This window comes from Luteolibacter sp. LG18, from assembly GCF_036322585.1.
GTDB lineage: Bacteria > Verrucomicrobiota > Verrucomicrobiia > Verrucomicrobiales > Akkermansiaceae > Luteolibacter.
Map to the genome: position 1 here is coordinate 4,491,403 of NZ_AP024600.1, position 115,343 is coordinate 4,606,745.

Genomic DNA, 115,343 nt, shown 5'->3' on the forward strand with positions numbered 1-115,343 from the left:
CTCGCGAACGCCCTGCGCGACGCTGGCTACGAAACCGCCATCACCGGCAAGTGGCACCTCGGCGAGTTCGATCCGAAATATGTGCCCACCGCCCGCGGCTTCGACCACCAGTATGGCCACTATTTCGGCGCTATCGATTACTTCACCCACACGCGTGGCAAGTCGGAGGACTGGTACCGCGATGGCAAGCCGCTGAAGGAGGAGGGTTACAGCACAAAGCTCGTTTCGAACGAGGCCTGCCGCCTCATCGCGGAAAAGGACAAGGCGAAGCCGCTGTTCCTCTACGTGCCCTTCAATGGCGTCCACTCGCCGATGCAGGCGCCGGAGGAGTATTTGAAACCCTATGCCGATCTGAAGGGCGGCCGCCAGAAGCTCGCGGGCATGCTTTCCGCGGTGGATGACGGGATCGGCCGGATCGTGGCGGCGCTGGAGAAAGCCGGGCTGCGCGACAACACGCTCATCGTCTTCTCCACCGACAACGGCGGCCCGCGTCCCGGGCTCAATACCCCGCTGCGCGCGGGGAAGGGCACGATCTACGAAGGTGGCGTGCGCGGCTGCGGTTTCGTGAACTGGCCCGGCCATGTGGCCGTGAACGCACACCTGAAGGAGCCAATGCATACGGTCGACTGGTATCCCACGCTGGTCACCCTTGCGGGTGGTTCGCTCGAGCAGAAGACGCCGCTCGATGGACGAGACGTGTGGCTGATGCTCACGAAGGGGGCGCCCTCGCCGCACGATGCGATTCTTTCCGTCGGTCGCCCCGGCCGTGCCGCGGTGCGGATGGGGGATTGGAAGCTGTTGATGAATGCCAGCGAGGTCGATGATGAGGAGGCCGGTGCCGCCGCCAAGCCGGAGGGGAAGGCAAAGGGGAAGAAGGGGCTCGTGGAGAGCCAGGCGATCGAACTCTACAACCTCGCCAACGACATCGGGGAAAAGACCAATCTCGCCGACAAGGAGCCCGAGCGTGTGGCGAAGATGCGTGCGAAGCTCGCCGAACTGCTCAAAGGAGCCGTGCCTCCCGGCAACCTGAACCACGAAGGCTCCGGTGCGGCCGGGAAGGAGGATTGAGGATGGCTCTCCACATCCCTGAGCCACTCCACCTCCGGTCGATTCCGTAACCATCTCCGCCACGCTCCATGCCGGGCACCGGCTTTCCCATGAGCTCTCTGATCCACCTCGCCGCCCTGGAAACCGTGCTTTCCCCGTCGCGCTGCGGCCACTAGACCTCGCTCGACGCATGAGCGAGTGGAATGAACCGGCCCTGAAGGCCGCGGCAAGCTGGAAGGCCTTCAAGGAGGGCAAGTCCATGCTTGATGCCGGATTGGTGGTGCAGGCGAAGTCATCGCCCGATGGTTGGACCGGCAGTGTCCGGCAAGGGGCGAAGGTCGTGCGTCTCGGCGTGAAGGTGCCGAAGCCCGGTGATTTCCAGGTGAAGTGCTCGTGCCCGGAGAACCAGGCGTCCGGAGTCGTGTGCGCCCACGCCGTGGCCACCGGTCTCGCGCTTTTGGGTGGGGTGAAGTCGGCGGCGTCCGCTGCTCCGGCTGCATTGGTTGCGACGAAAGCCGCTCCGCCTTCCGCGAGGGCGTCGAAGCCGCTCGTCCCGCTGGTGATCCGTTTCGCGCCGAATTGGCAGGAGACGCTGACCCGCGGGCGACTGACGGTGACTCTGGCTCCGGACAAAACCGCGGCGGTCGATCCGGCGGATGCCTTTGTCACCGCGTGGGCGACCCATCAGGGGATCGCGTCGATCGCATCGCCGGTGCCGCTTTCGCTGGATGTGGCCCGGCTCGCCACTTTCCTTGAGGCCGCTCTCGATCACCCTCGGGTCTTTGTTGGCAAGGAGCGCTTCAGCATCACCGCCGATGCTGTCCTGCCGCTCGCTGCGCCGGTGAGGGAAGGGGATCAGGTGCTATTGAAGTCCACCGCCATCCCGCTGGTGTTGAGCGGTCATGCTTGGTTGATGACGGAGCAATCGCTCGGCCGCATCGGCCCGCAAGCCCCACCCGCCGACCTGGCTCCCGCGTTCGCTGCCTGGGCGGAGGGGCGGCCCGCGAAGATCCCGCTCAAGCAATTGCTGCGCCGCGCCCCGGTGTGGGAGGATTGGCTCGCGCTGCCGGAGCAATCGTGGCTCGGCGACCTGCGGATGGTGCCAGCCGAGCCCGTGTTTCATCTCGCGTTGGAAGGCTCGCTCGCCAGCCTCACGGCGGCCTTTACGGTTCGCTATCCCGGTGTGTCGCCCTTGGTGCCGGGCGGCGACGATGACGCTCATTTCCCGCGTCCAGGGGCAGGGGGGCAGTGGGAGGTGCGCCACGCCCGCGCTGAACTGGAGGCGCTGGATCGCCTCCGCGGTCTCGGTTTCTCCGGTGGGGAAGGCGGGCGCTGGTTGCTGGTCGGGGAGGCTGCCATTCTCAGCTTCTTCGCCCATGGTCTGCCGGAGCTTGCCGATTGGACCATCGAGCAAACCCCGCGCCTGCGCTCGGCTTCGAGCGCGATCGAGGTGGTTCGCCCGCGATTCGAGGTGCTCGGCTCCGGTGAGGACTGGCTGGCCTTCGACTACGGTTTCGAAACCTCCGGCGGGGATCTGGTGTCGCGCTCCGAAGTCCTTCAATGGCTCCGCTCCGGCCGCACCACCCGTCAGGCTGGTGGTAAGAAGCAGATCCTGGATGCGGAGTCCGCCTTGATTCTGGAGCCGCTCCTGTCCGAGTTGGAAGTCCGCCAGGAACACGGCCATTTCGTCGGCCCGAGGGCCATCGGTGAGCTGGTATCGGAATTTCGTAAAAATAGGAGCAAGTCGAAAATATCAAGCGACTTTGATATTTCAGAAAGCCCGCTTGCCGCGACCCTCGATCCCGCCGTTCCGGCGATGCTGCGGCCTTACCAGCGGCAGGGTATTGCCTGGCTCGTCGACCGCGTCCAGCGCTTCGGCGGGGCCCTGCTGGCGGACGACATGGGCCTCGGCAAGACCCTCCAGACCATCGCCACCATCGAGCAATTGTTCGCCAGTGAAGCCGCCGGCACCGGGCCCGCGCTGGTGATCGCGCCGACCTCCTTGCTGGGCAATTGGCGGGCCGAGTTCCAGCGTTTCGCCCCGGGTCGCACCATCCGTATCCTGCATGGCGGCAACCGTGATGCCGAGCGCGACCGGGTCACGCCGGACGATGTGGTGGTCACCAGTTATGGTACGCTCGCACGCGACCTGGCTTGGCACCTCCGTGGGGAATACCGGGTCGTCGCCGTGGACGAGGCCAGCCTGATGCGGAATCCGGACACCGATCACGCCAAGGCCATCGCCAAGCTCCGCGCCCGCCACCGGATCGCCCTCAGCGGCACCCCGGTCGAAAACGGCGTGCGCGACCTGTGGTCGATCTTCCGGTTCATCCAGCCCGGCTGGCTCGGTGGTCGTGAGCAGTTCAAGGAGCACTACGAAGCTCCGTTGCAGACCGCACCCGTGCCGAAGGCTCCGATGGAGCGGCTGCGTCTGAAAACCGCGCCCTTCATCCTGCGCCGCACCAAGGAACAGGTGGCGTCCGATCTGCCCTCGAAGCTGATCATCGACGACTACTGCGAGCTCTCCGCCGACCAGCGCCAGATCTACCGCGACCTCGTTGGCGAGGGCGGCAAGCGGGTCGACGAAATCCGCCAGAAGGCCGGCACCGGGGCGGCGCGCCTTCAAATGCTCACCGCCTTGCTGCGCCTCCGCCAGACCTGCTGCGACCTCGCGCTGCTCAAAAACGAGCGCCTCGACAAGCTCCCGCTCGATCGCCGCTCCACCAAACTCGATCGCCTCATGGAGCGGGTGCATGAGGCGATTTCGGGCAATCATCGAATACTGGTGTTCAGTCAGTTCCAGACACAGTTACAAAAAATCCGCGAACAACTCCAAGGCGCTGGAATCGAGTCCTTTTTGCTCGATGGCCAGACCCGGAACCGCCAGGAACTGGTCGATCGCTTCCAGAAACCGGACGGCCCGCCGGTCTTCCTGATCAGCCTGAAGGCCGGGGGCTACGGCCTCAATCTCACCGCGGCCGACACCGTGATCCATTTCGATCCGTGGTGGAATCCCGCCGCCGAAGCCCAGGCCACCGACCGCGCCCATCGCATCGGCCAGACCCGCCCGGTGACCGTCTACCGGTTGCTCACGCGCGGCACCGTCGAGGAGAAGGTTGTTCGCCTCCAGGCCACCAAGCGCGAGCTTGCGCAAGCCGCCTTCGATGAGTCCGGTCTCGGCGACGCCGCCGGCTGGTCCGATGGCGATCTCGCCGATTTGCTTCGTGGGTGAGGGGCCTGGCGACAGACGAAATCGGCCGCGCCTTGGGCACATTTCCACCCTCCGCCAAAATCACGCTTGATATCGGGGGGGCTCCTCTATTGACTCCGCCATGGCGGAGATTTCTCTCGGACTTTCCTTTGATGATGTGCTTTTGGTTCCGGCGTTGAGCGAAGTGCTCCCCGGTGAGGCGGACCTTTCCACGCACGTGACGGCGGGCATCCCGCTGCACATTCCGGTCGTTTCGGCCGCGATGGACACGGTGTCCGAATCCGAACTGGCGATCGCCCTGGCCCGTGAGGGTGGCATCGGCGTGATCCACCGCGCCTGCCCGATCGACGAGCAGGCCACGATGGTGTCCCGCGTGAAGCGTTCCGAAAACGCCGTCATCCTGAAGCCCTACACCGTCCGCAAGGAGCAGAGCGTGGAGGAAGTCCGCGCGATCATGGCGGAACACGGTTTCTCCGGTTTCCCGGTGGTCGATTCCGAGGGTCGTCTGGAAGGCATGGTCACCGGCCGTGACGTGCGTTACTTGGACAGCGCGGACACCCGCGTGGCCGACGTGATGACGAAGCACGACAAGCTGATCACCGCGCCGCCGACCACCAGCCTCGAGGAGGCCCGCCGCATTCTCTACCAGAACCGCATCGAGAAGCTCCCGCTCATCGATGGCAGCGGCAAGCTCGTGGGCCTCATCACCGGCTCCGACATCGAGAAGCGCATCACCTTCACCAATGCCGCCAAGGATCCGGCCGGCCGCCTCCGCTGCGGTGCCGCCGTGGGCGTGGGCCCGGATTGCACGGACCGCGGCCAGGCGCTCATCGACGCGGGCGCGGACGCGCTCTTCATCGATGCGGCCACCGGCCACACCTCCCGCGTGATGGACGTAATCGGCAAACTCCGCTCGTTGTCCGATCGCCCTGTCGTGGCGGGCAACGTGGTGACCCTCCAGGGCGCGAAGGATCTCGTCGCCGCCGGTGCCAGCGCCATCAAGGTGGGCGTGGGTCCGGGTTCGATCTGCACCACCCGCGTGATCGCCGGGGTGGGCATGCCGCAGTTCACCGCCATCCGCAACGTGGCCGACTACTGCCGCGAGCACGGCGTGAAGGTCATCGCCGACGGCGGTATCCGCTACTCCGGTGACGTGGTGAAGGCGCTCGCCGCCGGTGCCGACCTGGTGATGCTCGGTTCGCTGCTCGCGGGCACCCGCGAGAGCCCCGGCCAGAGCGTTTACTACCAGGGCCGCCGGTTCAAAACCTACCGCGGCATGGGTTCGCTCGGCGCGATGAAGAAGGGCTCCGGCGACCGCTACGCGCAGAACAGCTCCGGCAAGCTCGTCGCCGAGGGCGTCGAGGGCCGTGTCCCCTACAAGGGCCCGCTATCCGACGTGGTGTTCCAGCTCATGGGCGGCCTGAAGTCCGGCATGGGCTACGTGGGTGCCTCCTCGCTGCAGGAGCTCCGCGACCGCGCCGAGTTCGTCCAGATCACCAGCGGCGGCCTCCGCGAAAGCCACGTCCATGACATCGTCATGACCGAGGAGCCGACCAACTACCAGCCGCTGAGCTGAGCCGGCCCCATGACCCCCGGCCTGATCTTGGTAAAAGCCCTGCGATTCATCATTTGCGTGACGGTCGCGGCGGCTTTTGCGGGGTTGTGCGCCCTTTCCTTCAAGGAGCGCTGGCTGGGGGCTCGCATTCTGGGTGTGGCTTATTTTGCTGTCGCCATCCTCTCCGCAACCGGAGCGGTCCGCACCTTTATTCCTGAGCGTCGACATCCTTCATTGGGAGAGCTGGAGGCACAGGGCAGGATCACGACGGAGGAGCATGAAGGTACCCGGGCCATCGCCATCGAGGAGTTCGAGGACGAAGGCTCTTGCTATTTGATTGAGCTTCGCGATGGCTCCACCCTCTGTCTCCGCGGCCAATATCTATACGATTACGAAGGCGGGGAGGATGCCGATGGTTCTCCGCAACCACGTCGGTTCCCGAACACTCGTTTCCAAGTGAAGGGGGACCGGGATACCGGCATGATTTGGGATCTCATCTGCTTGGGGGAGGCTTTCGAACCTGTTTTGACGATTCCCGCCGAATGGGATCCCGCGCTTGGCGAGGACATCCCCGATGGAGAGATCGTCACCGCCTACACCTTCGACCAACTCATCGAGTCCAAAGGCCGCTTGCCAAAATCCGCCACCGAGGTCTAATCCGCCCTTTCCCATTCCGCTTTCCACCGTCCTCCGCTCATGCAGGAAATCAACCACGTCGCCGTTCTCGATTTCGGCTCGCAATACACCCAGCTCATCGTCCGCCGCGTGCGGGAACTCGGCTATTTCGCCAAGCTCTACGCCATCGAGGACTTCCCGAACATCGGCAAGCCCGGCGCGATCATCCTTTCCGGCGGTCCCCGCAGCACCAGTGAGCCGGATGCTCCGGATCTCGATTTCGAGGCGCTGAAGGGCTTCGGCGTGCCGGTGCTCGGCGTGTGCTACGGCATGCAGCTTCTCAACATCAAGTTCGGGGGCACCGTGGCCTCCAGCAACCGCCGCGAATACGGTCCGGCCGCGCTGACCACCGTGGCGGGCGAGGAACTCTACGAGGGCGTGTCCCAGGATTCGCAGGTGTGGATGAGCCACTCGGACACGGTGAAGAACCTGCCGGAGTGCGCCAAGGTGATCGCCACCAACCAGCACGGCACCCCGGTGTCGCTGAAATGGGGCGACAGTTTCTACGGCATCCAGTTCCATCCGGAGGTGACCCACAGCCACCAGGGCATCCGCATCCTCCACAACTTCCTCCTCCAGTGCGGCGAGCTCGCTCCGTTCCACATCGAGGACTTCAAGCGCGAGCTGATCGAGAACATCCGCACCACCGTGGGCCAGAAGCAGGTCGTCTGCGGCGTTTCCGGCGGCGTGGACAGCACCGTGCTCGCCGTGCTGCTGAACGAGGCCGGCGTGAATGTCCGCGCGATCTTCGTGGACCAGGGCCTGATGCGGAAGGACGAGGGCGACGAGGTGCGCAACAACTTCCACCGCATGGGCGTGGCGATCGAGACCGTCGATGCCTCGGAGCGTTTCCTCACCGCGCTGGCCGGAGTCGATGACCCGGAGAAAAAGCGCAAGATCATCGGCGAGCTGTTCGTCGACGTGTTCTGGGACGCCGTCGGCAATGCCGAGATGCTCGCGCAGGGCACGCTCTATCCGGACGTGATCGAAAGCGCCTCGAACGCCAAGTCGAAGGCCTCCAAGATCAAGACCCACCACAACCGCGTGGACCGCATCCTGGAACTCCAGGAGCAGGGCAAGGTGCTGGAGCCGCTGGCGGAACTCTTCAAGGACGAGGTCCGCGCGCTGGGCACCTCGCTCGGCATCCCGCAGGACATCCTGATGCGCCACCCGTTCCCGGGCCCCGGCCTCGCGGTGCGCTGCCCGGGCATCATCACCGAGGACCGCCTGGAGATCATCCGCGAGTGCGACGCCATCTTCATCTCCCGCCTCAAGGAATACGGCTGGTATGACAAGGTGTGGCAGGCCTACGCCGGTCTGGTGCCGGTGAAGACCGTGGGCGTGAAGGGCGACGAGCGTTCCTACGAGTGGGCGATCACCCTGCGTGCCGTGGTGTCCGAGGACGCCATGACCGCCGATTGGGTGGAGCTCCCCAGCGCGCTGCTGCGTGAAACCAGCAACCGCATCCTCAACGAGGTGAAGGGCGTCAACCGCGTCCTCTACGACATCTCGACCAAGCCCCCGGCATCGATCGAGTGGGAATAAGGCAGCACAAGCATTCCTGCTTGTGAGTGTGTGAAGCGGACCGTGATGGGAGGATCAAATCTTCCCGGCGGTCCGTTTTTCGTTCTCTGCCGAGGCCCGGAGGACACTGAGCATTCCGCTATCGCACGCACGGAACGCCTCTGCTATGGTGAAGCATGGCCGGGTCTCCCGTTCGCGTGCTCACCGCCGTCCCGTTGTGCGACGGCCATGACAGCGCGATCACCGCGGTCAATCTGGAGCTGATCCGCCACGGCGTGGAGGTGGTTTATCTCGGCTTCCACCGCTCGGTGGCGGACATCGTCCGCGCGGCGGTGCAGGAGGATGTGGCAGCGGTGGGGATCTCCAGCTACAACGGCGGACACATCGAATTTTTTCGCGAGGTCGCCGCGGGATTGAAAGCGTCCGGACGTCCGGAGATCGGGTTGTTCGGCGGCGGGGGCGGCACGATCACGCCCGAGGACGCGGAGCGGATGCACGCCGAGGGCACCGACCGGATCTTCCTCGCCGGGGCTTCGTTCGATGACATGACAACCTACGTCCGCGAGCGCTACCAACGGACCCTGGCGCTGCCGGAGCGGATCGAGGTTCGGGAACCGGCGGGTCTTGCTCGGCTCATCAGTTGCCTGGAGTCCGGGGCGGACATCCCGCCTCCATCCCGGGGTCCGGCGAAAGTCGTCGGGATCACCGGTCCCGGCGGAGCGGGGAAGACCACGCTGATCGATGAACTGACCCGCCAGTATCTCGCCAGCCATCCCGGCCACCGGGTGGCGATCCTTTCGCACGATCCGAGCACGCTCCACCAGGGGGCGTTGCTGGGCGATCGCGCGACGATGGTTTACGCGCAGGACGACCGAGTGTTCCTGCGCAGCATGGCGACGCGCGGTCGTCAGGGCGGGCTCTCTCCCGCCACCGAGCCGGTCCTGGCGTGGCTGTCCTCGGCGGAGGCGGGCTTCGACCTGGTGCTGGTGGAAACCGTGGGCATCGGCCAGGAGGCGCTGCCGTTTCCGGATGTCATGGTCGACCGGCGGATTCTGGTGATGAACACCGACTACGGCGCGCGTCTCCAGCTCCAGAAGATCGCGATGCTGGAAGCCGCGGATGTGGTGGCGGCGAACAAGCAGGACCGCCCGGGCAGCGAGGCCGCGGCCATGGAGATCCGCCGTCATCTTGATGCTCTCGCCGCCGGTAAGCCGCTCATCCGCACGGTTGCCAGCAGGCACGAGGATGCCGGAGTCGCGGCGTTGTTGGACTACCTCGAACGCTCATGAGCACGCTCAAGGACATCACGGAAGCCGTCCGCCGGTTCAATGATTCGGTGGAGGAACGGGTGGCCGCGGTGAGGGTGGATCGTATCAAAGGCGACGAGGTGATGGCGCAATGGCAGGCAATCCGGAAGACCGTGGAGGTGGTTGAAACTCCCACCGGCTTGAAGCTGCCGCGCCTGGCCCTGCCGGAGCTGGACGAGGCGGGCGCGGTGGTCCGGTTCCTTCATGGCGAGGGGCTTCCGGGAGTATTCCCATATGTGTCGTCGGCATACCCGGAGCTGTATCTCGATCCATTGGCGGGTCCCCGCAGCGAGGAGCCGACCCGTTTGTTCGCCGGACTTGGACTGGCGGAGGACACCAACGAGCGCTTTCACCTGCTGACGAAGAACCAGCGCTCGCATCGCATGAGCACGGCCTTCGATGGCCCGACGCTCTACGGCATGGACAGCGATGAACCGGGCGTGTTCGGCAAGATCGGCGAAGGCGGGGTGGCGATCGACACGGTGGAGGACATGGAAAAGCTCTACGCCGGATTCGATCTCACCGCGGCCTCGACCTCGGTCTCGATGACCATCAACGGACCCGCGCCCACCATTCTCGCGATGTTCGTGGCGGCGGCGAAACGGCGCTTTGGAACGGACGCCCAGGCGAAGCTGCGCGGTACCGTGCAGGCGGATATTCTCAAGGAGGTGCAGGCTCAGAACGAGGTGCTGTTTCCGGTGGAGGACTCGCTGCGGTTCCTTTTGGACATGTGTGTCCATTGTGTCGAGCGGATGCCGCGCTGGTATCCGGTTTCCATCAGTGGCTACCATATCTCCCAGGCCGGGGCCACGCCGGTGCAGCAGGCGGCGTTCACCTTGTCGAATGGCTTCGCCTACGTGGAGATGCTGCGGGCGCGAGGTCTGGAGGTGGACACGTTCGCGCCGCGGCTGTCGTTCTTCCTCGATTGCTCGCTGGACGTCGAGTTCGTGGCGCTGGCCCGTGTTTGCCGGAAGCTGTGGGCGATCGGCATGCGGGATGTGTTCGGAGCGACGGAGCGCGGGCAATCGTTCAAGCTCCACACCCAGACCAGCGGTCGCTCGCTGGTGTCCGCCGAATTCAAAAACAACCTGACGCGCACCGCGCTGGAGCTGCTGCTGGCCTGCCTCAACGGCACAAACTCCTGCCACAGCAACAGCGCCGATGAACCCTTCACCACGCCCACCGAGGAATACGCGCGGCTGGCCTCGCACGCGCAATCGATCCTCCTGGAGGAAAGCGGTTTGTTCCGCCACACGATGAACCTGCTCGCGGGATCACCGGGAATGAAACAGGTGGAGCGTGCGGTGGAGCAGGCGATCCTCGCCGAGTTTGAAACCATCGACCGCCTCGGTGGCGTGCTGGAGGCGATGGAGCAGCGTTACCAGCGATCCTCGATCCAGGCGGCGGGTCATCGTTACGAGCGCCAGATACTCGAGGGTGCCCGGCCCGTGATCGGGGTGAACCGCTATTGGAACGACGATCCTCCGCCGGCACCGGTGCTGGTCCGCATCTCGGACGAACGGAAGCGGCAGCAGGTGGAGCGGCTGGGGGATTTCAAGCGCAGGAATGCCGCGGTCGCTCCCGCCGCATTGGAGCGTCTCACTCGGGTGGTCCGCGAGGGCGGCAACGTGTTCGCAGAATTGATCGAAACCGTGGAATGCTGCTCGCTCGGCCAGGTCACCGAGGCCCTGCAGGACACGGTGGGGCGTTTCAGGCCGCTGGTGTGAGGCTCAGCGTGGTGCGACAATCGATTTCCAGTGGCGGGGATCGGAATGGAGATGGGCTTCCGGGAAAATCAGAATGCCTGCCATGGCCTCCCGAATTTCGGCTGTGAGCTTGAGCCCGAGCCCTTCCGATTACCGTTCGTAGTAGTCGAATGCCTCGGAGACATCCGCTTCCGCGGCATCAAGAACCAACCACTTCATCACTTGTGGGATCGGGCCTCGATGCGCGAGAGGAATTCAAATCCCTCGGTGGTTTTCATTTCACCACTTTGATAGGCCGTCCATCTGGAATCCAATTCCCCGCTCACCTTTTCAGCCCAGAGACGGTCGCGCTCCGGTTCCAAACTGGCGTATAGCAGCTCCGCCAATTGGATCTTTTCCAAGGGCGGCAGTTTCAGCGCCTCTTCTTCCAGAACTTGGAGATCCATGGCCATCGCGGACGACCCTAGCATTCGAAGTCGGGGACGTAAAGACTCGGAAGCGCTCCAAACGTCAGCATTACCCCACCAAACTCACCCGCCCGCGCAATCCATCCACCCGCACCCGGGTGCCTGCGGGCAGTTTCGCCAGGCAACGGTGGACCGACATCACGGCGGGAATGCCCAGCTCGCGGGCGGTGACGGCACCGTGTGACAAGGGGCCGCCGCTTTCCGTGATCACCGCCGCGGCGACGTGGAAGAGCGGCGTCCAGGCCGGGTTGGTGGTGCGGCTGACGAGGATGGCTCCCTCCGGAAACCCGGCAAAATCCTCGGGGCCGCGCACGTGGTGGATGATGCCCTCCGCCGTGCCGGGACTGCCGGGCAGACCTTGCAGGACCTCGGCAGCCGTTTCGATGGCGGAGACCTCCTCGCCGAGATTCCAGGTGGGCTCACGGCGGCATGCCGCTTCATACGAGAGCTTCCGGCTCCGGAGGATGCCAGGGATTCGCTCGTCGCCATCCGTCACGAGCGCGGTGATTTCGCCGACCTGCGCGAAGAACAGATCCATCGGATCATCGATCAGGCCGCACTGATGGAAACGTTCACCGAGGTGGGCGATCGCGCGCCGCAGCGGCAGGTTCAAGCGCGTGGTTTGGTAATGCTCCAGATCATCGATCTGGGTGTAGAGCCGGGCGAGACGGAGGATTTCCGAATAGAAGAACGACCACCGATCCGGCACGAGGGCGAGCAACCGCTGTTCGGCCTGGTGGGCCGCGATCTTGGCGGCACGCTCGGCCTCGTGACCATCGACCTCGCCGCGCAACATGCCGCGCAGGTTGTCGATCACCACCCACGGGGCATCTCCCCATGGCGGTTGATACATGTCGAAGTCGGTTTCGCGATGGCCGTGATCCACGATGAAACGTTCAAAGCGGCGGTTGAAATCCGGGTGAATGTGGATGTCGTTCCGGAGAAACTCCTTCGACTCACTTCCGCGGATCGCTTCGGCCAATGTCGGCTCTTTCCGGATGAGCACCGCGAGTTCGGACAACTCGCGGTTGATTTGCGAGGTCTTGGTGTTTCCCCACGCCAGCAGCGATTGGAACATCGCAGGCACCTCGGGCTCCGGCACCACCAAAGAAACGAGCCGATGCAGAAGACGGCAGAGCATGCCGTGGGTGATCGAGATGGCGATGTTCGGGCGGAAATACTCCGAGCCATGCCGGACCAGGGATTGGATGTGCTCCCAGAGCTCCCGGTCATCGAACGACGCGATGTCGGTGGCCGTGGCCTGGCCGATGCCGATCAGATACGAATCGAGATCGCGCATCCAATCGACCGGCAATTGCTGCACCCAGCGGAACTCCTCGCGCAGCCGGGGCACCAGCGATTCGAGATCGTCGAGCCCGCCGAGATCGAAGGGCATGCGGCGGCAATACATCTCGACCAGGTTCTGGTTGCCGTAGATGTAGTGATCGAAGTCGGCGAACCATTTGCCGGTGCAGGGTGGCAGCCCCATGAGTTTCAACGACCACTCCAGCGACTGGTGGAAACCCACGCTCACGAATTCCCAAGTGAGGGGAGTCATCGGGTTCGGGAATCGTTCCGCGGATTCATCCCGGGTCCAGCGTGGCGGCAGGGTCGTGATCGCGCGCGCCTGTAGCAGCCACAGTTTGCCATTGGCGAATCCCCATTCGATGTCCTGCGGGAAACGGGCCTTGCGCTCGACATTCATCACCAATCGGGCGATTTGCTCCAATGCGCCTTGGTCCAGACAGGGCAAGCTGGCGGCATCATTCTCAAGGGCTTCGTTGCGGACGCCTTGCGCGGTCGCAACCGTCTTGTGCTGTTTCAGCGCGATCACGCATTCGGTGGCCTTCAATGTTTCGCGGTCGAGCACCCAATGGTCCACGGGCGTTTCTCCTCCAACGACGGATTCGCCCAGGCCGTGGTTGGCATCGATGAGGATCCGCTTGGGATCACCCGTGACCGGATCGAGGCTGAAAGCCACCCCCGCGGTATCGCAGGGGATCAGGCGCTGGATCACCACCGCCATCGTGGCCCGGCGATGATCGAACCCGCGTTGGCTCCTGTAGCTGGTGGCGCGTTCGTTCCACAGGGAGAGGAAACATTGACGGACCTTTTCGACAATCGCGTCGATCCCGCGGACATTGAGGTAGGTCTCGTGCTGTCCGGCGAAGGCGGCCTCGGCGAGGTCCTCCAGGGTGGAGGACGAACGGACGGCCACGGCGTCGTAGCCGAAGATCGCCAGCGCCTCGCGCAGCAGGGCGGCCAGTCCGTCCGGCAGGGGCTGGCGGGACAGCTCCCCGACGAGCTGTTCGCGTCCGCCCGGGAGATCGAGGTTTCCGATGAGCCCGCCGAGGTCGGGCACGGATCGCACGAACGCCTCGTAGGCGGCCGCGGTGACCAGCAGGGCGTTTGGAACGGGGAAGCCTTGTTGGTGAAGGGAGGCGAGGCGTGAGCCTTTGCCGCCGGTGAGGGCGGACTGGGAGGCGAGGTCATCGCCGAGAGTGAGAATCCAGGGTGGGTTCATGGTGGAGAATGGGTTGGTATGCGAAGTGGCCGTACGAGCCACCACCAGACGACAACACTGAGAACCGCTCCGGCCGCGACGTCGGCGGCGTAGTGGTATTGCAGGCCGATGGTGGCGGCCACGATCAGGCAGGCGGGGACCAGCAGCACCGCGAACAGGCGGCGCGAAAGGGTCAACGCGCTGAGCAGCACGAAAAGGGTGGCGGCAGTGTGGAGGCTGGGGAAGACGTCGACGCCATTGCAGCCGGTTCGCACGATGGAATCGTTCAGGCGGGAAATGAATCCGTGCGGATGCAGCGCATGCATCTCCCCGGCGAGGGCGTCATAGCGGAACGGGCCGGCCGCCGGGCAGAGCGCGTAGCCCGCGAACCCGATCGCGTAGATCAGGAAGAAGCCGCTGAAGAACGCGATGCGGGCGCGGCCGCCGCGTCGGGCGGCGACGATGAAGCCGGTGATGAAGAGCGGGAAGAACAGCAGGTAGGCACCCGATAGCAGTTCGTAAACGCCGCCGTTGATCCAAGGTGCGACCTTGAACGAAAGGCAGTCGCCGAACAGCGCTCGATCCATGGAAAGCAACCATGCATCGCCCCGCCAGGTGGTGAGGCGCGGGATCGCGCTGCCCAGCCAGTTGTAAGTGAGATTGAATCCGAGGAAGGGGAACCACAGGCGCGCATGGAACCATCCGCCGGTCTTTCCCTTCGCCATCGTCCAGAGCAATCCGGCGATGAGGCAGACGCCGGTCAGGTCGATCGGGGCCACGACGCCCTTGATGCCAAGCGTCGCCAATATCCCGCACCAGAGCAGGAGGAAGGGGAGCTCGTGGGGAAGTGTTCCGCGTGGTTGGGTTGGAGAGTTCTCAGACATCGTGAAGGGGCAGGCGTGAGAGCTGGAGTATCGCCTGCCGGGCGGTAGCGGGAGCGAGAAGATAACGGAGATTCCGCCACGCGGTCCGCACCGGATTCCATAGTGCCAGCAGCAGAACCGTGGCGGCCGTCACGGTGAAGATGCCGGGTAGCCCCGTGAACACCCCGGCGGCAATCAAAAGGAGCGGGCAGCAAACGAGTGCGACCATCGTGCCGCCGAGAATCTTCCACAGCGCGACGACATTCGGGCCGTCTGCCATGCAGCGCGAGGCGAGGGCGGCGGTCATCAGCACCGGCAGGTGCAGGATCATGCCGGGCAGGAGCAATGGAGTCAGGCACAGCGGCAGCAGGTCCGGTCGCGCCGGAGTGGCCCGCAGCGCCAGGTTGCGGATCTTCTGGGGAATCGCGGACCATTCCGTGCGGCACTGGAACCAAACGGCGCGCTCCGCCCGCTTCAGGCCGTGATAGACGGAAGGCTCCTGACGCGCGCGCAACCATGCGAGTTCATGATGACCCGCATCGGCGAAATTCGCGCCCACCTCCAGCAGGCCGTTTTCGATCGCGCGGCGGCACGTTCCGAGAGTGGGAGTGGAAATGTGCAGCGGCTCTCCGATCACCACCTCCACCGAGGAGCGGAAACTCCCCGGATCGTGGTAGTGCAGCCCCACCGGGACGATGACGGGACAGATCCCCGATCGCTCCCAACACTCCAGCGCGATCCGAGCCGCGCCGGAATGGTAGGGGAGATGCCGCGGGCCGAGCGTGCTGGTGCCTTCCGGAAAGATGCAGAGCTGGCCGGCTGCCAGCAGGTGGTCCACACAGTCGCGGAGAGCCCCGCTGTTGTCGCCACCCCCATCCTTCTGGCGCGCCACCCCGATACCTCCAAAGAAGAACCGCTGGAAGCGCGTTCGGGTGAGCCGGGCGGACAGCATGAACTCCAGCCGCGGCATCAGCGCGTGGAGCAGGAAGCCATCGACCGCGCCATTGCGGTGGGTGGCCACGATCAGCACCGGCGCATCGGCGGGTAGTTCGCCATTCATGCGAACCTTGGAGAACCACGTCGCCGTGATCAGCGTGTGCAAGGCTTTCCTCCAGAGATCAGGGAGATGGGATGAAGCATGTGGTTGGTCCACGCCTTTTCATAGCGCGGGATGAACCGTTTTCAAAATTGATAGAAATCGCCAAATCATCGTCAAAAACGATGATATTCACGTGGAGACCGTAAACGAAAAAGCCAGGACCGGCGGACCGCGGAACGGGTTTGACGCGCGTTCATCCGGGAGGCAATGCTGCCATTTGTCATGAAAGCAAGGAAGGGGAGACTGCTGGCAGTTGGGATTACAGCAGGGCTTGTCGTGACCGGGCTCCTTTCCTTCCGGCTCTGGCTAGAGTGTTTTTGCCACGGCGAGATTTCGGAGTCCTTGTGGAAAAGTGGAGTGTCGCTCGCTGGCATGGAAGATTTGGAAGGATACCGGAAGAACCGAGTCTCCATCGAAATCTACTCCACCGATTTCCAGACGATGGTGTCGTTCACCTACGATATGAGCCGCCTGGAGGCCCGGCAATTCATCCCGGAATTGATCGCTGCCTTGACCAGTGCGGGACTCCGCAGGGCCGATGGCGATGGACTCTACCGGGAATCGTATAACGGCGGAGAGCCTCGGGATTTTGTCACTTGGCGGCTGGAAGATCGGGACAGGAGGGTTTTGATTCATGTGGACAAGCCGGTGGATCTATCGCTGCCCGCATTGAATGAATAGGCGAAGGCGGCTCGTGTGGCAGCATTCCATGGCCACCACGGTCAAAGAAAAAGCCAGGACCGGCGGACCGGTCCTGGCTTTTGAGAACAAACGCAGTGATCAAACCAACGCTTCGGCGGCCGAGGCCTTCGCGAAGTCGCGGTTCATACGGGCGATGTGGTCGGCACTGATCTCCTTCGGGCAGACGGCCTCGCACTCATACTGGTTGGTGCAGTTGCCGAAGCCTTCGGAGTCCATCTGGCGGACCATCGCGAGCACGCGCTTGTCGCGCTCCGGTTGGCCCTGCGGCAGGTGGCCGAGGTGGCTGACCTTCGCGGACACGAAGAGCATCGCCGAGGCGTTCTTGCAGGAGGCGACGCAGGCACCGCAGCCGATGCAGGCGGCGGCGTCGAAGGCCGTGTCGGCATCCGCCTTCGAGATCGGCAGCGCGTTCGCGTCCACGGCGGAGCCGGTGCGGACGTCGATGTAGCCACCGGCCGCGATGATGCGGTCGAAGGACGAGCGATCGGTGATCAGGTCGCGGATGACCGGGAAGGCCTTGGCGCGGAAGGGCTCGATCCAGATGGTGTCGCCATCGGAGAACTTGCGCATGTGGAGCTGGCAGGTCGTCACGCCGCGGTCCTTGCCGTGCGGGATGCCATTGATGGTCAGCGAGCACATGCCGCAGATACCCTCGCGGCAATCGTGGTCGAAATGGATCGGCTCGTCACCGGAGTTCACGAGCTCCTCGTTGACGATGTCGAGCATCTCGAGGAAGGAGGCTTCCTCGGGAATGTCCTTCGCCGCGTAGGTTTCGATCTTGCCAGCGGAATCGGCGTTCTTTTGACGCCAGACCTTGAGAGTGAGATTGAGCTTCTTGGACATGGTCGGCGGAAGGTTTATTGATAGCTGCGGACGGAAGGCTTGAGGGTCTCGAACACGAGCGGCTCCTTGTGGAGCGAGGGGCGGTTGCCGGCGCCGGTGAATTCCCAGGCGGCCACGTAGGCGAAGTTCTCGTCGTCGCGCTTGGCCTCGCCGGGCTGGGTCTTGCCGGACTGCACTTCGGGGTCGGCTTGTGTGTACTGGTGCTCGCCGCGGAAGTGGCCGCCGCAGGATTCCTCGCGGTTCAGGGCGTCGTAGCACATCAGCTCGCCGAACTCGAGGAAGTCGGCCACGCGGCCGGCCTTTTCGAGTTCCATGTTCGCGCCTTCGCCGGAGCCGGGGATGCGGACGTTGTTCCAGAACTCCTCGCGGATCGCGGGGATCTCCTTGAGCGCTTCCTGCAGGCCGGCGGCGGTGCGTTCCATGCCGCACTTGTCCCACATCACCTTGCCGAGGTCGCGGTGGAAGGAATCCACCGTGCGCTTGCCGTTGATGTTCACCAGGCGGTTGGTCTTCTCGTTGATGTCGGCCTCTGCCTTCTTGAATTCCGGGTGGTCGGTGGTGACGGAGCCGGGCTTCTGGGTGGCCAGGTAGTTCGCCACGGTGGTCGGGGCCACGAAGTAGCCGTCGGCCAGACCCTGCATCAGCGCGGAGGCTCCGAGGCGGTTCGCGCCGTGGTCGGAGAAGTTCGCCTCGCCCAGCACGTGCAGGCCGGGGATGTTCGACATCAGGTTGTAGTCCACCCACAGGCCGCCCATGGTGTAGTGCACGGCGGGGTAGATCATCATCGGACGGCTGTAGGGGTCCTCGCCGGCGATCTTCTCATACATCTGGAAGAGGTTGCCGTAGCGGGCGCGGATCGTGTCCTCGCCGAGGCGCTGGATGGCGTCGCGGAAATCGAGATACACGCCGAGGCCGGTGGACGCCACGCCGCGGCCGTCGTCGCAGGCTTCCTTGGCGGCGCGGGAGGAAATGTCGCGCGGCGACAGGTTGCCGAAGGACGGATACTTGCGCTCCAGATAGTAGTCGCGCTGGTCATCGGGGACCTCGGCGGGATTGAGCTGCTTGCGGCGGATCTTCTCGGCGATGTCCTGCGACTTCGGCACCCAGATGCGGCCGTCGTTGCGGAGCGACTCGGACATCAGGGTGAGCTTCGACTGGTAGTCGCCGCTGACCGGGATGCAGGTCGGGTGGATCTGGGTGTAGCACGGGTTCGCGAAGAGCGCGCCCTTCTTGGCCGCGCGCCACGCGCCGGTCACGTTGCAACCCATCGCGTTGGTGGAAAGGAAGAACACGTTGCCGTAGCCGCCGGTGGCGAGCAGGACGGCGTCGCCCGCGTAGGACGAGATCTTGCCGGTCTTCAGGTCGCGGACCACGATGCCCTTGGCCTGGCCGTCCACCAGCACCAGATCGAGCATCTCGGTGCGCGGGAACATCTTCACGCCGCCCTTGTGGATCTCCTTTTCAAGCGCCTGGTAGCAGCCGATGAGGAGCTGCTGCCCGGTCTGACCGCGGGCGTAGAAGGTGCGGGACACCTGGGCGCCGCCGAAGGAGCGGTTGTCGAGCAGGCCACCGTATTCGCGGGCGAAGGGCACGCCCTGGGCCACGCACTGGTCGATGATGTTGGAGGAAACCTCGGCCAGACGGTAGACGTTCGCCTCGCGGGAGCGGAAGTCACCGCCCTTGAGGGTGTCGTAGAACAGGCGGAAGGTGGAGTCGCCGTCGTTGCGGTAGTTCTTCGCGGCATTGATGCCACCCTGGGCGGCGATCGAGTGGGCGCGGCGCGGGCTGTCCTGGTAGCAGAAGCACTTCACCTGGTAGCCCAGCTCGGCGAGCGTGGCGGCAGCGGCACCACCGGCCAGGCCGGAGCCCACCACGAGGATGGTGTATTTCCGCTTGTTGGCCGGGTTGATCAGCTTCGAGTCGATCTTGTGCTTGGACCACTTCTGGTCGAGCGGGCCGGACGGGATCTTGGCGTCGAGAATCATGGCGGTGGAAAGTTGGAAGGGTGGGGATGATTCAGCGACCGAAGCGGAAGATCAGGATCGCGAGCGGGATGGAGATGAAGCCGAGCCAGATCAGCGCCGCGTAGCCCTTGCTGATCGCGCAGATGAGGCCCTTCGACTTGCGGGAGCGCAGGCCCAGCGTCTGGAACATCGAGGCCACGCCGTGGGAAAGGTGCGAGCAGAGCATCGTCATGGCGACGACGTAGAAGAGCACCACATACCAGACCGAGAAACCGTCGATCACCATTTTCCAGGCGTCCATGCGGGTCTCGCCGTGCTTGGCGAGATAGGCCTGGTCGACATACGTGCCGTAGGTGTTGCCGACGTGGGCGGTGAAGTGGAGGAGGTGATAGACCACGAACGCGAGGATCGTGAGGCCGGTCCAGATCATGATCCGCGAGGACTTCGAGGCCTGCACGGTGGCCTCGTAGGCGTAGGGTTCGCGGGCGGCCTTGTTCTCCTTCGTCAGCAGGATCGTGGCCCAGACGTGGAGAACCACCGCGGTGAGCAGGCTCAGGCGGGCGACCCAGACACCCGCGCCATGGAGGAAGTGGTGGAGGAACTGCGCGTAGTCGTTGAACGGCTCACGGCCGAGGAAGACCACCAGGTTGCCCGCCAGGTGTCCCGCGAGGAAAAGCACCAGAACCAGTCCGGTGAGGGCGACGATGAGCTTCTTGCCGATCGAGGAGCTCCAGAAGGAACACAGGCTGCGTGAGAGGACGTTCATGGGTGGACGGAAAACGTAATGGCGGACGACAGGTTTGATAGGTTCCCGCGTATGAGCTGACAAGGGGAGACTCGACAGTTTGAAAATTGTCGTGGACACCGGCGGCTTTAAGGCGGGGACACGCATGGATGCACCCGCGGCAGCATCGGATGAAGCCCAAAAATTGCAAATTTCGGATTTGCGAATGAGTCGCAATAATTCGCGAAAAAAGCGCCGTTCATGTCCGCCGCGCATGGGGTTCCGGAGGAGTCATGCGGCCCGTTGATCGACCGATGTTGAAACTTGGCCCGGCGGCTGCTATTTGGACGATGAAACCCCTATCATCATGTTTGAGGGCTACGCTCCGGAAAAATTCTACGACGAAATGTTCTCCGCCACCGGCACCGTCCGGGACCACTGCGGACCGCTCTACGAGCGATTCAACGGCCTATCCGAACGTGACTTTTTGTCCCGCAAGGCGACCTGTGAACTCTACTTCTTGCGGCAGGGCATCACCTTCAATGTCTATCATGACAACCGCGGGACCGAGCGGATCTTCCCGTTCGACCCCGTGCCGCGGGTGATCCCGGCCGACGAGTGGGAGCACCTGGAGGCGGGCCTGACCCAGCGGCTGCTGGCGCTGAACCTCTTCCTCCACGACATCTATCACGACCAGAATATCCTCCGGGACGGCGTGATTCCCCGCCACTACATCGAGAACGCGAAGCACTACCGCCCGGAATTCCGCGGCGTGAACGTGCCCGGGGACATCTACATCCACATCTGCGGCAGCGACCTGATCCGCGGTGGCGACGGGGTCTATTACGTCCTCGAGGACAACGGCCGCTGCCCGTCGGGGGCCTCCTACCTGTTGGAGAACCGCAATGCCCTGAAGCGGGCGTTCCCCGGGCTCTTCGATAGCCTCGGCGTCCGCTCGGTGAGTTCCTATCCGCGCGACCTGCTGGACATGCTCCACCACATCGCGCCGCGCCGCACCGATGACCCGGTCTGCGTGCTGCTCACCCCCGGCTGCCACAACAGCGCCTACTTCGAACACTGCTACCTGGCCCGCGAGATGGGCATCGAGATCGTGGAAGGCCGCGACCTGGTGGTGATCGACAACGTGGTCTACATGCGGACCACCCACGGTCTGGTCCGGGTGGACACGATCTACCGCCGCATCGACGACGATTTCCTCGACCCCACCGTGTTCCGGAAGGACTCCGTGCTCGGCGTGCCGGGCCTGATGAACGCCTACCGGGCGGGCAACGTCTCGCTCGCCAACGCGATCGGCACCGGGGTGGCGGATGACAAGGTGATCTACTACTTTGTCCCGAAGATCATCGAATACTATCTCGGCCAGGAGCCGATCCTCCCGAACGTGCCGACCTATCTGGCATCCGAGGAGGAGGATCTGAAATACATCCTCGACCACCTCCCGGAGCTGGTGGTGAAGGCGGCGAACGAGTCCGGCGGCTACGGCATGCTGATGGGACCGCAGGCCACCAAGGAGGAAATCGCGGCCTTCCGCGAGCGGATCATCGCCGATCCGCGCAACTACATCGCCCAGCCGGTGGTTTCCCTGTCCCGCAGCCCCACGTGGTGCGAGGGCGCGATGGAAGGGCGCCACCTGGACCTGCGCCCGTACATCATCTACGGTCGCGACATCAAGATCGTCCCCGGCGGGCTGACCCGTGTGGCCTTGACCAAGGGCTCGCTGGTCGTCAATTCCTCGCAAGGCGGAGGCAGCAAAGACACCTGGGTACTCCGTCACTGATTTCCCGCCATGCTCTCCCGAGTCGCAAACACGCTCTACTGGATGGTTCGCAACGTCGAACGCGCCGATAACCTCGCCCGCCTCATCGATGTCAACCAGCAGCTCCTCCTCGATTTCGAAAGTCTCGACAGCGAACGCCTCCGCGCGTTCTGGCGGCCGATCATCCTCAGCACCGGGGATGAGGAGACCTTCGACAAGCTCTACGAAAAGGCCGGCAGCGCCGAGGTGATCCGGTTCCTGACCGATGACCGCCGGAACCCGAACAGCATCGTCTCCTGCATCGCGCTCGCCCGCGAGAACGCCCGCACCATCCGTGACCAGCTCGCGGACGAGCTGTGGGAGGAGATCAATGCCCTGCACCTCTACCTGCAATCGGACGAGGCCTCGTTCGTGGCGCAGAACGATCCCACGAAGTTCTACGCGTTGATCCGTCGCGCGGCGCTCGCCTTCCACGGCATCGCCGCGTCCACCACCGCCCGCAACGAGGCGTGGGAATTCATGGACCTGGGCCGCTACCTGGAGCGCGCGGACAAGACCACCCGTTTCCTGGACATCGCGAACTACCTGCCCGCCGGCGTGGATGCCGGCGAGACCGGTTCGCCGGGCGTCCTCCACTGGAGCGCCATCCTCCGCTCGTGCGGCGCGATGGGGGCCTTTCGCGCGGAATACCAGGGCGATCTCACGCCGGAGAACGTGGTGAAGTTCCTGATCTTCTCCCACGACTTCCCGCGCTCGGTGCGGTTCTGCCTGAACCGGATCGACCAGAGCCTGCACCGCATCTCCAACACCCCGCGCGGTACCTTCTCCTGCGAGGCGGAGCGTGAGGCCGGCCGCTTGTTCTCCCACCTCAGCTTCGCCTCCGCCGGCGAGGTGTTCGACATGGGCCTGCATGAATACCTCGACAGCCTCCAGGAGCGGTTCAACGCCATCGGCGGGGAGATCTTCGAAACCTACGTGCTGATGCCGGAGCGGGTACAGTCCCGGCCGTCGGACTCCTTCACGCCGACCTCCACCGCGCTGGCATGGCAAATGGAACAACAGCAACAGCAGTGAGCACGGAGGAACCGGCCGAGGCCCCCGAACCGGCGTCCTTGGCCTGCGGGATGAAACTCGCGGTGGTGCACCGCACGGTGTTCTATTACGGATCACCGGTGATCGACAGCGTGAACACGCTGCACCTGGAGCCGCGCACGTTTCCGTTCCAACAAACGCTCGGTGCCCTGGTGAAAGTGCTGCCCGCCACCCGCGTGCGGCGCTTCACCGACCTGTTCCAGAACATCACCCACCACTTCGAACTGCCGCAGCCACACGCGAAGCTGGAGATCGAGAGCCGCATCAAGGTCCGCAACCTGCCGCTGGAGATTTCCTCCGACGCCAAGGTTTCGACCCTCGACGATTGCAAGGACTGCTCGATCCGCGAGCGCATCTGGCCGTTCCTGCAGGAAAGCCACCTGATCTCGAAAACCCCGGACGTGTGGCGGCAGGCGGTCGATCTGACCCGCGGCCACGTCTCCGTGTATGAGCAGGCGCTGGCGATCCTCCACTGGATCCACGCCACCTTCTCCTACGAATCCGGCAGCACCCATGTGCACACCCACATGGAGGAGGCCTTCGAGCTGCGCCGCGGCGTGTGCCAGGATTACACCCACGTCATGATCGGGCTGTGCCGAGCGGTTGGCATCGGCGCTCGTTACGCCTCGGGTTACCTTTACAACGGTCCGCGCGACCGGCTGGTGGGCGCGCAGGCGTCCCACGCTTGGTGCGAGGTCTATCTGCCCGGCGCGGGTTGGATCGGCTTCGACCCCACCAATGGCACGCTTGCGGACGCGCGTTACGTGAAGATCGCCGTGGGCCGCGACTACGACGATGTCGCGCCGGTCAAAGGCAGCTACCACGGCCACGGCCATTGCCACATGGAAGTGACGGTGGAGGTGTCGCGGATCGAGTCGTGAGCGTCCGCCTGAGAGAACGGCTCCTTGAGGAGTCCGGGCCATCTCAGACAGAATTAACAGAATTATACAAAATTAACAGGAGGCGAGGGAACGGAGTGGATTCTTAGGAGCGCTATTCTCACCTCCATTTTGTAAATTCTGAAAATTCTGTTAATCCTGTCGAAATCGGCCGACGTGAAAGCAAATGCCCCCAGCTTGCGACAATGGCACGTCCGGAGGCACCCGCGCCTTGCCAGACCCACGGGGATTTTCGATAGGATCGTGATCCATCCCGTTGCCCCGATGAAAACCTCCCGCCGCCTGCTGCCCCTGACTTGGATCGCCGCTCTCTCCCTGTCCGCAAGCGCCGGAGCCCAGGTTCCGAAGAGCGTTTCGCCAACGCTTCAGATCAAGGACATCCCGGTCCAGACTCAGCGCGGGGAGGGGAAGGGGCGTTACGTCCCGCCCGTGCCCACGAAGGCCGATCTGCCCACGCTGTGGCTCATTGGCGATTCCACGGTGCGCAATGGATCGGGCGGCGACAACGGCCCGGAAGGCCAGTGGGGTTGGGGCGGACCGATCGCCGCCTTCATCGATCTCACCCGGGTCAATCTCGTCAACCGCGCCCTGGGCGGCACCAGCAGCCGCAGCTTCTACAACGCGAACTGGAAGGAGATGAAGCCCTCGATCAAGAAGGGGGACTTCGTCATGATCCAGTTCGGCCACAACGACGGTGGCCGCCCCGAGGGTGTCTATCCGCAGGGTCGAGGCTCTCTCAATGGCAGCGGCGAGGAAACCCGCGAGGTGGAAACCACTCCCGGCACGAAAGAGGTCGTGCACACCTTCGGCTGGTATCTGAAGCAATACGTCGACGAGGCGAAGGCCCAGGGAGCGACCTCGGTCATCTGCTCCTTCACCGCACGTGAAGCGTGGAACCCCGATGGCACTTTCAAGAGTGGCGGTTCCTACGCCACCTGGGCCGCGGAGGTCGCGAAGAACACCAACACGCTCTACCTGCCGCTCAACGAGACCATTTCCGCTCGGTATCAGGTACTGGGAAAAGCGAAGGTCGAAACGTTCTTCGTGCCCGCACCGAAGGAGAGCCTGCACACCGGTTGGGACGGCGCGGTGGTGAACGCCGAGTGCGTCATCGCCGGTCTCAAGGCCCTCCCCGGCGATCCGCTCGGAAAGTTTCTCAACGACCGCGCCCGGCCCATCGCCCCGTGGACCGCGAAACCCGCGGACGTGCTGCCGGCGCGTTGAGAAGAATCGATCTGTTCTTCATATGGAGTGCGGCGAGCAATCGCCGCTTTGAGCGGAGGCGAGTCATCGCCGGAATGAAAACCTGCACTTGAGGGTGCAACTCCCACGTCCCAAGGCAACCTCAACGCCGGCTCATGTTTTGTCGGCAGGATGCAATCGTATTCCCGTCGATTCTCTCCTGCACCAAAAGCGGCGATTGCTCGCCGCACTCCACATAAGAAGGCCCGCCCGGCCGTCATCCACTACCTTCTTGTGATCATTCCCATTTGCTGATAATCCCATCCGGCAAATGAGATACCGTCCGTCCCGCGCGTTTCTGATTTGCATGGTGCCGATGTTGGCGACCGGTGCCGCTGGCGCCTGGGCATGGAACAAGGCCACCTCGGTTCCGAACGAGATAAGAGCCAAGCAGGATTTCTTTAAAGCGGTGGCTTACAAAAAGCCATGGACCTACGACATGCCGGACGAGGTGGTCCGCGAGCAAACCCGGCAGGCCACCGAGGAGATGCTCGCGAAACTCTATGCCGAGTTTCCGGCGATGAAGGGGGAATCGCATCCCGTGCCGGATGACGAGAACGGCTTCCTGCTTCTCCACCAATTGTCCGGCGCGCCCCACCGCACCGGACCGCCGGTCAGTCCGGAGCTTCGGAAGCTCCTGAACGACCCCTCGATTCCTTGGGACGCCGCCCAGGCCAAGCGCCTATTGGAGGAAAACGCCGAAGTGGTGGCGCGGATCGAGCGCATCGCAGCGTTGAAAACCCGTTCGTCCGATCGGATGCCGCGGGACTACGGCGGTTTCATCGGGGCGCGTGCGGCGAAGACCTCGGCGGACATTTTGCTAATGAAGGCTCGCCTGGCCGCCGAGGCGAAGGACGAGCCCGAGGTGCTCCGGCTCATTAACGCCACGCAGAACCTGGGCTCCCATTTCCGCGAGGTCGAAACGCCCAATTTGCTCGGGGAAACCGTCACCATCCTGATCGACCTCAGCGTCCGGCATGCGGTGTTCGATTCCCTGCTGCCCGCATTCGGACGGGACGCCGATTTGCCGAAATGGAAAACAGCGCTGGTGCATCGCTCCTACGGTCCCGCTCCCTTTGCCAAGGTGATGCGCGGCGAATGGGAAACGACGGCCCGCTACTACTTGTTGCCCGGCATTCTCCGCCCGAAACATCCTGACAATCCGCCCGATGCCGAGGCGCTCGCCCGCTACCAAACCTCCTGTTTCAATACCATGATCACCCGCATGTCCGGATTGGGCATGGCGGAATTCCTGACGGATCCTGGTTTGGGCGAACCACGCGGCGAACACCTTTCCAAGCGCAGCCGCGAGATCCTGAACATGCTGTGGATCGGCAGCCGCGCGTGGGCGAAGGGCTACGTGCGCGCCGCTTCGACGCTCGATCAATATCAAGCCGCCCTGGAGTTGTTGGAGTCGGAGAAGCAGGGCGCCACATTGGCCTCCGGCCCGCTCGCGGGCGCGACCCGTGATCCGCTCGGTGGCGAGCCGTATCTGTTCGATGCGGCCACCCGCACGGTCAGCGGCCCGCCCGCCGCATTGAAAGCGGAGGTGAAGCCGATCCGGCTGCCGTGGTGAAACCTCACTCCGCGTCCATCACATCGCCCACGACTTCCTCGGGGATGATGTCGGCGCGCAGGTAGGAGCTCATCGCCGAGCGCACCATCGCGATCGCGCTCTCGCGTTCGTCGTGGATCACGATCACCTCGCGCTCGCGCAGGCGTTCGACTTCCTCCGGGAACTTCGCGCGGCCGAAGATGACCACGCCGGGATTGCGCTCGCGGACCAAGGGCACGGCCACGCAGGTGGCGGCGGTGTTCGGGAAGGTGAATGCCACCAGACGGGCCCGGCCGATCCCCGCGAGGTCGAGCGCTTCCGGATGGGTGGCATCGGCGAAGAGCACGAGCTGGCCCTGCTTCTTCAGGTCTCGAACGGTGTCGGAATTCAGTTCCACCACCAGCGTGTCCACGCCGCAGCGTTTGAGCGCCTCGTTCAAGGCCCGGCCCACCGGTCCGTAGCCGATGATTACCGCGTGGTCGCCGATTTCCTTGAGCGCCTTCGAAGGGGCGAGCGACTCCGGCAGCGGCTTCTTCGACTTGAACCACCCGAGCAGTTCCATCTTCCGGCCGACCGGCCCGCTGAGGCGCATCAGGCCCGGGACGAGACCCATCGTCACCGCCGAGCAGATCAGCAGAAGCTGCACCGTGGCGGGATCGAAGGCGCGCAGGTAGGATGCCTTCTGCATCAGCACCAGCGAGAATTCCCCCGTGCTCGCCAGCGAGGCGGCGGCCAGCAGGGCCGGGCGGGGCGGAAGTTTCAGCACCCGCGCCGCCACGAAGGCGACCCCGCCCTTCAGCGTCAGGATCGCGAGGCAGCCGCCAAGCACCTGCGGCCAATGCGCCGCGATGGCCTGGAGGTCGATCTGGAGACCCACCGAAATGAAGAACAGCGCGAGGAAGAGATCCTTGAACGGCAGGATGTCCGCCATGATGCGGTGGCTGTAGATCGACTCGCTCACCACCAGACCCGCGGCGAAGGCACCCAGCGCCAGCGAAAGGTCGAGTGCGCCGCCGGCCATCGCGACCCCGCAGCACAGCGCCACCACCGTCAGAGTAAACAGCTCGCGGCTGCGCGTGCGCGCCACGGCGTGGAGGAGGGGAGTGATGCCGTAGCGGCCCAGCAGCAGCGCACCGCCGAGGAACAACACGCCCTTGCCAATGGCGAGCATGACCCCGCCGAATACCGAGCCGCCGCCTTTGCCGTAGATGGAAGGCAGGATCAGGATGAAGAGGATCACCAGCAGGTCCTGGAACAGCGCGATCGCCAGTGCCACGCGCGCGCCTGGGTTGTTCGGTTGGCCGAGGTCTTGGAAGGATTTCATCGCCACCGCGGTGGAACTCAGCGAAACCGCCACCGCCAGCACCGCGGCCTCCGCCGCCGGGAACCCGAGGAAATACGCCGCTCCGCCCGCCACCACGCCGGTCAGGCCGACCTGGATGCCGCCGCCCGCCAGCGCCTTCCGCCACAGGTGGCCGAGCTCGCCCAGCGAGAACTCGATCCCCAGCGTGAACATCAGCAGGATCACCCCGATCTCCGCGAGGTGGGAAATGACCGCGTCGCTCTCCTCGCCACCCACGAAGGGCAGCAGCCCACAGTTTGCGATCACCACCCCGCACAGCAGGTAGCCGACCAGCAGGCTCTGGCGGAACTTCACCAGCACCAGCGACACCAGCACGGCCAGGATCAACACCAGGCTCAGCAGCGCGAACAACGGCGACACGTTCGTCGCCCCGCTCGCCAGTAACCACACGCACGTCATCGTCGCATTTCTCACCACCTCGCGGCGATCCAGCAAAGAACAAAATCCCGCAATCGACCGCGAATCCATCACAAGCCGCCGTCAGACGATTCCGCGCCTCCGTGGCACGCTCGGGACATGGTCGTCATTCCTTCTTTCCGGCTGCCCTTCCTCATGGTGCCGCGCCCGCCGCGCATCGGGTTCCAACTCGCCTTCTGGCTCGGGTTGCTCTGGGTCGAGGTGATTGTCATCGCCCTCGTCCGCTCGTCGTGATGCGGATGGCGATGATTTGCTCTTGCATGTTTATTGCATCAATGGGCAGGCTCGCGGCGTGGAAATGCTCCGCGTTCGCAAGCTGCTGAAGGGTGCCGTCGCCGGCATCCTGCTGGTGCAGTTCGCGTTGATGCTGGTGATGTCCGTCTCGGGCGGGCTGCACCACGATCTGCACGTCGATGCGGATCACGCGGACCACCATTGCGAGGTCACGCTTTTCAACAGTGGCGCGCTCGATGGAGTGCCGCCGCCGTTGTCGGCCCCGCTCCCGGCCCCGGCCCTGGCTTTGCCTGAGGTCCTGCCGCCCGCTGGATTGGCGGCGGTGACGGCCACCCATCTGCTGGGGGGCGTCCTGGCCCAGTCTCCGCCACGGGCACCTTAGGCACGGGCGAATCCCGTCCGACGTTCCCAAGCGACAGCACGACGCCACGGCGGCGCGTGTCCACCTGTCCGCGTTTTCGCGTTTCCCGCGATTCCTTTCTCAAGGCGCCGCCGTGCCCACATACCAACATGAAACCATTTTCCCGTTCCATTATCACCAGTCTCACCTTCCTCGCCTCCCTCACGCCGGTCGTGCGGGCGGAGGACGCCGCGGCTCCCAAGAAGCCCGAGGCCACCACCAATCTCGACGACATGGTCGTCACTGGCAACCGCTCCGGCCAGACGCTGTTCGACCAGCTCCAGCCCGCGACCGTGCTCAAGGACCAGGACCTGCAAATGAAGCTCCAGCCGACGCTCGGTGAAACGCTCAACAACGAGCCAGGCGTGAGCTCCACCTACTTTGGCCCGGGAGCGAGCCGCCCGATCATCCGCGGCCTCGGCGACGACCGCGTGCGCGTCCTGCAGAACGGCACCTCGGTGCTCGATGTCTCGAACGTGAGCCCGGACCACGCCGTGGCTTCCGATCCGCTCACCATCAAGTCCGTGGAGGTGCTACGCGGCCCGGCCTCGCTGCTCTATGGTCCGAACACCGTGGGCGGCGTGGTCAATGTGATCGACGACCGCATTCCCACCGAGAAGTTCACCGGCACCTGGCCGCAGGGGAAATTCGACCTCGGCGCGGGTTCCGCGGATGAGCTGCTGTCTTCCTCCGGAGCCATCACCTGGGGCGCGGGGCCGATCGTGTTCCATCTCGATGGCTTCGACCGCCAGACCGATGACATCCACATCCCCGGCTTCGCCCGCTCGGAGCGCGAGCGCCTGCTCAATCCGCTGCCTCCCGGCACGCCGGAGCCCTACGGCATCCTGCCGAACAGCGCCACCGATTCGAAGGGCGCGGGCCTCGGCAGCTCCTACATCTGGGACGATGGCTACGTCGGCCTGTCCTACTCCGGCATCGATTCCACCTACGGCACCGTCGCCGAGCCGGACGTCACCATCGGCCTGCGCCAGCGCCGCTGGGATTTCCGTGGGGCCTTCTATCACCCGGCGGAGTGGATCCGGGAGATCAACTACAAGTTCGGCTACTCGGACTACAACCACACCGAGTTCGAGGGCTCCGCACCCGGCACCCAGTTCACCATCGAGGGCTTCGACGCCCGCGCCGAACTGCTGCACGAGAAGTTCCATGGCTTCGAAGGCGCGTTCGGTTTCGAAAGCCAGCGCAGCAATTTCTCCGCGCTCGGCGACGAGGCGTTCCTGCCACACGTCGAGAACCTCACGAACTCCGGCTTCGTCTTCGAGGAAACCCCGCTGACCGACAAGGTGCGGCTTCAGCTCGCGGCCCGCTACGACCACCAATCGAACGATACCGAGGCCGATCCGAAGTTCGGGCCCGGCCTGAGCCGTGACTTCGATGCCTTCAGCGCCTCGGCGGGGATCGTTTACAATCCGGTCGACGATTACGCGCTCACCTTCTCCGTGGCCTACACCCAGCGCCCGCCGACCTACGTCGAGTTGTTCGCGAACGGCCCGCACGTCGCCACCGGCACGGTGGAAGTGGGGGACCCGAACCTCGGCACCGAGAACTCGCTGGCCTTCGATGCCTCCGTGCGGAAGAACGCGGGCTTCGTCACCGGCAGCGTCAGCGGGTTCTACTACCGCTTCAACGACTACATCAGCCTCCAGCCCACCGGCGCGATCGATCCCGTCGAACTCCTGCCGATCTTCAATTACCAGGCGATCAATGCCGACATCTACGGCGCGGAGGCCGAGGCGGTGTTCCACCTGCTCGCTCCGGCGGAAGCGGGCGACACCAAGGTGATGGCCGATCCGAAGGCGACGATCCCGGCGGCCATGAACCGCGACACCCAGAAGCTGGACCTGATCCTGCGGGCCGACTTCGTCCACGCCCAGGACCGCCGCACGGGCGAGGATCTGCCGCAAATGCCGCCGGTGCGGGGCACGGCCGCGCTCGATTACCACATCGGGAAATTCAGCGCCCGCCTGGAAGGCACCGCCGCCGCGGAGCAGAACCGCACCGCGAACTACGAGCTACCCACCGACGGCTACTTCCTCGTCAACGCGAGCGTCGGTTACGACCTCGCCCTCGGCGGGGTGAAAACCACGCTCTACGTGAAGGGCACGAACCTCACCGACGCGGAAGTCCGCCAGAGCACCTCGGTGCTCAAGGACATCGCGCCGATGGCCGGCCGTGGCGTGATGGTCGGCCTGCGAGGGGAGTTCTGAGGCCTGTGTAGCCGCGCTCGGGAGAGCCCCAACGGGGCGTCATGCGATAGCCCGGGGCTATCACATGCCGCCCTTTCAGGGCTGTATGGAATTCCCTCCCGGGCGCGGCTACCCCTTCCCACGCCGGGAAATGATTTCCTGTGTCAGCTTTTGCCCGATTCGGGTATGAGTTTCCATGATGGAGCCCGTTCCGCAGCCCGAGATTGATCCGACCCTCGATGAGGTCGCGTTCACGCGGGCTCTGGAGGCGATGCGTCCGGCCCTGCGCGGCTACGTGCTCTCGATTTTCCCGCACCCCCACCTGTGCGAGGACATCGTGCAGGAAACGATGCTCTTCGCCTGGGAGCGGCGGGCGGAGTTCAAAGAGGGCTCCAACCTCAAAGCCTGGGTGTTCAAGGCCGCCTATTTCAAGACCCTGGCCCAGCGCCGGGATGCCCAGCGCGACCGCCTCGTGACCTTTTCCGAGGACGTCCTCCAGAAAATCGCCGGTGCCGCCGAGGAGCGGATGGTGGATTCGGACCGCCGCCTCCACGCCCTCCAGGGCTGCCTGTCGAAGCTGAAGCCGGACGACTTCGCGCTGCTGAAACTCAAATACCTCGATCGCGGTTCCCTCACCGCGCGGGCCCACGAACAGAACCTGGCCCCGAACCGCCTCCAGAAGGCGCTCTCCCGGCTGCGGCTCGCGCTGCGCCACTGCATCGAGGAAAAACTCTCCGCTTTCCAATGACCCTGCCTTCACCCAACCCCGAACTCCGCCAGCTCGTCGACCGGCTCATGGACGGCGAGACTCTCGCCCGCACCGAAATGGCGCGGCTGGAGGAGCTGTTGGAGTCGCCCGATGCCCTGGCCTACTATCTTTCCGTGACGTCGCAGGAAGGCCTCATGCCCGAGGCCATCGCCGGGGCCGAACCACCGCAGGCCGTGTCCCGGCCGGTCCGCCGCTTCCCGTTCGGCATCGTTCTCCAGGCGGCCGCGGCCTGCGCGATCTTTGCGATCGGTTGGAGGCTGGGCCACCACCAGCCGGAGACCAAGGCGGTGGATCCCGCGGCACCGGCCGCGCGCATCACCGGCCTGATGGGCGTCGAGTGGAAGTCCGGCCAGGAACCGGATCTGCTGGGCCGAGGAGGTTCCGCCAAACGCCTTTCGTTCCAATCCGGTCTGGTCGAGGTCACCTACGGCAGCGGCGTGCGGGTCACGCTGGAAGGTCCCGCCGATTTCACCGTCAATGACGCTACCTCGGGCAAGCTCGATGCCGGGAAGCTGGTGGCATCGGTGCCGAAAGGCGCGGAGGGCTTCCGAGTGGATTATGCCAAGGGGAACGTCGTGGACCTCGGCACCGAGTTCGCGATGGATGCCCGTAACGATGGCTCGCTGGAACTCGGCGTGCTGGATGGCAAGGTGGACCTCAATGTCCCCGGCGATGCCCCGCGCCGCCTGATGGTGAACCAGGCGGTGCTCCACGGGAGCGACTCCGCGGAGCCGGTGCAGGCGATTCCCCTGGACCGCGAGAAATTCGTGCGCCGCCTGCCCGCCCGGGATTTCCGCTGGAGCATGGACTCCTTCGACCCGAAGCAACTGGAGATCGACGTCACCCACCTGATCTGGAAGGGATCGAGCTACCGGGCCATCTTCAAGTGGATCAACGGCAAGGACGCCATCGTGGTGCGGAATGTCGGGCTGTTCTGCGATGGCGAGCTGGTGGCGAAGGATTTCCACACCGGCAGCACGGGCGAACTCAGGAACGTGAACGACAATGTCTATCGCCTCGACCTGAAGCCCGCCGATTTCCGCCGCGGCCGCTGGACGATCCGCGCCTCCATCGATCCCTACGCCCGCGGGGCGGGAATCACCGGGCCGGTTCACAGCGAAGGCATTCTCCAGTTCGAGGAAGGCATGGCGACCTCCGCGGGTCCGTCGAATTTCATCGGCAGTTGGTCCTACTACCACGCGGGCAGGCACTACGTCCGCAGCTTCATGCCGGATGGCACGATCCAGCTCGCCTCGGACAACGTGGTGACCCCCGAGTCGTTCAAAGGCTCCCATTGGACCGTGACGGATGGAGTGCTGGAGGTCGATGTGCCGGGGCTGCCCGGGGTCGTCGAGCAGCACGTGCTGCGGGATGCGAAGACGCTGATCTTCATCACCAATCCGTATGACAACGCGGTGAGGGTGGAGGACAAGACGACCGCCTCACCGGAGAAAAAGTGAGACCCGGATGAACCGGTGGAAATCCGGTCAGCATCGGAGCGGGGCGGGTATCAGGGGGAGGAACGGGGAACGAGGTTCTCCGCTTTCCCTCCCATCGGCATGAACCAGCCACAGCTCGTTATCCTTTCCCGCCGGGCCGCGGATCCCTCCGGGGAACGTGCGCCCCATCGCCTGGATTTCCCGGGTACATGCAATGAACCTGGCCGTCCGGGAGCCATCCCGGGCGGCCTTTGTGCAAAAAACAGTGGCATTCCGTGCTCCGGTCGTTTGGCATCCCCGGCGTGATTCATCCCACCGCGGTCATTTCCCCGGATGCCAAGCTCGGCGCGAACGTTCGTGTCGGCCCGTATTGTGTCATCGGCGCGCATGTCGAGCTCGGTGACGATTGCGTGCTCCACTCGCATGTGGTCATCCACGGCACCTCGAAGATCGGCAAAGGCAACGAGTTCTTCCCGTTCGCGGCCGTGGGCGGCAAGTCCCAGGACCTGAAGTACGAGGGCGAGCCGACCTACCTGATCGTCGGCGACCGCAACGTGTTCCGCGAGAACTGCACCGTCCACCGCGGCACCCACGCCCACACGCCGACCCGGATCGGGAACGACAACCTGTTCCTGAGCTACTCGCACGTGGCGCACGATTGCCAGCTCGGCAGCAACATCATCCTTTCCAACAACGGCACGCTCGGCGGCCACGTGACCGTGGACGACCACGCGATCGTCTCGGGTGTCACCGCCGTCCACCAGTTCTGCCGCATCGGCCGCCACTCGATCACCGGAGGCTGCTCGAAGATCGTGCAGGACATCCCGCCGTTCATGATCGTGGACGGAAACCCGGCGACCACCCGCGGGCTGAACCTGGTGGGCCTGCAACGCCGTGGGTTTTCCGAGGACTCCATCCGGGCGCTGAAGACCGCTTACAAGAAGCTGTTCCTGAAGCGCGACGCGAACTTCTCGATCGCGCTCAGCTCGCTGAAGGCCACCCACTCCGCCTCCGATCCGCAGGTGGCCCACCTGATCGAGTTCATCGAAAGCTCCCAGCGCGGCATCAGCCGCTGAGGCCATGGAGGCTCCGGAACGTCTCGCCCGCCAGCTCCGCTTCATCATCGAGGCGGACAAGCTCAAGGAGGTCTTCCGCCAGAGCCTGTGCTCGCAGAGCCGCCGGCAGGAGAACGACGCCGAGCATTCCTGGCATCTCGCGCTGCTGGTCATCACGCTGGCGGAGCATTCGAATGTGCCGGACATCGATGTCGCGCGCGTGCTGAAGATGGTGATCCTGCATGACCTGGTGGAGATCGATGCGGGCGACACCTTCGCCTACGATACCGCCGGTGCCGCGGATCAAAAGGAGCGCGAGGCCCGCGCCGCCGACCGGATCTTCGGTCTGCTACCGGAGGACCAAGGAGCGGAGTTCCGGGCGATTTGGGAGGAGTTCGAAGCCCGGGAAACGCCGGAAGCGAAGTTCGCCTCCGCGGTGGACCGGTTCCAACCGATGCTGCTGAACCTTCTCACTGAAGGGACTTCGTGGCAAAAACACGGGATCACGCACGACCGCGTGGTGGCCCGCAACCGCAACATCGAGGAGGGCTCGGAAGAGCTGTGGCGATGCATGTCCGCGATGTTGGACGAGGCCGTGGCGAACGGTCATCTGCCGAGGTAGCACAGGTTTTCAACTTGTGGGTGGGACCATACGCCATGGCCTGTGCATCGCCAGTCGTCTGTGGTGTCGCCTCACGCCCGTTTTTCGCCCTGTAGGGGCGGCCCATAAAAGCCTGGGGTCGCAGACCCCAGGTGGGCACATGTCATGGAGGCGCGTCCTGTAGGGACGCATTATGTGGTGGAATCGTCGGAAGATCCCAAGGCGTTCGTGATCCAACCCGCGTCGCTCCATGGGGCGCTCCTACAGCGGGCGAAGAACCCCGTGTGAATGCGTTAGGATGACTCGATGGTTTGTTGGAAGACTCCGCTCCACCCGCTCACAAGTTGAAAACTTGTGCTACTAAACTACGCGGGCACGCGGTTGAGGAAATCCACCACCGCGGCGCGGCAGGCGTCTGGATTCATGAAGAGCAGCAGGTGCGGCGATTCGATCCACACCGCTTCCGCCTCGGGGAAATGCCGCTCCAACCGCGATTGCACGTCCCAGGCCAGCAGCGCGTCGTGGTGCGCCTGGATGAGCAGGATCGGCAGCGTTTCGAAGGACGGGCAATCATCCTCCTTCAGGGTGAGGATCACCTGTGCCCGTTCGCTCAGAGTCGCGGCCGGTATGCCATGGATCGCCTCCGTCAGCGCATGCACCTTCTCGTCGCTGGCGTCCTCGCCCACCAGATACTTCCGCAGCAGCATCGCCGGTGGCGGCAGCATGAACAGGGGCCGCAGCGGCAACAGCGCCAACCCCGACGGCGCGGGCGAGGCACAGAAACCGCCGACGATCACCAGCGCCTCGATCCGACCTCGCTCGCGCAGCGCGAGCTTCATCGCGATCGGGCCGGAAAACGATTCGCCGACCAGCACCAGCGGCCCTTCCGGCAATTGCGAGCCGAGGATCGCCACCAAGGTGTCATAGTCCTGCGGCCCTTCTTTCGGAAGGGACAGCACCGTCACCGGATGGCCGTGCCAATCGCCCGCCGCGAAGCCATGGCTGAGCACGCCCGTGCCATCCAGCCCGGGAAAAACGACGATGTGTGGAAGAGCGGGGTTCAACGTCCTACCGGACTATAAACTTCCAGCTCGGAGAGGAAAGCGAAGTTTGGATCGTATCCATCCTGCTGCGGATGGTGGTCGATGAAAGTCGCGCGGACGTAGCGCGCATCGGCGATGGTGAAGCGGGCGGTGGAGGTCGACGCGGTCTTCGGCACGAAGCTGTTCCGCCCCACCTCCGTGAAGTTCTTGCCATCGGTGCTGATCGAAACCGTCACCGTGTTCGTCGCCCCGATGTTCGGCACGCCGTAGCGGATCGCCTGCACCGGCTGCGTGGAACCGAGGTCGATGGTTACGGTCTTGGGGAACTTCGGCGACTCGTTGGTCGCGTAGCAGGTGCCCGCGGAGTTGCCCCAGGTGCCATCGGTCAGGCCGGAGTTCCAGCCCTTGTTGTTGGCATCGCTGGACTGATAGGGGCGGCCTGAGGAAACCAGCAGCCCGAGCGTGGGATCGACCGGCCAATGACTGTGGAAGCCGCCCGCGGGGAGCTTCTCCTTGTTCATCAGGTTCGGCTCGGCGACCTGCGACCACGCGAAGCGGACCTGGACCGGATTCGGAATCTGGCCGGCCTTCACCAGCACCGACTTGCCATCCGGCGCGATCTTCGCCGTGGCCTGCACGAAATTGCCATCCTCGCCCGCGATCTCGAACCAACCCGGGTCCTTGCCATCGCGGGTGGTGAGGCCGGAGCCGGTTTCGCTGAAGTTGACCCGGATGGAGTCGCCTTCGACTTTCGCGCTGGCATAGAGCGGACCGGAGCGGACCACATCCTTCTTGCCATACACATCCGCCAGCGCCCACTGGAGCAGGCGGTGGGCGACGTCGGACTTGTTGGTGGGGTGGATGTCCTTGGCGTTGCCCACGTCATTGGTCACCGCCATGCCGGTGTGCGGGATCTTGGACAGCACCGCCTGCTGCGCCACCCAGAGCTGGGGCAGGGAGTTCACGCGGTCGGGGCCGTAGCCATAGGGAGCGATCTGGACGAAGAGGAAGGGGGCGTCCGGATTGGCGAACTGTTTCCGCCAACCCTCGATCAGTGCCTGCATCTTGGTGGTGTAGGCCATGCCGTCGCCGCTGTTGGACTCGCCCTGGTACCACAGGAAGCCGCGCAGGGCGTAGGGGACCAGCGGGTGGATCATCGCCTGATAGGTGCCGGTTTCACCGCCGGAGCCGACATTGAGCAGGGCGGGGGGCTTCGGCGCGTCCGGCAGCGGCTTCCCGGCGTCCATGGCCTGTTCGGTGGTGGTCGTCCAATCGCGCAGGACCTTCAGGTAACCGCGAAATGCCCGGTCATACTCCGGGTAGCCGGGCAGCGAGGCGTGGCGGCGTTTCACCAGATCGGCGTATTCCGGGATGGTTTCGAGGCCTTCCTCGGCCCACCACGGCTCGATCCGCGAACCACCCCAGTTGCTCTCGATCAGGCCCACGGGCACCTTGAGGTCCTCGGAAACCCCGCGGCCGAAGAAGTAGGCGACGGCGGAAAAGCCCCTCACGAGTTCCGGGGTGGCCGGGGTCCACTTGGCATTCACCGTTTCCTGGCGGGCCGGGGAGACGACGTGCGGGACCTGGAACAGCCGCAGCGTGGCGGTGGTCGGGGAGGCGGCGAGTTGCTGGTCCTCCGGTCGGGTTTGGCCGACCCGGAACTCCATGTTCGACTGGCCGCTCGCCAGCCAAACCTCACCGACCAGCACATCTTTCACTTCCACCGGGGCGGCCCCGGTTTCGGTCACCGTGAGCGTCCGGCCCTCGGCACTGGCGGCCTGGGCGGGGAGGGTGAGTTTCCAACGGCCGTTCGGATCAGCGGTTGCCGTGGCCTTTTGCCCGGCGAACTCGGCGGTCACCGTGGAGCCGGGAGTCGCCCGGCCCCACACCGGCACCGGCCGGTCGCGCTGGAGGACGGCTCCGTGTTGAAACAGCGGGGGCAATTCCACGGCCGCCCCTACGGGCAGGGCCATCAGCAGCAGGGCGGTCGGGCCAAAAAATCGAGGGATCATCCACGATACTACGCAACGGGACTCGACGAACCATTCGTGAAAATCAACCCTTCGCGCGCAATAAAAAGGTTTGCATCGCGCCCGATGCGGACCCAGAGTCCCGTCGAAAAATTATAATCTAAGGCAACAAACTAAGGATTATGCTCCCCGAGCACGCCCCATTCACTCCCGACCAACGACGCGCCCTTGAGGCGGTTCTCTCCGGCCTCGACCCCGTCCAGCGTGGTTGGCTCAGCGGCTTTCTGGCTGCCACCGGTTCCTCCGCCGCTCCTGCCGCGGCCGCCCCGGCTGCCGCCACGAAGCTGACGGTGCTCTACGGCACCGAGTCCGGTAACTCCGAAGTGCTCGCGGACCGCACCGCCAAGGAAGCCAAGAAGCGCGGCTTCCAGGCCACGGTGAAGAACATGTCCGACATCTCCGCCGCGGATGTGGCGAAGGCCGGCAACCTGCTGGTGATCGTCAGCACCTGGGGCGACGGCGAACCGCCGGAAAGCGCCTCCACGTTCTACAAGGAGTTCATGGGCGGAACGCTCGCGCTAAAGGACGTTTCCTACTCTGTATGCGCGCTGGGCGACACCAGCTACGACAAGTTCTGCCAGACCGGCAAGGACTTCGACGCCAAGCTCGAAAGCTTCGGCGCGAAGCGCGTGGCCCCGCGCACCGATTGCGATGTCGACTACGAGGAGAACTACTCCGCGTGGCTGAACACCGCCCTTTCCGCCTTCGCTCCGTCCGCCCCGGCTCCGGTGACGGCCGCCGCGCCTGTCGCTCCCGGCGCGCTGGTGGAATACGGCAAGAAGAACCCGTTCCCGTCCGAAGTGGCCGACAGCCTCATCCTGAACGGCGAGGGTTCTTCGAAGGAAACGCTGCACATCGAACTTTCGCTCGATGGCTCCGGCCTCGTCTATGAGCCCGGCGACGCGCTCGCCGTCCAGCCGCTCAACGCGCCGGACGTGGTGCAGGCCGTGCTCCAGGCCGCCAAGCTCACCGGCACCGAGTCGGTGGAAGTGAAGGGCGAGGGCAGCAAGCTGCTGGCCGATGCCCTCCGCGAGGACTACGACATCACCGCCGTGTCCCGCGCCGTGCTGACGAAGCTCCAGGCCGCCACCGGTTCCGAGGAACTGGCCGCCCTGCTCGCCGAGGACGCCAAGGACAAGCTCAAGGATTGGAACTACGGCCGCGAGATCGTGGACGCCATCGAATCCTTCGCGCCGAACGGGCTCTCCGCCGCCGCGCTGACGGGCATCCTCCGCAAGCTGCCGCCGCGCCTCTACTCGATCGCCTCCAGCCCGCTCGCCCATCCGGGTGAGGTCCACCTCACGGTGGCCGCGGTGCGCTACCAGGCCCACGGCAAGGCCCGCAAGGGCGTGTGTTCCACCTACCTCACGGACCTCGTGAAAAAGGGCGACAACGTCCGCGTCTTCGTCCAGCCGAACAAGCACTTCCGCCTCCCGGTCTCCGGCGAGACTCCGGTGATCATGGTCGGCCCGGGCACCGGCGTCGCCCCGTTCCGCGCCTTCGTCGAACACCGCTCCGCGCTCGGCCATCCGGGCAAGAACTGGCTGTTCTTCGGCGACCAGCGCTACACCTACGACTTCCTCTACCAGCTCGAGTGGCAGGATCACCTCAAGTCCGGGGTGCTCTCGAAGCTCGACGTCGCCTTCTCCCGCGACCAGCCCGAGAAGATCTACGTCCAGCAGAAGATGCTGGAGCACGCCAAGGAGCTCTACGCCTGGCTCGAGGAAGGTGCCCACTTCTACGTCTGCGGCGATGCCTCCCGCATGGCCCACGACGTCCACGAAGCCCTGCTCACCATCATTGAGAAACAGGGTCACAAGTCCCGCGAGGATGCCGAAGCCTACCTCGAAGACCTCAAGAAATCGAAGCGCTACCAGCGCGACGTTTACTGAAAAGTGCCGAGTGATCGGTGATCCGTGATCAGGAAAGAGTTTCCATCACGGGTCCCGGTCCTTCCCCGACTCCAACGCCCCCTTTCCCGGATCCCATTCCTCAACCAGCACTGATCACTGATCACTGCTCACTGATGACTCGCATATGAGCGACAAGAAACTCTCCGCCAACGAAGGCATCAAGACCCGCAGCAACTACCTCCGCGGCACCATCGCCGAGGGCATCGCCGATCTTTCGACCGGCTCGCTCTCCGAGGATGACCAGCAGTTGCTCAAGTTCCACGGTTCCTACCAGCAGGACGACCGCGACCTGCGTCCGAACCGCCGCAAGCACCGTCTTGAGAAGGCCTACTCCTTCATGATCCGCATCCGCCTGCCCGGAGGTGTCGCCACCCCGGCCCAGTGGCTGGCCACGGACGACATGGCGGAGCACTACGCGAACGGCACCATCAAGCTCACCACCCGCCAGGCCTTCCAGCTCCACGGGATCATCAAGAGCAACCTGAAGCGCACCATCCAGGCGATGGACAAGGCGGCCATGGACTCGATCGCGGCCTGCGGCGACGTGAACCGCAACGTGATGGTGAACCCGAACCCCTACCTGTCCTTCGTCCACGCCGAGGCGCTGAAGAAGGCCCATGAGGTTTCGAACCACCTCACGCCGAAGACCCGCGCCTATCACGAGATCTGGCTCGATGGTGAGAAGGTCCAGTCCACGGAAGAAGAAATCGAGCCGATCTACGGCAAGACCTACCTGCCGCGCAAATTCAAGATCACCTTCGCGGTGCCGCCGTCCAACGATGTCGACATCTACGCGAACGACCTCTCGTTCATCGCCATCGTCGAGAACGACAAGCTCGTCGGCTACAACGTCGCCGTCGGCGGCGGCATGGGCATGACCCACGGCAACGAGGAAACCTTCCCGCGTCTCGCCGATGTCATCGGTTTCTGCACACCGGACCAGGTCGTGGATGTGGCCGAGAAGGTCGTGCTGGTGCAGCGCGATTACGGCGACCGCACGGACCGCAAGCACTCCCGCCTGAAGTACACCATCCAGACCCACGGCGTGGAATGGTTCAAGGCGCAGGTCGACAAGTACCTCGGCTACCACCTGGCCCCGGCGCGCTCGTTCGTGTTCGAGGACAACGGCGACCGCTACGGCTGGGTCGAGGATGCCAACGGCAACTTCCACCTCACGCTCTACATCTCCGGCGGCCGCGTGCTCGACACCCCCGCGTATCCGATGCGCACGGGCCTCCGCGAGATCGCGAAGATCCATGACGGCGACTTCCGCCTGACCGCGAACCAGAACCTGATCATCGCCAACATTTCGCCCGCGAACCGCCCGGCGATCGAGAAACTGCTGGAGCAGTATGGCATCAAGGACAGCCACCTGAAGAGCGCGCTGCGCCTCAACTCGCTGGCCTGCGTCGCCCTGCCGACCTGCGGCCTCTCGCTCGCGGAAGCGGAACGCTACCTGCCCGACGTCATCACCCAGCTTGAGGAAAGCCTCGAGGAAAACGGCCTGCGCCATGATGCGATCACCATCCGCATGACCGGCTGTCCAAACGGCTGTGCCCGGCCCTACATCGCCGAGATCGGCTTTGTCGGCCGCTCCCCCGGGAAATACAACGTGTATCTCGGGGGCGGCCACGCCGGCCAGCGCCTGTCGAAGCTCTACCGTCCGGAGTTCCCGGGCACGGAGATTCCGCAGCTCCTGGCTCCCATCTTCAAGCACTACGCGCAGGAACGTCTGGAAGGCGAACGCTTCGGCGACTTCGTCATCCGCGCCGGCTACGTGGCGGAAACAAAACAAGGTGCCGATTTCCACGCGAACATCGGCGTCACCGCATGACCGAACTTTCCACATCCATCTCTGAAGCGGACGCGCTCTCCGCTGAACTGGCAGCCTTGAAGGCGGGCGACCGCCTCAAGCTGCTGCACGAGCGCTTTGGCTCCCGGCTCGTCGCCACCACCAGCTTCGGCATCCAGGCGGTGGTGATGCTCCACCTGATCCACGAGAACGCCCCGGAAATCCCGGTGGTCTTCATCGACACCGGCTACCTGTTTCCGGAGACCTATCAGTACATCGACGAGGTCACGAAACGGTTCCCGAAGCTCGACCTCCGCGTCTATCAGCCCACCCTCACCGCCGCCCGCATGGAGGCGCTGTATGGCAAGCTGTGGGAGCAGGGGAAGGAAGGCAACGACCGCTACGGCATCATCACCAAGGTGGAGCCGATGGACCGCGCCCTGAAGGAAATCGGCGGCGATGTCTGGATCAGCGGCGTCCGCCGCAGCCAGTCCAGCTCCCGCGCGAACCGCTCCTTCGCCGAGCAGCAGAAGAAGACCCTGAAGGTCTACCCGATCCTCGATTGGGCGGACGCGCAGGTGAACATCTACATGAACCAGCACGCCCTGCCGCCGCACCCGCTGGCCGAGCAGGGGTATGTCACCATGGGCGACTGGCACTCCACCAGCCCCGTCGTGGAAGGGCAGGACGCCGAGTCCACCCGGTTCAACGGCGAGAAGTACGAGTGCGGATTGCATCTCGACTCCGGCGTCTCCGACTTCCAGATTTGATCCAACGGTTCATTTCCTTCCGGTCCGGATACGGAACGCGGAAACCGGGCCCCAGGATCCGACTATATATCATAGAAACCGAAACCTGATTCATCCCATGCCCATCGCAGACAACCTCGTCGCCACCGTCGGCAATACTCCTCTCATCCGTCTCAACCACCTCACCAAGGGCCTCGACGCCGAGGTGCTGGTGAAGGCCGAGTTCTTCAACCCGCTCTTCAGCGTGAAGGACCGCATCGGCAAGGCGATGATCGAAGCCGCCGAGCGTGACGGCCAGCTCAAGCCGGGCGGCCTGATCATCGAGCCGACCTCCGGCAACACCGGCATCGCCCTCGCCTTCGTCGCCCGCGCCAAGGGCTACCGCGTGATCCTGACCATGCCAGAAAGCATGTCGATCGAGCGCCGCGTGCTGCTCCGCCTGCTCGGCGCGGAGATCGTCCTCACCCCGCGTGCCCGCGGCATGGCCGGTGCCATCGCCATGGCGAAGAAGCTCATCGAAGAGACCCCGGGTGCCTTTGGCCCGGGTCAGTTCGACAACCCGGCCAACGTCCAGGTTCACCGCGAGACCACCGCCGAGGAAATCTGGCGTGACACCGAAGGCAACATCGACGTCTTCGTCGCGGGTGTCGGCACCGGCGGCACCTTCACCGGTGTCTCCGAGGTCATCAAATCCCGCCGCGAGCTGAAGACCTTCGCCGTCGAGCCCGTCGGCAGCCCGGTCATCACCCAGTTCCGCAAGGGTGAGGAACTCAAGCCCGGCCCGCACATGATCCAGGGTCTCGCCGCCGGTTTCATCCCGAAGAACCTCAATGTCGATCTCGTGGACGACACCATCCTCGTCACCAACGAGGATGCCATCGCGACCGCCCAGGCGCTCGCGCAGACCGAAGGCATCCCGGCCGGCATCTCGACCGGTGCCAACGTCTGGGCCGCCCTGCAGATCGCCAAGCGTCCGGAATACGCTGGCAAGCGCATCGTCACCGTCGCCCCGTCCTCCACCGAGCGCTACCTCTCCACCCCGCTGGCCGAAAAGGTCCGCGAGGAGGTGACGAACCTCCCGGTCCAGGAAATCTGACCGCGGCGGCGGAGCCCATCCGCCAATGCCACTGTTTTACCAAAAGGCGCGGGTCCCACGACCCGCGCCTTTTTCGTTTGAGCCATCGTAGCTGAAAGCTCCGCTTTCAGAGTGTAGGGGGAAGCTCCCGCTTTCCCTCTTCGCGGGGTGGAGGTCGCTCGGCCTAACAGCCCCCCGCCAACTGGAGCTGGCGGAGACGATTCGAAAGCGGAGCTTCCGACTACATTGAACAGACTCGCCGTGCTTTCCGGCACCCGTTGCAACGCTTCAACCTTCACCTGAAGTCCTCGGTCTCCTCGAGGATGTATTCGAAGAGATTGGCGGCCTTGACCGCGACGATCTCCCGCTGGGCGGTGTCCCAGACCTTGATCTCGTCCGTCTCCAGATCCACACAGTGGAACTCGTCGCCTTCGTTATTGAAGATCACGAAGAGGTTCGCGGGCAGATCCAGTTCTCTCCTTTTTCTGGCGGTGAACCACACGCCATCGGGCACACGGCTGTCGATGAAGTCGCTCGAAACGACCCCGTAATACTCCAAGGGGCCGAATGCCAGCGTTCCCCAGATGCTGGCGTATTGCTTCAAGGACTCCGTGAACGAGACGCCCAGATGCGCTTCCGCACGAGCCACTAGTTCGGGGGACACGCCGATGCCGCGGTCGACCGCATCCGGATCACTTTCGATCACGGCTTGGAGCCGTGCGAATGCACTGGTGTGAGAGTGGTTGTGGCTCATGGGTTTTTCGGGAATCCCCCCCCTGCCTGCGGAATAGTCCGATCGCTTCCCGAGGGGCTGGGATTTAGCATCCATCACGGCCGGATTTCGGATGGCAAGGTGAACTCGCAAAGTCTGGAACCAGCGAACAGATCCTTCACGCACTCCGAGACAAGCAGAAATGACCTGAAGTCGTCCAGTCGCGCAAGATGGATGCCCTCCATTGACTCCGGCAAGAGTTGCAACTTTTGCAACTTCATCACCTGCTTGGTTCCCGGGATGTGAAGAGCCTTTGATGCGCTCCAGTCGACGGCGGGAATAGCCTTCAGTGGATTGATGAGGGTCGCCTCCATTTCACCGTCGTCACAAGCCACCACCGCGGGCACCCCTTGGACGCTGGTTCCAGCCAGATTCAGCAAGCAGGCACCCGTTTCGTTTGACACCAAGGGGAGCATGGCGGAGTTGGGAAAATAGCACTCTCGACGGATCGTGGACAGCAATCCTCGAAAGACAAACCGGACGGGTTTCGCGGAATCGAAAGGAACCGCCTTCCGGAACAAGACCGGGTCAACCGTGTCTTTGTCGTGGATAGCGATAAGATTGTCGGGGCAGTCGGAGGCGATTCGCCAGAGGTAAGTCATGGAAACAGCGATCGTGCCCTCTTATCTGGATTCCCGTGACTTCAGGAAAGGCCGCATGAGGCCATCAGACGATGGAGGACCTCACACCCAGCGGCCGATTTGACGACCGAATCGACCGTGATTTCGCACCTTCCCGGACCGATGGCAATGTGGCTCGAAACCGGGAGCGCCAGGAAGGGAACGATCTCGGGTTTCTGGACACCCAATTGATACAGGGAGCAAAACTCCGCTTCGGGACCCGGGTATCCGGTTTCGGCAAACAACCATCCGGAATCCGGATCCTCAGCGTTGTCTCGGCTCATGGTATAGTCCCGGCTTTCGGTAAACCGCGGCGATACAATACCGGCCTGCAAAAGTGACGGGAACATGGGATCGCAATTGAAGAGATCACAGACCGATCGTTGCAGGTGCAGGTGCCGGATCGTATGGTTCACGCCCGGGCACCACTGGATCGGCATCGACTTGAAATCCGGTTCAAAAACCTCCAGCACGTCGCCATTCTGACGCAGCAGAAGCAGCCCCCATCCCAGTTGAACGGTCTCGTTGTTGTGGAACCGCGTGCCATCACGAACCCGGGCCTCGAAGTAGTCGATGACCCAACGCGCCAGATCGGCTCCTTCCGCCTCGATCTGGAATACGATGTCCGGCTGATCAGGAGGTGAATTCCGGGTGGAGAGTTTCATTTCATTCACGCGTCATCGAATGACACAGGCACTCCAAGTTCATTTGATAGGGCCATTTCCGCAAGGTGGATGATCCTTTCTATCTGCGATTTTGTTCCCGTGTGGGCTGTGAGCAACACCCCGTCCTCCAGAAGCCTGAGGGCGACATCTTCTGGCCATTCCACCCTTCGGGGCGTGCCATTCCATCGCAGCAACACTTCATTCGCTTGCTCCCGCTCAATCACGCACAGGCCGTCGTCTACTAGAACAGACGCAATGGAATCCAATGCCGATATCTCGACCGGATGTGTTTGTGCGATAAATTCGTCAGCCATCTTCAAGAACCGCTGGGACGACTGCGTGGGAAAGCCCGCAGGAAGCCGTCAGCCCAGCTTGGCCTTGAGCAGGTCGGTGACCTGTTTCGGGTTGGGCTTGGTGGAGGAGGCTTTCATGACCTGGCCGGTGAGCCAGTTCAGCAGCTTGTCGTTGCCGCCCTTGATCTCGGCGACCTTCTCCGGGTTCGCGGCGATGACCTGGTCGCAGAGCGTGTCGAGTTCACCGGCGTCGGTCGGCTCGAAGCCGAGCTCCTTCGCGATCGCGGCCGGGGCCTCGTCCGGGCTGTCGAAGAGCACGGTGAAGACCTCTTTGGCCTGGCTGGAGGCCAGCGTGCCGTCCTCGACCAGCGCGAGCAGGTCGTGGATCTTCGCGGTGGAAACGGGGCATTCGGCGATGGCGATGCTGCGCTCGTTGAGCAGGCCGAGGAGGTTGTTGATGATGAAGTTCGCGACCTTCTTGCCGGCGATGGCGCCGGCACCATGGCCGCTGACTTCCTCGAAGAACACGGCGAGATCCTTGTCCGAGGACAGCACCGAGGCATCGTAGGCCGTCACGCCATACTCGCTTTCGAAACGCGCGGCCTTCTGGTGCGGCAGCTCCGGCACCAGCGGAAGGACCTTCTCCAACAGCGGCGCGGTGCGGACCGGCAGCAGGTCGGGGCAGGGGAAGTAGCGGTAATCGTCGGCGTTCTCCTTGGTGCGGAGGATGGTGGTTTCGCCGCGGTCATCGTCCCAGCGGCGGGTCGACTGGATCTGCGGGATGCCCATGTCGAGCTCCTCGCTCTGGCGCTCGACCTCGAAATGGATCGCACGGCGGATGGCCGAGACGGAGTTGAGGTTCTTCAGCTCGACCTTGGTGCCGAGCGGGTCGGATTCCTTCTCGCGCAGGGAGATGTTCACGTCGCAGCGCATCTGGCCCTTCTCCATGTCGGCATCGGACACGCCGCCCTGGACGAGGATCATCTGCAGCGAGCGCAGGTAGGAGCAGACCTCCTCCGCGGACTCGAGATCGGCCTCGCTGACGATCTCCATCAGCGGGGTGCCGGCGCGGTTGAAATCGATCACCGAGGTGGTGCCGAGGTGGGTGGACTTCGCCACGTCTTCCTCAAGGTGGATGCGGTTCAGGCGCACCACCTTGCCGGGGTTCTTGATGTTCTTCCGGACGTCCGTCGGGTAGCAGTGGTCGTAGAGGGGCACGCCGCCGCCGAGGCAGAGCGGCTTGTCCATCTGCGTCGTCTGGTAGTTCTTCGGCATGTCCGGATAGAAGTAGTTCTTCCGGTCCCAGAACGAGATTTCCGGGGAGCCGCAGCCGAGCAGCAGGCCGGTGAGCAGCGTCTTCTCGATCGCCTCGCGGTTCAGCACCGGCAGCGCGCCGGGCAGGCCGAGGCACACCGGGCAGGTGTTCGTGTTCGGGTCTTCCGCGAACGAGGTGCGGCAGGCGCAGAACATCTTGGTCTGCGTTTTGACCTGGCAGTGGACTTCGAGGCCGATGGTGACGAGGTAGGGCATTGCGGGGAATGGAAAAGGAAAGGGGAGGGACGGATCGCCTGTTAGAGTTGGAGGTCCTTCAGTGCCTGGCGCACCTTCGGATCGTTCAACGCCTTGTTGACGTCCGGGTGGTTGAGGAGCGCGCCGTAGTGCTGCTCGCGGGCGAGGTTCTTGAGGCGGGGCTCGTCCACCGGGATGGCCTTCAGCACCGGGCCTTCGACCACCGGGATGGCCTTCGGCGGCACCTTGTCCCCGGCCTTCGCGGTGATGAGTTTCGCGATGGTCAGGCGGAGCCGGTCCTGGGTGAGTTCATCGAGTTTCGCCAGCCAATCGGCGGGGACGTTGGCCTCGATGGTCTTCTTGAGGTCCTCGGCGGTCTTCGCCCATTCCGGGCGTTTCGTGGACGTCTCGCGGTCGGCGAAGGACCGGAGTTCGCCGAGGGTGCCGACGTGGTTCACCAGCAGGATGCCCGCGGCGGAAATCAGCGAGGTGGGGACCAGCGCCAGCGGGATGGCGAGCAGTCGGCCGAGGAACGACGGCTTCCGTCCCTCGGTGTTGCCGAAGGGCTTGGTCACGAAATTGATGATCAGCCGCAGGACGATGAAGGTGATCAAACCCGCCGCCACCGGCCAGGCGACGTCGAGCCACGGCAGCGGCTTGCCGGTGTAGCGGATCGCGATGGCGGGGGATTCCCGCCACGCCCACAGGCCCGCGTAAACCGCGGCGGCGATCGCCATCGAGCCGAGCAGGATCCGGAAAATGCCACGGATCATCGCCATCACCGCACAGAACAGGAAGATCACCAGCACGGCGGTGCCGAGGCTGAGCTGCGGCACTCCGCTGTTCCGGATGCTGTCGATGAAGGATTGGATGTCCATGGCGTCGGGTGGTCAGGGAACCACGCGGATCAGGTGGGGTCGATCGGCGAGGGAGACTCGGTCGGGTCGAAATCGTCTTCGTGGCTGATCTCGGGAAGAACCGGCAGGCCGTTCTGGGCGCGCTGGCGCAGGAGGTGGTCCATCAGCACCAGCGTGGCCATGGCCTCGACCATCGGCACGGCGCGCGGCAGCACGCAGGCATCGTGGCGACCGCGGCCCTGCAGCTCGGTGTTCTCGCCGCTGGAGGTCACGGTTTCCTGGGAGGTCATGATCGTGGCGGTCGGCTTGAAGGCCACGCGGAAGATAATGTTCTCGCCATTGGAAATGCCGCCCTGGATGCCGCCGGAGCGGTTCGAGGTGGTGCGGACCCGGCCATCGATCATCCGGAAGGGATCGTTGTGCTCGCGACCGGTGAGCAGGGTGCCGCCGAAACCGGAACCGACCTCAAAGCCCTTGGTGGCGGGCAGGGACAGCATCGCCTTCGCCAGATCGGCCTCCAGCTTGTCGAAGACCGGCTCGCCGAGCCCCGGCGGGCAGCCGCGGATCACGCATTCGACCACGCCGCCGACGGAGTTGCCCTCGCCGCGGACTTCCTTGATGCGCTCGATCATCGGCTCGGCCATGGCCGGATCGCCGGTGCGCACGATGTTTCCTTCGATCGTTTCAAAGGTGACCGTCTCCGGGTCGACGTTGGCGTTGAGGTTGTGGATCGACTTGACCCACGCCAGCACCTCGATGCCGGGGTGGAGGGCCTGCAGGACCTGGGTGGCCACGGCGGCGGCGGCCACGCGGCCGATGGTTTCGCGGGCGGAGGCGCGGCCACCGCCGGAGGGCGCGCGCAGGCCGTATTTCGCATCGTAGGTGTAGTCGGCGTGGGACGGGCGGTACTTCACCGCCATCTCGTCGTAGGCGGACGGGCGCTGGTCGGTGTTGCGCACGACGATGGCGATGGGGGTGCCGAGTGTGACACCGTCGTGGGTGCCGGAAAGAATCTCCGCGGTGTCCGCCTCCTTGCGCGGGGTGACGATCTCGCTCTGGCCGGGACGGCGGCGGTCGAGTTCGCGCTGGATATGGGCTTCGGTGAGCGGAACGCGCGGCGGGCAGCCGTCGATGATGACCCCGACGCCGCCGCCGTGCGACTCGCCGAAGGTGTGGATGCGGAAACTGTGGCCGAAGCTGGACGACATGCCGGGGAGGTTAGGAGCGGGAATTCGAACCGCCAAGAGCGAATGGAGATTGGAGCGTGAGGCTTTCGGTGGCTCCTGTGACGGAACCGACACCGGAAAGGGAGTGAGAATGTGACGACGGGTCTGGTTTCCTGTCACCCGACGGAACGAGTTCGTGCCCGTCGATTGCGCATGAAAATCGATTTCGTGACCGATACCTTCCCGCCGGACGTGAATGGCGTTTCGATGACGCTGGGGAGGCTCACCGATGGACTCCGGCGGCGCGGCCACCGGGTGCATGTGATCCGCACCGGCGAGGGCAAGGCGGGGGAAACCATCGCCGCCTCCGTGGCCCTGCCGGGCTACAAGGAGGTCCGGGTGGGACTGCCGGGTCCGTTCAAGCTGCGCAAGCGCTGGCTGAAGAAGCGTCCGGACGCGATCTACGTGGCCACCGAGAGCCCGCTGGGCGATTCCGCGGTGAAGGCGGCGAAAACGCTCGGGATCCCGGTGATCACGGGCTTCCACACCAATTTCCACGAATACATGGAGCAGTACCGCCTCGGCGGGCTCCAGCCGGCGGCGAAGTTCTACTTGAAGCGCTTCCACAGCCGCGCCGATTGCACCCTGGCACCGTCCCCGGAGGTGGTGGAAACGCTGCGTGCCGAGGGCTTCCCGGAGGTCCATTTGCTGGGCCGCGGGGTGGATACGGTGCTGTTTCACCCGGAGAAGCGCCGCGCCGCGCTTCGTGAGACCTGGGGGGCGAACGATGGCTCGCCGGTGGTGCTGATCGTCGGGCGGGTCGCGCCCGAGAAGAATCTCGATCTCGGAATGGAGGTCTTCCGCAAGATGGAGGAGGCCTTTTCCGGAGCCCGCTGCGTGGTGGTGGGGGATGGTCCGATCCGGGCCCGCCTCCAGGAAGCCCATCCGCGGGTCCATTTCGCGGGCGTGCAAACCGGCGAGGAACTCGCGGCCCATTATGCCTCGGCGGACATCCTGCTGTTCCCGAGCGAGACCGAGACTTTTGGAAACGTGGTGCTGGAAGGCCTGGCCAGCGGTTTAGTCACCGTGAGCTACGATTACGCCGCCCCGGCCCGTCACGTGAGCCACGGCGAGAATGGCCTGAAGGCCGTGAAGGGGGATGCCGGCCAGTTCACCCGGCTGGCGCTGGAAGCGCTCGATCTGGCGGCCCATCAAAATCTCCGGCGTTCCGCCCGCCAGACGGCGGAAACCCTGGGCTGGGATCAGGTGATCGCCTCCTTCGAGGAGCGTTTGTCTATTTTGGCGGGGCAATCGCGGGACATCCTGCGCCATCACCTGACGCCGAAGAAGCGTCCCAAACTCGGCTGCCGAACCGTGTTCCTGTCCGACATCCATCTCGGCACGCCCGACAGCAAGGCCGCCGAGGTCGTCCATTTCCTCAAACACCTGCGCTGCGAGAAACTGGTGCTCAATGGTGACATCATCGACGGCTGGGCCCTGCGCCGCGGCGCGCGCTGGCGCGGACGGCACAGCCGGTTCATCCGCAAGGTGCTCAAGATGATGGAAAAGGAGAAGACCGAGGTCATCTACATCCGCGGCAACCACGACGACATCCTTGAGCGCTTCCTGCCGCTCGCCTTCGGCCGCCTCAAGGTGATGAAGGAGCACATCCACCATGCCCTCAATGGCCAGCGTTACCTGGTGGTCCATGGCGATGGCTTCGACAGCGTTTCCACCAACCACAAGTGGCTGGCGGTGCTGGGGTCGGTGGGCTACGACGCGCTGCTGAACCTGAACCGGCTCTACAACCGCTGGCGGGCGTGGCGCGGGAAGGAATACTTCTCCCTGAGCAAGAAGATCAAAGCCAAGGTGAAGAGCGCCGTGAGCTTCGTGGACCGCTACGAGCAGCAGCTCCAGGAGCTGGCCCGCCACAAGAAATGCGATGGCATCATCTGTGGCCACATCCACACGCCCGAGGACAAGCAGGTGGGGGAGATCCATTATCTGAACTCCGGCGACTGGGTGGAAAGCCTCACCGCGATCCTTGAACACGTGGATGGCAAGATGGAGCTGGTGGAGTACAGCTCGTTCCTCGCGAAGCTCGGGAGCCGCCCGGAGATCGAGGAGGAAGTGGAAGAGATCGAGGCGGCGTGAGCTTGGGCTGGATCACGAGGTAGCGCGAAGCTTGGCTTCGCGTGTGGAATGCGGACGTTTGTTGGTGAGGATGCCCCTAATCCCAATGGGGCTCTCCTCCACACGCGAAGCCAAGCTTCGCGCTACTTAGCGATCGCTTTCGACCTTCAACCGCAGGCGGCGGTCGTAGTCCTTCTGGTCGCGGTCGCAGGCGCGGAGGAAGCCGAGGATCTCCTCCTCGAGCTGGGCGCAGTGCTTGTCCCACTTTTCCGCGCCGCGGATGACGCGGGCGCTTTCCTTGATGTCGGTGAAGCGGATTTCCTCCGCGCCGACGACGCGCAGCTCATCGAGTTCCGCGCGGATGCGCTCGAAGAAAGCGAGTTCGAACCCATTGCCTGCCTCCTTCGCCGCGGGCAGCAGGGACACCGTGAGCGGCGGAGCCAACGGCTCCAGCTTCTCGGCGATCACCTCGCACCCGATCGTTTCCAGCATCTTCCGCACCTTGCAGAACAACTCCGACAACGGCAGCAACCGCAGCGGGCACTTCGTCTCCAAGTACTGCGCGATCCCCGAGCGGATGTCTTCCACGAAGGGAAAATCCTCCCGCTCCGCCGCCAACGCCGCACGGCGAAGGGCGTCACCAAGCCACGCGGTATCGTAGTCGATCACCTGGTAGCGGCCGACTTGCAACGCGGGGCGGTTGCCGATGAGTGAGATCACAGGGGACGGGATCTAGCGGGGTGGCGGGACAGCGGGGTTAGGGTTGGGTGGAAACAGCAGGGGTGGGTGAGAGGGTCAGTCCTTGAAGAGGCGCCGCTGGAGTGGATCGCGGGCGGCGCGCATCGAGAGCGATTGGATTTCCTGGATGAACTCGTTGACGTTCTCGAACTGGCGGTAGACCGAGACGTAGCGGACGTAGGCCACGGGATCGATCTGGTGGAGCTTGTCCATGACCTTCGCGCCGATGGCGGAGGAGGGGACTTCGGAAAGGTGGTCCTTGTGCAGCTCGGCGAGGATCTCCTCCACCGCGCGGTCGAGGCGGTCCATCGGCACGGGGCGTTTCTCGCAGGCCTTCACGAGGCCGCTGAGGATCTTCTCGCGGTTCAGGGATTCGCGGGCCCCGTCGCGCTTCACCACGCGCAGATCGGTGCGTTCGATCTGTTCGTAGGTGGTATAGCGGTAGCTGCAATTGAGGCATTCGCGGCGGCGGCGGATGGTCGTGCCGTCCTTGGATGCGCGGGAATCGAGCACCTTGTCTTTGAGTGAGCCACATTGGATGCACCGCATAAGCCAGAGGGGACAGCAACGAATGTCCGAGAGTGTGTTTACGATATATGGTGGCGTCAACGCGAAAACGGTAGCTTATTTTGTGTTATGGTCGTGATGATCGGGTATTCCGTAGGGAAGTTTTTGGAAAAGCGGGCGTAGGCCCCGGGAGGAAGCCGAAGCTGACAAAAAGACTCCAGGGGGCGGAGGGTGGCGCATGGAAGCCTTGGCATGACGCACCTCTTGAACTCTGCATCCCGAATGGGATGACAGCCCCGGTAGCCAGAGGTTGAGGAGCCTTGGCGACGACACCTCCGGTAGGGGCGGGAAGGTCATTCGATCCCGGAGGGGATCGCAGCCGGGCTCGAAGGCCTGCGGAATTCCATTTATCATTCCACCCGCGGAGCCGGGGCTCGTGTCTCGCGCTCCCTCCGGGGCGCAAGAATGACATGCCGCTCTGGTCCGGTGGTTTCACCACCGGCTAATCTCTCATGCCCCTACCGGGGCGACAGAGCCCTCTTGGAGGAAACTTGTGCGACCTTAGCGGCGGCACTTTTCGAGCAGGACCTGGAGGAACCAGGTGATCTGCACGAGCGCGTCCTTGAAATCGGACGGGGCCAGGATCTGGAGATCGTCGCGGCAGGAGGCGAGCAGGCCGACGGCGGTGTCGATGGCGCTCTCGATCGCACCTTCATACTCGGCGATGCCGACGAGCACGGGGAGATCGAGCGGTTCCTGGTCGATGATGCGCTTGTTGAGCTTGCTGCGCTGGGCCTCGCTGGCGGTTTCCAGCAGGTTGAGGATCGGCAGGGTCAGCTTGCCCTTGGCGAGGTCGGTGCGGAGGGTCTTGCCGACCTCTTCCTCGGAACCCACGAGATCCAGGCAGTCATCGTAGATCTGGTAGGCGGTGCCGAGCTTCATCCCGTAGTCGTAGAAACGGGCTTCGGTTTCGGCATCGGCTCCCGAGAGATTGGCGGCCAGGCCGGCCGAGGACGCGAACAGCGCGCCGGTCTTCATCTCGATGATGCGGAAGTAGTCGGCCTTGGTGAGAGTCAGGTCGAAACGGCGCTGGGTCTGGATGATTTCACCCTGGCAGACCTCGCGCGAGGACTGGCCGACCTTGCGGCAGATGTCGATGCTGTTGAAATCGGTGGCGAGGCTGAGGGCGTGCGAGAAGAGCGCGTCGCCGAGCAGCACGGAGAGGCCGGCACCCCATTTCGCGTTCGCGGTGGGGACCATGCGGCGGGTGGTGGCACCGTCGATGATGTCATCATGGACCAAGGTGGCCATGTGGATCAGCTCCATGATCACGCCCAGCTTCAGATGGCCTTCATTGGCACCGCCGAGGGCGCCGCCGATCAGCACGGCAAGGGCGGGACGGATGCGCTTTCCCGAGGTATTGCAGACATAGGCCACGTAGGGCTCCACCGCCGGATCGAAGGCCCGCACCTGGTCACGGATCGCGGATTCCACGCGCTCGAGTTCCGGTTTGACGAGTTCGAACGGGAAACGGTCGCTGCGACCGGTCTGGAGGGGTTGGGCTGGCATGGCAGGAAAGGCGCGGGAACCATCCACGATCCGGGGGCCTCCCGCAACACTTGTTATGAATCCGGCTTGAAAGATCGGTGGGTTCCAGGCGTTCCTGTTGCCTCATGAAATCCACCGGATGGATCCTGGCGGGCACCCTCATTGCGGCGTGCGAAATGGCGACGGGCGAAGGCTTCGGCGAAAAACCCAACACCCCTCAACTCCCCGGGGTGCCCTACGTGGTGCACGACGGCACCCGTCCGCAGCCGCCGGTGGTGGCCCCGGCCGGGCTGGTGAACTCGAAGCCGCCGGGCGATGCCAAGGTGCTCTTCGACGGCACCTCGACGGACGCCTGGACCAGCAATGGCGGCCCGGCCCAGTGGCAGATCAAGGACGGCGCGCTGATCGCCGGGAAGCCGGGCGACCTCCAGACCAAGGACTCGTTCGGCCCGATCCAGCTCCACCTCGAGTGGCGGCAGCCGAAGGACCGCCCGGTGAACGGCCAGGGCGGCGGCAACAGCGGCGTGTTCCTGATGGGCCAGTTCGAGATCCAGGTGCTCCAGAGCAACAACAACAAGACCTACCCGGACGGCCAGGCGACCGCCCTCTACGGCCAGCTCCCGCCGCTGGTGAACGCCTGCCCGCCGCAGGGCGAGTGGCAGAGCTACGACATCGCCTTCGAGCCGCCGGTTTCCGAAAACGGCAAGGTGGTGAAGCCCGCCAAGGTCACGGTGATGCACGACGGCGTCTTCACTCAGAACGGCGAGCTCTTCCTCGGCCCGACCCAGTACCGCAAGCTGGCGTCCTACCCGGAAAACTTCCCGACCACCGGCCCGATCAAGCTCCAGTTCCACGGCGACCCGGTCGAGTACCGCAATATCTGGGTGCGCCCGCTCGGCGTCCGCGATGCCGGTGCGAAACCGTAATCCGGCAATCCTGCCAAGGAGACAGAATTGACAGAATTTTCAGAATTAACGAACCAAGGCGCATATCGCTCTGATTCTGTTAATTCTGCCAATTTTGTTAATTCTGTCCAAACATGCCCATTGCCTCGCGACTTAGTTCAGGAACGGATCCGGCGGGGCCTCCGCAAGGATGCGGTGGTAGGGTGAGAGGTGGCGCAGAATCTCGCTCCACAGCTCGCGGTCATGGCTTTGGCCGAGCAGGGCGTTGTCCGGCTTGGTGGTGATCCACGAGTTCCGGCGCAGTTCATTTTCAAGCTGGCCGGGATTCCAGCCGGAGTAGCCGATGAAGGCCCGGACCAGCGTGCCCGGGCGGTGGCTGTGGGCGATGGCGTCCTCGGCGGAGATCCGGATCGCCCAGCGGAGCTGCTTCTTTTCCTGGCTCCACCAGAAGGCGGAAAACGTCAGGTGCTCGCAGGAAACCGGCCCGCCCTGGTGGACGGCCACCTTTTTCAAGGGCGCGAAGGCCTCGTCCTTCAGCAGGTCCCCGACGACGTGGCCGGTGGGGTGGTTTAGAACCAATCCGAAGGCCCCCTCCTTGGCGGAGTGCTCCGCCAGCAGGACCACGGAATGGTCGAAAATCCCATCGCGCAGCGAGGGGTCGGCGAGCAGGAGTTGACCCTGCAGGGCAATCGGGTGATCGGATGAAGAGGACTTCGACTCCACGGGCACATGATAGTCCATGAGCCAGCCCTCGCCAATGACGGATTCCACGCAATCGCGTGTGTTTTTTGTTGGAATGCGTCGTCCGGGAACGTCTAGCTCCCTGCACGCGCATGGCAAAACCCGGAATGACCCTCGAAGCCGCCAGTCGGGCCACGGGGGAGGTGGAACTCGTTGGAAAACTGGGAGGTCTGACGCTCACGCAGCAGGTGATCACCCTTGCGATGTGGCCGCTATTGGAGAACGTCCTCGCGTTTTTCGTCGGCCTGACCGACCTGCTGATTTCCGGACGGATGGCGGAGGGCGCCGAACGGGTGGCGATCCTCGATGCGATGGGGCTGGGCGGCTACGTTGGCTGGTTCTTCAACATCCTCCAGGGGGCGGTGGCCACCGGGGTGATGGCGCTGGTTTCCCGGGCCACCGGGGCGCGGGATGAACCGCTGGCAAACCGCGGGCTGGGGCAGGGCCTGTGGCTGGGGGTGGCGGCCGGCATCGGCTCGCTGGTGATCCTGCAGGTGGGCATCCCGCTGCTGATCCGCCAGATCGGCCTGAGCCCGGAGGCCGGTGTGCAGGCGGAGAAATTCCTGCGGGTGCTGGCGTGGTCCGGCCCGATCAGCGGGGCGATGTTCGCGATCAATGCCGCGCTGCGCGCCGCGGGCGACACCCGCACGCCGTTCCTGGCGATGGTGATCGTGAACGTGGTGAACATGGGCGTGAGCTGGATGCTGGTGTTTGGCCCGGCTCCTTTCGGTGGCCATGGCATTGCGGGCATTGCCACCGGCACGGTAACCGGCTGGGTGTGCGGCTTCCTGACCTCCTTCCTGATGCTCGGCCATGGCCGCAGCGCGGCGCTGAAGTGGACGCGTTTCGGGCTGACGCCGCACTGGGACACGATGAAGCGCATCCTGCGCGTGGGGGCGCCGCAATCGCTGGAGATCCTGGTGATGTGGCTGATCCACGCCTACGGCATCCACGTCATCGCGAAGTCGGCGATCGAGGGCTCGCTCGGGGCGCACATGCTGGCGATCCGGGTGGAGTCGATGAGTTTCCTGCCGGGCTTCGCCATCGCCACCGCGGCCGCCGCCTTGACCGGGCAATACCTCGGCGCGGGCTCGAAACCGATGGCGGTGAAGGCGGTGCGGCTGTGCTGGAAGATGGCCGTGGGGCTGATGAGCCTGATCGGCTTGTGTTTCGTGTTCTTCCGCTACCAGTTGATCGGGATCATGGCGCCGGGCAGCGAATTCCACGCGCACATGGGCGCGCCGCTGCTGATCGTGTCCGCGATCACCCAGCCGTTCTTCGCCACGTGCATCATCCTGAAAACCTCGATGCGCGGCGCGGGGGCGACGGTGGCGGTGATGCGGTGGTCCTTCGGCAGCATGATCTTCTACCGCGTGGGCGTGCTGTGGTGGTTCTTCCACCACGGCGGCATCTCGCTGACAGCGGTGTGGATCGTGCTCGGGATGGACCTGTTCACCCAGGCGATCGCGTTCACGTGGCTGCACTTCCGCGGCACCTGGCTGGACGCGCGGGTGTGAAGGGGGGCAACCTCCTGGCGTCTGTATCCCCGAAGGGGATGACAGCCCGAGTAGCCGGAGGTTAAGGAGCCTTGGCGACGACACCTCCGGTTGGGGCGGGTAGAGCATTCGATCCCGAAGGCGATCGCAGCAGGGTTCACAGGTCTGTGGAATTCCCATTGCCCATTTTTCGACCGGAGCCAGGGCGCGCCTCTCGCACGCCCTCCGGGGTGCCTGACTGATCCGCGGATCATCCGGTGGCAGCGTCGCTACGCTCCTTGCCGACCGGCTAATTTCTCCTGCCCCTGCCGGGGCGAAAGAGTGCCCGACCGCTCAGGTCTCGCCGCGGTCGACGAGCTTCGAGATGTCGTTTTCCAAGCTGTGGAGGATCGCCATGTCGTGGACCTGGTGGCCGTCCGCGGTGGTGAGGTAGAGGGTGTCCATCGCCACGCCCTTCTCGGTGAGAATGCGGGCGTGGGCGGTATTCAGGCCGTGGGAGTTGATCGCCTGGAAGAGGTCGTGCAGCAGGCCGATGCGGTCGAGCGCCTGGATTTCCACGGTGGTGCAGGACGGGTGCAGGTCATTGCTGACGTAGGCGCGCACGGGCACCTGGATGCCGCTGTCGGTGCGCGGCTTCAGGAAGTTCATCTTCCGCTTGAGATACTGCTCCGGCTTGTAGGACTCGGCACGGAGGATCTCCTCGAAGACACCGAGGATGCGCTTGCGGACGCTGAGATCGGAAACGGGCTCGAAGTTGGTGGTGCAAACGCGCAGCAGGTTCACCACCACTCCATCGCCGCGGGTGAAGAAGTCGGCGGAGAGGATGTTGATCTGCTCGGAGGCGAGGGCGCAGCAGACCTTTTCCAGCAGCAGCGGCTTGTCGCGGCTGGCGAGGACGAGTTCGGTGTAGCCCTTGTCGGTGTGGTCGATCCACTTGATGCAGGTCGAGAACGGATCGCCGGTCTCCTCCTCGCGCTGGAGGAAATGGCGCACGGTGCGGACCTGGGTCACGATTTCCGCGGGCTGGCGGAAGCGGAACACGGCCGGCGGCATCAGCTCGAAGTGGCGGTAGATGTCCGGGTAGTAATCCTCGCGCATGAGCGCCACCACGCCATCGCGCAGCTCAAGGCGCTCGCGATCGAGCGCTTCCTCATACTTCTCGCGGCCCTCGGTGAGGAAGCGGCGGGTGGTGGAGTGGAGCTGGCGCATCAGCGTTTCCTTCCACCCGGTCCAGGCATCCGGCGAGGTACCGTTCGAGTCGGCGTAGGTGAACAGGAAGAGCGCGTCGAGGTAGGCCGGCGTCTTCATGATCGAGGCGAACTCGGCGATCACGTCCGGGTCCTCGATATTGCGGGTGGTGGCGGTGCGCCAGAAGGTGAGGTGGTTGTCCACCAGGAACATGATCAGGGCGCGGCGGCTGCCGTGGATCTGCAGGCGGTTGCAGAGGCGGGAGGCGAGCATGGCCGAGCCGTCGATGTGCTCGCGGACGTTCTCGGCGCGGCCGGTGTCGTGCAGGATCACGGCGAGGTAGAGACCGTAGGGGTCCTCGATCTCGTGGAAGAGGCGGCGGTAAAGGGCGAGCTTCGGGTTTTCCTCCGCGCCGATGAGGGCGTCGAGCTGCTCCACGCAGCGCAGCGTGTGCTCGTCCGCGGTGTAGCGGTGGAAGAACTCGTGCTGCACCAGGCAATCGAGCGCGCCGAACTCCGGCAGGTAGCGGCCGAGGAAACCGACGCGGTGCATCTGGCGCAGCGCGCGGGCCACGTCGCCCTTCCGCTCCAGGATCGCCTGGAAGGTCTCGCGGTTCGCCTTCGAGTAGCGGAACGGGCGGTCGATGTCGCCCCAGTGTTCCTTCACCAGCTTGCGCAGCGGCGGCCCGAGGCGCAGGCCGCGCACCTGGGTGTGCTGGAACATGCGCATCAGCCGGTTCGGATCGTCCTTGAAGATGTCCGGGCCGGAGGCGTAGGCGCGGCCATCGCGGGCGATGAAGCCATCGAACTCCTCGCGCTGCTTTTTCCGGAAGGTGAGGAACGAGCGCAGGCCGCCGGGCTCCGACTGGTGCTCGGCCTCGATCTGGAAGATCTCCATCAGCGAGGTGGAGTGCTGGTAGAGGTTTCTCGTATGGCGATAGTAGTCCCGCATGAACTCCTCGGTGCGGCGGAGGATGCTGCGCTGCGGGTAGTTGAAATTCGTGGAGACCACGCCCTGGAGCTGGAGCGTGAGCTGGTCGGTGCCCTTGCCGGTGGCGTAGTGGAGCTCGTTGCGGACGCGGTGGAGGAAGTCGTAGGCGGCCTCGACCTCCTCGAAGGCGGTGGCGGTGAGCAGGCGGTCCTCGACGAGTTTCTTCAGGTCGAAGGTGCCGCGCTTCACCCGCGCCACCCAGTGGATGTTTTGGTAATCGCGGAGGCCGCCGCAGCTTTCCTTCACATTCGGCTCCTGGAGGAAAACGGTGCGCCAGTAGCGCTCGTGGCGGGAGCGGAGGTCCTGGCGGCGCAGCTCGAAGAAGGCGTCCTGGCCCTTCTTGATGCAGTCCTTGTCGAAGCGCTTCTCGAACTCCTTGAAGAGCTTCACGTCCCCGGCGATGAAGCGGGCGTCCATCAGCGCGGTCTTGTTCTCCTGGTCCGCCTTCGCCTCCTCCACACACTCGGCGATGGAGCGGCAGGCGTGGCCGACCTTGAAACCGACATCCCAGAGCAAATAGAGGATCTTTTGAACCGCCTCCTCGAGCGGCTTCGGCAGCCGGTTCGAGGCGCGGGGAACGAGGAACAGCAGGTCGATGTCCGAGCGCGGATTGAGCGTGCCGCGGCCATAGCCACCGGTGGCCACCAGCGCCAGCGGGTGCTTGTCATCCGCCTCCTCCAGCGTCATCCGCAGCACGGCGGAAAGCACCACGTCGATCAACTCCGCGCGGTTGCGGGCGATCTCCAGGCCACCGGCCCCGGAGCGGTGTTTGAGGAAGATCCGGTGCTCCTCGATCTTCATGAAGCGCTTGTAGAGCGCGATCCGCTCGGCGGGCGAAAGCTGCTTCTGGAGCGATGGCTTCAGCGCCTCCTTGGCGTGTTCATGAAGCGTCTTGAGGTGGTTCATCTGGTGGGTAAGCACTAAATTCTAAATCTGAAATTCTAAACGGCGGAACCAGGGCAGGGGTTCGTTCGGATGGGTGGCGTGTGGATGGGCGAAGCTCTTCGTTTAGAATTTAGTGCTTAAGATTTAGTGCTTCGTGGCCATCACGCAGCCCATTCGCGCATACGTCTCCACCTGTTTCAACGAGTTCTCCAACAGATCCGGCGCCAAGGCCACTCTTCCCGGTTCGAAAATGGTGATGGTGGAGGAGCCGCCGAAGGCGAAGTAGCCCTTCTCCGCGCCTTTCGCGACCGGCTGGCCGGGCGTGAAAGTCTGGAGGATGGAGCCCACGCAGGTGGCGCCGATTTCCAACAGCAGCACGGTGCCGAGGTCCGGCGTTTCGAGGCGGGTGATGGTGCGCTTGTTTTCCCAGAGATAGGCGAGGTTCTGGCGCAGGGCGAGGGGAGAGACGGAGAACAGCGGGCCGTTGATCGTCTCGGTGGCGGAGGGCGTGCCGGAGCAGGGGAAGTGGAACCGGTGGTAATCGACCGGGCACAGGCGGGACAACACCAGCGGACCATCGGCGTAGCGGGCGGCCAGCTCGCGGGAGCCGAGCAGCTTTTCGAGGTCGAAGCGCTGGCCTTTCACGAACACGCCGTCCATCGATGCGGCGCGCTCGAACCCGAGGTGGCGGCCATCGGCGGGGAACACCACCGGCGCGGCCTCGATCGGGCGCGCGGCGGGCTTCAGTTTCCGATAGAAGAACTCATTGAAGCTGCGGAAGGAGGCCGGATCATCGGCGAAGTCCTCCACCTTCATGCCGTAGTCCACGATGAACGGCGCGACCTTTGCCGCGGAGGCGGGCCGGTCCATCCGCCAGCCGTAGAATTTCGAGAAAAACGGCCGCTTCACGAAGGCCTCCAGCGACAACCGGCCGAGCGGCGTGCCGTAGGCCCAGCGCAGGAATCCCTCGCCATAGACCTGCTCGGTCTCCATCGCCCCGGTGTGTCGGTTGTAGTATCGGATCGGCTCCACGCGGGCTTTTACGGGTGAATGGCCCTTCGGGCAAGGGCCTTGGGCCAGAATCCAGAGTCCAGAAACCAGAAAAGAGACTCCGAGGTCGGGCTCTTACTCGATCATTGTCACTCTCCCGACCCACCCCGACGAGCGTCAATCGGTGCCCCATCTCTTCCTCTTCTCTGGATTCTGGTTTCTGGACTCTGGATTCTGGCTTTCAGCCTTCGGCTGAAAGCCATTTCCCCTTGCACGGCATGACGGGCGCGACTATTCCCCCCGGCGATGAAAATCCCGGCGTTTCTCGGACTCGTGGCCGTGCTTTCCCTTTCCGCCTGCCGCAAGCCGCCGGCGGAGGTCACGGTGACCGAAACCCGCGCCGAGACTTCGAACGACACCACGCCGAAGCTCTTCGCGACCAGCGACGAGCGGTTCCGCGACAAGCGGACGAGCCCGGTGACCGGCACCACGCCACAGGGCTGGTTGCAACTGCCGTCCACCCAGTTCCGACTGCTGAACTACCGTTTCGGCGAAAGCGGGCTCGGCGAGGTGTCGGTGGGCATTTCCACCGGCTCGGTGCTGGACAACGTGAACCGCTGGCTGGGCCAGTTCAACGCGCCGAAGCTCACCGCCGAGACGCTCGATGAACGCCGCCGCGTGGCCATCGTGGACACCGCGGGCGTGTGGGTGGAGGCGGATGGCACCTATTCCGGCGGCATGGCCGGAGCCGAGTCCCGCCCGGGCTTCGCGCTGGCCGGGGTGGTGGCGGACGTGAACGGCCGCATCCTCACCGTGAAAATGACCGGCCCGAAGGACGAGGTGACCGAGGCGAAGGCCGCGCTGGAAGCCTTCTGCAAGTCGCTGGCGCTCGCCGGTGAATGATCAGCCTCCCGTGAACCGTAGGCACGTCCGCTGATTTTCCCATGGAAGCCGCTTCCACCACCACCAAACGCCCGGCCTCGCTGCCGGTGCGGATCTTCAATGTCCTGTCCGGCTTCGGTCTGGCCACCGTGCTGCTGCTCCTGCTGGGGCTGCTGACCTGGCTGGCCACGCTGGAGCAGGTGGAGCGCGGCCTGTTGCCGACGTTGAAGAAGTACTTCGACTCGTCCTCGTTCTTCTTCACGCCCGAGCTGAAGGTGATGAACGTGGGCGGCACCCAGCTCAAGTTTCCGCTGCCCGGCGGCTACTGGGTGTGTTTGCTGCTGTTCGTGAACCTGTTCCTCGGCGGCGTGATCCGCGCGCGGAAGGGCTGGCGGCACTGGGGAAACCTGATCTCCCACTCCGGCATCCTGTTCCTGATCGTGGCCGGCGGCGTGGCGCAGTGGAAGGAAGTGCGCGGCAACATGGTGCTCCAGCAGGGGCAGACCAGCAACGTGGCGCAGGATTACACCGAGTTCGTGGTCGAGGTGTCCGAGATCAAGGACGGCAAGCCGACGAACATCCACGTGATCCGCGGCGAGCACCTCGACGACCTCCAGCCGCAGGCGATCGGGTCATGGAAATGGTTCGCCCGGAAGACCAGCGGCATGGACACCACCGGCTCCACGCCGCGTGATTTCAAGCTGCCGGATTTCCCCTTCGACCTCCAGGTCAACGGGTGGATGTCGAACAGCCAGCCGGTCGCCGCCGTCGAGCGCGCGCCGGAGAACCAGGAGCTCATCGCCGATGGCTACTACCTGGTGCGGAAGGAAGACGAGAAGCAGGCCGAGGCGAACCTCGCGGGTTGCTATGCCCGCGTGATGAACCGCGATGGCACCGCCGGCGAGCCCTTCATTCTCGCCGCCGCCAGTTTCCACGGCAAGACGGTGAAGGTGGGTGAGCGCGTGTTCCTGGTGGACATCCACAAGCGCTACTGGCCGATGCCCTACCAGGTGCGCCTGAACAAGTTCACCGCCACCTTCGCGCCGAACACGATGAAGCCGGAGAGCTTCGTGAGCGAGGTGACCCGCATCGACGATGGCCACGAGGTGAACGCCACCATCCAGATGAACGAGCCGATGCGCAACAAGGGGCTCACCTTCTTCCAGGCCAGCTACGGCCCGCAGGGCGAGCGCGATCCCGCGAAAATGTATTCCGTGCTGGAGGTGGTGCAGAATCCCTCCGACCAGTGGCCGAAGATCAGCATCGCGATCGTCGCCTTCGGCCTCGCCCTCCAGTTCCTCCTGAAACTGGTGACCTATATCCACGCCCGCCTGAAATCGGCATGAACAAGACTCCCGCCAAACGCAACGTGGCCGTCCGCTGGGTGGCCCTCGGCTTCCTGCTCGCGGGGGCCGCGCTCTTCGGAGGCATCGCCCTGGTCCAGAAGCTCCAGGAGCCGAAGCCCCGCCACATCGAGGCCTACACGCCCTGGTCCGAGGAGACCCTGAAGATCGCCGAGTCCATCCCGGTGCAGGATGGCGGCCGCGTGAAGCCGCTCTCCACCTTCGCGGGCTTCGCGCTCTATCAGATCCACGGCGACCGCTCGATGAAGATCGACGTGCCGGACACCAGCCCGACGGCGAAATCGGACAAGGACGGCAAACCCGCGCACAAGGTGATCACGCTGAAGCCGACCGCGTGGCTGCTCGATTGCCTGTTCCGCCCGGAGGTGGCGGTGGACCTGCCGATGTTCCGCATCGACAACTCGGCGGTGGTGAAAGGCCTCGGCCTGGAAACCGGGGCCAAGCGCGACCGCTACAGCTTCCGCGAGCTCCAGCCCGGCCGTGCCAAGCTCGACGAGCTGGCGAAGACCTACGAGGCGATCGAATCCACCAAGCGCGAGCCCGAGCAGCAGCAGACAGTGGACCTCGCCACCAACGTGCGGAAGCTGGAGGGCCTGCTGACCTACTTCGCCTTCACCCGCGGTATCCAGATGGACGCCACCAAGCCCGGCGCCCCGCGCGGTGCGGCGATGAGCGTAGTGATGGCCGCCGCCCCGGCCGTGCGCCAGGCGCTCACCGACGCCCAGGCCCAGCACCGCGAGATCCCGGACCACGTGAAATCGCTGCTCGAACAGGTGGTGGACATGGCGAACTACGCGAAGAGCACGCTGCTGCTGTTCCCGCCGGATACCGCCGACGACCGCGCCTGGACCGGCGTGGGCAACGAGATCATGCCGGTGATGCTCCAGCAGGCCGCCGATCCGAAGCGCTCGATCGAGCGCGTGCAGCAGCTTGAGAAGATCGCCGCCGCCGCAGGGCAGGGGGATGACGCCTTCCGCACCGAGCTGGTGAAGTTCCGCGACATGACCCAGGCCCTGGCCGAGAAGCGCGGCGAGTACCGTGCGATCAAGACCGAGGTGTCCTACTACCGCGCCGATTGGTTCCTGAACGCCTTCGTTTACTTCCTCCTCGCCACCTTGCTGGCTTTCGGCATGTGGGCGGCGGGCTGGAACCTCACCGGGCGCATCTTCGCCTGGGCCACCGGCCTGCTTACCGCAACCGGCGCGGTCTACTGCGTGATCGCCATCGCCCAGCGCTGCTACATCATGCAGCGCCCGCCGATCGGAAATCTCTACGACACCACGATCTGCATCGGAGCCGCGATCGTGATCCTGTCGCTGATCGTGGAGCTCCTCACGCGGAAACGCTTCGCGCTCGGCCTGGCTCCGGCGCTCGGTGCCGCACTCGTCCTGGTGTCCCGCCTCTACGAGGTGGGCGACGCGAAGGACCACATGGACCCGCTGGTGGCCGTGCTGCGCTCGAACTACTGGCTCACCATCCACGTGATCACCATCACCATGGGCTACTGCGCCGGCCTGCTCACCGCGCTGCTGTCCCACATCTACGTCTTCATGCGCGGCACCGGCCTGGACGATGGCGACCGCGCGCTGCGCCGCACCTTGACCCGCGCCGCCTACGGCTGCGTGTGCTTCACGCTGTTCCTCTCGCTGGTGGGCACCGTGCTCGGCGGCGTGTGGGCGAACGATTCCTGGGGCCGCTTCTGGGGCTGGGACCCGAAGGAGAACGGTGCGCTGCTGATCGTGCTGTGGAACCTCGCCATCCTCCACGCCCGCCTCGGCGGCTACCTGAAGGAGTGGGCCTTCCACCTCGCCTGCATGTTCGGCTCGAACGTGGTGATGTTCTCGTGGTGGCACGTGAACTTCTTCAACACCGGCCTGCACAACTACGGCTTCACCTCCGGCCGCGGCCTGATCTGGATGTGGTACGGCGTGGAAACCGCCCTCATTGTGCTCGGCGCGATCGCCTGCGCGATCCAGAGCGGCACCGAACAGGGCCGCCGCGGGACTCGCGCGGAAGAGTTGCCTAGCGGCACGCCGGTGACGGAGGGGTGAGAGGTAGCGCGAAGCTTGGCTTCGCGTGCGGGTTGCAGCCCTTTGCAGGGAAAGGGCGCCCCTCATCCCATCGCGGCTCCTCCATGCGAAATGCACTTGTTAGAGTGGGGAATGCATATTGCAGCGCGAAAACACCCATTACAGCCCGGCGCCAACCAGCTCGCCGCCTATCATTGGTCAACAACGCGTTGCGATTAATTTTCCCGACCCGATCGAACTAGGTCGAGCCTGTTGGAACACCTCATGCGAAAAGGATCGTTGGATTCCTTCCATCCATCCATTCCCATGAAACCCACCCTCATCGCCCTCGTTTCGACCGTGCTGGTGATCGCCACCACCGCGGTGGCGAAACCGGTTCCGGCATTCGTCCCCACGCCGTCGCCAGTCACGCGCCTCTCGCCCGGTGACCGCCTCCTCAAGGTGAGCGATCGCATGGTGGTGATCCGCCACGGCGTGGCCCGTCCGCTGACCGCTCCGGCCACTCTCGCCAATGGCAGCCAGGTCACCGTGGACGGAGTCGTGGTTTCGAAAACCGGCAGCCGCGTGAAACTCCCGGACTGTGGAGTGATCGGCTACGAGGGCAAGCGCCTCCACGACACCACCGCCCGCGTGCTGATGATCGATGGCCAGCTCATGGTCCTGCGGGACGGCGTCACCCGTCGCATCGAGATGCGCACCTCCCTCGGCGGCGGCCGCACCGTCACCCAGGAGGGCTACCTCATCGAACGCAATGGCACCCGCCGCGAACTCCCGGAAGGCACCCTGCTGGCCTTCGAAAAGTAGCACGAGTTTTCAACTTGTGAGTGGGAGGACCTCCCCAAACCCGTGCAGGTCCAGTTTTTCATCCGGTTGCCCCTGAACCCCAAAAGTGCCGCCGGGATCATCTCCGCCGCCCCATTCGCAAGTTGGAAACCTGCACTACTTCACGGTCACACGGATCTCGCCCTTCGGCTCGATCTTCACACCATCGATGCCCTTCAGCTTTTCCGCCGCGGCGGAGAGATTCATATACAAGGTGCCTTCCTCATCCTCCACCTTCTTGGTCTTCGCCGGATCGGCGCTGAAGCGTCCGTGATCGATCTCTAGAAGCGTGATGACGTTTTCCTGCACGAACGCGGCATCCGTCGACGCGATGCCGTCCTCCAGCACCACCTTCAGTCCCTTCCTGTCCTTCGCGGCGTTGGTCCTCCAAGCTTCTGCAAACTGCTCTTGCTTGAGCATGTCGCGGGAGGGTGTGGTTGGCTCGGCCGCGTCTTCCTTTCCTTCCTTCTTTTGGGTGACGAGCTTTTCGATCTCCGCGGGATCGTTCTTGGGCGAGTGGATGGTCAGGGTGCCGTCGCGATAAGTGAACGTGATCGGTTTCGCCAAGCCCTTGCCTTTGGGTTCGCGGTCCGGCTCGTCCAGCCCTGGCGCAAATGGATCCTCGGGTTCGATTTCCAGGGTGTTGATATCCTCGAAGTGATAGGTGATCCGGCAGCCATTCCGGTTGCCCTTTTTCAGCTTCTCGTAACCGCCGAACGTGACACCCTTGCCCATGGTCGCGGCAACCTTGCGTTCGAATTCGGCGTAGAATTCCCGCGGCAGGGTGCCCAGGTCGGGATTTCCTTCTGGGCCGCCAATTGTGATTTTCCGGCGCTTTTCCGGCGGCGGATCCAGGGTGACCTCGATGCCCTCGTCGAAATAGATCTCCCGGACCACTGCCCCGCTGCCGTCTTTCTTCAGATGGATCGATGTTTCCACATCGAAACAGCCGGTGAGGCACAACGCCATCACTCCAAGCAGCCATGAGGAAAGGGCTTTCATGAGAATCCAAGGGAATGGCATCCATGTCTCCGGGGCAAGATCAAACGGGAGGGGGTAGGTAGCACAAGTTTTCAACTTGTGAGTGGGTGCACACACCACGTCGCGTGCAGATCCAGTCCGCCTATGAGTGACCAGTTGTCAGTGGGCCTGGGGTCAGTGAAAAGAAACAAGAGCCAGAGGAGAGCATTCTCTTTTCTGGCCACTGACCTCCAGCCACCGGCCACTCATGAGCCAACCGCACCTGCCCCCGTCATGGCGAGTCCACCCCACCCACGTTCTCCCGAACGCGGCTACGGCGGAAAGGCCACTGCCTCCGCTTTTGACACCGGCGGTCCCGTGGCTATCATCCGCGCCCCGGATTCCCCGGGAACCATCCCGAACCGCCATTCCCATCATGAGCGAGGCCACTCTCGAAAAGCACGTCTTCCAGGCTGAGATCAAGCAACTGCTCGATCTCGTCGTCCACTCCCTCTACACCGACCGCGAGATCTTCCTGCGCGAGCTGGTCTCGAACGCGTCCGACTCGATGGAGAAGCTCCGCCACCTCCAGGGCATCGAGAAGGACATTCAGGACGGCGAACTGCCGCTGGAAATCACCATCACCGCGGATGCCGAGGGCAAGACGCTGACCATCGAGGACCGCGGCATCGGCATGACCCGCGAGGAACTCGTCGAGAACCTCGGCACGATCGCGCACTCCGGCACGAAGGCTTTCCTCCAGGCGATGAAGGAAAGCGGCGGCTCGCCGGGCAACATGATCGGCCAGTTCGGCGTCGGCTTCTACTCCGCCTTCATGGTGGCGAATGAGGTGAAGGTTTACACCCGCAGCTGGAAGAAGGACGGCGAGGGCCTCGTCTGGACCAGCGATGGCACCAGCGGCTACACCATCGAGGAGGCCCCCGAGCAGGCCCGCGGCGTGAAGATCGTGCTGCACCTCAAGGACGACCAGTCCGAGTACGCGGAGCAGGCCCGCATCAAGCGCCTGATCGAAACCTACAGCAATTTCGTCGGCTTCCCGATCCTGCTCGAAGGCGAGCGCGTGAACCACGTCGAGGCGCTGTGGCTGAAGAACAAGGCCGACATCACCGAGGAGGAATACAAGGCCTTCTACCAGTTCACCGCGAAGGCCTTCGACGAGCCCGCCTACCGCCTGCACTTCAGCGCGGACGCGCCGATCGCGATCAACGCGCTGCTGTTCGTGCCTTCGGAAAACCCGGAGCGCTGGGGCATGAGCAAGATGGAGCCCGCCGTGGCGCTGTATTGCCGCAAGGTGCTCATCGATCCCGCGCCGAAGGGCCTGTTGCCGGAGTGGATGCGCTTCGTGAAGGGCGTAATCGACAGCGCGGACATCCCGCTGAACATCTCCCGCGAGACCATGCAGGACAGCGCGCTGGTAAAGAAGCTGGGCAGCGTGATCAGCAAGCGCGTGATCAAGATGTTCGAGAAGGAGGCCGCCGCCGATTCGGAGAAATACAACGGCTTCTACAAGAAGTTCGAACGCTTCCTCAAGGAAGGCGTCGCCACCGACCACGCGAACAAGGAGGCACTCGCCAAGTTGCTCCGTTTCGAGTCCTCGATGACCGACGCGGGCAAACTCTCCAGCTTCACCGACTACCTAACCCGCGCGAAGGACGGCCAGGAAAAGATCTACTACCTCATCGGCCCGAACCGCGAGCAACTCGAAAGCAGCCCGTATCTGGAGGCCTTCAAGGCACGCGGCCTGGAAGTGGTCTATTTCACCGACGCGATCGATGAATACGTCCTCGACACCCTCGGCGAGGTCGAGGGCAAGCAGCTCGTCGCGATCACCAGCGCCGGGGTCGAGCTGGAGGATTCCAGCGCCGAAGGGGAGTCGCTGAGCGCCGCCGAAACCGAATCGCTGTGTTCTTTCCTCAAGGACGAGTTCGGCGACCGCGTCAATTCGGTGGCCGCCGGCCAGCGCCTGGTCGACAGCCCGATCATCGCCCTCGTCCCTCAGGATGGCATGACGCCGCAGATGCGCCGCATGATGAAGGCGATGGACGAGAACTTCAGCGAGGCGGTGAAGGTGGAGATCGAGATCAACCCGCGCCACCCACTGGTCAAGAAACTGGCCGCGGCCCGCAACGGGAATCCGGATGTCGCCAAGCTGGTGGCGCTCCAGCTCCTCGACAACGCCCTCATCTCCGCCGGTCTCCTCGAAGACGCCCGCGACACCATCAGCCGCATGAACGCGCTGATGGAAAAGGCGATGGGGTGAGCGGGAACACGCCGGGACGGCGGTGCAGATTTACAGTCTGCCCGTCGGACGGGCGGGCTGCGTAGCCGCGCTCGTGAGAGCGTGGGTAGGGTGGATTCACCCACAGCCTTGCGAGCTCCAGTCCCGGGTCAGCCTCCGGCCTCTCCAAGCCCGGAGGGCGACGCATCCCAGCCGGTGGCGCAAGCCACCGGACCACGCCCGGGAGTGCATTCAAGTCCCGTCAGGGACGACGCTGCCTGCGCTCTTGCAACGAATTCGTCATTCCCGCGATTTGGAGGAATCCGGAATTCTTCAAACGTCGGGCGCGGGCTTCCATGTGGAATGTCATTGGGCCTCCGCTTGCGTCGCCCCTAACGGGGCTTGGAACTCATGCCGTGCCATACCGGTGGCTTGCGCCACCGGCTGGGATGCGTCGCCCTCCGGGCTCAGAAACACTCTCCAGGGCGGCTACTTTTGGAAAGCGCCGCGAGGAACGTTTGAGCATCTCCCATCCGCAAGTTGGAAACTTGCGCTACGACCTCACATCACCCGGCTCCACAGCACCTTCAGGTACCGCGATTCCGGGTAGTTCGAAAGCTCCGGGTGATCCGGGCCCGCGCCGGTGCGGCCGATGAATTGCAGGCGCTTGCTCTGGCGGTGGGAAACGCCGACGACGATCTTCTCGAACGCGTCCGCGTGGAGCTGGCCGGAGCACGAGCAGGTCACGAAGATGCCGCCCGGTTTCACGAGCTGCACGGCGAGCTTGTTGAGGTCGTTGTATTTCCCGAAGCCCGCCTCGTCCTCCTGGCCGAAGATGAACTTCGGCGGGTCGGCGATGACGAGGTCCCACTGGCGGCCGTTCTCGATCATCGTGCGGATCCAGGTGAAGGCATCGGCATGGGTGAACTTCACGCGCGCGCCATTGAGGTTGGCGTTGCGCTTGGCCATCGCGATCGCGGTTTCATCGAGGTCCACGGCGGTGACCTCGTTCGCGCCGGCGAGCGCGGCATTCACCGAGAATCCGCCGGTGTAGCAGCAGAGGTCGAGCACGTCGCGACCCTTGGCGAGCTCGCCGAAGCGCTTGCGGTTGTCGCGCTGGTCGCAGAAGAAGCCGGTCTTGTGGCCCTCCTGGAAATCGACTTCGAAGGTCACGCCGTGCTCCTTGATCTTCACCGTACGGATGTTTTCCGAAGCGGGGTGGGTGAGGGACGGGATGCCCTCGATCTTCGCGAGCTGGGCGTCCACGCGGATCACCGTGCGCTTCGTGCCGAAGCTCTCGTGGATCACCGGCAGCCAGGAATCGAGGCGCTGCCACGCGGCCAGGGTGGTGACCTCCAGCGACATCACGTCGGCGAACTTGTCCGCCACCAGACCGGGGAGGAAGTCGGCATCGGCGTGGATGCAGCGGTAGGAATCCGTCTCGTCATCGAGGTGGAAAATCTCCTTCCGCAGCTTCGCGGCATTCCGGATGGCATCGAGGAAGAACGATTCATCGACCGGTTCCGGGCGGTGGCTGACCATCCGCAGCGGCATGCGCGCCATCGGATTCCACAGGCCCCAGCCGAAGGTGGTGCCCTGGGTGCCGAAGACCTCCACCAGCGATCCGGGCATGGCATCGCGGGAAACCTCGCCGATCATGCGGGGCCAGATGGACGGGTGGAAGGACAGGTATTTGAGAGTGACGGTCGGCACGCCGCGAGGATGGGCGGAAACTTCGTCATTGAATAGTCAAGAGTGGAAAGGGGAGGCTGCGCGCGTGAAGTTGCACCGGGTATTGGCGGAAGGATGCGTGGCGGTGCTCGATGCCGTGCTCGGGGAAGGGCTGGTCCTGGACCGGGTGCTGGACACCACCTTCCACGCGAACCCCCGCTGGGGAAAACGCGATCGCGCCTTCGTGGCGGAGACCGTGTTCGAGGTGACGCGCTGGAAGCGCGCGCTCGAATTCGTGGCGGACGGCACCGGCCTGCCCGCCTTGTGCGCGGCCCAGTGGCGTCGCATGGAGCTCGTGATCCCCGATTGGTGGCGGTGGGACGGCGTTTCCCTTGAGGAAATGGCCACCCGCGAGGCCGCGCTGCCGGACCAACCGCGGCCGGTGCGGGAATCGATCCCGGATTGGCTGGACGAACTCGGGATGACCGAACTCGGCCGCCATTGGGACGCCGAACTCACCGCTCTCAATCAACGCGCACCGGTCTACCTGCGGGTGAACACGCTGCTCGGTTCCCGCGAGGATGTCTCCCGCTGGCTGGCCGGGGAGGGGATCGAAACCGCCCCGGTGTTCGAGGTGCCGGACGCGCTGAAGGTGACCAAGGGCCGTATTTCCAAGCCACTGCTCGCCTCCGGCCGCATCGAGATCCAGGACGCCGGTTCCCAGCGCATCACGCCGGTGCTCGACCTGGAGCCCGGCATGCGGGTGATCGACGCCTGTGCCGGCGCGGGTGGAAAGACCCTCCACGCCGCCGCCCTGATGCAGAACCGCGGTGAGTTGCTCGCGCTCGACGTCAACGGCCGCAAGCTCCACGAACTCACCCGCCGCGCCGACCGCGCCGGGGTCACCATCGTGGACACCCGCGTGTGGGAGCCGGAAACCCTGCGGGATCTCACCGGCTGGGCCGACCGCGTCCTGATCGATGCACCGTGCTCGGGCTTCGGTACCTTGCGGCGTCAACCGGACCTGAAGTGGCGGCTTTCCGGCCCTTCTTTGGAAAAAACGCGCCGTCTTCAGCGCCGTTTGCTCGATCACTACCCGGAAATGGTCCGTTCCGGCGGGAAATTCGTCTACGCCACCTGCTCGCTGCTCCAGTCCGAGAACCAAGGCCAGATCGCCAACCTGCTGGAACGCGACCCGCGCTGGCAGGTGGAGGAGTCCTTCACCGCCTCACCCGCCACCGATGGCTCGGATGGCCTGTTTGCCGCACGTTTGTCAGCGGCCCGCTGAGGCGTCCCGCACATCGATCACGCCCTGCATGGCGAAATGCGACCGCCGCATTTCAAATTGCACGCCGCGGCGCGCTCCTAGAACAGGTTGTTGAACAGGAACGAACCCCTTCCGAAGTAGATCACGCATCCGATCAGAGCCAGCAGCACCAAGGCGATGAGCCATGTGACGATCCACTTGCCGGACTTCATGCGCTGGATGCTACGGAGGGCCGTTATCTCCGCCAGCATCAATTTGTAATACTGGTTTCAAACGGCTTATGGGGTAATTCATCTCCCGGAACCACTATCCGTAGGGGGCGTGGAACGCCAAGACCCCCACAGAAGGATCACCATCAGCACGATGCTGATCAACGCCACGCCATATCCAATCTGGAACGGCATCCCCTGAGACCACCCTTGAACCACCACCGAGTGGAACAGGCCCCAGAGGAAGAAGGCCGCCGCGACCGCAAAGAACACCCCGGTCGAGATTCTCAGGAACAAGCGCACGGAGGATGACTTAGCGAATTGCAGGCCAATCGGGTGGAATTCGAGGCTAGCAGGACAGGGGAATCGCGTGGGTTGACAACGTGCAAACGGAAAAAGACCACTCATTTTTCCTCATAATTAGCTTACGGCCAGCATGATACAAATGCACCACCAACAAGAAAAGACCACTGAAAGACCACCCGGAGGTCCGGTTCGCGAATCAAGGGCCCAGCCTTCATCATCACAACCAACTAACCACCAATTCATTACAAATCACCTCACCATAAAAAGGGCCCAGCCGGGGCCCAGGGAGGGCCCACCCCTGGGTACGTACGAGCTGCACTCGTCCGAAGAGGAAGAAAGAAGGGAAGAAGAAGAGGGGCACCCTGTCGGCTTTGCCTCGATCGAGGGTAGGGGAATGAGGATTCCTGCGGAGGTGAATCCTCGGAACCGGAACACGGTTGTCCCGTCACAGGATCAACCGTGCCGATGAAAGGAGCTTCCCGCGTGTGGAGCCACCCCGTCACCCTCGCACCCCGCGTGAACGCGGCCTTGGAGCCTGGCCGGGGGACTTGTCTCGGTGTGGGTCCGGCTTGATCCAGCGGAAAGCGCCGGATCGCTCCAAGGGCTGCCCGGGCCACTCCGCCCGCGACTGATTACCCGCGCCTGGACAACAAGCGTGACGCGGAACCCTCATCCCTCTCCTCCGTTCGGTCGTGTGATCGAATCCATGGAAGGAGCGTTTGGCGGCTATGGATGCGGATCCCGCCCGATCACGGCATCCCGCGGGAAAGGGGAGATGCCGTCCTCGCGGAGGAGCGCTCCGGGAGACAGCGGAAGCATCGCCATGTCTCCATGCCACGCCTACGTTGGCGGATTGTGGATTCACGGTGATAAGCCGAAGGATCATCGACAGCGGCGACGCTTCGGTGCCATATTCCAAGCATGTGGATTCGCCTATGGCTGATGGCGGTGATGCTGATGATGGGGCTCGCGTCCGCAGAGGAAAGTCCGTCGTGGGCGGTGCGGGCGGCCGTCGACAAGCTGTTGTCTCCGCACGTGCTGATGCTGCCGGGTGGAGACTGGTTTGCCACCAGTGACGCCAGGAAGAGCACCGATCACTTCAGCCTGCCGAAGAAGCAGTTCTCGCGTGCCGGCGATGGCTGGCTCGTCGAGATCACCTCACCCTGCTTCCGCACGTTTGAAACCGGGCAGTGGGGGGAGTGGAAATCGCCTCCAAAGAGCGGTCAACAGGGCTGGCGGCTGGCCACCATCCGCGTGACGCAGCAAGCGGGTGGGGGAGTTGCCGCCGCATGGGTGAGCGGTGACCGGATCTTCGAGCCCCGTCGCGCGCCCTCCGTGATCGATGCCCGCCGCCTGCTGGCCTCCGGGGCCTACACCACTCCGCCGGAACCACCGGGTGCGGTGCCAGCCCCCAAAACCACGCCGCCATTGACCCCGGAGAAACCAAGCGCGGGACCCGCGCCCAGCGCCTTTCCCGCCGCGGACCGTGGCATCTTCAAGAAGGACAAGGACGGCAAACTGGTGAAGGTGCAGTGACGTGGTGGCTGTAGCTGCACTGGTGACAGTGCAGGCGGGGTGGATTCAGCCCTGATCTTTATACACATTTCGCGCTCGTCCGCGGAGTAGCGGAACTGGTGACAGTTCCGGCTGGGCAATCGGGCCATTGCCTTCCGACTTTGTCGCTATGTAGCATCCGGGGAGATTCTGGATCCCGAGGGGATCGCAGCATCAGTAGCCGGTGGTTGAGGAGCCTAGGCGACGACACCACCGGACAGCCCGGATCATGAGCTGCACCCCGAAGCGGGTGCCAGCCACGCGCCCCGGCTCCGCGGGTGGAATGAGAAATGGAACTCCGCAGGCCTTCGAACCCGGCTGCGATACCCTTCAGGATCGAATGATCTTTCCGCCTGAACCGGAGGTGTCGTCGCCAAGGCTCCTCAACCTCCGGCTACCGGGGCTGCCATCCCCTTCGGGGATACAGAGTTCACGATGTGTATAAAGATCAGGGCTTGCGCCACCGGCTAGGATACGTCGCCCTTCGGGCTCAGAAACATTGGTGACACCCCACCCGGTCACAGCGGACCGCGCAACCCCGTTGGATCGGGCTGATGCTCCGGCGCATTCTCCGGGCGCAGGGAGAGGCTGTCCGCCTCATCCAACTGGGGGGAGATCCGTTTGCGGGTCTCCGCATCCATGCGCGCGGCCTCACCCGGAAGCTCCTCTTCCACGGAGCGGGTGACCACCGGGCCGTCCACCGGCTCGGCGGCTTCCTGCGGCTGGCTCGCCTCCGCGAAATGGCGGCCGACGAAGAACAGGCAGCAGGTGGCGATGACCACCAGGCAAAGGGTGCTGATGATGGCCAGCGGCTTGTAAAATTGGTGGGACATGGGAAAGCGGGCAGGGGACATTCCGGAGCCTGAATGGCTGGAACGGGTCCATAACTAAAAGCGCGCGGCTACTTATCTCACCGCCACCGTGTGTCAAGCAATGTTCGATTCAAAACGATTCGGGCGAGGGATTGACCGCCAGGAAGCCCATCCGCCCAACGCCTTGAAAATCGGTGACATTCGCGACACTCAAGCTCCAGGCTGGAGCACCGGTCATGACAACTTCCAGCCTTCCGAATGGGTCTCGGAAAGATATAAACTCGACGCGCGGACCCGATTTTCGGCGAACGGCCGCCGGCGGCATGACGATGATTGAAGGAGACGACGGCTCGGGCACAGCGCAGCAGCCCGCGCGCCAACCCCGGGACCAAACGCGTGCCCCGGCCGGTCCGGATGCGGGAGTCCGCTCCTTTCAGACCTTGTGGGCCACTGCGTTTTCCGTAAACTAAGCCGGAATCACGCCGTTCCGCCCACGATGAAGCCACTGCTTTGCCTCTGCCTGCTTGTCGGTTCGCTGGCCGTGTGCCGCGGCGGGAATGCGGATCAAGGAGGCATCACCGGGGAGGTCAAGTTTCTCAAGAAGGTCAATGGCAGCTCTTGCTATGAGCTGATTGCCACCAACAAGGGTCCACAGCCCCTTCGGTTCTGCACGGCAACGGGGTTCTGGAGGATGAACGGAGCCATCGTGCTGCCTGTGGGACTCTATAAAACCCACCCGCCTTCGGATGAGGAGGTGCTGGCTTCCGTGAAAACCCTGAAGCCGGGGGAATCAGCATCGATTCCGTTCTCGTTCAGCTTAGGAGCGGAGAGGACCGTCTTCTATGGCATAAGTGAAGAAAACGCGAAGAAGCTCAACATCTGGGGTGGATCCTTAACCTGCCAATTGCCTCCAGCCACCGAGTAATCGAAGCTCTCCGAATCGGAACGATCCCAAGGAGTTGCCAGCGTGGACCATGGCGCTGGCACCAGTTGGGGCCGGGCGACGATTCGCCAGGTTCTATCGACATTCGACGGGATTTGCAGCGGAGCGGTGGAAAAGGAGCAGGAGGCCAGGGAAGAGGTGAATCTGGAACGAGGGAGCGGGTTGGCGAATGCAGGTATTGCCCCCGGCGATGCCTCGCCGCGCTCCAAATCAGAGGCATCCGGCCTCCTCTTTGAATGTCCAAATCGCGGAAACTAGGCTGCCCACCGAAAGCGGTGGCGATCGGGGGGGGCCACTCACTCACAAACCCCGCATTACATACAACGGCAAAAGACCCAACTAGTTAGGGACACACCTCCCCCCTCGATTTTATTTGTAATAGACGGGCGTATCGAGCCCCTGAGCGCGGGCCAAAGCGCGGCCTTTCGCGGAATCCGGGTCGAACTCATACCTCGCGTTGCCCGGCGGATGGGGAGGTCTTACCCTGGTATCGGCGAATTTACGACTACAATTCCACCGGTAGGCCACAAGGTCCTTCCGGGAATACAGCCGATTCCGACCGTGCTGGAAGTAGGCGAGCCAGCCGCGTTCCGCAGCTTGAAACACACCTTGAGGGGTCATGTCCAGATACTGCGCCGCGAGCCATGCCGGAACCGCGCCCCGATGCTCTTCCAAAAACCTCTCGTAGGCGGCCCACAACACGCATGCCTTCTGCCGCTCCGCTTGATTCGCTCTCACCCCACCTGTTGCCATTTCCCTAACTCCGCTTGATGTTCCGGAGGAGCGGGACTCTAGCAAGACCAAGGCTTTATGCAATTGGGAAAAATACCCCCGTGTTCGCGTAATGACTCTCGGGAGCATTTCGCGAGCCGTCAAGGGGATATGGTGAAGGGCTAAGGCCCGGTCGCTCCGCTCCACTGTGACGGCTCCGCCCCTTGACACTCCCCGGGAAGACCCACCGCCTCGACGTCCGGCCCTATGCCGTCAACGGTTGTCCTCCGCGCTCTTCCGGGAACGGCGCACTATGCCTAACTACGTAAGGCATAGTAGATGCGCCGTTGTCCTCATCGCTTGTGCGGGAACCGTTTCCCGCCTGCGGCGGTGACGGCGGTCCGTGACGCCTCGCGGGCTGACGCCCTTATGGAATTTGCGCGCCCCCACTTGGCCGCAAGCGGCCCAGCAGGGCCACCCAAATCCCATAGAGCACCTCAGTATGAAGACCGCATCGAGCCTGAAGAAAGAAGCCGCCAGCCGTGCGGCCGTCCTGGTATCGGAACGCTACGAAGCCACCACCGTCACCGAAGGCCTGCGCCGGGTGATCGTCGTGGGGGCCGAGCAGATCGGGGAGGGGGGGGAAGCCTTCGTCCGCTATGAGGTGCAGCTCCCGGGGTGGGCCGTCCCGCGGGTGGGCATGGTCCAGTTCCTCTGGAAGGGGGATGGGTCGGTTTCCTCGGCAATCTGGTGGACGCACGACAGCCAGCAGTGAAACGAAGAGGGGCCGGGGTTGTGAATAACCCCGGCCCCTTCAAAAATGCGCCGAACAAGCTCCGCGCCGCGCCACACCGGGCAAGCCGGTGCGGAAGTGTTTGGTGGCCATGAAACGCGCCCTCCGGGCCGCCGCGAAAGCCAAGCAGACGAAGGATACTAGGAAGGGGCATCCCAAGGCATCGGAATGCGAGAAGCAGGATTAGACACAGACTCTGGGACATTCTGAACTTCTCCGCCAAAACATCCGTTGATAGAAAACGCCAGTTTATAGGACTTAACACCGGCTTTCGTCATGGCCTCATTTACGTGCCGCTTCAACTCCTCGGCGCTCGAAACCGTGCCATCCCAAGTAGTGTTAGTAAGGCGAACTTCATACTTGGACAGAGAAAGCGCCTGATTGACAGCCGAGTATTGAGAGGGAGTTGCCTCTTCGATGTCGTAGGTAAAAAATACGTAAGTCATGGGCATTCAGGGGGTTGAGAATCATTCAGATTCAAATCCACCTTACCGGGAGCGGCCACCAACCTCAATTGATTTACTTCGAAAAACATGCTTTTTTAATCCCTTCACAACTATATGCAATTTAGTGAATTGTGTGGCAAATGTAGGGGGTGTGTAGGTGTTTTTGATAGAAATAGCCCAAAAGTGATGGCTCCATGTAGGTACTATTTCGAGCGTCGGCCGGGGTTATTCACAACCCCGGCTCCTTAAAAAATGCGCGGATCAAGCTCCGCACCACGCAGGACCGGGCAAGCCGGTCCTGATGGAGGTATTCATGCTGTTGATCTGGTTCTTAAGGAATTCCAGACCCTCAACGGCTAACAAGTTTTGTGGGATCATCATCTATTGGGGTTCACTTTGAACGGGGACCTTTGTCCATCGCAGGCAGGGGAAGGCCCTTCGGCTCAACCCCATCGGGGAATGCAGAACGCTTCCAGTCCTTGGGCGGAAGCAACGGGGAACCTTCGGTGGCGAGCGGATCGGGGCCGAAGGGTGCAAGATGTGTCAAAGCGTCTGGCGCAGCGTCAGATATCATGGCGCGAGGAACCGGAGCAAGCTGGAAGCGGGGCCGGGCAAAAACGAGGAGCAGTTCCTGCGTCTCTTTGTCGGTCTTGCCGAAAAACCCTTTCTCCTGCTCAACGCGCCACGACCGGACGCCACCAATGCAGGACCAACGGCCCGGCTCCAAGACAGCGGAGGTCTTGAGGACCTGTTCCCGGAGCTGTGGAGGGGTGCTAGCGTCCTTGGGCGCGAGATCGACGGTGCCGTTACGCTGCTCGATGTGAGCCCGGTATTTCCCGCCGGGGGCCTTATTGAGGGTGCCCGAAAGACCGAGGCCGACTTTCCGATATTCGAACGCGGTTGAAACGACACCCTCGGAACGCTGGAGGGTCGGAACCGGCACCTGGGTGTCGGCGGAGAACTCCCATTTTTCCCCGGTCACAGCACGCACCACGGGGGCGGAAACGACACGAACAGAACCGGTAGAGTCCTCAGCCGAGAAGGTAAGGGAAAACGCGTCATGAGAGAGTGTGAGGGACAATCCGCTAGGCTCCAGTTGGAAAGCGGAGAGGTAGCTGGCACCGTCCCTCATGAGCACAGAAAGGCCCCAAGAACGCACGTAGTCCTCTGAAAGGGCGATCAGGAGGAAATCTACGTCAAGCTGATCCTGCACGATATCCAGCCCCTTGGCGATCGACATGACCTGCTCAACGTAGATGACCGGACCGCGGATCAACCAACTGTTGGAGCCATGGTCAACCGAGATTTCCACGCCGCGGTCATCGGGCCTAGCACCAATGGTATTGGCGCGGTCGAAAGGTGCCGGCGGAACGTCTCGGTTCTGAAACACGTAAAGCCGGTGGCAACCGTTCTCGACGGATGATGGAGGAGGGGTTCCAAAGATGCTCAGTGGAGGGGCAGCAGGGCGCAGCAACGGGGGAACCTCGGCTGCAGGAGGTGCAGGCAGGGTCGGGAGCTTGGGAAGCTGCTCTTGCTGAACAGGAGCAGGGGCCTTTGGGTGAAGAACCTTGTCGAAGGAACGGAGTCCGAAAAACAGGGCAGCGGCAAGGCCGCCGATGATGAGGATGAGTCTCATTGTTCGATGATTGCGGGCTTGCGGAACATGCGTTCGAGAAATCCGACCTTGGAAAAAACCGGCTCGTACTGAGGCATGCGCTCAAGAAGGGCTTTCATCATCGGGTCGTAGACCTGCGATGTTGAATAACAGTCGGTAACATAACGGGTTATCGGGGTTTTCCCGGTGGACATCACCATATCGGTCGCGGCATCGCACCGGGCCCAATTGAGCGCGAAACCGGCCCACGCGGGGAGGGTGCCGAAAATACCGAACGAGACGTTGCGGTAGTCGCGGCACTTGTAAACGAACTCGGCGTGCCGACGCATCTGGCCCCAGAGGTTTTCCCATGCCTGGGTGATGAGGTAGAGATCCACATGGACCTTGCGGGACTGAGAGACGAACGCTTTGACGTCGTTGAACTCCTTATCCATGTTCTTGAAGTCCTCTGCCGAGTAGAACAGGTGCGCTTCGTCGATGTAGACGCTGAAAACGTGGCCCTTGCAACCGCGCTTGATCTGGTCATGGAAACGCCGGTTTTCCATGTCGAGGAGCGAAAATTGCGATGGGCAAAAGCGGTGACCCTTCCGCCAGCAGTATCGAGCAACGGCGTTAAGATCTAACTCCAGATTGGAGGCGCAACCACGGCCCGCGCAGAAATGGTCAAGCATCTGCGTAAGGGCCATGAGGCTCTTGCCGCCCCCAACCTTCCCGGTGATTCCTTGGATCATATCGAGGCGATGAGAGATTTCTTGACCCAGCGGAAAAGCATCATGCCCGCCCACACCAAGCCGTATTTTGCCGCGTATTGAAGCCCTTCCGAGGCTGGTACCCACTGGTTGATGCGAGACCAGTCCAGACCGACCGAGGCGAAATCAATCGTCTCGTGTCCCACCATCCCTTGCAGCCATTGCATGGCCTGCTCACCACGGGCAGGGGCCCATTCCTGAATGAGCCACTTGAAAAACATCATAATCCCGGCGACCGGGACAAACATCCACGCGGTCTTAACCGTGGAAAACGCAATACTCTTGAGCCATTCCCACATATTACTATCCGTTTAGTAGAAGTTTCGCGACACCATAAGCCCAACAGGCTTTGACCAGAAGAAGGAGAATCGCCCGAATGAACGGCGCGTGTTCCGTGGGGATGCGCATCGGAAAAGTTCCAACTGGAGTCGGAAAATTAACGACCCACTCACTAGAGACACCGGCGTTCAGGGGCGAGATGGACAGCATCCCCGAAAAGCCTTGCGCGCTGGACTGGAGCTTGTTGACGCTGGACGAAAACCCACGCGCCATGTCATCGGCGTATTTGGTGGCATCGCCATCCCCGGGCTGATTGAGGAACTCCCCCTTGGGGTTGGTGTCGCCCTCGGGAGGTTTGGGACCGGGAGCGCCGGGGCCGGGTGGGGTGGGGGTAACCTGACCGGGGGACTTCACCTTGGGAGGGGGCATGGTGGAGCCGGAGCCTCCACCGTTATTTCCCCAGCCTCCACCGGGAAACCCATTGTTGGGGGGACCGGGAAGCTCGGGAGGAGTCATATCCGGACGGGTGCCCGGAGGATCCACGACAAGAGGAGGCTGGTTCGGATCGGTGGGCCCGGGAGTGGGAGGGGTGTAACCCTGATCGGTCGCGCCAGTGGCAAAGCAAGGATCGACGTTTTCCGGTGCCGTGGGGTTCTTCGGCATGCCATTGACCTTGTTCGAAGTCGAAGCGTCGAAGGATACATTGTTGCCCCACTCGGGCTTGCCCGGGGGGTAGATGAACGCGCGTCCGTAGCCGCTGCCGGGGTTGACGGAAACAGAACCACCACCAATCCCGCCGGAGTAACCGGGCGAGCCGGAGTGGATATACCAGGTATTGCCATCCTGATCTTGAATCGAGCCGGTGCCGGGGGGCATCCACGGCGGAATACCCGGGACATCGGGAGCGTGAACCGTGTTGTTCTTGGTGCCCGGGGGCCACTGGCCCGAATTGCCGTTGATGTTGTAAGACGGCGGGGGCTGATCGATGACGCGCCCCTGATCGTCAATTTTGTATCCCGGCTCGTCCGTGATCAGCTTGTAATCCTTCTCGCCGGGCTTGGGTGGAAGGGCGCCCGGGGGCAAACGTCCCTTTCCCTGAGCAGGTCCACCGGGCTTGAGAGAGATAACCAGCGGGCAATCCCGCGTGAACTGAATAGGCGCACTCGCCTTGTAGGTGACGACCGCCTTGACACGGATGATGATCGTTTGCGTATCTACGATGTTCACCGTAGATGGGTAGCCGCGGAAAAGGGCGAAAGTAAGAGAGTGGTCAATCTGAACCTGCTTGGGCGTGGAAGAAAAAGGACCCGTGGAATACTTGGCGAAAGAGCCGGAGCTTCCTGCGGCCTCCCCCCGAAAGCTCTTCTGTCGCGGGTCGGTTCCAGCACTGGGAACCGCGGTGACGTAATCAGGATTGGTGCCCCAATAGTAGTATTGGCCGGGATCGGTGCAGCCCGCGTAGCAGGTTTTTTGGGGGTAGATATTGAACTGAGCGGAGCCGGTGCTACCGCAGTCGATTTGGCCGAAATCAACCTCAACGACATCCTGAGCCATCAAGGCCGCATAGCAACCCAGAGCAAGCCAACAACAGGCAAGGCGAGCAAGACACCATTGAGGAAGGAAACGCATCGCAGGATCTCCGTTAGAAGTTGAATGTCGGTCATGGCCGGAGAAGGGGAGGGAGCCGAAGCCCCCTCCCCGTGGGGTTCAGGCACCCATGAGGCGCTTGCCGATGCGGACGGCGATCACGGCACCGATGGCGATCAACGCCACCGTGATCGCGGAGGTCACGATGCCACCCAGCGGGGTGGAAAGACCGTCGATGGCGGTCTTGACGTTGCTGATGCCTTCATTGTCCGCACGGGCGGCACCCGGAGCGAACGCAACGGCGGTGGCGACACCCGCGAGGGCGGCGACCTGAGCCTTGCGGCCGAAGTTGCGGACGGAACTGACGACACGGAGGTACGTGGTTTTCATGTGTTTCTTTGTGTGTTGTTGGTTGATCCGGTCTAACAGATGCCCACGGCACGACCGGGTAAGCCGTGGGAAATTTTTCAACCGCGAGCCAGACGAACGGCCCAACGGAAAACGACGACCACAACCAGAACCCCGGACCAAAGGCCGAGGGCAGCAGTGAAGCCAGCAAGCATGTATTCAACGTCCATCCAGCGTGGTCTTTCGATCGACAAACTTTCGGACCAGACGGACGGCGATCACCACCAGGACCAGCCACCAGTTCTCAAGGGCAACGATCTTAAATGCGTTCCAGAGCGGTTCCATGGCAGGTCAAAGAGGCGGTTGGGACTTGGCACCTCTGATGGCCAGCCAATGGCTGGCAGCCCAAGAAACGAGAAGGGCAACGAGGAACCCGGCGAAGAACCCGAAAATCAAACCTCCGGTCATACCGCAGGTGTAGTAGCTGGTTCCAACGTCGAGGCAGACGGACAAAGCCTGCTCACTGGTGATTGCTTCGGCTCCAACCATGGGAAAAGGACAGTTATGTTTTTATTAAACAAGGAAAGGAAAGGGGGCTTGCCGTGCTCGCTCCGCTCGCATCGGCAATGCCCCCTTCGGCTTCACCCCAATGAAAAAGCACTCCCGTTCACCCACGGAATTTCCTCGCACACGAACCCGCTGCGGCCCTGTGGCTCGCCGTCGGGATACTTCTCCACGAAACCCTCGATGGCTTCGCGGCGGTCATCGGCAAGGACTACGACACGCCCCGTAGGACGGCCGGAGATCCGGAGTTCAAACAGAAATGCTTTCATGGGAGAGAGGTGTTAACTTTCGATGTCGAACGAGACTTGCCCGTCGTTGATGCGGGCATTGACGACCTTGAAGGTCACTTTCGCGGCGATCGGGACCGGACCGAAGTCGGCCACCTTGTCCTTGCGTTCAGCGCACTGGACGGCCTTGTTGCCGGTCCAAAGCTGGATGCGACGTTGGGCGAACGAGTAGTCCTTGCCCTTGGCCGACTTACCCGAGAACTCCCGGGGCTCGTCGGCGGACAGGATCACGCCGCAGATGCGGACGCCAAGGTCAGCGCCGGTCAGCAGGTCCGCAGCGTCTCCCCGGCCCGCTGCAATATCGCGGCTCGAACGAGTGTCAGACGGTTTTGGTTGAGCAGGTGTTGCAGTTTCCATGTGTCAGTAGTGGTGTGTCGTTGGATCGTGTAGGCCGGGGCTACATAGGAATTCACCCCGAGCCCGACCGCCCCGGAGTGCAAAGCATCGAAACAAACGCGGTCGAAGAACTGACCGCTGATGCAGGAAAGGAGGATCACCGCCGAAGCGACGTAACGGCCCGTCTTCTTGCGTGCTACTACCTGCACAGTAGAAGCGATGCGTTCGGCCACCTTGCGGGCCGGACGGGGAAGGATGCAGGACGACGGATTGCCAGAAGCGGGAGAGGGGGCAGGTTGGGCCTTGGTGTAGAAGCCCGAGGACGTTTGCCAGAACCGAGCCCGCGAAAAGGATTGCGGCTTTTCAGCCGGGGAATCCGCGGCCTTGAAGTAGTCGAGGAACCACGCCGGAGCGGCCCACGACATCGAGTCCTCAAAAAGGTCCTGCTCGCCATCATCGCCCGAACGCACCGGCTTGAAGGCATACTTGAACGAGTAAAGGAAATCGTCCCCCCGGACCCGCTCGACATTGGCGCGGCCCAATTGCCAGAGGACGCCAACGGCTTTCATCTCGTCCTCTCTCATCTTGGTCTTGCGCTCGACCAACAGATGCCAGTGCGGCCAGCCGTTTTTCTGGAACTCCAGTTTCCAACACCAGCGGGCCGAATCGGACCACAAACCGGCATCCCGGCAGGCGGCGAGGAACTTCCGCATGCGCTTGCGGGCGACGATATACGCCGAGCACGGATCGTCCTGGAAGAGATCGGGATTCACCGTGAGCGTGATGAAGCGCCAGTTGGTGAAATCCGGCAGGCCCTTCGCCTCGATCATCCGGCGTTTGCGGAGAACGCCCCCGGTGGTGAACCAGTTGGGAGCGGAGTAGGCGCGAACGTGGATCACGTCAGAGGGACGCGGCGACGATGCTTCCTTACCTGTCCCACTTGCGCTTTCAGCACGTCGCCGCGCCGTGGGGGAAATCTTCAGTTCATACTGAATCGGGCCAGCCGGACGGTCGCCGGTTTCGGCAGGGAGATTCGACGGATTAGGGGCGTATTCCACTTGGTGCTTCGGATCTGCACATCGCCAATGCGACCGCAGACCGGACCAAGGGGCACGCCCCTCCTGTCATGGAATCAGGTTCAATCACCATCCCCTTGATCCGGTTGCGGCCCGGGCAGGGAAGTGTAGCCACGGAGGTACAGTCCTCCGCCCAAGTTGCCGATGTTATGTTTCATTCGTTGTGATTGCGCTCTTACACGCACCGGCCTCTTACCTCCGGATCACCACCACAAGGCAGCGATGAACGACCAAAACCACAACTCACCGGAAAAGGTCAAACCTTTTTTCGGATTTCTTTACCTAACACCCGCTGGCCCTACGGGCACAAAATCGGACATCAGATATCGAGGTCATCCCAGCCCTCGATTTCCACCGAATCGCGGTCGGCGGACGAGGTCATTTTGAAGACTGCAATAGGCGGAACTCCCGCAATTTCTGGATACATGCTTTGAAACTCGCAAACGTAATAGCGCTCCGAGGACAGCAGGTATTCGGCCCGGGGCAGGACGGAGGCAAGCCACTGGTATTCGGCGGAGTCCGTGACGGGCGGAAATACTACGGTTCCAGTAGAACTAAAAAAACCACAGTCGAGGGACAGGCGACCCTTGGCGAGAGCCTCGCGCTTTCCGGATCGGCCACAGCAAACCACCACATCGGCTGATTCTGGTTGCGACATTCTCTCTGTAATCGAGCTGAAATCTGGAAGTCCGCTCATGGTTCAAAAAAGAACGCCCCGGGGAGGTAGTAGGCTCCCCGGGGCAAATTTTTGCCGGGGAGGTAAGAGGCTCCGTCGGCTCGAATGAAACACAACAAGCACCGGATCAGGGTGGCTTGAAGCTGACGGGAGAATGCCAGATCCTTCGGTTTGGTCAACAAGAAGAATCTTGTCAATTAAAACCCCGCATTACATACATTGTAACAAGTTGTTTCTTGCCCCCGGATCGGCTGATTCCGGGGCTTGGATGGGCGGAGGCGGCTTCCGTGGGGTGCTGGAAGTGGCTGGGAATCAATGTTACCTGGATGGCTCGGCTCGGGGTTTCGGCTTCCGTGTCACTCGCTCCGGTGGCGCTGGGAACTGACCAATTGTAGCTGCTGCGGTGCGTTTTCACAGCGGCGCCGGATGCGTGGTTTGGATGACAAGGCTGGCTCTCCGAGGAGCGCAATCAGGAGCGAGGAGCGGCGGCGCGGGCTCCGCGTGCGAGTTGGGTCGCGGCAGTTGGGAGTTTGGCGATCACCGACGAGGCGCGCGGAAGCGCGGTGCCTCTCTTGCAGCCCTGGAGCCTTGGTTCGGCACGGAGCCCCACCCCTTCCCCCTTTCCTGGCAGCTCCCGGTGGAAGAAACAAAAGCGGCGGGAAGCCGAAGCTGCCCGCCGTTTTCGAAATCGGTTTGTCGGAAGGCTTAGCTCCGTGCGAAGTCCATCGGCGATGGCACTGCGACGACGGCCATGCCGGCGCACTGGGCGGCCATGATGCCGGCCGGGGCGTCTTCCAGCGCGAGGCACTTCAGCGGCGAGACGCCGAGCAGCTTGGCGGCGTGGAGGTAGATGTCCGGAGCGGGCTTGCCGATCTTCACTTCATCGGCGGTGACCACTTCATCGAACCAATCGGAAACGCCGACAGCCTGGAGGGTCTTTTCGATCACCATGCGGGTGCCACCGGTCGCGATCGCCATCGGGATGTGGCGGGCCAGCAAGCTGCGGGCGAAATCGGCGACTTCCTCGATGAGGGTCAGGGTCGGCAGCTTCTTCAGGAAGGCCTCGCGCTTCGCGAGTGCCACGGACACGGGATCCAGTTTCAGGCCGTATTCGTTGTTCAGCTCCACGACGATGTCCTTCGTAGGACGGCCGCCCATGGCGTAGAATACGTCTTCCTTCAGGACGCCCTTCGCATTGTGGAGGGACATGGCTTCACACCAGGCCTCGAAATGCGCCGGCATCGAATCGACGAGGGTTCCATCGCAGTCAAAAATGACGGCATCGTAGCCGTTTTCCGGTATGTCAAGGGGGCCCACTTGCGCCATGCGGGGCCGGAGATACCCGGCCCCACGGGAAAAACAAGACCTGATAGAAGAATTTTGCGTAATTCTCCGTAATATCTTGATTACAGAACTAAACTTGTATCCGCGTAACGTCCTGCATTCAAGACTTTTGGAGCATCCGAACCACCTTGGAGGGAAACCCCGCCGGCAAATGCCACGCCGGGCTCGAAGGTGACCCGGCCCTCGATGGAAAGCGCCTTGGATTCCAGGAGCCCCGGCACCGCGCCGAGTTCATCGAGTTGGTCCACCAATTTGTAGGAATCACCCAGCGACACCACCGGCGGCACGCCCTGACGCTCCGGCGCGAGGCGCACCTGGCCGTCCTCCAGCACCTCGTAGGCGTCGGAGCGGAGCGAGAACAAATCGCCCGTGGTCTTCACCGGGGCGAAGCGGCTGCGCGGCACTTCAATGGCCGCGGAGCCTTCGAAGCACTCGATCGCCGCGCCCATGGCCACTTCGAGCTGGAGCACCGCCGGCGAGTTCTTGTCGCGCGGGTCCACCGTCTTGCGGTTGCGGATCATCGGCAGCGGCAGCACGCCGTCATCGGCGGCGAGCTGTTCCTTGAGCAGGTCGAGGCGCAGCCACAGGCTGTTGGTGTTGAAATACTGGTGGCGGTCGATGTTCTGGAAGGCATCGAGATCCGCGTCCGGGCACTGGGCCACCTCGCGCAGCAGCAGGCGGCCGTCGCTCTTGCGGCGGGCCAGGTGGCCGCCCTTGCGGTCCGCGGCGGTGCGGCGGGTGACTTCCATGAGGAAGGGGGCGCCGCTCTCGGCGAAGTAGCGCAGCAGCGAGGGATCGAGCACCGCGCCGAGGTTGTCGGAGTTCGAAACGAAGGCGTATTTCACCCCTTCCGCGAGCAGGCGGTCGAGCCAGCCGCTTCCAACAAGGGCCGGAAACAAATCGCCATGGCCCGGCGGGCACCATTCGAGGTCCGGACTGGCGGCCCATTCCACCGGTTGGAGGCTGGTGGCATCGATTTTCGGGATCTGGTTCTGGAGCAGCTCGACTTCCGAGGCTTCGGAAAACCCATCTCCTTGATAACGCTGGAGATGGGACAAGGTGCCCTCGCTGGTGCTGAAGCTGTTCATCAGCAGCAGGCGCACCGGCGCGCCCGTGCTTTCACGCAGCGACTGGACCTGGCGGACCATTAGATCGAGGAAGGTCACGCCATCGCGGACCGGCAGCAGGCTCTTCGGCCCCTGCAGGCCCATGCTGGTGCCGAGGCCACCGTTGAGCTTGATCACCACTGCTTGCGCGAGCAGCGCGGCATCGGCCGGGGCACCGGCGGCGACCACCGAGAAGTCCGGGAGGCCCTCGGCCGGGGCGATGTCGTCCTCGGCGATGAGGCCGGTTTCATTGCGGCACAGCGCGTCGTAGTTGCGGCGGAATGCACGGATCGCGGCATCGCCCATTCCGGCGGCGCGCATTTTCTGGTCGAAAGCTTCGAAAGAGGCCATGGTGGTTGGGGTTCGGCGGCCCCACGCTGGCGCGGCATCCTAGCAGCGTCACGCCCTAAAATCAGGGCGTTACAAAATCTTCCAGCCCTACGGATACCAGTGAAATCACGCAGATGGCACGAAATTTGCTGCACTTTTTCTAACTAGTGCTTCAATGGTCCTGACGCCAGAGCGCAGACCATGTCCCACGCCTCCCTCAACCAGTCCCTCTCCCAGCAGCAGACGCTTGCGCCGCAGATGCGCAAGAGCCTGGAGATCCTGCAGGCGAGCACGCTGGAGCTGACCCAACTGGTGAGGCAGTCGCTCGAGACCAACCCGGTGCTCGAGGACATCACGGAGATCGACTCGCTCGATGCCGAGGGGCCCGATCCCGAGGAGGCGGATTCGCTCGATTACCTGAACGAGACCGACGACGACTGGCGCGACCGCTCGATCATGGAGGGCCGCACGTCGCCGTGGACCTCTGAGGACGAGGAGCGCCGCCAGCGCCTCTACGACTCGATCGTGGCGCCGGAGACCCTCCAGCAGCACCTTTCCCACCAGCTCGATCTTTCGATGGTGGAGCCGTCCGTCCGCGAGGCCGGTCGCGCCCTGATCGCGAACCTCGACGAACGCGGCTTCCTTGACATGCCCGCGAAGGAGCTGGCGGTGCGGATGAACCTGAAGAACTCCGATCTCCGCGAGGCGCTGGTATTGATCCAGTCCTTCGATCCGCCCGGCGTGGGCGCGGAGAGCATCCAGGAATCGCTGCTCATCCAGCTCGACCGCGCCGGTGAGGCCGCCTCGATCGAATACAAGATCGTCCGTGACCACCTGGAGGACCTCGCCCGCAAGCGCTACCCGCAGATCGCCCGCGCGCTCGGCACCAATGTGGAGCGCATCACCGAGGCCGCGTCCCGCATCGGCCGCCTGACGCCAAATCCAGGCGGTGATTTCGACCCGACCGGCAATCCCTACATCCTGCCCGATGTGGTGATCGAACGCGATGACGACGGCGAATGGTCGGCGCGGCTGACGAACGAGTATCTGCCGAACCTGCGGATCAACGACTTCTACAAGGACATGATCGGCCGCAGCAAGACGGACGGGAAGACCCGCCAGTTCCTGCGCGATCAGATCCGGGATGGCCGCAGCCTGATCCGCTCGATCTCGCTGCGCCAGGAAACCATCCTCGCGATCGCCTACAAGCTCATCGAGCATCAGCCCGCCTTCCTCGCGAAGGGCCACCGCCACCTGCGGCCGCTGACGATGAACGACATCGCCGACCAGCTCTCGCTGCACGCCACCACCGTCTCGCGCGCCGTGGCCGGGAAATACATCCTCACGCCCCACGGGCTGATGGAAATGCGCGCCTTCTTCGCCACCGGTTATCAAACCGAAGGCGGCGAGGAGGTTTCCAATGCCGGCGTGCGCGAGGCGATCCAACAGATCATCGCCCAGGAGAACCCGTCCAAGCCGCTCTCCGACGACGCCCTGGCGAAGCAGCTCAAGGCACAGGGCATCAACGTCGCCCGCCGCACCGTGGCGAAGTACCGCGAGCAGCTCAACATCCTGCCCTCGCACCTGCGGAAGTCGTTCTGAGTTCCTGTCCAAGGAGGGAACGAGCTTCAATACGGAGTTCGGGCAGGTCCTGACAGAATGAACAAAATTATCAGAATTGACGGTGGTGCGCCGCCGCTCCATTCTCTCTTCATTTTGTTAATTCTGCAAATTCTGTTAATTCCGTCCGAGCGGGCCGTCAAAGCTCAGGGACGTAATTTCCCAACACACATTCTTCCCCTCCCCCTCGCTAAAACCGTTGCGCCCGCGCGCGCTTGGAAGAGAATCGCGGCGCGCCATGACTCCCGACTTCATCCGCGAGGCCCTCAAGCAGGTCCGCTACCCCGGCTTCTCCCGTGACATCGTTTCCTTCGGCCTCGTCAAGGACGTCCAAGTCCTGGCCGATGGCGTGCACGTCAAAATCGAGGTCCAAACCCGCGACCCCGACGTGCCGGAGAAGATCTTCAAGGACGCGCACGCCATCCTCGATGAGCTGCCGGACGTCGGCGCGGTGAAGATCGAAATCGAAATCAAGGACCCGCCCGGCCAGAACTCCGCCAGCGCCACCGGCAAGTCCTCGGTGCCCGGCGTGAAGCGCATCATCGCCGTGGCCTCCGGCAAGGGCGGCGTGGGCAAGTCCACCGTCGCCGCCAACCTCGCGGTGGCCCTTTCCAAGACCGGTGCCCGCGTCGGCCTGTGCGATTGCGACCTCTACGGTCCGTCCGTGGCCATGATGTTCGGCACCACCGAGCGCCCGATGGCGAACGAGCAGGAGGAGATCATCCCGATCGAGGCCCACGGCATCCAGCTCATGTCGATGGGCTTCCTGCTGGAAGACCGCTCGCCGGTGATCGTTCGCGGCCCGATGGCCACGCGCTACACCCAGCAGTTCCTGCGTCAGGTGGCGTGGGATCATCTCGACTACCTCATTCTCGACCTCCCGCCCGGCACCGGCGACATCCAGCTCACCATCGTCCAGACCGTGACGGTGGATGGCGCGGTGATCGTGACCACGCCACAGGAGGTCGCGCTGACCGATGCCCGCAAGGCGGTGTCGATGTTCGCCAAGGTGAACGTGCCGATCCTCGGCCTGGTGGAGAACATGGCGTGGTTCGATTGCGACCACGGCCAGCGTTACTTCCTCTTCGGCGAAGGCGGCGGCGTGCGCGAGGCGGCGAAACTCAACGTGCCGCTGCTCGGCCAGATCCCGATCAATCCCGAAACCGGCAGGCGCGGCGACCAGGGCGCGCCCGTGGCGCTGGTCCCGGCGGAGGAGCACCCGGTGTCCGCCGCCTTCCACCAGATCGCCGCGACCCTGCGCGAGCGGGTGAAGGTGTAGCCATGAGCGCCCCGTCCCTTGATCCGTCGTTCGAAAAGGCCGTTCGGCGGATCATGCGATGCTTCGGCATCGCCGTTCTCTGCGCGCCGGGCATCTGGCTCGCGCGCACGCAGTGGTTCATTTCCCACGCGGAACCGACCGTTGCTACCATTGTGGCCTTGGAGAAAGGCGGTAAAGGCAACTCACTTTATCCGGTGTTTGAATTCGATTCACCATCCGGCACGGTTCATCGCAAACGATCGTCCACCGCCTGTGGTTCAAGGGAATTTCAAGTAGGCGATCCGGTCGGGGTGCTCTATGATCCTCGGGATCCGACCAGAAGCGCGATCCAATCCCCGGCTCAGATCTGGAGCGTTCCCATTATCACGGCGATCTGGTTTATTGGAGTCGGGACGTTCATTTTGAGGGCCGCAGGCAAAAGGCGGGCACCATCAAGCCCAACACCGAAGGAGACCACGGCCTGAATCGCTATTCAATCAAGGTCTCTTCCGCATCTTGCCCCCTGCCCGCGTGCTGGATCTGGGCGCCTGTCCGATGACAGTTGGGGCTGCCCCCCGCTTGGAAACTCCCCCGCCCTTCCCAATGGACGGAATCCGGTGCCCTTGCTAACCACGGGCACCCCCGAATGGATACCGAAGCCAACGTGCGCCGCTACTGGGCGTTCATCAGCTACAGCCACGCCGACAAGGCATGGGCCGATTGGCTCCACAAGTCGCTCGAGCGCTACCCGATGCCCCGCGACCTGGTCGGCAAGCCGACCCCGGCCGACGATCCGGTGCCGAAGCGATTCACTCCCGTTTTCCGCGACCGCGAGGAGCTGCCCACCGCCACCGATCTCGGTGCGGTGATCGCCAGGGCCCTGCAGGCCGCCCGGTTCCTGGTGGTGATCTGTTCCCCGCGCAGCGCGAAGTCGCAGTGGGTCGAGCAGGAGATCATCGCCTACAAGCGGCTCCACGGGGAAAGCCGCGTGCTGTGCCTGATCGTCGATGGCGAGCCGTGGGCCAGCGAGGGCAAACCCGGAGTCGATCCCGACGACGAATGCTTTCCCCGCGCCGTGCGTTACCGCCTCGGCGCGGATGGCGAACTCTCCGACGTTCGCACCGAACCGATCGCCGCCGACGCGCGCGAGGGCAAGGACGGCAAACAGAACGCGGTCATCAAGCTGATGGCCGGATTGCTCGGCGTCGGCTTCGATGACCTGCGCCGCCGTGAACAGGAATACCAGCGGCGGCGGGTGCGGATCTTCCGCGCGCTCACCTCGCTGTTCGCGCTGCTGTTCGTCGCCGCCGTGTCGGCCGCGGCCTATGCGGTGATCCAGAAGCAGAAGGTCCAGCAGACCCTCAGCCAGGCCGATCTCCAGCTCGCCCTGATCGCACGCGACAATGACGAGGTTTCGCAAAGCGCCGCCTATCTCGCGCGCTCGCTGCGTTCCGATCCTGCCAACCGCGAGGCGGCGGTGGCGGCGTATTCCCTCCTCGCCCATCGCAAGCACCACGCTCCGGTGGGCCCGGCCCTGCGCCACGCCGATGCGGTGTGGGCCGCGGTGGCATCCGCGGACGGACAATCGCTCGCCACCGCCGCCGGTCGAGAAGTCTACCTGTGGTCGCGCAAGGACCATCATCTGGTCACGAAAATCACGCCAGACGGCAGCACCGTGGGATCCCTGGCGCTCAACCCGGATGGCAAGGGGTTCCTGGCGGGCACCCACGCGGGCAAGATCCACCGGTTTTCGTTCGATGGCGCCACCACCGATCCCATCGTCACCGGCACCGATCCGGTGGTGCAGGTGGTGTGGAGCCCGAAGGGCGATCAACTCGCGGTCTCCGTGACCGGCGACAATCCCGGTGCGAATGGCGGCACCGTCTTGCGGCTATCCGCGGAGGGAAAGGAACTCGAACGCATCCCGGCCCCGAAGCTCATCCCGCAACTCCTCGCGTGGTCGCCCGATGGTTCCCGCATCGCCGCCGCCGGGCCGTCGCCGTTCGTGCTGCTGGCCACGCTGGAGGGCAACAGCACCGCCATCCGTTACCTGAAATCGAAGCTCGCGGTGGGCGGGCTGCGGTTCACCGCGCCGGACAAGCTCCTGACCGTGGATGTGTTCACCGGCGTGCAGGCGTGGGACTTGGCGAAGGCCCCCCCGGAGGAACCGCGCTCGCTCGCTCCGAGCGTTTCCGCCGCGGTGTTCTCTCCGGACGGCCGGTCGTTCGTGGGAACCCGCCGCGGGCTGGCTGCCTACGTCTACGATAGTAGCTCCGGAAAAATCGCCACCGAGGCGATCTCGCCGGGCTTCACGATTTCCAAGGCCACCTGGCTGGACGATTCCCACGTGCTGGTGGCCGGAGAGAACGGTCTTGCCCAGGTCCGCCGCATCCGGGACGCCACCCCGCCGCTGGCCAGTCTCTGCGTGCCGGACGCCTATCCCGAGGTCACCGCCCTCCATCCGGACGGCGTCATCGTCGCCGCGGCCTACACCGAGGACTCGCTGGTGCGGTTCTTCGACACCCGCACGCTGGAACCGGTGGGGCGTCCCGTGCGCTTTCCCTCGAAGGTGTTGTCGCTCGGGTTCTCCGACGATGGCAAGACGCTCAGTGCCCTCGGTTGGGACGGCCACCTGCACCGGACCGACTGGCAACACGCGGTGAAGATCGAGTCCGGCACCGATGCCATCCTTCCGGCCACCACCTCGTCGTATTCGAAGGCCACCACCAGCCAGCTAGCGCCGAAGGGTAACTTGCTCGCGGTTCCCAGCGAACGCACGGTCGTGCTCGCGGATCTCACCACTGGAAACATCAAGACCACCCTCACCTTTGACCGCAAGGTGGCCTGCCTCGCGTGGTCCGCGGATGGCACCCTGTTGGTCGCCCGCGAGGACCAATTGCTGTCCTTCCACCGTGCCGATGGCTCCGCCGCTCCGCAACGCCCGACCATCCGCCTCAATGCCCCGGCGCTCGAACTCGCGGATGCCGGGGATCGGGTGGCGGTGCTTTCGAACGCGGACCGGATCGATTTCTTCGACACCCGCAGCGGCACACCCATCGGCACCGGCTTCCAGGCCGGACCGAGCACTGGCAACATCCAGTGGAGCGAGGGCAACGAGTGGCTCGTCACCGGCGACATGGATGGCGTCGTGAAATTGTGGGACCCCGTCTCCGGCCAAGCCATCGGTCGCCTGCCCCAGCACGGCCAGATCTGGCACGGCTGCCTCCGCTTGCCGGGGCGCTCCGCCCTGCTGCTGAAGCAAACCGAGTTCCTCTCGGTCGTGCCAATGCTCCCCGCGGGCCGGGTGCCGGACTGGGTGCCTTCGTTCCTGGAAGCCTTCTGCGGTGGCCGTCTCGCTTCGAAGGACGACCACGCCCTGCTCGATGTCGATGCCTGGCGTTCCTCCAAGGCCATGCCGGAAGCCGGTGAGACCGGACCATGGGCGGACCTCCACGCCTGGCTCATCGCTGGTGCCGCGGAGCGCTCCGTGGCTCCGGGCATCGCCTTTTCCGAGGCACGGAACCGCGAGCACCTCGAACAACTGGAGACCTCCGAAAGCCTGCTTCATCTCCAGAAGCTCATCCAGGAGGAATGGAACACCAACAACCTCCCGCGCATGCAGCGGGCCGCAGATCTGCTGGAGGACGCCATCAAGCTCGCCCCCGCGAACGTTCCAAACCGCAAGGTGAAGGTCGCCATGGCCCAGGCCACGGACAAGCCTCAGCTCGTGCTTGACGCCTGGCTCGGTCTCGCCGCCGCGGGCGATGCCACGCTGATCGACCTCCTCGATGCCAAGGTGGAGGCCGCGAAGGCCTGCCTGCAATTGAAGCCGCCGCATCTCGATCAAGCCAAGGCGTTGATCGCGGAAGTTTTGAAGGAAAATCCCGATCACTCCGGAGCCAAGGCATGGCACGCGGAGTGATGGGCAAGGAGTTGAGGCTTCAGCCGAGGAGGGTCTTCAGAGGGAGGCGGAGGCTGGAGAGATATTAGCCGCAAAAAGGCGCAAGAATGGCGCAAAAGGGAGAAGCTCCGTCCGCCCTGAAGACCCTCCTCGGCGAAAGCCTCAACTCCTCCAAACGAGCCTCCCCTTTCCAACTGCACCCGTCCCCTGCCCTGCTATCCTGCAGGCAAATGAAAACGCGCATGGCGGGATTGCGGACCGAGCAATCCAGCACCGTGATGAAACTGGCGCTGCTGAAGCGGAAGCTGGCGCGCCTCGACCGCGAGTGGATCCGCTTCCGCGAGGCGGCCCTTGTCCGGGACTCGAACGGCGGTCGTGAACCGTCCGCCTTCAAATGCGTGCTCGCCGCCGGGGCGATGACCCTGCTCGGCCTGCTCGTCGCCGGAGTCCCGTGGCTGGCCGCCGCGTTCGTCGCGAGGACCGCCCTGTTGGTCATCACGGCCATCGGCATGGCCATCCTTTGCATCGGCTGGCACCGGCTCACCGAGGGGCTGTCGAAGACTTCCCGCTTCAACCGCCAGCGCCGCCGATACCAGACCCGCCGCCGCGAGATCGTGGCCCTGATCCGGCACGAGCAATCGCGGTGAAAAAAGCGAACGGGTTTGCCGCATTCCGCGCATGTTTCGCGGCAAACGGTCAAGACACGGGTGCGATCTTATAGATGATGAGCATCCAATCCGTTCGTGACCGGCTGAGCCGGGTGAAGAAGCAGAAGATCGACGACCAGGCCCTGGCCACCGAGGCCGTGGAGCTCGCCGCCGATCTTCTGGATTCGGCCAAAAACGAACAACGGATCTCCGAACGCCGCCAGGCCGCCCAGATGGCCCGCATGATGGTCGATCCGGCCGGAAAGGCGTTCACGCTGGCAATGGCCGACCAGGTGTTCCGCCCGCCGACGCATTCGCGCTCCGCGGCGCAGTTCCGCTACCTCGTCGAGGGCTATGGCGTGCCGCACTACCTCTCCATGCCGGAGCGCGTGGCGATGAAGGCCGGGGCCACCTTTTCGGCGGTCGCGCCGGACATCGTGATGCCCGCCGTGACCGGCGCCATGCGCGCCCAGAGCGCCTCGGTGATCCTTCCCGCCGAGGATGACAAGCTGAAGCCGCTGCTCGCCCGCCGCAAGCAGGCCGGCATGCGCATGAACCTTAACCAGCTCGGAGAGGCCATCCTCGGCGAAGGCGAGGCCGCCCACCGCATCCAGGCCGTCATCGACCGCCTGAAGTCGCCGGACTGCGACTACCTCTCCGTGAAGATCTCCGCGATCTTCTCCCAGATCCACCTTGTCGGCGAACAGGAAACGCTGGCCCGCATCACCGAGCGCCTGCGCGAACTCTATCGCGTGGCGATCCAGAATCCGATCAACGGCAGGCCGAAGTTCGTGAACCTGGACATGGAGGAATACCGCGACCTCCACCTCACCTGCGATGCCTTCCGCACCGTGCTCGATGAGCCGGAGTTCATGAAACTGGAGGCCGGCATCGTGCTCCAGGCCTACCTGCCGGATTCCTGGCCGGTGCAGAAGGACCTCATCGCTTGGGCGAAGGACCGCGTGGCTCGCGGCGGCGCGGGCATCAAGATCCGCATCGTGAAGGGCGCGAACCTCGCCATGGAAAGCGTGGAGGCCGAGCTGCACGATTGGCCGCTGGCCCCCTACGATTCGAAGGAGGAGGTGGACGCGAACTTCAAGCGCATGGTCCACGAGGCCTGCAAGCCGGAGACCGCGAAGTACGTCCGCCACGGCGTGGCCAGCCACAACCTTTTCGACATCGCCTACACCCTGCTGCTGCGCGCCCGTGAGGGCACCGAGGACAAGGTCGAGTTCGAGATGCTGGAAGGCATGGCGAACCACCAGGCCCGTGCCGTGCACGAGGTCGCGGGTGGCCTGCTGCTCTACGCCCCGGTGGTGAACCGCGAGGACTTCCACAGCGCCATCGCCTACCTCGTCCGCCGCCTCGATGAGAACACCTCCGAGGAAAACTTCCTCCACGACCTCTTCGACATCGCGCCGGGCAATGCCGCCTGGAAGCGCCAGGAACAGCGCTTCCTCCGCGCCTGCGCCCGCAAGGACACCGTGCTCGCCGGGCCGAAACGCCACCAGAACCGCGCCACCGAGCACACCGATCCGCTGCCGGTGGATGCGCCCTTCCACAACGCCGACGACACCGACTATTCGCTGCCGCAGAACCGCAAGTGGATCCGCGAGACCATCGATGCCGCGCGTGGTGCCGCCATCGCGGACATCCCGCTGGTGATCGCGGGCAAGGAGGAAGCCGGTGCTTCCCTGGCCATCGGCCGCGATCCATCGCGCCCCGGCGTCGACGCCTACCGCCACGCGCTGGCGGGCCCGGAGCAGGTCGAACGGGCGTTGCAAGCCGCCGTTGCCTCCCGCGCCTCCTGGCAGGCGCTCGGCTACGAAGGCCGCGCCGCGCTGCTGCGCCAGGTCGCCGCGGAAGTGGCGAACGCCCGCGGTCTGGCGACCTCGACCATGATGCTCGATGGCGGCAAGGCGGTGACCGAGTCCGACGGCGAGATCTCGGAAGCGATCGATTTCGCGAACTACTATGCGCGTGGTTTTTCCACCGCCGGTTTCGACGATGGCTCGGAGTTCGAGCCCTTCGGCACCGTGCTGGTCACACCGCCGTGGAACTTCCCCTTCGCCATCCCGCTCGGCAGCGTGCTGGCCGCGCTGATCGGCGGTAACACCGTCATCTTCAAGCCCGCCCCGGAAACCGTCCTCACCGGCTGGGTGATGATCAACTGCCTGTGGCGCGCCGGCATCCCGAAGGACGTGCTCCAGTTCGTCCCCTGCCCGGACAACGAGATCGGCAAGTCGCTCGTGACCGACGACCGCATCGGCGCGGTCATCCTCACCGGTGCGTATGAAACGGCGCGCATGTTCCTCGATTGGAAGCCGTCGCTCCGCCTCTTCGCGGAGACCAGCGGCAAGAACTCGCTGGTGGTCACCGCCGCCGCCGATCCGGACCAGGCCGTGAAGGACCTCGTGAAGAGCGCCTTCGGCCACGCCGGCCAGAAATGTTCCGCCGCCTCGCTCGGGATCATCGAGGCAGAAGTCTACGACAACCCCGGCTTCCGCAAGCAGCTCAAGGATGCCGCCAGTTCATTGCGCGTCGCAGGCTCCTGGCATCTCGATTCCATCGTTACCCCGGTGATCCGCGAGCCGGGCGCGGAATTGCAGCGCGCCCTCACCACGCTGGAGCCCGGCGAGGAGTGGCTGCTGGAACCGGAGATGATCGATGGCAACCCGTGCCTGTGGTCGCCCGGCATCAAGCTCGGCGTGGATCCGCACGGCTGGTTCCGCCGCACCGAGTGCTTCGGCCCGGTGCTCGGCCTGATCCGCGCCAATGACGTGAAGCACGCCATCCGCATCCAGAACGATTCCAACTTCGCGCTCACCGGCGGCATCAGCTCGCTGGACGACCGCGAGATCGACCTGTGGCGCGAGAACGTGGAGGTGGGCAATGCCTACATCAACCGCCCGATCACCGGGGCCATCGTCCAGCGCCAACCCTTCGGCGGCTGGAAGCGCTCGTGCTTCGGCCCGGGCTCGAAGGCCGGTGGCCCGAACTACTGCCAGCTCTTCGGCACCTGGACCAATGCCAGCCTGCCCCAGCAGGTCGCCGCGCCCGCCAGCGCCGCCGCCGGGCTGTTGGAGAAACTCGTCGAGCTGCTGCCTGCCAGCGCCGCCGAGCTCACCGCCGCCTCCGGCAGCGATGCCTTCTGGAACGCTGCGGAGTTCTCGAAGAGCCACGATCCCAGCGGCTTGCGTTTCGAGTCGAACATCTTCCGCTACCGGAAGTTCAAGCGGGCGCTGATCCGCATCAGTGAAAAGACCACCGATGCCGAGCTGGCGCGCCTGCTGCTCGTCACCGCCGCGATGGGCATCCCGGCCAGCATTTCGATGGCGGACCCGCGGGGCTGGGTTGGAGGTCTCGGCTACGAAACCATCGTGGAATCCGAAGCAGCCCTGGCCGCCCGGCTGGGTGGAATCGCCGGTGAATTCGGGGTCCTGCGCGCTCCAAGTGCCTCAGCCTCCTTGAAATCCGCAGCCATCGCCGCGGGCCTCCGCTGGGCCGATGGACACGTTCTCTACAACGCCCGGCTCGAGTGGCCGGCATGGCTCCGCGAGCAGGCGGTTTCCGAAACGCGTCATCGCTACGGAAACCTCTTGCCGAAGCCGTCGGAATTGTAGAATTGAACTCCGCTCCTGCCGCGCATCGCCATCGGGAAATCCGGGGGGAGAACTCGATGGTCGCGCGGTGGGGGCACTGGTCATCCTTCCCTCCCTGAGGGGGAAGCCGATGCCCGTGGCAGAAGTGGTGCCGCGGAAAACAACTTTCGACGGTCAGGTTTTCGACCGGGACGGAATTGGAAGCAAGCGGCCTCCGGCATCCGGGGGCTGCGTTATTGCAACGTCCCAAGAACCGCATGAAACCCCGTCGCTTCCTCCTCCCTCTCATCGTATCCCTCTCCGTCACCGGCATCGCCGCGGCCGCCAGCTTCACCTGGTCGAGCGGTGTGAACGCCGATTGGAACACCAACAACTGGGGAGGTGGCTTCCCGAACACCCCCGGTGATGTGGCGCAATACACCAGCACCACCACCAATGCGACCACCGCGCTGCCCACCAATGTCACCGTGGGCCAGCTCCAGGGCAATGACCCCGGCAAGCTCTGGATCATCAACCCCGCCGGCGGCGCGCTGACCCTCGACAATACCGGCGGCACCGCCAACGTCTTCACCAACAACAATGCGGCCATCAGCTCGACCGGAGCCGCCGCCGATGGCGAAACCATCCGCGTCGTGGCCGCCGTCAACCTGGCCAACACCGACCTCGATGTTGGCACGACCAATGGTGGCATGACCGTGAGCGGCCCGATCACCGCCAGCGCCAATCAAACCCTCACGTTCCGGAACAACTCCAGCGTCGCCAGCCGCCACATCGTCGTCAGCGGTTCCATCGGTCTCACCGGCACTGGCAACATCGCGCTGGTGAACTCCAGCACCCGCGCCACCGACGCGCCGTCCGGCGCGAATCCCTCCGGCGTGCTGCTTTCGGGAATCCTCGGCACCCGTGTCACCGGCATCACCCACAACAGCCCTGGCGGCCTTTTCCTCACCGGCGTCAATAGCTTCACCGGCGCGGTGTCCATCGCCAGCGCCAGCACCTCAGGCCTGCTCGGTATCGCCACCGACTCCGCCCTCGGTGCCTCCACGAACACCGTCACACTGAACAACGGGATTCTCTCCAACATCCTCATCAACTCGACCTCCAGCGCCTTCAGCGGCGGCACCAACCTCGACCTGCCCGCCTCGCGCTCCATCACGCTCGGCAGCAATGGCGGAGGAATCCGCAACGCCTTCAGCAAGGTGATCACGATCAACGGCGTGATCGACGGCACCGGCAAGCTCGACCGCACCGATGGCGGCACCGTCGTCCTGAACGGACTGAACACCTACACCGGTGTCACCACCCTGTTGGCGGGCACCACCCGCGTTTCCGCCCTCAACAACGGCGGCACGCCCGGCAACCTCGGGGCCGCCTCGAATGCCGCGGCGAACCTGGTCTTCGGAGCGGCCAGCACCCTCCAATACACCGGCACCACCGCCTCGACCGACCGCGGGTTCACCCTCGCCACCGGGGTGGCCGGGACCTTCGACATCCTCCGCAGCGAAACCAACCTCACCCTCAGCGGCGGCATCCCCGCCGGCACCGGCGCGCTCAACAAGAATGGCGGCGGCACGCTGACACTCTCCGGAGCCAGCGCCTACACCGGCACCACCACGGTGAACCTGGGCACGCTCGCGCTCACCGGTACGCTGACGTCCAACCTGCTCATTGGCGGTGCCACCCTCACCGGCACCGGCACCACCACCGGCACCATCACGTTCAACAACGTCGCCGGTGCAGGTATCCTCGCGAGCACCACCGGCAACAACGCCGTGCAGGGCTCCAACCTCGTGCTCAATGGCACCACCGACATCTACACCAGCCAGCTCGGCGATTTCACCACCGCCACCGGCAGCGGCCCCGTCAAGGTGCTGCGCTACACCGGCACCCAATCCGGCGCGGGAGCCTTCATCGCGCAGACCAATTTCCGCAGCGGCTTGCTGACGAACTCCGCCGGCCTCGTTTCGCTCGAATACAAGGCCGAGGCGAAAGCCTGGAGCGCCACCACCGGCGGCGTATGGGACGTCAACACCACCACGCCGTGGACCGGCACCGCGGACTCCCTCTTCTTCTGGGGTGACTCCGTGGCCTTCGGCGACACCGCCGTCGATCAGACGGTGACCTTGACCGGCAATCTCGCGCCTTCCGCGATCACCGTTTCCAACTCCGCGAACACCTACACCTTTTCCGGGACCGGCGGCATCCGCGGCGCCACCTCGCTGGTCAAATCCGGCGCGGGCACCCTGGCGCTGAACAACACCGCCAGCACCTTCACCGGTGGGGTGATCATCTCCTCCGGCACCGTCACCACCACCGTGGCCTCGGGAGCAGCCTTCGGAAACGGTTCGATCACCCTCGGCGACGCCAACACCCTGGCGAACGCGACCTCGCTGCTCTACACCGGCACCGCCACCGGCCAGAGCATGGCGAAATCGATCGTGGTCAGTTCGCTCGGCACCGGCACCGTGACCATCGGCAGCGGTCCCACCGCGGGCGACAGCCTCACCTACAACGGCATTTTCCTGAACCGCGCGACCACCCTGAGGAACGGCGCGACCGCCAGCAACCGCGTCAACTTCCGCGGCCTCACCGGCAATGTCGGCACGCTGACGATCGCAGCCCCGACCACCGCGGGCAACCGCGTCGTCTTCGAACTCGCGGACAACACCTTCACCGGTGACCTCGTCATCGCCTCCGCGGCCACCCTGCAACTCGGAGCCGCGGGAGCCGTGGCGGACACCATCCCGGATGCGTCCAACGTGACCGTCAACGGCACCTTGAACCTGTCCTTCAGCAGCGTCGGCGAAACCATCAACGCCCTCAGCGGCTCCGGTGCCATCGGCACCAACAGCTCGACCAACAACACCCTCACCATCGGCTCGGCCAACGGTGGCGGAAACTTCTCCGGCCAGCTCACCCAGGGCGGCACCGGCAGTCCCGCGCTCGCCATCCGCAAGGTCGGCACCGGCAACCAGACCTTCTCCGGCACCGGTGCGGCCAACAACTACAGCGGCGGCACCACCGTCGATGGCGGCACGCTCACGCTGTCGAAGAACGCGGGCTTCGGCAACTCCACCGGCGCGGTGGGCAACGGCACGCTGACGATCAATCCCGGAGCCACTGTCACCACCACGGTGCCCTTCGCGATCGATGGCCGGGCCACCGCCAGCACCCGAGTGGTCAATGTGAATGGCGGCACGCTCAACCTGTCAGGCTCCGAATACGTCCAGACTTGGAACCTCACCGGCGGAACGATCAACGCGCCCACGAACACCAACGACTACCTGCGTGCTTCCAGCGGCGGTCTGGTCATCAACGCCCTGGCTTCTCCCGTCACGTCGAAGATCAACAACCGCATGGACCTAACCTTCGCCAACCTCACGGTGGACACCGCCAACGGCGCGGCCGCGGTCGATCTGGAGTTCACCGGTTTACTCGCCCAGAACAGCGGCGCGGGATCGGGCGCACGGACCCTGACCAAGACCGGCACCGGCACGCTCAAGATCTCCGGCTCCTATAGCTACACCGGTGACACCACCGTGAACGCCGGCACCCTGAGCCTCACCACCGCCACCCTCTCCAACACCGCGAACGTGAACCTCGGCAGCGCCGCCGTCCTCGATCTCCCGCACGGGGCCGAGGACACGGTGAACCAGCTTTACATCAACGGTGTCCTGCAGATCGCTGGCACCTGGGGAGCCACCGGCTCCGGCGCGACCCACATCGACGACGCCCACTTCACCGGCACCGGCCGCATCAAGGCCACCACCGGAGCCACCGGTTACCAGGCCTGGGCGTTCGACAAGGGCCTGACCGCGGGCAACAACGCCACCTCCGCCGATCCCGATGGCGACGGCCTGAACAACCTCGGCGAGTTCGCCTTCAATGAAGGCCCGCTCAGCGGTTCCACCGGTGGCCGGATCGTCACGAGAATCGCCACCGTCAACACGGTTCCCGCCCTGACCATCACCCTCCCAGTGCGGAACGGCGCCACCTTCAGCGGCGGCACGGAACTCGTGTCCGGCACGGTGGACGGCGCGATCTATCACATCCAGGGCAGCCTCGATCTCGCCACCTGGGACCTCGTCGTCAGCGAAGTGCCCGCCGGGGATCTGCCAGGCGTGCAGCTCAATATCGACCCGCCCGAAACCGGATGGACCAACCGCTCGTTCTACCTCCGCGATGTCGAGCCGCCGTTTCCGGCCCGCGCCTTCATCCGGGCGAAGGTCAGCGAACCCTAATTTCCGGCCCCGGTTGCCACCCGCCACCAAAAGCACCTCGGAGCAATCCGGGGTGCTTTTTCCGTTTGAACTCCGCTCGCCACCCGCAGCCCCCTACGTAGGAATCCCCCGTGCCGTCCGGAATTTCCACTTGAGACCGGGCCGCATCGGGCGCACGAATGCAAGCAACCACTTGCATACATCATGCCTGCCCGCACCCCAGCCCCGGACCGCCGCAAGGCCACCGCGTCGGAACGACTCGTGGAGGCCGCCGCCACCGTGTTCGCCCGCGATGGACTGAGCAGCGCCACCACCCGCGAGATCGCCCGCACCGCCGGGGTCAACGAGGTGACCTTGTTCCGGAACTTCCAGACCAAGCAGAACCTGCTCGCCGCGGTTCTCGAAAAGGCCTTCGAGCGGAAGTCCAATCCCCTCGCCGAGAAGTTCGACACCCTGCCGGAAGGCACGCCGTTGCGCGAACTCATCACCGCTTTCGCCGAGGCGGACCATGCCAGCCTGAAGCAGAACGTCTCGCTGATGCGCGTGCTCGTCGGTGAAATCCAGAAGTTCGAGGAGCACGAGATGAAGGTGCTCCGCGCGATTTTCCGTCCGCGCCGTGACGAACTCACCAAGCGCCTCCGCGACGCGCAGGCCCGTGGCGAGGTGCTCGCGGACGTCGATCCGATGATCGTGGTCGACCAGCTCGTCGGCATGATTTTCACCCACGTCCTGAGGTCCGATTGTCCCTTCAAGCTGGAGTACAAGCAGGACCATTACATCCGCGCCTGCGTCGATCTCATCGTGCGCGGCATTTCCGCTTCCCCGAAATGAGCGCGGCCGCCGCCACCCTCTATGGCTCCGATCCGGAGCAGCTCAGCCCGCTCGCGGTGCGCCTTTTGAACAAGGGCCTGCTGAAATGGGTGATCGCGCTCGCCGCCTCGCTCGGCGCGATCCTCGAGGTGATCGACACCGTGATCACCAACGTCGCCCTGCCCGACATCCGCGGCAACCTCGGCGCGACCCTCTCCGAGGCCGGCTGGATCTCCACCAGCTACGCCTGCGCGAACGTGGTCATCATTCCCCTCTCCGCCTGGCTCGGCCATCGCTTCGGCCGCCGCAATTATTTCGTCTTCTCGTTGATCGGCTTCACCTTGGCCTCGCTGCTGTGCGGCGTTTCGAACAGCCTCGGCATGCTGATCTTCGCCCGTGTGTTGCAGGGCATCGCCGGTGGCGGCCTGCTCGCGAAGGCGCAGTCGATCGTCTTTGAAACCTTCTCGCCGAAGGAGCGCCCGCTGGCCCAAGCGATCTTCGGGCTCGGCGTGATCGTCGGTCCCGCCATTGGTCCGGTGCTCGGTGGATGGCTCACCGACAACATGGGCTGGCGCTGGATCTTCTTCATCAACCTGCCGCTCGGCGTGCTCGCGGTGCTGATGTGCACCACCTTCATGCCCGCCGACCGACCGGAGGAAATCAACCGCACCGGCAAGGTGGACTGGACCGGCATCGGCCTGCTCGCCATCGGCCTCGCGTGCTTCCAGTTGTTCTTGGAAGAGGGCCAGCAGGACGATTGGTTCGAGTCCCGCTTCATCCTCACCGTCGCCATCGCCAGCGTGATCGGCATCGCCCTCTTCATCTGGCGGGAACTCACCACCGAGCACCCCGCGGTGGACCTGCGCGTGCTGCGCTACCGCTCGATGATCGGCGGCAGCCTCTACTCCGCCGTGCTCGGCATGGGCCTCTACGGCATCATGTTCGCCGTGCCGATCTTCGTGCAGGACTACCTCCACTACACTGCGCTCCAGAGCGGTCTCATCCTGGTGCCCGGCGCGATCGCTTCCGCCACCATGATGATGATGTATGGCAAGATCGGCAACAAGGTCTCGCCGCGCGTGATGATCTTCTTCGGCGCGATCCTCACCAGCCTCACCGGTGTCCTACTGATGGACATCAATCCGGATACCGGCACCAAGCAGTTGTTCTGGCCGCTGATTGCCCGTGGTTTCGGCAGCGTGATGATGTTCATGCCGCTGAGCATCGCGACGTTGGGGCCGCTCGACAAGAAGGACATCGCCGCCGGGTCCGGCTTCTACAGCCTCACTCGCCAGCTCGGCAGCAGCATCGGCATCGCGCTGATCACCACCCTGCTCGCCCGCCGCGAGGCCTTGCACCGATCGGTGTTGGTCGAACGCATTTCCGACTTCCGCCCGCAGGTCGGCGAACGTGTCGATCTCCTCACCAATGCCTTCGCCGCGCACTCCGGCAGCAAGCAGGTCGCCCACGACCAGGCGATGGGCCTGCTCGACCGCATCGTCTCCGGCCAGGCCCTGCTCCAGTCCTACGAGGACATCTTCACCTACGTCGCGGCGCTCTTCATCTTCACGCTTCCCCTCCTGTTCTTCCTCGGCGGCAAGCCGAACAAGAACGCGGGCGATGCCGCCGCGGCTGCCCACTGAACCCCTTTCCCATTTGTCCCGTCATGTCCGATCAATCGTCCCCTCCATCCGAAGAAACCTGCGGGGAATCCGGCATCCTGCCCGACGACCTCGCGAACGGCACCGCCGGTCCCGCCCCTGCTCCCGTGAAAAAGAAACGCAGCCTGCTTTCCCGCCTCGTCACCCTCGGCATCCTCACCGGTGGCGTAGCCTGGCTTGTCCATTTCGTGCACGAGTCGATCTCCTTCGAGAAAACCGAGGACGCCTACATCACCGGCCACATCCACCGCATCAGCCCCGGCGTCGGTGGCCCCGTGACCAAGGTCCTCGTCGATGAAAACGAACCGGTGAAGGCCGGACAGGTGCTCGCCGAGATCGATCCGCTCGAGTTCGACATCCTGCGCCAGAAGATCGAGGCCGCGAAGGCCCAGTCGATCGCCCGCGAAGCCCAGGCGAAGGCCGCGCTCGACCAGGCCAAGGCCGAGTCCCTCCAGGCCGGTGCCCAGATCGCCAGCGCCGACGCGCAGGTGAAGCAGATCGAAGCCCAGCTCGATCTCGCGAACATCAACTACAACCGCAACCGCAACCTCTCCCGCGGTGACACCCGCGCCGTGTCGGAGGCGGAACTCGACACCACCCGCGGCATCGTCGCCTCCACCACCGCCACCCTCGATGGAGCGAAGGCCGCGCTCGTCGCCTCCGAGGCAAAGAAGAAGACCAGCGAGGCCGCCATCGAAGCCGCCGCCGCCGAGATCCAGGCCGCCAAAGCCAACACCGACGCCCAGGTCGCCGCGCTCCGCGATGCCCAGCGCCAATACGATTACACGAAGATCGTCGCGCCCGCCGATGGCTACGTAGGCAACAAGAACATCGAAACCGGCAACCGCATCCAGGCCGGGCAACCGGTGTTCGCGCTCGTCGAAAACGACGTGTGGGTGGTCGCCAACTTCAAGGAAACGCAGCTCAAGTCGATGAAGCCCGGCCAGGAGGTCGAGGTCAGCGTTGACGCGCTGGATGGCAGGACGTTCAAAGGCAAGATCGACAGCATCTCCCCGTCCACCGGTGCCCAGTTCGCGCTGCTGCCGCCGGACAACGCCACCGGCAACTTCACCAAGGTCGTCCAGCGCGTGCCGGTGAAGATCGTCTTCGATGCCGACTCCATCAAGGGCTTCGAGGACACACTTCGCCCCGGCCTCTCCACCGTCATCAAGGTGAAGGTGAAGTGATCGGTTTCTGCGTAGCTGCACTGGTGACAGTGCAGGTTGGGTAAAGTTACCCTCGCCCATGCAACCCCGATTTCGATTGGCGCTGCAACCGGAGGCCTGACGACGTTTCAAATGAAGTTTCGTTTCGGATGTCCGGATCTCAGCTGGAGAACGTCACGCCTTGCCCGGAACCAGCATTGCCACTAGGCAGGAGCATGGCTCCCAATGATAAATCGAGCACGATACAAATCCGGGTCCTCTACGGTGCGGCAGTGCTCGCGATGGTCTTCGGCATGCTCGTTCTGTTGACCAACTTGAAGTGGAGCGGCCCACGCCCGGCACCCGACTACGGAGTTCCGGTCGGCATGGGGCTCATCCTCGTATTCGCCATCGCCATCAATACGGCCCGGGCGTTGGGCGACCAACAAAAGCGCATCGAGGAACTGGAGAGACGGCTGTCAAAACCCACCGAGGAGAGGAAGGACTGAACGCGCATCAATGGTTTTTCCCGATTTCCTTCGACAAAGGCACGCTCCTCGCTTCGTTCCTCCGGCATGAGTTCACCCGGTCTCAGCAGCCCCATCGGTCGCCTGCGCCTCCTCGGCATGGCGGAAGGAGCCTCGTTCCTCTTCCTCCTCGGCGTCGCCATGCCGCTCAAGTATGTCGCCCACCGGCCGGAGTTCGTGAAATACGGCGGCTGGTGCCACGGTCTGCTGTTCATCCTCTTCCTGCTGGCCATCTTCCAGGCGTGGGCGGACAAGCAGATCTCGTTCCGCCAGTCGGTGCTCGCCTTCATCGCCGCGATCGTGCCCTTCGGCCCCTTCTTCCTCGACCGCAAGCTCCAACAGATCGAGCCGTCCGGCACGCCGGACGCCGAGGAAGCTTGAACGGGCACCGGGAATGCCTGGATTGCTCGGAAAATCATTTGCCCGCGGGCGCTGGCGGGCTAAATCCCCCGCGTGACTTTCGATTTCGACACGCCGATCGCCCGCCAGGGCACGGGCTGCATCAAGTTCGACCGCCGCCCGGAACTCGATCCCTACTGGGTCGCGGACATGGACTTCGCCTCCCCTCCCGCCATCCTGGAGGGCATCCACCGGCGTGTGGACCACGGCATTTTCGGCTACGCCCAGGCCCACGAAGGCCTCAATGAAGCCGTGCTGGAGTATCTGGAGCGCCGGATCGGCGTGAAGGTGCCACTCGCCCAGGTCGTCCACCTCGGCGGCCTCGTCCCGGCCCTCTCGCTGGCCGCCCGCGCCTTCTGCCAGCGCGGCGAGGCGGTCATGACCTGCACGCCGGTCTACCCGCCGTTCCTTGGCGTCCACAAGGACGCGGGCGCGGAGTTGATCACCGTCGACCACGTCTTTCAGGACGGCCGCTGGACCTTCGACTGGGCCGCCATGGAGCGCGCCGTCACCCCGCAGACCAAGGTCTTCCTGCTCTGCAACCCGCAGAACCCGCTCGGCCGGGTCTTCAGCCGCTACGAGCTCGAAAAACTCGCCACTTTCTGCGAGGAAAACGACCTGATCCTGGTCTCGGATGAGATCCACTGCGATCTGGTGCTCGATGAGGCCGCCACCCCGCACGTTTCCGCCCTCAAGCTGCCCGAGGAGCTTCAGAAGCGCACCATCACCCTGCTCGCCCCGAGCAAGACCTGGAATATCGCCGGCCTCGGCTACGCCTTCGCCGTGATCCCGGACGACTCCGTGCGCCGCCGTTTCAATGCCGCCAAGGGCCACACCCTCACCGAGATCAGCGCCCTTTCCTACCACGCCGCCGAGGCCGCCTACCGCCACGGCGAGCCCTGGCGCCAGCAGCTCGTCGCCTACCTGCGCCAGAACCGCGACACCCTCGTCGAGTTCATCCGCGACCGCTGCCCCGGCCTGATCATCCACCCCGGCGAGGCCACCTATCTGGCGTGGATCGACGCCCGCCCGCTCGGCCACGACAATCCGGCGCTCCATTTCGAGAAAAATGCCGGCCTGTTCCTTTCCGACGGCGCGTTTTTCCAATGGCCGGGCTGGTTCCGCTTCAATTTCGGCTGCCCGCGCGCCCGGATGCTGGAGGGACTGGAGAAAATCGCCGCCGCGCTCTAACGAGCGATTTCTTGCTTCGATTTTCCGAAACACCATCCCATCCTTCCGCCATGGCACGCCTTCCGCGCTTCCTCGCCGCCGCGTTTCTCACCCTGACGGCCCTCACCTCCGTCGCCTCCGCCGATCACGTCATCCTCACCGGCGGGCCGACCCTGCGCCGTTGGGAAAACTACCGCGTCCCGGAAGACCAGCACGACCGCTGGTGGGCGAACTTCGTGCGCGCCTCCACGCTGCGCATGGCGGAAATCCGCACCGCCTACGGCAAGGACGCGCCGCTCGTCTGGATCGTCTACCAACCCGCCTACGCCGCCCGCGGCCGCGAGGATGGCAAGCCCTACACCACCTGGCTCACCGAGCTGGCCGCCGCCCGCCGCGCCACCCTGATCTGGGTCAGCAGCGGTGGCGACGCCATCCGCGCCATCAACAACCGCCCGGGCGGCTCGATCCAGACCTTCGACTACTTCGGCCACTCGAACCGCTATTGCTTCATGCTGGACTACGGCAATGACGTGATGGCCGCCAGCACCGCCTGGATCCACCAGAACGACCTCGGCCGCCTGCGCGCCTCCGTGTTCGCGAAAAACGCCTACTGCAAGAGCTGGGGCTGCCACACCGCGGAGAGCATGAGCGACAAGTGGAAGGCCGCCACCGGCGTCGCCATGGAAGGTGCCCGCGGCCCGACCAATTACGACCAGGTCGGCCAAGGCACCCTGCCCGTCGCCTCCGGCGGTTGGACCCGCTGATTTTCCGTTGTCCGCTCCTGCCATGAACCGCCGCCACTTCCTGACCGCCGCCGCCACGGCAGCAGCTCCCGTTGCCATGGGAGCGCAGGCCGGGAAAGAGGAGGAAGGTCCGGCGCTCGATTGGCAGCAAGTCCAGAGCCACCTCCACTACACGGCGTTCTGCGAGCGCGCCCCCAACGGCGAGTATCCCGATATCCGGCTGGAAATCGGCTTGAAGCGAAGTGATCCCGAAGCGCCGTCGTCCACCCGCCTTGAGCTCTTCAAATTCACCTGGGAGGGCCGCTCCATTCCCATCCCGGAGCGCTTTTGGAAGGACCTGACCGGCCTCGCCGTCGAAACCTACCCCGGAGTGGATTTCAAAAACCTGTCCGCAAAGCAGGCATGGCGACTGCAACAGCAGCTCAATGCCTTGAAAAAGCCCCGGCTCCACCTCTCCGCAGAGAGCGGAACCGTTTTGGTGGAATGGATGCGTTCGGAGGAATGCGACTCCTGCTCCACCATCCGCTGGATCATTTCCAAAAACGGAACCGTGCTTCGCCACCGCCACGAACCGCATCACGAATGCTGATCACCCTTTTCATCCGCCCTCCCATTTCTCTCTGCCCATGACACTTGCCGAGCTTCAACGCCTCCATTCCCTTCCGTTTTTCGAACTGCTCAAGCAGGCCCGCGCCGTCCATGAGGCGAACTGGCCGGAGGCGGAAATCCAGCTTTGCACGCTGCTCTCGATCAAGACCGGCGGTTGCTCGGAGGACTGCTCCTACTGCGCCCAGTCCGCCCGCTACAACTCGGGCATCGAGATCGAGCGGCTGATGAGCAAGGACGCCATCATGGAGCGCGCCCGCGCCGCCCGTGAAACCGGCTCCACCCGCTTCTGCATGGGCGCCGCCTGGCGCGGTGTCCGCGGTGGCACCCAGCGTTTCGAGCAGGTCCTCGACATCGTCCGCGATGTCTCCTCGCTCGGCATGGAAGTCTGCGTGACCCTCGGCGAACTCGGCCCGGATGAAGCCGTGGCCCTGAAGGACGCCGGTGTCACCGCCTACAACCACAACCTCGACACCTCACCGGAGCACTACCCGAACATCGTCACCACCCACACCTACGAGGACCGCCTGCGCACGATCTCGAACGTGCAGAAGGCCGGCATGTCGGTGTGTTGCGGCGGCATCCTCGGCCTCGGCGAAACGATCGATGACCGCCTGAAGATGCTGGAGGTCATTTCCAACTTCAATCCGCAGCCGGAAAGCGTGCCGATCAACTCGCTGATGCCGATGCCCGGCACCCCGCTGGAAGGCACCGCCGTGGTCGATCCCTTCGACCTCGTCCGCATGATCGCCGTGACCCGCCTCGCCATCCCGAAGGCGAAGGTCCGCCTTTCCGCCGGCCGCACCCGCCTCTCCGACGAGACCCAGGCTCTGTGCTACTTCGCCGGGGCGAACTCGATCTTCTACGGCGACAAGCTCCTCACCGCGAAGAACCCCGCCGTCGAAAAGGACCGCGAGCTGCTGGCCAAACTCGGCCTCGGCACCCTCGCCCCGAATCCGGCGATGAACGCCCCGGAAGCCGATCCCGACCAGCCTCTTTCCCCGGCCTGCGAGACCGGCAGCCACTGCGGCTGCTGCTAGGCTGCTGGATTTGGAGTGCGGCGAGCGATCGCCGCTTTGAGTGGAGGCGAGTCATCGCCGGGAGGGATGTTTGCATTCGCGGACCCGCTCCCACGTTCCAGAACATCCTCAGGCGCCGCCTTTATGTAGCCGCGCCTTGCAGGATGTGGTTAAAGGGCAGGATGCCCCGCCCCACTCCAAACCCACATTCCGGATCGCATCGGAAAAGCCCGGAAGATAATGTTCCAGCATGAGGAGCATTCCGATCCTGACGGCGGTGGCGGTGATGGTCTTGTCCCCGCTGGCACACGGCATCTCGGAGGAGATGAAACGCTTGATCGCCGAGCGGGTGGACTCCACCGGCAGCTTCAATCCCCAAGGCCTGCCGGAGCAAAAGACCGACCTCTGGTCAAAAGCCTCCACCGAACGGTTTGAAGTCTACAACGTGCCGGTGCCGCCCGGCACTCAGGATGCCTTCGAGACCCGTGTGATCCTGGAGCGCGGAACCCACCAGTTCTGGATCGTGTGCAAGGGCGGCTACGCCCAGACGACACGCATTTACGGCCCAGGAAAGATCGGAGACCTTCAAAGCGGCAAGAACAAGGAACCGGAGAAGAAATAGGAGCGCCGGAAGACGTCTGCTGCGGAGCGATCCCACACCGCGGTCCAATTGACACGATGCCGCCCAGCGGTTACGCCGGGCGCATCGAACGACCGCTTTCCATCACCGGACTCGGGATGCTTTCCACGCTGGGCACCAGCCCCGCGGACCATGTCGATGCCATTTCGCGGAAGGGCCCGGCCTTCCGCCCCCTCGCCCACCTGCTAGGGAACGACAGCCCCCACGCGGCCACGCCCGCGGGCTGGATCGAGCCGCGTGAACTCCTGACCCACCGCAAGTGGAGCCCGGCCTCGATGGCGGCCCTCCACGCCGCCCGCCAGGCCGTCGCCGACGCCGGATGGACACCTGAGGAATGCCGCGGTGCCGCCGTGATCCTCGGCACCAGCCGGGGCAACGCCGCCGGTTGGCTCGCTCCATGGCCAGGCCGCCGCCCGTTCAAGCTGATGGCGGCCAGCAACACCATCCACAGCGAGCCCGCCGCCGCGATCACCATCGAACTCGGCATCCACGGCCCCTACCACGTGCTCGCCAGCGGCTGCTCCGCCGGCCTGGACGCGCTGGGCATCGCCACCCTGATGGTGCAGTCCGGAGTCGTCCCGCGCGCCCTGGCGGTCGCCGTGGACCTCCCCTTGGTCCCTCTTCTGCTCGATAGCTACGCGTCCTCCGGCCTCCTGGCCTCCGCCGCACAGGCCGATCCCTATCACCCCACCACCGCAGGCTTCATTCCCGGGGAAGGCGCAGCCGCCATTGCCATCGAGCCCCCGGTTTCCGGAACACCTCGCATTCTCGGCTACACCGCGAACTCCGACGCCTGCGACCCCATCGGCATCCCGAAGGACGGCGGTGGCAGCTGCGATCTCCTCATCGCCGCCATCGAGCGCCACGGACGCCCCGCGGCCGTCTGCCCCCACGCCACCGGCACGCCGGTCCACGCCATCGCCGAACCTGCCGCCTTGATACGTGCCTTCGGAAGCACTCATCTTCCGACCTTGCATTTCCTGAAGCCATTCACCGGCCACACCATCGGTGCCAGCGGTCTCCTGGAAACCGCCATCTTGGCCGCTTTCCTGCGGCTGGGACACCTCCCTCCCAACCCGCTGGACCTCGCCACGCCCCCCGGTTTCCTCGCGCCAGATGCCAGGCTGGACGCCGCCGGACCTGTCTTCAAGATCTCCCATAGCATGGGCGGCCACAACGCCCTCCTCGTCCTTTCCCCACCATGAGCACCGATCTCCGACTCGAAGTTTCCGTCGACGACCAACAACTCCGTGTCTTCCGGGACACCGAACTCGTCCGGACCTATGTCATCTCGACCGCCACCAAGGGTGTGGGCTTCCAGCCCGGCAGTTATCGCACCCCGACCGGCAACTTCCGCATCGCCGACAAGATCGGCGCCGATGCCCCCGCCGGCACCATCTTCAAGGCCCGCGAGCCCCAGGGCGTCTGGACGCCGGACAGCCCGCCGACCTGCGATGATCTCATCCTCACCCGCATCCTGCGCCTCTCCGGCCAGGATCCGGAAAACGCGAACACCTACGACCGCTACGTCTACATCCACGGCACCAACCGCGAGGACCTCCTCGGCCAGCCCAACAGCCACGGCTGCATCCGCATGAGCAATGCCGACGTGATTGAACTCTTCGACCTCGTGGCAAGCGGCACCCCGCTCGTCATCCACCCGCCGACCGCCAGCCGCGGCAAGTTGTTCTTCTTCGATTGCGACTCCACCCTCTCCACCATCGAGGGTATCGACGAACTCGCACGCGTCCGCGGCGAGAAGGTTTTCCAAGACGTGGTGGCCCTCACCGACGCCGCCATGAACGGCGAAATCCCGCTCGGGGAGGTCTTCCCGCGCCGCATGGAAATCATCCGCCCGGACCGCGCCGACTGCGAGGCGGTGGCCCGCCTTTATATCGAAACCGTAACTCCCGGGACACGCAAGTTGGTAGAAAACCTCAAGTCCGACGGCTGGACCCTGGTGATCCTCTCCGGTGGTTTTGCGCCATTGATCGAGCCTTTGGCCCGGGAATTGGGCATCGAACACGTTGAGGCCGTGCCGCTCCACCTCGATGCCGAAGGCCGCTACGCGGGATACGGCAGTGATTATCCAACGACACGGAACGGCGGCAAGAACGAGATTATCCGTGAATGGAAGGCCGCGCTCCTTCCTAACAAAATCGTCATGATGGGCGACGGTGTGTCCGATTTGGAGACCAAACCGGATGTGGATCTTTTCGTCGGA

At 64.0% G+C, this 115,343-nt stretch carries 95 protein-coding genes (2 of these 95 only partly in view); 55 read left to right on the plus strand and 40 right to left on the minus strand.

All coding sequences use genetic code 11. The annotated features are described in order from the left end of the window. The 7 genes from llg_RS17730 to llg_RS17760 form a co-directional block, all read left to right on the plus strand. Positions 1-1,068, plus strand: the 3' portion of a protein-coding gene (locus llg_RS17730) for an arylsulfatase (protein WP_338286146.1). Its footprint begins 336 nt before the window's first position; 1,068 of the gene's 1,404 nt are visible here — the last part of the coding sequence; its start codon lies beyond the left edge, outside the window; the stop codon is at positions 1,066-1,068. A gap of 169 nt (positions 1,069-1,237) precedes the next feature. Next, entirely contained in the window at positions 1,238-4,279 is a 3,042-nt protein-coding gene (locus llg_RS17735) for a DEAD/DEAH box helicase (protein WP_338286147.1), read from the plus strand. Between the two features lie 100 nt (positions 4,280-4,379). After that, positions 4,380-5,834, plus strand: a complete 1,455-nt coding sequence (guaB, locus tag llg_RS17740; protein WP_338286148.1) for an IMP dehydrogenase — start codon at positions 4,380-4,382, stop codon at positions 5,832-5,834. A 9-nt stretch (positions 5,835-5,843) separates the two neighbouring features. After that, positions 5,844-6,470 carry a hypothetical protein gene (locus llg_RS17745; RefSeq protein WP_338286149.1) on the plus strand — a complete coding sequence of 209 codons (627 nt, stop codon included), beginning with the start codon at positions 5,844-5,846 and terminating at the stop codon, positions 6,468-6,470. A 48-nt stretch (positions 6,471-6,518) separates the two neighbouring features. Continuing rightward, positions 6,519-8,033: a glutamine-hydrolyzing GMP synthase gene (gene guaA, locus llg_RS17750; protein ID WP_345789205.1), complete on the plus strand. Its 1,515-nt coding sequence runs from the start codon at positions 6,519-6,521 to the stop codon at positions 8,031-8,033. A 176-nt stretch (positions 8,034-8,209) separates the two neighbouring features. Beyond that, a complete protein-coding gene (locus llg_RS17755; RefSeq protein WP_338286152.1) occupies positions 8,210-9,301 on the plus strand; it encodes a cobalamin-dependent protein in 1,092 nt (363 codons plus the stop codon). Continuing rightward, on the plus strand, positions 9,298-11,046 hold the full coding sequence (locus llg_RS17760) for a methylmalonyl-CoA mutase family protein (RefSeq protein ID WP_338286154.1): 1,749 nt from the start codon (positions 9,298-9,300) through the stop codon (positions 11,044-11,046). The genes llg_RS17755 and llg_RS17760 overlap by 4 nt, the downstream gene beginning before the upstream one ends. 197 nt (positions 11,047-11,243) lie before the next feature. Here llg_RS17760 and llg_RS17765 read toward each other — a convergent pair whose 3' ends face one another. The 4 genes from llg_RS17765 to llg_RS17780 form a co-directional block, all read right to left on the minus strand. Continuing rightward, positions 11,244-11,477, minus strand: a complete 234-nt coding sequence (locus llg_RS17765; protein WP_338286155.1) for an addiction module protein — start codon at positions 11,475-11,477, stop codon at positions 11,244-11,246. Between the two features lie 64 nt (positions 11,478-11,541). Next, the gene (locus llg_RS17770; RefSeq protein WP_338286156.1) at positions 11,542-14,016 is read right to left on the minus strand and encodes a PEP/pyruvate-binding domain-containing protein; all 2,475 of its coding nucleotides are present in this window, start codon (positions 14,014-14,016) and stop codon (positions 11,542-11,544) included. After that, positions 14,013-14,774: a phosphatase PAP2 family protein gene (locus llg_RS17775; RefSeq protein WP_338286158.1), complete on the minus strand. Its 762-nt coding sequence runs from the start codon at positions 14,772-14,774 to the stop codon at positions 14,013-14,015. The genes llg_RS17770 and llg_RS17775 overlap by 4 nt, the downstream gene beginning before the upstream one ends. Positions 14,775-14,871: 97 nt before the next feature. Continuing rightward, positions 14,872-15,960 (minus strand): 1-acyl-sn-glycerol-3-phosphate acyltransferase, encoded by a 1,089-nt coding sequence (locus llg_RS17780; RefSeq protein WP_338286159.1) that lies wholly within the window; start codon positions 15,958-15,960, stop codon positions 14,872-14,874. Between the two features lie 219 nt (positions 15,961-16,179). On the opposite strand from llg_RS17780, the gene llg_RS17785 reads away from it, so the two are divergent. Beyond that, a complete protein-coding gene (locus llg_RS17785; RefSeq protein WP_338286161.1) occupies positions 16,180-16,638 on the plus strand; it encodes a hypothetical protein in 459 nt (152 codons plus the stop codon). A gap of 99 nt (positions 16,639-16,737) precedes the next feature. On the opposite strand, the gene llg_RS17790 is transcribed toward llg_RS17785, so the two are convergent. From llg_RS17790 to llg_RS17800, 3 genes are read right to left on the minus strand one after another with little or no spacing between them, the layout of a single operon-like run. Beyond that, positions 16,738-17,502: a succinate dehydrogenase/fumarate reductase iron-sulfur subunit gene (locus tag llg_RS17790; RefSeq protein WP_338286163.1), complete on the minus strand. Its 765-nt coding sequence runs from the start codon at positions 17,500-17,502 to the stop codon at positions 16,738-16,740. 14 nt (positions 17,503-17,516) lie between these two features. Then, entirely contained in the window at positions 17,517-19,487 is a 1,971-nt protein-coding gene (locus llg_RS17795) for a fumarate reductase/succinate dehydrogenase flavoprotein subunit (protein WP_338286164.1), read from the minus strand. A gap of 31 nt (positions 19,488-19,518) precedes the next feature. Next, positions 19,519-20,232: a succinate dehydrogenase cytochrome b subunit gene (locus llg_RS17800; RefSeq protein ID WP_338286165.1), complete on the minus strand. Its 714-nt coding sequence runs from the start codon at positions 20,230-20,232 to the stop codon at positions 19,519-19,521. A 325-nt stretch (positions 20,233-20,557) separates the two neighbouring features. Between llg_RS17800 and llg_RS17805 the strand changes: the two genes are divergently transcribed. The 5 genes from llg_RS17805 to llg_RS17825 all read left to right on the plus strand — a co-directional run bounded on the left by llg_RS17805 (position 20,558) and on the right by llg_RS17825 (position 26,776). Beyond that, positions 20,558-21,988 carry a circularly permuted type 2 ATP-grasp protein gene (locus tag llg_RS17805; protein ID WP_338286166.1) on the plus strand — a complete coding sequence of 477 codons (1,431 nt, stop codon included), beginning with the start codon at positions 20,558-20,560 and terminating at the stop codon, positions 21,986-21,988. 9 nt (positions 21,989-21,997) lie between these two features. Beyond that, on the plus strand, positions 21,998-23,041 hold the full coding sequence (locus llg_RS17810) for an alpha-E domain-containing protein (RefSeq protein WP_338286167.1): 1,044 nt from the start codon (positions 21,998-22,000) through the stop codon (positions 23,039-23,041). Next, positions 23,038-23,940 (plus strand): transglutaminase family protein, encoded by a 903-nt coding sequence (locus llg_RS17815; RefSeq protein WP_338286168.1) that lies wholly within the window; start codon positions 23,038-23,040, stop codon positions 23,938-23,940. The genes llg_RS17810 and llg_RS17815 overlap by 4 nt, the downstream gene beginning before the upstream one ends. A gap of 282 nt (positions 23,941-24,222) precedes the next feature. Then, positions 24,223-25,182, plus strand: a complete 960-nt coding sequence (locus tag llg_RS17820) for a rhamnogalacturonan acetylesterase (RefSeq protein WP_338286170.1) — start codon at positions 24,223-24,225, stop codon at positions 25,180-25,182. A 289-nt stretch (positions 25,183-25,471) separates the two neighbouring features. Then, the gene (locus llg_RS17825; protein WP_338286171.1) at positions 25,472-26,776 is read left to right on the plus strand and encodes a hypothetical protein; all 1,305 of its coding nucleotides are present in this window, start codon (positions 25,472-25,474) and stop codon (positions 26,774-26,776) included. A gap of 4 nt (positions 26,777-26,780) precedes the next feature. Here llg_RS17825 and llg_RS17830 read toward each other — a convergent pair whose 3' ends face one another. Beyond that, complete coding sequence (locus llg_RS17830) at positions 26,781-28,517, minus strand: cation:proton antiporter (RefSeq protein WP_338286173.1); 1,737 nt, start codon at positions 28,515-28,517, stop codon at positions 26,781-26,783. 117 nt (positions 28,518-28,634) lie between these two features. On the opposite strand from llg_RS17830, the gene llg_RS17835 reads away from it, so the two are divergent. The 7 genes from llg_RS17835 to llg_RS17865 all read left to right on the plus strand — a co-directional run bounded on the left by llg_RS17835 (position 28,635) and on the right by llg_RS17865 (position 35,261). Continuing rightward, positions 28,635-28,769, plus strand: coding sequence for a hypothetical protein (locus llg_RS17835; RefSeq protein ID WP_338286174.1), 135 nt, complete (start codon positions 28,635-28,637; stop codon positions 28,767-28,769). Between the two features lie 64 nt (positions 28,770-28,833). Further along, entirely contained in the window at positions 28,834-29,151 is a 318-nt protein-coding gene (locus tag llg_RS17840) for a hypothetical protein (protein WP_338286175.1), read from the plus strand. Between the two features lie 128 nt (positions 29,152-29,279). Further along, positions 29,280-31,397 (plus strand): TonB-dependent receptor, encoded by a 2,118-nt coding sequence (locus llg_RS17845; RefSeq protein WP_338286177.1) that lies wholly within the window; start codon positions 29,280-29,282, stop codon positions 31,395-31,397. Between the two features lie 175 nt (positions 31,398-31,572). After that, positions 31,573-32,124 carry a sigma-70 family RNA polymerase sigma factor gene (locus llg_RS17850; protein WP_338286178.1) on the plus strand — a complete coding sequence of 184 codons (552 nt, stop codon included), beginning with the start codon at positions 31,573-31,575 and terminating at the stop codon, positions 32,122-32,124. Then, positions 32,121-33,605 (plus strand): FecR domain-containing protein, encoded by a 1,485-nt coding sequence (locus llg_RS17855; protein WP_338286180.1) that lies wholly within the window; start codon positions 32,121-32,123, stop codon positions 33,603-33,605. Before llg_RS17850 ends, llg_RS17855 begins: the two co-directional genes overlap by 4 nt. Before the next feature lie 281 nt (positions 33,606-33,886). After that, positions 33,887-34,660 (plus strand): acyl-ACP--UDP-N-acetylglucosamine O-acyltransferase, encoded by a 774-nt coding sequence (gene lpxA / locus llg_RS17860; protein WP_345789206.1) that lies wholly within the window; start codon positions 33,887-33,889, stop codon positions 34,658-34,660. Positions 34,661-34,664: 4 nt separating this feature from the next. Next, the gene (locus tag llg_RS17865) at positions 34,665-35,261 is read left to right on the plus strand and encodes an HD domain-containing protein (protein WP_338286184.1); all 597 of its coding nucleotides are present in this window, start codon (positions 34,665-34,667) and stop codon (positions 35,259-35,261) included. 344 nt (positions 35,262-35,605) lie between these two features. Here llg_RS17865 and llg_RS17870 read toward each other — a convergent pair whose 3' ends face one another. Together llg_RS17870 and llg_RS17875 are read right to left on the minus strand one after the other, a co-directional pair. After that, a complete protein-coding gene (locus llg_RS17870; RefSeq protein ID WP_338286185.1) occupies positions 35,606-36,304 on the minus strand; it encodes an alpha/beta hydrolase in 699 nt (232 codons plus the stop codon). Next, the gene (locus llg_RS17875; protein ID WP_338286186.1) at positions 36,301-38,295 is read right to left on the minus strand and encodes a sialate O-acetylesterase; all 1,995 of its coding nucleotides are present in this window, start codon (positions 38,293-38,295) and stop codon (positions 36,301-36,303) included. Before llg_RS17875 ends, llg_RS17870 begins: the two co-directional genes overlap by 4 nt. 140 nt (positions 38,296-38,435) lie before the next feature. On the opposite strand from llg_RS17875, the gene llg_RS17880 reads away from it, so the two are divergent. The 4 genes from llg_RS17880 to cysK all read left to right on the plus strand — a co-directional run bounded on the left by llg_RS17880 (position 38,436) and on the right by cysK (position 43,863). Next, a complete protein-coding gene (locus tag llg_RS17880) occupies positions 38,436-40,205 on the plus strand; it encodes an assimilatory sulfite reductase (NADPH) flavoprotein subunit (protein WP_338286187.1) in 1,770 nt (589 codons plus the stop codon). Positions 40,206-40,350: 145 nt separating this feature from the next. After that, positions 40,351-42,060: an NADPH-dependent assimilatory sulfite reductase hemoprotein subunit gene (locus tag llg_RS17885; protein WP_338286188.1), complete on the plus strand. Its 1,710-nt coding sequence runs from the start codon at positions 40,351-40,353 to the stop codon at positions 42,058-42,060. Continuing rightward, complete coding sequence (locus llg_RS17890; protein ID WP_338286189.1) at positions 42,057-42,788, plus strand: phosphoadenylyl-sulfate reductase; 732 nt, start codon at positions 42,057-42,059, stop codon at positions 42,786-42,788. Before llg_RS17885 ends, llg_RS17890 begins: the two co-directional genes overlap by 4 nt. Before the next feature lie 97 nt (positions 42,789-42,885). Next, a complete protein-coding gene (gene cysK, locus llg_RS17895) occupies positions 42,886-43,863 on the plus strand; it encodes a cysteine synthase A (RefSeq protein ID WP_338286191.1) in 978 nt (325 codons plus the stop codon). Positions 43,864-44,137: 274 nt separating this feature from the next. Here the strand turns inward: cysK and llg_RS17900 are convergent, their stop codons facing one another. The 7 genes from llg_RS17900 to aroC all read right to left on the minus strand — a co-directional run bounded on the left by llg_RS17900 (position 44,138) and on the right by aroC (position 49,766). After that, positions 44,138-44,596 (minus strand): SMI1/KNR4 family protein, encoded by a 459-nt coding sequence (locus llg_RS17900; RefSeq protein ID WP_338286193.1) that lies wholly within the window; start codon positions 44,594-44,596, stop codon positions 44,138-44,140. Between the two features lie 74 nt (positions 44,597-44,670). Then, positions 44,671-45,216 (minus strand): hypothetical protein, encoded by a 546-nt coding sequence (locus tag llg_RS17905; protein WP_338286196.1) that lies wholly within the window; start codon positions 45,214-45,216, stop codon positions 44,671-44,673. A 41-nt stretch (positions 45,217-45,257) separates the two neighbouring features. After that, positions 45,258-45,899: a hypothetical protein gene (locus llg_RS17910; protein ID WP_338286197.1), complete on the minus strand. Its 642-nt coding sequence runs from the start codon at positions 45,897-45,899 to the stop codon at positions 45,258-45,260. Positions 45,900-45,904: 5 nt separating this feature from the next. Next, the gene (locus tag llg_RS17915; RefSeq protein ID WP_338286199.1) at positions 45,905-46,213 is read right to left on the minus strand and encodes a hypothetical protein; all 309 of its coding nucleotides are present in this window, start codon (positions 46,211-46,213) and stop codon (positions 45,905-45,907) included. Between the two features lie 48 nt (positions 46,214-46,261). Further along, on the minus strand, positions 46,262-47,722 hold the full coding sequence (gatB, locus tag llg_RS17920) for an Asp-tRNA(Asn)/Glu-tRNA(Gln) amidotransferase subunit GatB (protein WP_338286201.1): 1,461 nt from the start codon (positions 47,720-47,722) through the stop codon (positions 46,262-46,264). Positions 47,723-47,763: 41 nt separating this feature from the next. Further along, positions 47,764-48,579, minus strand: coding sequence for a hypothetical protein (locus llg_RS17925; protein ID WP_338286202.1), 816 nt, complete (start codon positions 48,577-48,579; stop codon positions 47,764-47,766). A 29-nt stretch (positions 48,580-48,608) separates the two neighbouring features. Beyond that, complete coding sequence (gene aroC / locus llg_RS17930) at positions 48,609-49,766, minus strand: chorismate synthase (protein WP_338286204.1); 1,158 nt, start codon at positions 49,764-49,766, stop codon at positions 48,609-48,611. A gap of 171 nt (positions 49,767-49,937) precedes the next feature. Between aroC and llg_RS17935 the strand changes: the two genes are divergently transcribed. Next, the gene (locus llg_RS17935; protein ID WP_338286205.1) at positions 49,938-51,878 is read left to right on the plus strand and encodes a glycosyltransferase; all 1,941 of its coding nucleotides are present in this window, start codon (positions 49,938-49,940) and stop codon (positions 51,876-51,878) included. Positions 51,879-52,004: 126 nt separating this feature from the next. Here the strand turns inward: llg_RS17935 and llg_RS17940 are convergent, their stop codons facing one another. The 3 genes from llg_RS17940 to llg_RS17950 all read right to left on the minus strand — a co-directional run bounded on the left by llg_RS17940 (position 52,005) and on the right by llg_RS17950 (position 54,671). Further along, a complete protein-coding gene (locus llg_RS17940) occupies positions 52,005-52,577 on the minus strand; it encodes a hypothetical protein (RefSeq protein ID WP_338286206.1) in 573 nt (190 codons plus the stop codon). A gap of 75 nt (positions 52,578-52,652) precedes the next feature. Next, entirely contained in the window at positions 52,653-53,144 is a 492-nt protein-coding gene (gene nrdR / locus llg_RS17945) for a transcriptional regulator NrdR (protein ID WP_345789180.1), read from the minus strand. 519 nt (positions 53,145-53,663) lie between these two features. Then, positions 53,664-54,671, minus strand: coding sequence for a polyprenyl synthetase family protein (locus llg_RS17950; RefSeq protein WP_338286208.1), 1,008 nt, complete (start codon positions 54,669-54,671; stop codon positions 53,664-53,666). 104 nt (positions 54,672-54,775) lie between these two features. Here llg_RS17950 and llg_RS17955 point away from each other — a divergent pair, with 104 nt between their 5' ends. Then, complete coding sequence (locus llg_RS17955) at positions 54,776-55,576, plus strand: DUF1080 domain-containing protein (RefSeq protein ID WP_338286211.1); 801 nt, start codon at positions 54,776-54,778, stop codon at positions 55,574-55,576. Positions 55,577-55,708: 132 nt separating this feature from the next. On the opposite strand, the gene llg_RS17960 is transcribed toward llg_RS17955, so the two are convergent. Next, positions 55,709-56,326 (minus strand): YqgE/AlgH family protein, encoded by a 618-nt coding sequence (locus llg_RS17960; RefSeq protein ID WP_338286213.1) that lies wholly within the window; start codon positions 56,324-56,326, stop codon positions 55,709-55,711. Positions 56,327-56,388: 62 nt separating this feature from the next. Here llg_RS17960 and llg_RS17965 point away from each other — a divergent pair, with 62 nt between their 5' ends. Further along, positions 56,389-57,813 carry an MATE family efflux transporter gene (locus tag llg_RS17965; RefSeq protein WP_338286215.1) on the plus strand — a complete coding sequence of 475 codons (1,425 nt, stop codon included), beginning with the start codon at positions 56,389-56,391 and terminating at the stop codon, positions 57,811-57,813. A 312-nt stretch (positions 57,814-58,125) separates the two neighbouring features. On the opposite strand, the gene glnD is transcribed toward llg_RS17965, so the two are convergent. After that, entirely contained in the window at positions 58,126-60,876 is a 2,751-nt protein-coding gene (gene glnD, locus llg_RS17970; protein ID WP_338286216.1) for a [protein-PII] uridylyltransferase, read from the minus strand. Positions 60,877-60,999: 123 nt separating this feature from the next. Further along, positions 61,000-61,887, minus strand: coding sequence for a phosphatidylserine decarboxylase (locus llg_RS17975; protein ID WP_338286218.1), 888 nt, complete (start codon positions 61,885-61,887; stop codon positions 61,000-61,002). A gap of 264 nt (positions 61,888-62,151) precedes the next feature. On the opposite strand from llg_RS17975, the gene llg_RS17980 reads away from it, so the two are divergent. The 4 genes from llg_RS17980 to llg_RS17995 all read left to right on the plus strand — a co-directional run bounded on the left by llg_RS17980 (position 62,152) and on the right by llg_RS17995 (position 66,925). Beyond that, entirely contained in the window at positions 62,152-62,748 is a 597-nt protein-coding gene (locus llg_RS17980) for a hypothetical protein (RefSeq protein WP_338286220.1), read from the plus strand. Positions 62,749-62,789: 41 nt separating this feature from the next. Then, complete coding sequence (locus tag llg_RS17985; RefSeq protein ID WP_338286221.1) at positions 62,790-64,073, plus strand: cytochrome c biogenesis protein ResB; 1,284 nt, start codon at positions 62,790-62,792, stop codon at positions 64,071-64,073. Continuing rightward, positions 64,070-66,142 (plus strand): cytochrome c biogenesis protein CcsA, encoded by a 2,073-nt coding sequence (ccsA, locus tag llg_RS17990; protein ID WP_338286222.1) that lies wholly within the window; start codon positions 64,070-64,072, stop codon positions 66,140-66,142. Before llg_RS17985 ends, ccsA begins: the two co-directional genes overlap by 4 nt. 285 nt (positions 66,143-66,427) lie before the next feature. Continuing rightward, positions 66,428-66,925, plus strand: coding sequence for a DUF6799 domain-containing protein (locus llg_RS17995; protein WP_338286223.1), 498 nt, complete (start codon positions 66,428-66,430; stop codon positions 66,923-66,925). Positions 66,926-67,060: 135 nt separating this feature from the next. On the opposite strand, the gene llg_RS18000 is transcribed toward llg_RS17995, so the two are convergent. Then, positions 67,061-67,945, minus strand: coding sequence for a hypothetical protein (locus llg_RS18000; protein ID WP_338286225.1), 885 nt, complete (start codon positions 67,943-67,945; stop codon positions 67,061-67,063). Between the two features lie 394 nt (positions 67,946-68,339). Here llg_RS18000 and htpG point away from each other — a divergent pair, with 394 nt between their 5' ends. Further along, positions 68,340-70,184 carry a molecular chaperone HtpG gene (gene htpG, locus llg_RS18005; RefSeq protein ID WP_338286226.1) on the plus strand — a complete coding sequence of 615 codons (1,845 nt, stop codon included), beginning with the start codon at positions 68,340-68,342 and terminating at the stop codon, positions 70,182-70,184. Positions 70,185-70,703: 519 nt separating this feature from the next. On the opposite strand, the gene llg_RS18010 is transcribed toward htpG, so the two are convergent. Beyond that, the gene (locus llg_RS18010; RefSeq protein WP_338286227.1) at positions 70,704-71,855 is read right to left on the minus strand and encodes a class I SAM-dependent rRNA methyltransferase; all 1,152 of its coding nucleotides are present in this window, start codon (positions 71,853-71,855) and stop codon (positions 70,704-70,706) included. 64 nt (positions 71,856-71,919) lie between these two features. Between llg_RS18010 and llg_RS18015 the strand changes: the two genes are divergently transcribed. After that, on the plus strand, positions 71,920-73,101 hold the full coding sequence (locus tag llg_RS18015; RefSeq protein ID WP_338286228.1) for an RsmB/NOP family class I SAM-dependent RNA methyltransferase: 1,182 nt from the start codon (positions 71,920-71,922) through the stop codon (positions 73,099-73,101). A 1,415-nt stretch (positions 73,102-74,516) separates the two neighbouring features. Next, complete coding sequence (locus llg_RS18020) at positions 74,517-75,131, plus strand: hypothetical protein (RefSeq protein ID WP_338286229.1); 615 nt, start codon at positions 74,517-74,519, stop codon at positions 75,129-75,131. Between the two features lie 536 nt (positions 75,132-75,667). On the opposite strand, the gene llg_RS18025 is transcribed toward llg_RS18020, so the two are convergent. After that, positions 75,668-75,982 carry a hypothetical protein gene (locus tag llg_RS18025; protein WP_338286230.1) on the minus strand — a complete coding sequence of 105 codons (315 nt, stop codon included), beginning with the start codon at positions 75,980-75,982 and terminating at the stop codon, positions 75,668-75,670. Positions 75,983-76,457: 475 nt separating this feature from the next. Between llg_RS18025 and llg_RS18030 the strand changes: the two genes are divergently transcribed. After that, positions 76,458-76,886, plus strand: a complete 429-nt coding sequence (locus tag llg_RS18030; protein ID WP_338286231.1) for a hypothetical protein — start codon at positions 76,458-76,460, stop codon at positions 76,884-76,886. Between the two features lie 1,231 nt (positions 76,887-78,117). Beyond that, entirely contained in the window at positions 78,118-78,390 is a 273-nt protein-coding gene (locus llg_RS18035) for a hypothetical protein (RefSeq protein WP_338286232.1), read from the plus strand. 158 nt (positions 78,391-78,548) lie between these two features. Here the strand turns inward: llg_RS18035 and llg_RS18040 are convergent, their stop codons facing one another. The 14 genes from llg_RS18040 to llg_RS18105 form a co-directional block, all read right to left on the minus strand. Next, entirely contained in the window at positions 78,549-78,854 is a 306-nt protein-coding gene (locus tag llg_RS18040; protein WP_338286233.1) for a hypothetical protein, read from the minus strand. Between the two features lie 391 nt (positions 78,855-79,245). Then, complete coding sequence (locus llg_RS18045) at positions 79,246-80,490, minus strand: hypothetical protein (protein ID WP_338286234.1); 1,245 nt, start codon at positions 80,488-80,490, stop codon at positions 79,246-79,248. Then, a complete protein-coding gene (locus llg_RS18050; protein WP_338286235.1) occupies positions 80,487-81,200 on the minus strand; it encodes a zonular occludens toxin domain-containing protein in 714 nt (237 codons plus the stop codon). Before llg_RS18050 ends, llg_RS18045 begins: the two co-directional genes overlap by 4 nt. Beyond that, positions 81,197-81,517, minus strand: a complete 321-nt coding sequence (locus tag llg_RS18055; RefSeq protein ID WP_338286237.1) for a hypothetical protein — start codon at positions 81,515-81,517, stop codon at positions 81,197-81,199. Before llg_RS18055 ends, llg_RS18050 begins: the two co-directional genes overlap by 4 nt. 4 nt (positions 81,518-81,521) lie before the next feature. Then, complete coding sequence (locus llg_RS18060; protein WP_338286238.1) at positions 81,522-83,051, minus strand: hypothetical protein; 1,530 nt, start codon at positions 83,049-83,051, stop codon at positions 81,522-81,524. 153 nt (positions 83,052-83,204) lie between these two features. Beyond that, positions 83,205-83,474 carry a hypothetical protein gene (locus llg_RS18065; RefSeq protein WP_338286239.1) on the minus strand — a complete coding sequence of 90 codons (270 nt, stop codon included), beginning with the start codon at positions 83,472-83,474 and terminating at the stop codon, positions 83,205-83,207. A gap of 177 nt (positions 83,475-83,651) precedes the next feature. Continuing rightward, positions 83,652-83,777: a hypothetical protein gene (locus tag llg_RS18070; RefSeq protein ID WP_338286240.1), complete on the minus strand. Its 126-nt coding sequence runs from the start codon at positions 83,775-83,777 to the stop codon at positions 83,652-83,654. A 6-nt stretch (positions 83,778-83,783) separates the two neighbouring features. Further along, on the minus strand, positions 83,784-83,981 hold the full coding sequence (locus llg_RS18075) for a hypothetical protein (RefSeq protein WP_338286241.1): 198 nt from the start codon (positions 83,979-83,981) through the stop codon (positions 83,784-83,786). Positions 83,982-84,073: 92 nt separating this feature from the next. Continuing rightward, positions 84,074-84,265: a hypothetical protein gene (locus llg_RS18080; RefSeq protein ID WP_338286242.1), complete on the minus strand. Its 192-nt coding sequence runs from the start codon at positions 84,263-84,265 to the stop codon at positions 84,074-84,076. Between the two features lie 12 nt (positions 84,266-84,277). Beyond that, complete coding sequence (locus tag llg_RS18085) at positions 84,278-84,514, minus strand: hypothetical protein (protein ID WP_338286243.1); 237 nt, start codon at positions 84,512-84,514, stop codon at positions 84,278-84,280. A 32-nt stretch (positions 84,515-84,546) separates the two neighbouring features. Then, a complete protein-coding gene (locus llg_RS18090; protein WP_338286245.1) occupies positions 84,547-85,518 on the minus strand; it encodes a hypothetical protein in 972 nt (323 codons plus the stop codon). Positions 85,519-86,014: 496 nt separating this feature from the next. Beyond that, positions 86,015-86,392, minus strand: a complete 378-nt coding sequence (locus llg_RS18095; protein ID WP_338286247.1) for a hypothetical protein — start codon at positions 86,390-86,392, stop codon at positions 86,015-86,017. A 684-nt stretch (positions 86,393-87,076) separates the two neighbouring features. Further along, entirely contained in the window at positions 87,077-87,697 is a 621-nt protein-coding gene (locus tag llg_RS18100) for an HAD family phosphatase (protein ID WP_338286248.1), read from the minus strand. Between the two features lie 80 nt (positions 87,698-87,777). Then, positions 87,778-89,172 carry a UTP--glucose-1-phosphate uridylyltransferase gene (locus llg_RS18105; RefSeq protein WP_338286249.1) on the minus strand — a complete coding sequence of 465 codons (1,395 nt, stop codon included), beginning with the start codon at positions 89,170-89,172 and terminating at the stop codon, positions 87,778-87,780. A 180-nt stretch (positions 89,173-89,352) separates the two neighbouring features. Here llg_RS18105 and rpoN point away from each other — a divergent pair, with 180 nt between their 5' ends. The 19 genes from rpoN to llg_RS18200 all read left to right on the plus strand — a co-directional run. Then, a complete protein-coding gene (rpoN, locus tag llg_RS18110; protein WP_338286250.1) occupies positions 89,353-90,753 on the plus strand; it encodes an RNA polymerase factor sigma-54 in 1,401 nt (466 codons plus the stop codon). A 256-nt stretch (positions 90,754-91,009) separates the two neighbouring features. Beyond that, complete coding sequence (locus llg_RS18115; protein WP_338286251.1) at positions 91,010-92,050, plus strand: Mrp/NBP35 family ATP-binding protein; 1,041 nt, start codon at positions 91,010-91,012, stop codon at positions 92,048-92,050. 2 nt (positions 92,051-92,052) lie between these two features. Beyond that, complete coding sequence (locus llg_RS18120) at positions 92,053-92,514, plus strand: DUF3592 domain-containing protein (protein WP_338286252.1); 462 nt, start codon at positions 92,053-92,055, stop codon at positions 92,512-92,514. Between the two features lie 161 nt (positions 92,515-92,675). Further along, positions 92,676-95,951, plus strand: a complete 3,276-nt coding sequence (locus llg_RS18125) for a TIR domain-containing protein (RefSeq protein ID WP_338286254.1) — start codon at positions 92,676-92,678, stop codon at positions 95,949-95,951. Positions 95,952-96,160: 209 nt separating this feature from the next. Beyond that, positions 96,161-96,577 carry a hypothetical protein gene (locus llg_RS18130; protein WP_338286255.1) on the plus strand — a complete coding sequence of 139 codons (417 nt, stop codon included), beginning with the start codon at positions 96,161-96,163 and terminating at the stop codon, positions 96,575-96,577. Positions 96,578-96,654: 77 nt separating this feature from the next. After that, on the plus strand, positions 96,655-100,200 hold the full coding sequence (locus llg_RS18135) for a bifunctional proline dehydrogenase/L-glutamate gamma-semialdehyde dehydrogenase (protein ID WP_338286256.1): 3,546 nt from the start codon (positions 96,655-96,657) through the stop codon (positions 100,198-100,200). Positions 100,201-100,436: 236 nt separating this feature from the next. Beyond that, positions 100,437-104,420 (plus strand): autotransporter-associated beta strand repeat-containing protein, encoded by a 3,984-nt coding sequence (locus llg_RS18140; RefSeq protein WP_338286257.1) that lies wholly within the window; start codon positions 100,437-100,439, stop codon positions 104,418-104,420. 183 nt (positions 104,421-104,603) lie between these two features. Beyond that, positions 104,604-105,230, plus strand: a complete 627-nt coding sequence (locus llg_RS18145; protein ID WP_338286258.1) for a TetR/AcrR family transcriptional regulator — start codon at positions 104,604-104,606, stop codon at positions 105,228-105,230. Further along, the gene (locus llg_RS18150; protein ID WP_338286259.1) at positions 105,227-106,852 is read left to right on the plus strand and encodes a DHA2 family efflux MFS transporter permease subunit; all 1,626 of its coding nucleotides are present in this window, start codon (positions 105,227-105,229) and stop codon (positions 106,850-106,852) included. Before llg_RS18145 ends, llg_RS18150 begins: the two co-directional genes overlap by 4 nt. A 23-nt stretch (positions 106,853-106,875) precedes the next feature. Continuing rightward, the gene (locus llg_RS18155) at positions 106,876-108,057 is read left to right on the plus strand and encodes an HlyD family secretion protein (RefSeq protein ID WP_338286260.1); all 1,182 of its coding nucleotides are present in this window, start codon (positions 106,876-106,878) and stop codon (positions 108,055-108,057) included. A 194-nt stretch (positions 108,058-108,251) separates the two neighbouring features. Next, positions 108,252-108,524 (plus strand): hypothetical protein, encoded by a 273-nt coding sequence (locus llg_RS18160; RefSeq protein WP_338286261.1) that lies wholly within the window; start codon positions 108,252-108,254, stop codon positions 108,522-108,524. A gap of 66 nt (positions 108,525-108,590) precedes the next feature. Next, entirely contained in the window at positions 108,591-108,923 is a 333-nt protein-coding gene (locus llg_RS18165) for a DUF3817 domain-containing protein (RefSeq protein ID WP_338286262.1), read from the plus strand. A gap of 72 nt (positions 108,924-108,995) precedes the next feature. Next, complete coding sequence (locus llg_RS18170; protein ID WP_338286263.1) at positions 108,996-110,132, plus strand: PatB family C-S lyase; 1,137 nt, start codon at positions 108,996-108,998, stop codon at positions 110,130-110,132. A gap of 50 nt (positions 110,133-110,182) precedes the next feature. Next, a complete protein-coding gene (locus llg_RS18175; protein ID WP_338286264.1) occupies positions 110,183-110,875 on the plus strand; it encodes a hypothetical protein in 693 nt (230 codons plus the stop codon). 22 nt (positions 110,876-110,897) lie between these two features. After that, on the plus strand, positions 110,898-111,443 hold the full coding sequence (locus llg_RS18180) for a hypothetical protein (protein WP_338286265.1): 546 nt from the start codon (positions 110,898-110,900) through the stop codon (positions 111,441-111,443). Positions 111,444-111,480: 37 nt separating this feature from the next. Beyond that, positions 111,481-112,500 (plus strand): biotin synthase BioB, encoded by a 1,020-nt coding sequence (gene bioB / locus llg_RS18185; protein ID WP_338286266.1) that lies wholly within the window; start codon positions 111,481-111,483, stop codon positions 112,498-112,500. A gap of 229 nt (positions 112,501-112,729) precedes the next feature. Then, entirely contained in the window at positions 112,730-113,101 is a 372-nt protein-coding gene (locus llg_RS18190) for a hypothetical protein (protein ID WP_338286267.1), read from the plus strand. 56 nt (positions 113,102-113,157) lie between these two features. Further along, positions 113,158-114,324 (plus strand): beta-ketoacyl synthase N-terminal-like domain-containing protein, encoded by a 1,167-nt coding sequence (locus tag llg_RS18195; RefSeq protein ID WP_338286268.1) that lies wholly within the window; start codon positions 113,158-113,160, stop codon positions 114,322-114,324. Continuing rightward, positions 114,321-115,343: the 5' portion of an HAD-IB family phosphatase gene (locus llg_RS18200; RefSeq protein ID WP_338286269.1), read on the plus strand. It continues 90 nt past the right edge of the window; only the first 1,023 of its 1,113 coding nucleotides appear in the window; its start codon is at positions 114,321-114,323; its stop codon lies beyond the right edge, outside the window. The genes llg_RS18195 and llg_RS18200 overlap by 4 nt, the downstream gene beginning before the upstream one ends.

What these genes read in the sequence shown, in the direction of transcription:
- llg_RS18180 (WP_338286265.1), top strand. Translation starts at nt 110,898, where the DNA reads ATGAACCGCCGCCACTTCCTGACCGCCGCCGCCACGGCAGCAGCTCCC.
- llg_RS18160 (WP_338286261.1), top strand. Translation starts at nt 108,252, where the DNA reads ATGGCTCCCAATGATAAATCGAGCACGATACAAATCCGGGTCCTCTAC.
- cysK (WP_338286191.1), top strand. Translation starts at nt 42,886, where the DNA reads ATGCCCATCGCAGACAACCTCGTCGCCACCGTCGGCAATACTCCTCTC.
- llg_RS17765 (WP_338286155.1), bottom strand. Translation starts at nt 11,477, where the DNA reads ATGGCCATGGATCTCCAAGTTCTGGAAGAAGAGGCGCTGAAACTGCCG.
- llg_RS17995 (WP_338286223.1), top strand. Translation starts at nt 66,428, where the DNA reads ATGAAACCCACCCTCATCGCCCTCGTTTCGACCGTGCTGGTGATCGCC.
- llg_RS17915 (WP_338286199.1), bottom strand. Translation starts at nt 46,213, where the DNA reads ATGGCTGACGAATTTATCGCACAAACACATCCGGTCGAGATATCGGCA.
- llg_RS17950 (WP_338286208.1), bottom strand. Translation starts at nt 54,671, where the DNA reads ATGCCAGCCCAACCCCTCCAGACCGGTCGCAGCGACCGTTTCCCGTTC.
- llg_RS18105 (WP_338286249.1), bottom strand. Translation starts at nt 89,172, where the DNA reads ATGGCCTCTTTCGAAGCTTTCGACCAGAAAATGCGCGCCGCCGGAATG.
- llg_RS17825 (WP_338286171.1), top strand. Translation starts at nt 25,472, where the DNA reads ATGAGATACCGTCCGTCCCGCGCGTTTCTGATTTGCATGGTGCCGATG.
- llg_RS17830 (WP_338286173.1), bottom strand. Translation starts at nt 28,517, where the DNA reads ATGACGTGCGTGTGGTTACTGGCGAGCGGGGCGACGAACGTGTCGCCG.
- llg_RS17905 (WP_338286196.1), bottom strand. Translation starts at nt 45,216, where the DNA reads ATGACTTACCTCTGGCGAATCGCCTCCGACTGCCCCGACAATCTTATC.
- llg_RS18130 (WP_338286255.1), top strand. Translation starts at nt 96,161, where the DNA reads ATGAAAACGCGCATGGCGGGATTGCGGACCGAGCAATCCAGCACCGTG.
- llg_RS17795 (WP_338286164.1), bottom strand. Translation starts at nt 19,487, where the DNA reads ATGATTCTCGACGCCAAGATCCCGTCCGGCCCGCTCGACCAGAAGTGG.
- llg_RS18175 (WP_338286264.1), top strand. Translation starts at nt 110,183, where the DNA reads ATGGCACGCCTTCCGCGCTTCCTCGCCGCCGCGTTTCTCACCCTGACG.
- llg_RS18035 (WP_338286232.1), top strand. Translation starts at nt 78,118, where the DNA reads ATGAAGACCGCATCGAGCCTGAAGAAAGAAGCCGCCAGCCGTGCGGCC.
- llg_RS17850 (WP_338286178.1), top strand. Translation starts at nt 31,573, where the DNA reads ATGATGGAGCCCGTTCCGCAGCCCGAGATTGATCCGACCCTCGATGAG.
- gatB (WP_338286201.1), bottom strand. Translation starts at nt 47,722, where the DNA reads ATGCCCTACCTCGTCACCATCGGCCTCGAAGTCCACTGCCAGGTCAAA.
- llg_RS18145 (WP_338286258.1), top strand. Translation starts at nt 104,604, where the DNA reads ATGCCTGCCCGCACCCCAGCCCCGGACCGCCGCAAGGCCACCGCGTCG.
- llg_RS18190 (WP_338286267.1), top strand. Translation starts at nt 112,730, where the DNA reads ATGAGGAGCATTCCGATCCTGACGGCGGTGGCGGTGATGGTCTTGTCC.
- llg_RS17845 (WP_338286177.1), top strand. Translation starts at nt 29,280, where the DNA reads ATGAAACCATTTTCCCGTTCCATTATCACCAGTCTCACCTTCCTCGCC.
- llg_RS17820 (WP_338286170.1), top strand. Translation starts at nt 24,223, where the DNA reads ATGAAAACCTCCCGCCGCCTGCTGCCCCTGACTTGGATCGCCGCTCTC.
- llg_RS17790 (WP_338286163.1), bottom strand. Translation starts at nt 17,502, where the DNA reads ATGTCCAAGAAGCTCAATCTCACTCTCAAGGTCTGGCGTCAAAAGAAC.
- llg_RS17965 (WP_338286215.1), top strand. Translation starts at nt 56,389, where the DNA reads ATGGCAAAACCCGGAATGACCCTCGAAGCCGCCAGTCGGGCCACGGGG.
- llg_RS17800 (WP_338286165.1), bottom strand. Translation starts at nt 20,232, where the DNA reads ATGAACGTCCTCTCACGCAGCCTGTGTTCCTTCTGGAGCTCCTCGATC.
- glnD (WP_338286216.1), bottom strand. Translation starts at nt 60,876, where the DNA reads ATGAACCACCTCAAGACGCTTCATGAACACGCCAAGGAGGCGCTGAAG.
- llg_RS18140 (WP_338286257.1), top strand. Translation starts at nt 100,437, where the DNA reads ATGAAACCCCGTCGCTTCCTCCTCCCTCTCATCGTATCCCTCTCCGTC.
- llg_RS17900 (WP_338286193.1), bottom strand. Translation starts at nt 44,596, where the DNA reads ATGAGCCACAACCACTCTCACACCAGTGCATTCGCACGGCTCCAAGCC.
- guaB (WP_338286148.1), top strand. Translation starts at nt 4,380, where the DNA reads ATGGCGGAGATTTCTCTCGGACTTTCCTTTGATGATGTGCTTTTGGTT.
- llg_RS17890 (WP_338286189.1), top strand. Translation starts at nt 42,057, where the DNA reads ATGACCGAACTTTCCACATCCATCTCTGAAGCGGACGCGCTCTCCGCT.
- llg_RS18020 (WP_338286229.1), top strand. Translation starts at nt 74,517, where the DNA reads ATGTGGATTCGCCTATGGCTGATGGCGGTGATGCTGATGATGGGGCTC.
- llg_RS17840 (WP_338286175.1), top strand. Translation starts at nt 28,834, where the DNA reads ATGCTCCGCGTTCGCAAGCTGCTGAAGGGTGCCGTCGCCGGCATCCTG.
- llg_RS17810 (WP_338286167.1), top strand. Translation starts at nt 21,998, where the DNA reads ATGCTCTCCCGAGTCGCAAACACGCTCTACTGGATGGTTCGCAACGTC.
- llg_RS17855 (WP_338286180.1), top strand. Translation starts at nt 32,121, where the DNA reads ATGACCCTGCCTTCACCCAACCCCGAACTCCGCCAGCTCGTCGACCGG.
- llg_RS18135 (WP_338286256.1), top strand. Translation starts at nt 96,655, where the DNA reads ATGAGCATCCAATCCGTTCGTGACCGGCTGAGCCGGGTGAAGAAGCAG.
- llg_RS18150 (WP_338286259.1), top strand. Translation starts at nt 105,227, where the DNA reads ATGAGCGCGGCCGCCGCCACCCTCTATGGCTCCGATCCGGAGCAGCTC.
- llg_RS18080 (WP_338286242.1), bottom strand. Translation starts at nt 84,265, where the DNA reads ATGAAAGCATTTCTGTTTGAACTCCGGATCTCCGGCCGTCCTACGGGG.
- llg_RS17745 (WP_338286149.1), top strand. Translation starts at nt 5,844, where the DNA reads ATGACCCCCGGCCTGATCTTGGTAAAAGCCCTGCGATTCATCATTTGC.
- llg_RS17760 (WP_338286154.1), top strand. Translation starts at nt 9,298, where the DNA reads ATGAGCACGCTCAAGGACATCACGGAAGCCGTCCGCCGGTTCAATGAT.
- llg_RS18100 (WP_338286248.1), bottom strand. Translation starts at nt 87,697, where the DNA reads ATGGCGCAAGTGGGCCCCCTTGACATACCGGAAAACGGCTACGATGCC.
- llg_RS18155 (WP_338286260.1), top strand. Translation starts at nt 106,876, where the DNA reads ATGTCCGATCAATCGTCCCCTCCATCCGAAGAAACCTGCGGGGAATCC.
- llg_RS17935 (WP_338286205.1), top strand. Translation starts at nt 49,938, where the DNA reads ATGAAAATCGATTTCGTGACCGATACCTTCCCGCCGGACGTGAATGGC.
- aroC (WP_338286204.1), bottom strand. Translation starts at nt 49,766, where the DNA reads ATGTCGTCCAGCTTCGGCCACAGTTTCCGCATCCACACCTTCGGCGAG.
- llg_RS17910 (WP_338286197.1), bottom strand. Translation starts at nt 45,899, where the DNA reads ATGAAACTCTCCACCCGGAATTCACCTCCTGATCAGCCGGACATCGTA.
- llg_RS17770 (WP_338286156.1), bottom strand. Translation starts at nt 14,016, where the DNA reads ATGAACCCACCCTGGATTCTCACTCTCGGCGATGACCTCGCCTCCCAG.
- llg_RS18060 (WP_338286238.1), bottom strand. Translation starts at nt 83,051, where the DNA reads ATGGCTCAGGATGTCGTTGAGGTTGATTTCGGCCAAATCGACTGCGGT.
- llg_RS18195 (WP_338286268.1), top strand. Translation starts at nt 113,158, where the DNA reads ATGCCGCCCAGCGGTTACGCCGGGCGCATCGAACGACCGCTTTCCATC.
- llg_RS18045 (WP_338286234.1), bottom strand. Translation starts at nt 80,490, where the DNA reads ATGAGACTCATCCTCATCATCGGCGGCCTTGCCGCTGCCCTGTTTTTC.
- llg_RS17875 (WP_338286186.1), bottom strand. Translation starts at nt 38,295, where the DNA reads ATGATCCCTCGATTTTTTGGCCCGACCGCCCTGCTGCTGATGGCCCTG.
- llg_RS17785 (WP_338286161.1), top strand. Translation starts at nt 16,180, where the DNA reads ATGAAAGCAAGGAAGGGGAGACTGCTGGCAGTTGGGATTACAGCAGGG.
- llg_RS17985 (WP_338286221.1), top strand. Translation starts at nt 62,790, where the DNA reads ATGGAAGCCGCTTCCACCACCACCAAACGCCCGGCCTCGCTGCCGGTG.
- llg_RS18055 (WP_338286237.1), bottom strand. Translation starts at nt 81,517, where the DNA reads ATGTGGGAATGGCTCAAGAGTATTGCGTTTTCCACGGTTAAGACCGCG.
- llg_RS17980 (WP_338286220.1), top strand. Translation starts at nt 62,152, where the DNA reads ATGAAAATCCCGGCGTTTCTCGGACTCGTGGCCGTGCTTTCCCTTTCC.
- llg_RS18095 (WP_338286247.1), bottom strand. Translation starts at nt 86,392, where the DNA reads ATGAGCGGACTTCCAGATTTCAGCTCGATTACAGAGAGAATGTCGCAA.
- llg_RS17885 (WP_338286188.1), top strand. Translation starts at nt 40,351, where the DNA reads ATGAGCGACAAGAAACTCTCCGCCAACGAAGGCATCAAGACCCGCAGC.
- llg_RS18125 (WP_338286254.1), top strand. Translation starts at nt 92,676, where the DNA reads ATGGATACCGAAGCCAACGTGCGCCGCTACTGGGCGTTCATCAGCTAC.
- llg_RS18070 (WP_338286240.1), bottom strand. Translation starts at nt 83,777, where the DNA reads ATGGAACCGCTCTGGAACGCATTTAAGATCGTTGCCCTTGAGAACTGG.
- llg_RS17735 (WP_338286147.1), top strand. Translation starts at nt 1,238, where the DNA reads ATGAGCGAGTGGAATGAACCGGCCCTGAAGGCCGCGGCAAGCTGGAAG.
- llg_RS17865 (WP_338286184.1), top strand. Translation starts at nt 34,665, where the DNA reads ATGGAGGCTCCGGAACGTCTCGCCCGCCAGCTCCGCTTCATCATCGAG.
- llg_RS18030 (WP_338286231.1), top strand. Translation starts at nt 76,458, where the DNA reads ATGAAGCCACTGCTTTGCCTCTGCCTGCTTGTCGGTTCGCTGGCCGTG.
- bioB (WP_338286266.1), top strand. Translation starts at nt 111,481, where the DNA reads ATGACACTTGCCGAGCTTCAACGCCTCCATTCCCTTCCGTTTTTCGAA.
- llg_RS17835 (WP_338286174.1), top strand. Translation starts at nt 28,635, where the DNA reads ATGGTCGTCATTCCTTCTTTCCGGCTGCCCTTCCTCATGGTGCCGCGC.
- htpG (WP_338286226.1), top strand. Translation starts at nt 68,340, where the DNA reads ATGAGCGAGGCCACTCTCGAAAAGCACGTCTTCCAGGCTGAGATCAAG.
- llg_RS18000 (WP_338286225.1), bottom strand. Translation starts at nt 67,945, where the DNA reads ATGAAAGCCCTTTCCTCATGGCTGCTTGGAGTGATGGCGTTGTGCCTC.
- llg_RS17955 (WP_338286211.1), top strand. Translation starts at nt 54,776, where the DNA reads ATGAAATCCACCGGATGGATCCTGGCGGGCACCCTCATTGCGGCGTGC.
- llg_RS18065 (WP_338286239.1), bottom strand. Translation starts at nt 83,474, where the DNA reads ATGAAAACCACGTACCTCCGTGTCGTCAGTTCCGTCCGCAACTTCGGC.
- llg_RS18165 (WP_338286262.1), top strand. Translation starts at nt 108,591, where the DNA reads ATGAGTTCACCCGGTCTCAGCAGCCCCATCGGTCGCCTGCGCCTCCTC.
- rpoN (WP_338286250.1), top strand. Translation starts at nt 89,353, where the DNA reads ATGTCCCACGCCTCCCTCAACCAGTCCCTCTCCCAGCAGCAGACGCTT.
- nrdR (WP_345789180.1), bottom strand. Translation starts at nt 53,144, where the DNA reads ATGCGGTGCATCCAATGTGGCTCACTCAAAGACAAGGTGCTCGATTCC.
- llg_RS17925 (WP_338286202.1), bottom strand. Translation starts at nt 48,579, where the DNA reads ATGGACATCCAATCCTTCATCGACAGCATCCGGAACAGCGGAGTGCCG.
- ccsA (WP_338286222.1), top strand. Translation starts at nt 64,070, where the DNA reads ATGAACAAGACTCCCGCCAAACGCAACGTGGCCGTCCGCTGGGTGGCC.
- llg_RS17880 (WP_338286187.1), top strand. Translation starts at nt 38,436, where the DNA reads ATGCTCCCCGAGCACGCCCCATTCACTCCCGACCAACGACGCGCCCTT.
- llg_RS18050 (WP_338286235.1), bottom strand. Translation starts at nt 81,200, where the DNA reads ATGATCCAAGGAATCACCGGGAAGGTTGGGGGCGGCAAGAGCCTCATG.
- llg_RS18025 (WP_338286230.1), bottom strand. Translation starts at nt 75,982, where the DNA reads ATGTCCCACCAATTTTACAAGCCGCTGGCCATCATCAGCACCCTTTGC.
- llg_RS18075 (WP_338286241.1), bottom strand. Translation starts at nt 83,981, where the DNA reads ATGGTTGGAGCCGAAGCAATCACCAGTGAGCAGGCTTTGTCCGTCTGC.
- llg_RS17805 (WP_338286166.1), top strand. Translation starts at nt 20,558, where the DNA reads ATGTTTGAGGGCTACGCTCCGGAAAAATTCTACGACGAAATGTTCTCC.
- llg_RS18120 (WP_338286252.1), top strand. Translation starts at nt 92,053, where the DNA reads ATGAGCGCCCCGTCCCTTGATCCGTCGTTCGAAAAGGCCGTTCGGCGG.
- llg_RS18115 (WP_338286251.1), top strand. Translation starts at nt 91,010, where the DNA reads ATGACTCCCGACTTCATCCGCGAGGCCCTCAAGCAGGTCCGCTACCCC.
- llg_RS18040 (WP_338286233.1), bottom strand. Translation starts at nt 78,854, where the DNA reads ATGACTTACGTATTTTTTACCTACGACATCGAAGAGGCAACTCCCTCT.